This window comes from Pseudomonas sp. NPDC090755 (assembly GCF_044769005.1).
Taxonomy (GTDB): domain Bacteria; phylum Pseudomonadota; class Gammaproteobacteria; order Pseudomonadales; family Pseudomonadaceae; genus Aquipseudomonas.
The window spans coordinates 120,899-235,205 of the sequence record NZ_JBIVXC010000004.1; the positions used below are offsets into that span (position 1 = coordinate 120,899).

General features: G+C 62.8%; 100 protein-coding genes (1 of these 100 only partly in view). 37 read left to right on the forward strand and 63 right to left on the reverse strand.

Going from position 1 to position 114,307, the window contains the following annotated elements:
* From ACIQUS_RS08920 to ACIQUS_RS08980, 13 genes are all read right to left on the reverse strand, one after another.
* The coding region (locus ACIQUS_RS08920; protein ID WP_403045648.1) for a putative Ig domain-containing protein at positions 1-4,359 on the reverse strand (4,359 nt) is incomplete at its 3' end.
* A 455-nt stretch (positions 4,360-4,814) separates the two neighbouring features.
* Positions 4,815-4,976 (reverse strand): DUF2986 domain-containing protein, encoded by a 162-nt coding sequence (locus ACIQUS_RS08925; protein WP_403045651.1) that lies wholly within the window; start codon positions 4,974-4,976, stop codon positions 4,815-4,817.
* A gap of 201 nt (positions 4,977-5,177) precedes the next feature.
* On the reverse strand, positions 5,178-5,669 hold the full coding sequence (locus ACIQUS_RS08930) for a hypothetical protein (protein WP_403045658.1): 492 nt from the start codon (positions 5,667-5,669) through the stop codon (positions 5,178-5,180).
* Positions 5,670-6,016: 347 nt separating this feature from the next.
* Positions 6,017-7,171, reverse strand: coding sequence for an iron-containing alcohol dehydrogenase (locus ACIQUS_RS08935; protein WP_403045660.1), 1,155 nt, complete (start codon positions 7,169-7,171; stop codon positions 6,017-6,019).
* Between the two features lie 10 nt (positions 7,172-7,181).
* Positions 7,182-8,336 (reverse strand): iron-containing alcohol dehydrogenase, encoded by a 1,155-nt coding sequence (locus ACIQUS_RS08940; protein WP_403045663.1) that lies wholly within the window; start codon positions 8,334-8,336, stop codon positions 7,182-7,184.
* A 5-nt stretch (positions 8,337-8,341) separates the two neighbouring features.
* Positions 8,342-8,989 carry an ATP-binding cassette domain-containing protein gene (locus ACIQUS_RS08945; RefSeq protein ID WP_403045666.1) on the reverse strand — a complete coding sequence of 216 codons (648 nt, stop codon included), beginning with the start codon at positions 8,987-8,989 and terminating at the stop codon, positions 8,342-8,344.
* Complete coding sequence (locus tag ACIQUS_RS08950) at positions 8,986-9,756, reverse strand: ABC transporter ATP-binding protein (RefSeq protein ID WP_403045669.1); 771 nt, start codon at positions 9,754-9,756, stop codon at positions 8,986-8,988. Before ACIQUS_RS08950 ends, ACIQUS_RS08945 begins: the two co-directional genes overlap by 4 nt.
* Positions 9,753-10,712 carry a branched-chain amino acid ABC transporter permease gene (locus tag ACIQUS_RS08955; RefSeq protein WP_403045672.1) on the reverse strand — a complete coding sequence of 320 codons (960 nt, stop codon included), beginning with the start codon at positions 10,710-10,712 and terminating at the stop codon, positions 9,753-9,755. The genes ACIQUS_RS08950 and ACIQUS_RS08955 overlap by 4 nt, the downstream gene beginning before the upstream one ends.
* Positions 10,712-11,611: a branched-chain amino acid ABC transporter permease gene (locus ACIQUS_RS08960; protein ID WP_285865040.1), complete on the reverse strand. Its 900-nt coding sequence runs from the start codon at positions 11,609-11,611 to the stop codon at positions 10,712-10,714. The genes ACIQUS_RS08955 and ACIQUS_RS08960 overlap by 1 nt, the downstream gene beginning before the upstream one ends.
* 67 nt (positions 11,612-11,678) lie before the next feature.
* Entirely contained in the window at positions 11,679-13,013 is a 1,335-nt protein-coding gene (locus ACIQUS_RS08965; protein ID WP_403045676.1) for an ABC transporter substrate-binding protein, read from the reverse strand.
* A gap of 27 nt (positions 13,014-13,040) precedes the next feature.
* Positions 13,041-14,363, reverse strand: coding sequence for an ABC transporter substrate-binding protein (locus tag ACIQUS_RS08970; protein WP_403045679.1), 1,323 nt, complete (start codon positions 14,361-14,363; stop codon positions 13,041-13,043).
* Positions 14,364-14,593: 230 nt separating this feature from the next.
* On the reverse strand, positions 14,594-15,940 hold the full coding sequence (locus ACIQUS_RS08975; protein ID WP_403045682.1) for a sigma-54-dependent transcriptional regulator: 1,347 nt from the start codon (positions 15,938-15,940) through the stop codon (positions 14,594-14,596).
* A 7-nt stretch (positions 15,941-15,947) separates the two neighbouring features.
* Positions 15,948-17,675 carry an ATP-binding protein gene (locus ACIQUS_RS08980; RefSeq protein ID WP_403045684.1) on the reverse strand — a complete coding sequence of 576 codons (1,728 nt, stop codon included), beginning with the start codon at positions 17,673-17,675 and terminating at the stop codon, positions 15,948-15,950.
* Between the two features lie 372 nt (positions 17,676-18,047).
* Here ACIQUS_RS08980 and ACIQUS_RS08985 point away from each other — a divergent pair, with 372 nt between their 5' ends.
* Complete coding sequence (locus tag ACIQUS_RS08985; protein ID WP_403045687.1) at positions 18,048-19,502, forward strand: sensor histidine kinase; 1,455 nt, start codon at positions 18,048-18,050, stop codon at positions 19,500-19,502.
* A gap of 85 nt (positions 19,503-19,587) precedes the next feature.
* Here ACIQUS_RS08985 and ACIQUS_RS08990 read toward each other — a convergent pair whose 3' ends face one another.
* A complete protein-coding gene (locus tag ACIQUS_RS08990) occupies positions 19,588-20,586 on the reverse strand; it encodes a cyclase family protein (RefSeq protein ID WP_403045689.1) in 999 nt (332 codons plus the stop codon).
* 99 nt (positions 20,587-20,685) lie between these two features.
* Here ACIQUS_RS08990 and ACIQUS_RS08995 point away from each other — a divergent pair, with 99 nt between their 5' ends.
* Positions 20,686-21,633, forward strand: a complete 948-nt coding sequence (locus ACIQUS_RS08995) for a LysR family transcriptional regulator (protein WP_403045692.1) — start codon at positions 20,686-20,688, stop codon at positions 21,631-21,633.
* Here ACIQUS_RS08995 and ACIQUS_RS09000 read toward each other — a convergent pair.
* From ACIQUS_RS09000 to ACIQUS_RS09040, 9 genes are all read right to left on the reverse strand, one after another.
* Complete coding sequence (locus tag ACIQUS_RS09000; RefSeq protein ID WP_403045695.1) at positions 21,624-23,483, reverse strand: ABC transporter ATP-binding protein; 1,860 nt, start codon at positions 23,481-23,483, stop codon at positions 21,624-21,626. The two genes, ACIQUS_RS08995 and ACIQUS_RS09000, sit on opposite strands and share 10 nt — an antisense overlap.
* 102 nt (positions 23,484-23,585) lie before the next feature.
* Positions 23,586-23,750: a hypothetical protein gene (locus ACIQUS_RS09005; RefSeq protein WP_403045697.1), complete on the reverse strand. Its 165-nt coding sequence runs from the start codon at positions 23,748-23,750 to the stop codon at positions 23,586-23,588.
* 7 nt (positions 23,751-23,757) lie between these two features.
* Positions 23,758-25,131 carry a hypothetical protein gene (locus tag ACIQUS_RS09010; RefSeq protein WP_403045699.1) on the reverse strand — a complete coding sequence of 458 codons (1,374 nt, stop codon included), beginning with the start codon at positions 25,129-25,131 and terminating at the stop codon, positions 23,758-23,760.
* Entirely contained in the window at positions 25,128-26,690 is a 1,563-nt protein-coding gene (locus ACIQUS_RS09015) for a VWA domain-containing protein (protein WP_403045701.1), read from the reverse strand. Before ACIQUS_RS09015 ends, ACIQUS_RS09010 begins: the two co-directional genes overlap by 4 nt.
* Positions 26,687-27,685 (reverse strand): VWA domain-containing protein, encoded by a 999-nt coding sequence (locus ACIQUS_RS09020; RefSeq protein ID WP_403045703.1) that lies wholly within the window; start codon positions 27,683-27,685, stop codon positions 26,687-26,689. The genes ACIQUS_RS09015 and ACIQUS_RS09020 overlap by 4 nt, the downstream gene beginning before the upstream one ends.
* Positions 27,675-28,145: a DUF4381 family protein gene (locus ACIQUS_RS09025; protein WP_403045706.1), complete on the reverse strand. Its 471-nt coding sequence runs from the start codon at positions 28,143-28,145 to the stop codon at positions 27,675-27,677. Before ACIQUS_RS09025 ends, ACIQUS_RS09020 begins: the two co-directional genes overlap by 11 nt.
* Positions 28,142-29,077 carry a DUF58 domain-containing protein gene (locus tag ACIQUS_RS09030; RefSeq protein ID WP_403045709.1) on the reverse strand — a complete coding sequence of 312 codons (936 nt, stop codon included), beginning with the start codon at positions 29,075-29,077 and terminating at the stop codon, positions 28,142-28,144. The genes ACIQUS_RS09025 and ACIQUS_RS09030 overlap by 4 nt, the downstream gene beginning before the upstream one ends.
* A 5-nt stretch (positions 29,078-29,082) precedes the next feature.
* A complete protein-coding gene (locus ACIQUS_RS09035; protein ID WP_403045712.1) occupies positions 29,083-30,087 on the reverse strand; it encodes an AAA family ATPase in 1,005 nt (334 codons plus the stop codon).
* Between the two features lie 72 nt (positions 30,088-30,159).
* On the reverse strand, positions 30,160-31,623 hold the full coding sequence (locus ACIQUS_RS09040) for a DUF1254 domain-containing protein (protein WP_403045715.1): 1,464 nt from the start codon (positions 31,621-31,623) through the stop codon (positions 30,160-30,162).
* Positions 31,624-32,128: 505 nt separating this feature from the next.
* Between ACIQUS_RS09040 and ACIQUS_RS09045 the strand changes: the two genes are divergently transcribed.
* Positions 32,129-33,376, forward strand: coding sequence for an OmpP1/FadL family transporter (locus ACIQUS_RS09045; RefSeq protein ID WP_403045718.1), 1,248 nt, complete (start codon positions 32,129-32,131; stop codon positions 33,374-33,376).
* Positions 33,377-33,623: 247 nt separating this feature from the next.
* Here the strand turns inward: ACIQUS_RS09045 and ACIQUS_RS09050 are convergent, their stop codons facing one another.
* Together ACIQUS_RS09050 and ACIQUS_RS09055 are read right to left on the reverse strand one after the other, a co-directional pair.
* Entirely contained in the window at positions 33,624-34,436 is an 813-nt protein-coding gene (locus tag ACIQUS_RS09050) for a DUF2092 domain-containing protein (RefSeq protein ID WP_403045720.1), read from the reverse strand.
* A gap of 102 nt (positions 34,437-34,538) precedes the next feature.
* Positions 34,539-35,189 carry a DUF2459 domain-containing protein gene (locus tag ACIQUS_RS09055; RefSeq protein ID WP_403045723.1) on the reverse strand — a complete coding sequence of 217 codons (651 nt, stop codon included), beginning with the start codon at positions 35,187-35,189 and terminating at the stop codon, positions 34,539-34,541.
* A gap of 187 nt (positions 35,190-35,376) precedes the next feature.
* Between ACIQUS_RS09055 and ACIQUS_RS09060 the strand changes: the two genes are divergently transcribed.
* From ACIQUS_RS09060 to ACIQUS_RS09080, 5 genes are all read left to right on the forward strand, one after another.
* Entirely contained in the window at positions 35,377-35,733 is a 357-nt protein-coding gene (locus ACIQUS_RS09060; RefSeq protein ID WP_403045725.1) for a metalloregulator ArsR/SmtB family transcription factor, read from the forward strand.
* A gap of 86 nt (positions 35,734-35,819) precedes the next feature.
* Positions 35,820-36,536 carry an arsenical resistance protein ArsH gene (gene arsH / locus ACIQUS_RS09065; protein WP_403045728.1) on the forward strand — a complete coding sequence of 239 codons (717 nt, stop codon included), beginning with the start codon at positions 35,820-35,822 and terminating at the stop codon, positions 36,534-36,536.
* A 97-nt stretch (positions 36,537-36,633) separates the two neighbouring features.
* Positions 36,634-37,638 carry an ArsJ-associated glyceraldehyde-3-phosphate dehydrogenase gene (locus ACIQUS_RS09070; protein WP_403045731.1) on the forward strand — a complete coding sequence of 335 codons (1,005 nt, stop codon included), beginning with the start codon at positions 36,634-36,636 and terminating at the stop codon, positions 37,636-37,638.
* Positions 37,639-37,647: 9 nt separating this feature from the next.
* Entirely contained in the window at positions 37,648-38,880 is a 1,233-nt protein-coding gene (gene arsJ / locus ACIQUS_RS09075; RefSeq protein WP_403045734.1) for an organoarsenical effux MFS transporter ArsJ, read from the forward strand.
* Positions 38,881-38,976: 96 nt separating this feature from the next.
* The gene (locus ACIQUS_RS09080; RefSeq protein ID WP_403045737.1) at positions 38,977-39,315 is read left to right on the forward strand and encodes a hypothetical protein; all 339 of its coding nucleotides are present in this window, start codon (positions 38,977-38,979) and stop codon (positions 39,313-39,315) included.
* A gap of 63 nt (positions 39,316-39,378) precedes the next feature.
* Here ACIQUS_RS09080 and ACIQUS_RS09085 read toward each other — a convergent pair whose 3' ends face one another.
* Positions 39,379-39,849 carry a GNAT family N-acetyltransferase gene (locus tag ACIQUS_RS09085; protein WP_403045740.1) on the reverse strand — a complete coding sequence of 157 codons (471 nt, stop codon included), beginning with the start codon at positions 39,847-39,849 and terminating at the stop codon, positions 39,379-39,381.
* 276 nt (positions 39,850-40,125) lie between these two features.
* Here ACIQUS_RS09085 and ACIQUS_RS09090 point away from each other — a divergent pair, with 276 nt between their 5' ends.
* The 4 genes from ACIQUS_RS09090 (at position 40,126) to ACIQUS_RS09105 (ending at position 44,289) form a co-directional block, all read left to right on the forward strand.
* A complete protein-coding gene (locus ACIQUS_RS09090; protein ID WP_403045743.1) occupies positions 40,126-41,061 on the forward strand; it encodes a cyclase family protein in 936 nt (311 codons plus the stop codon).
* A 145-nt stretch (positions 41,062-41,206) separates the two neighbouring features.
* Positions 41,207-42,379, forward strand: coding sequence for an MFS transporter (locus ACIQUS_RS09095; protein ID WP_403045745.1), 1,173 nt, complete (start codon positions 41,207-41,209; stop codon positions 42,377-42,379).
* A 114-nt stretch (positions 42,380-42,493) separates the two neighbouring features.
* Entirely contained in the window at positions 42,494-43,405 is a 912-nt protein-coding gene (locus tag ACIQUS_RS09100; RefSeq protein ID WP_403045748.1) for a LysR family transcriptional regulator, read from the forward strand.
* Positions 43,406-43,491: 86 nt separating this feature from the next.
* Positions 43,492-44,289, forward strand: a complete 798-nt coding sequence (locus ACIQUS_RS09105) for an SDR family NAD(P)-dependent oxidoreductase (protein WP_403045751.1) — start codon at positions 43,492-43,494, stop codon at positions 44,287-44,289.
* An 85-nt stretch (positions 44,290-44,374) separates the two neighbouring features.
* On the opposite strand, the gene ACIQUS_RS09110 is transcribed toward ACIQUS_RS09105, so the two are convergent.
* From ACIQUS_RS09110 to ACIQUS_RS09120, 3 genes are all read right to left on the reverse strand, one after another.
* Complete coding sequence (locus ACIQUS_RS09110) at positions 44,375-45,160, reverse strand: SDR family oxidoreductase (RefSeq protein WP_403045754.1); 786 nt, start codon at positions 45,158-45,160, stop codon at positions 44,375-44,377.
* Between the two features lie 70 nt (positions 45,161-45,230).
* A complete protein-coding gene (locus tag ACIQUS_RS09115; protein ID WP_403045756.1) occupies positions 45,231-45,545 on the reverse strand; it encodes an NIPSNAP family protein in 315 nt (104 codons plus the stop codon).
* A gap of 57 nt (positions 45,546-45,602) precedes the next feature.
* Complete coding sequence (locus ACIQUS_RS09120; RefSeq protein WP_403045759.1) at positions 45,603-46,766, reverse strand: iron-containing alcohol dehydrogenase; 1,164 nt, start codon at positions 46,764-46,766, stop codon at positions 45,603-45,605.
* Positions 46,767-47,043: 277 nt separating this feature from the next.
* On the opposite strand from ACIQUS_RS09120, the gene ACIQUS_RS09125 reads away from it, so the two are divergent.
* The gene (locus tag ACIQUS_RS09125) at positions 47,044-48,348 is read left to right on the forward strand and encodes an MFS transporter (RefSeq protein WP_403045762.1); all 1,305 of its coding nucleotides are present in this window, start codon (positions 47,044-47,046) and stop codon (positions 48,346-48,348) included.
* A 309-nt stretch (positions 48,349-48,657) separates the two neighbouring features.
* On the opposite strand, the gene ACIQUS_RS09130 is transcribed toward ACIQUS_RS09125, so the two are convergent.
* The 5 genes from ACIQUS_RS09130 to ACIQUS_RS09150 form a co-directional block, all read right to left on the reverse strand.
* Positions 48,658-49,578, reverse strand: coding sequence for a LysR family transcriptional regulator (locus tag ACIQUS_RS09130; protein ID WP_403046110.1), 921 nt, complete (start codon positions 49,576-49,578; stop codon positions 48,658-48,660).
* Between the two features lie 71 nt (positions 49,579-49,649).
* Positions 49,650-50,060, reverse strand: a complete 411-nt coding sequence (locus tag ACIQUS_RS09135) for an SRPBCC family protein (protein WP_403045764.1) — start codon at positions 50,058-50,060, stop codon at positions 49,650-49,652.
* A 73-nt stretch (positions 50,061-50,133) separates the two neighbouring features.
* Complete coding sequence (locus ACIQUS_RS09140) at positions 50,134-51,144, reverse strand: aldo/keto reductase (RefSeq protein ID WP_403045766.1); 1,011 nt, start codon at positions 51,142-51,144, stop codon at positions 50,134-50,136.
* Positions 51,145-51,278: 134 nt separating this feature from the next.
* The gene (locus tag ACIQUS_RS09145) at positions 51,279-53,483 is read right to left on the reverse strand and encodes an OsmC domain/YcaO domain-containing protein (RefSeq protein ID WP_403045771.1); all 2,205 of its coding nucleotides are present in this window, start codon (positions 53,481-53,483) and stop codon (positions 51,279-51,281) included.
* 86 nt (positions 53,484-53,569) lie between these two features.
* Complete coding sequence (locus tag ACIQUS_RS09150; protein ID WP_403045774.1) at positions 53,570-54,442, reverse strand: LysR family transcriptional regulator; 873 nt, start codon at positions 54,440-54,442, stop codon at positions 53,570-53,572.
* 166 nt (positions 54,443-54,608) lie between these two features.
* Between ACIQUS_RS09150 and ACIQUS_RS09155 the strand changes: the two genes are divergently transcribed.
* Positions 54,609-55,589 (forward strand): NAD(P)H-quinone oxidoreductase, encoded by a 981-nt coding sequence (locus ACIQUS_RS09155; RefSeq protein WP_403046113.1) that lies wholly within the window; start codon positions 54,609-54,611, stop codon positions 55,587-55,589.
* Between the two features lie 105 nt (positions 55,590-55,694).
* Here the strand turns inward: ACIQUS_RS09155 and ACIQUS_RS09160 are convergent, their stop codons facing one another.
* Together ACIQUS_RS09160 and ACIQUS_RS09165 are read right to left on the reverse strand one after the other, a co-directional pair.
* A complete protein-coding gene (locus ACIQUS_RS09160) occupies positions 55,695-56,405 on the reverse strand; it encodes a histidine phosphatase family protein (protein ID WP_403045776.1) in 711 nt (236 codons plus the stop codon).
* 622 nt (positions 56,406-57,027) lie between these two features.
* Entirely contained in the window at positions 57,028-57,378 is a 351-nt protein-coding gene (locus ACIQUS_RS09165; RefSeq protein WP_403045778.1) for a hypothetical protein, read from the reverse strand.
* Here ACIQUS_RS09165 and ACIQUS_RS09170 point away from each other — a divergent pair.
* The 3 genes from ACIQUS_RS09170 (at position 57,377) to ACIQUS_RS09180 (ending at position 64,073) form a co-directional block, all read left to right on the forward strand.
* The gene (locus ACIQUS_RS09170) at positions 57,377-61,927 is read left to right on the forward strand and encodes an RHS repeat-associated core domain-containing protein (RefSeq protein WP_403045780.1); all 4,551 of its coding nucleotides are present in this window, start codon (positions 57,377-57,379) and stop codon (positions 61,925-61,927) included. The genes ACIQUS_RS09165 and ACIQUS_RS09170 overlap by 2 nt on opposite strands.
* A gap of 33 nt (positions 61,928-61,960) precedes the next feature.
* Complete coding sequence (gene imm9, locus ACIQUS_RS09175) at positions 61,961-62,428, forward strand: Imm9 family immunity protein (RefSeq protein WP_403045783.1); 468 nt, start codon at positions 61,961-61,963, stop codon at positions 62,426-62,428.
* Between the two features lie 1,054 nt (positions 62,429-63,482).
* A complete protein-coding gene (locus ACIQUS_RS09180; protein ID WP_403045786.1) occupies positions 63,483-64,073 on the forward strand; it encodes a hypothetical protein in 591 nt (196 codons plus the stop codon).
* Positions 64,074-64,972: 899 nt separating this feature from the next.
* On the opposite strand, the gene ACIQUS_RS09185 is transcribed toward ACIQUS_RS09180, so the two are convergent.
* Both ACIQUS_RS09185 and hchA read right to left on the reverse strand, forming a co-directional pair.
* A complete protein-coding gene (locus ACIQUS_RS09185; RefSeq protein ID WP_403045788.1) occupies positions 64,973-65,692 on the reverse strand; it encodes a PA1136 family autoinducer-binding transcriptional regulator in 720 nt (239 codons plus the stop codon).
* Entirely contained in the window at positions 65,689-66,567 is an 879-nt protein-coding gene (gene hchA, locus ACIQUS_RS09190; RefSeq protein WP_403045791.1) for a glyoxalase III HchA, read from the reverse strand. Before hchA ends, ACIQUS_RS09185 begins: the two co-directional genes overlap by 4 nt.
* A 297-nt stretch (positions 66,568-66,864) precedes the next feature.
* On the opposite strand from hchA, the gene ACIQUS_RS09195 reads away from it, so the two are divergent.
* Positions 66,865-67,836, forward strand: a complete 972-nt coding sequence (locus tag ACIQUS_RS09195) for a site-specific integrase (RefSeq protein ID WP_403045793.1) — start codon at positions 66,865-66,867, stop codon at positions 67,834-67,836.
* Here ACIQUS_RS09195 and ACIQUS_RS09200 read toward each other — a convergent pair.
* Complete coding sequence (locus ACIQUS_RS09200) at positions 67,827-68,972, reverse strand: glycerate kinase (protein ID WP_403045796.1); 1,146 nt, start codon at positions 68,970-68,972, stop codon at positions 67,827-67,829. The genes ACIQUS_RS09195 and ACIQUS_RS09200 overlap by 10 nt on opposite strands.
* Positions 68,973-69,196: 224 nt before the next feature.
* Positions 69,197-70,294 carry a sugar diacid recognition domain-containing protein gene (locus ACIQUS_RS09205; RefSeq protein ID WP_403045799.1) on the reverse strand — a complete coding sequence of 366 codons (1,098 nt, stop codon included), beginning with the start codon at positions 70,292-70,294 and terminating at the stop codon, positions 69,197-69,199.
* A gap of 160 nt (positions 70,295-70,454) precedes the next feature.
* On the opposite strand from ACIQUS_RS09205, the gene ACIQUS_RS09210 reads away from it, so the two are divergent.
* Together ACIQUS_RS09210 and ACIQUS_RS09215 are read left to right on the forward strand one after the other, a co-directional pair.
* A complete protein-coding gene (locus tag ACIQUS_RS09210; protein WP_403045802.1) occupies positions 70,455-71,783 on the forward strand; it encodes an MFS transporter in 1,329 nt (442 codons plus the stop codon).
* 75 nt (positions 71,784-71,858) lie between these two features.
* A complete protein-coding gene (locus ACIQUS_RS09215; protein WP_403045805.1) occupies positions 71,859-72,866 on the forward strand; it encodes an aldo/keto reductase in 1,008 nt (335 codons plus the stop codon).
* On the opposite strand, the gene ACIQUS_RS09220 is transcribed toward ACIQUS_RS09215, so the two are convergent.
* The 3 genes from ACIQUS_RS09220 to ACIQUS_RS09230 form a co-directional block, all read right to left on the reverse strand.
* Positions 72,844-75,417: a NahK/ErcS family hybrid sensor histidine kinase/response regulator gene (locus tag ACIQUS_RS09220; protein WP_403045807.1), complete on the reverse strand. Its 2,574-nt coding sequence runs from the start codon at positions 75,415-75,417 to the stop codon at positions 72,844-72,846. The genes ACIQUS_RS09215 and ACIQUS_RS09220 overlap by 23 nt on opposite strands.
* On the reverse strand, positions 75,347-76,510 hold the full coding sequence (gene nosP / locus ACIQUS_RS09225; protein WP_403045810.1) for a nitric oxide-sensing protein NosP: 1,164 nt from the start codon (positions 76,508-76,510) through the stop codon (positions 75,347-75,349). Before nosP ends, ACIQUS_RS09220 begins: the two co-directional genes overlap by 71 nt.
* 427 nt (positions 76,511-76,937) lie before the next feature.
* Positions 76,938-78,911, reverse strand: coding sequence for an alkyl/aryl-sulfatase (locus ACIQUS_RS09230; protein ID WP_403045812.1), 1,974 nt, complete (start codon positions 78,909-78,911; stop codon positions 76,938-76,940).
* 206 nt (positions 78,912-79,117) lie between these two features.
* On the opposite strand from ACIQUS_RS09230, the gene osmE reads away from it, so the two are divergent.
* Positions 79,118-79,480, forward strand: a complete 363-nt coding sequence (osmE, locus tag ACIQUS_RS09235) for an osmotically-inducible lipoprotein OsmE (protein WP_403045815.1) — start codon at positions 79,118-79,120, stop codon at positions 79,478-79,480.
* Positions 79,481-79,494: 14 nt separating this feature from the next.
* On the opposite strand, the gene ACIQUS_RS09240 is transcribed toward osmE, so the two are convergent.
* Entirely contained in the window at positions 79,495-79,623 is a 129-nt protein-coding gene (locus tag ACIQUS_RS09240; protein ID WP_403045818.1) for a hypothetical protein, read from the reverse strand.
* A 233-nt stretch (positions 79,624-79,856) separates the two neighbouring features.
* On the opposite strand from ACIQUS_RS09240, the gene nspC reads away from it, so the two are divergent.
* From nspC to ACIQUS_RS09275, 7 genes are all read left to right on the forward strand, one after another.
* Complete coding sequence (nspC, locus tag ACIQUS_RS09245; RefSeq protein WP_403046115.1) at positions 79,857-80,954, forward strand: carboxynorspermidine decarboxylase; 1,098 nt, start codon at positions 79,857-79,859, stop codon at positions 80,952-80,954.
* A 27-nt stretch (positions 80,955-80,981) separates the two neighbouring features.
* Positions 80,982-82,217, forward strand: coding sequence for a saccharopine dehydrogenase family protein (locus ACIQUS_RS09250; RefSeq protein WP_403045820.1), 1,236 nt, complete (start codon positions 80,982-80,984; stop codon positions 82,215-82,217).
* A 242-nt stretch (positions 82,218-82,459) separates the two neighbouring features.
* Positions 82,460-82,627 carry a periplasmic nitrate reductase, NapE protein gene (gene napE, locus ACIQUS_RS09255; protein ID WP_403045823.1) on the forward strand — a complete coding sequence of 56 codons (168 nt, stop codon included), beginning with the start codon at positions 82,460-82,462 and terminating at the stop codon, positions 82,625-82,627.
* 22 nt (positions 82,628-82,649) lie between these two features.
* A complete protein-coding gene (locus tag ACIQUS_RS09260; RefSeq protein ID WP_403045825.1) occupies positions 82,650-82,910 on the forward strand; it encodes a chaperone NapD in 261 nt (86 codons plus the stop codon).
* Complete coding sequence (gene napA / locus ACIQUS_RS09265) at positions 82,907-85,411, forward strand: nitrate reductase catalytic subunit NapA (RefSeq protein ID WP_403045828.1); 2,505 nt, start codon at positions 82,907-82,909, stop codon at positions 85,409-85,411. The genes ACIQUS_RS09260 and napA overlap by 4 nt, the downstream gene beginning before the upstream one ends.
* 11 nt (positions 85,412-85,422) lie before the next feature.
* Complete coding sequence (locus ACIQUS_RS09270) at positions 85,423-85,911, forward strand: nitrate reductase cytochrome c-type subunit (protein WP_403045831.1); 489 nt, start codon at positions 85,423-85,425, stop codon at positions 85,909-85,911.
* A 9-nt stretch (positions 85,912-85,920) separates the two neighbouring features.
* Complete coding sequence (locus ACIQUS_RS09275) at positions 85,921-86,517, forward strand: cytochrome c3 family protein (RefSeq protein ID WP_285865562.1); 597 nt, start codon at positions 85,921-85,923, stop codon at positions 86,515-86,517.
* 149 nt (positions 86,518-86,666) lie between these two features.
* Here ACIQUS_RS09275 and ACIQUS_RS09280 read toward each other — a convergent pair whose 3' ends face one another.
* Positions 86,667-87,752, reverse strand: a complete 1,086-nt coding sequence (locus ACIQUS_RS09280) for a polyamine ABC transporter substrate-binding protein (protein ID WP_403046118.1) — start codon at positions 87,750-87,752, stop codon at positions 86,667-86,669.
* Between the two features lie 30 nt (positions 87,753-87,782).
* Positions 87,783-89,087: an NAD(P)/FAD-dependent oxidoreductase gene (locus tag ACIQUS_RS09285; protein ID WP_403045834.1), complete on the reverse strand. Its 1,305-nt coding sequence runs from the start codon at positions 89,085-89,087 to the stop codon at positions 87,783-87,785.
* A gap of 153 nt (positions 89,088-89,240) precedes the next feature.
* Between ACIQUS_RS09285 and ACIQUS_RS09290 the strand changes: the two genes are divergently transcribed.
* Positions 89,241-90,128, forward strand: a complete 888-nt coding sequence (locus ACIQUS_RS09290) for a LysR substrate-binding domain-containing protein (RefSeq protein WP_403045836.1) — start codon at positions 89,241-89,243, stop codon at positions 90,126-90,128.
* Here the strand turns inward: ACIQUS_RS09290 and ACIQUS_RS09295 are convergent.
* The 7 genes from ACIQUS_RS09295 to ACIQUS_RS09325 form a co-directional block, all read right to left on the reverse strand.
* Positions 90,125-91,951 (reverse strand): hypothetical protein, encoded by a 1,827-nt coding sequence (locus ACIQUS_RS09295; RefSeq protein ID WP_403045838.1) that lies wholly within the window; start codon positions 91,949-91,951, stop codon positions 90,125-90,127. The genes ACIQUS_RS09290 and ACIQUS_RS09295 overlap by 4 nt on opposite strands.
* A complete protein-coding gene (locus ACIQUS_RS09300; protein WP_403045840.1) occupies positions 91,948-92,778 on the reverse strand; it encodes a hypothetical protein in 831 nt (276 codons plus the stop codon). The genes ACIQUS_RS09295 and ACIQUS_RS09300 overlap by 4 nt, the downstream gene beginning before the upstream one ends.
* Positions 92,779-92,821: 43 nt before the next feature.
* On the reverse strand, positions 92,822-93,235 hold the full coding sequence (locus ACIQUS_RS09305) for a hypothetical protein (protein ID WP_403045843.1): 414 nt from the start codon (positions 93,233-93,235) through the stop codon (positions 92,822-92,824).
* Positions 93,236-93,301: 66 nt separating this feature from the next.
* Complete coding sequence (locus tag ACIQUS_RS09310; protein ID WP_403045845.1) at positions 93,302-95,110, reverse strand: toll/interleukin-1 receptor domain-containing protein; 1,809 nt, start codon at positions 95,108-95,110, stop codon at positions 93,302-93,304.
* Between the two features lie 7 nt (positions 95,111-95,117).
* Positions 95,118-95,567 carry a hypothetical protein gene (locus ACIQUS_RS09315; RefSeq protein ID WP_403045848.1) on the reverse strand — a complete coding sequence of 150 codons (450 nt, stop codon included), beginning with the start codon at positions 95,565-95,567 and terminating at the stop codon, positions 95,118-95,120.
* Between the two features lie 65 nt (positions 95,568-95,632).
* Positions 95,633-95,950 (reverse strand): DUF2388 domain-containing protein, encoded by a 318-nt coding sequence (locus ACIQUS_RS09320; RefSeq protein WP_403045850.1) that lies wholly within the window; start codon positions 95,948-95,950, stop codon positions 95,633-95,635.
* 84 nt (positions 95,951-96,034) lie between these two features.
* The gene (locus tag ACIQUS_RS09325) at positions 96,035-96,190 is read right to left on the reverse strand and encodes a hypothetical protein (protein ID WP_403045853.1); all 156 of its coding nucleotides are present in this window, start codon (positions 96,188-96,190) and stop codon (positions 96,035-96,037) included.
* 139 nt (positions 96,191-96,329) lie between these two features.
* Here ACIQUS_RS09325 and potE point away from each other — a divergent pair, with 139 nt between their 5' ends.
* Positions 96,330-97,667 (forward strand): putrescine-ornithine antiporter, encoded by a 1,338-nt coding sequence (potE, locus tag ACIQUS_RS09330; protein ID WP_403045856.1) that lies wholly within the window; start codon positions 96,330-96,332, stop codon positions 97,665-97,667.
* Complete coding sequence (locus ACIQUS_RS09335) at positions 97,657-98,532, forward strand: amino acid ABC transporter substrate-binding protein (protein WP_403045859.1); 876 nt, start codon at positions 97,657-97,659, stop codon at positions 98,530-98,532. The genes potE and ACIQUS_RS09335 overlap by 11 nt, the downstream gene beginning before the upstream one ends.
* A 97-nt stretch (positions 98,533-98,629) precedes the next feature.
* Here ACIQUS_RS09335 and ACIQUS_RS09340 read toward each other — a convergent pair whose 3' ends face one another.
* Positions 98,630-99,889 (reverse strand): NTP/NDP exchange transporter, encoded by a 1,260-nt coding sequence (locus ACIQUS_RS09340; RefSeq protein ID WP_403045861.1) that lies wholly within the window; start codon positions 99,887-99,889, stop codon positions 98,630-98,632.
* A gap of 10 nt (positions 99,890-99,899) precedes the next feature.
* The gene (locus tag ACIQUS_RS09345; RefSeq protein WP_403045864.1) at positions 99,900-100,820 is read right to left on the reverse strand and encodes an aldo/keto reductase; all 921 of its coding nucleotides are present in this window, start codon (positions 100,818-100,820) and stop codon (positions 99,900-99,902) included.
* Between the two features lie 259 nt (positions 100,821-101,079).
* On the opposite strand from ACIQUS_RS09345, the gene ACIQUS_RS09350 reads away from it, so the two are divergent.
* From ACIQUS_RS09350 to ACIQUS_RS09365, 4 genes are read left to right on the forward strand one after another with little or no spacing between them, the layout of a single operon-like run.
* Positions 101,080-101,679: a paraquat-inducible protein A gene (locus ACIQUS_RS09350; RefSeq protein WP_403045866.1), complete on the forward strand. Its 600-nt coding sequence runs from the start codon at positions 101,080-101,082 to the stop codon at positions 101,677-101,679.
* A complete protein-coding gene (locus ACIQUS_RS09355) occupies positions 101,676-102,320 on the forward strand; it encodes a paraquat-inducible protein A (RefSeq protein ID WP_403045869.1) in 645 nt (214 codons plus the stop codon). The genes ACIQUS_RS09350 and ACIQUS_RS09355 overlap by 4 nt, the downstream gene beginning before the upstream one ends.
* The gene (locus tag ACIQUS_RS09360; RefSeq protein ID WP_403045872.1) at positions 102,301-103,956 is read left to right on the forward strand and encodes an intermembrane transport protein PqiB; all 1,656 of its coding nucleotides are present in this window, start codon (positions 102,301-102,303) and stop codon (positions 103,954-103,956) included. The genes ACIQUS_RS09355 and ACIQUS_RS09360 overlap by 20 nt, the downstream gene beginning before the upstream one ends.
* 17 nt (positions 103,957-103,973) lie before the next feature.
* Entirely contained in the window at positions 103,974-104,525 is a 552-nt protein-coding gene (locus ACIQUS_RS09365; RefSeq protein ID WP_403045875.1) for a membrane integrity-associated transporter subunit PqiC, read from the forward strand.
* A 43-nt stretch (positions 104,526-104,568) separates the two neighbouring features.
* Here the strand turns inward: ACIQUS_RS09365 and ACIQUS_RS09370 are convergent, their stop codons facing one another.
* The 3 genes from ACIQUS_RS09370 to ACIQUS_RS09380 all read right to left on the reverse strand — a co-directional run bounded on the left by ACIQUS_RS09370 (position 104,569) and on the right by ACIQUS_RS09380 (position 106,851).
* Positions 104,569-105,528 carry an HlyD family secretion protein gene (locus ACIQUS_RS09370; RefSeq protein ID WP_403045877.1) on the reverse strand — a complete coding sequence of 320 codons (960 nt, stop codon included), beginning with the start codon at positions 105,526-105,528 and terminating at the stop codon, positions 104,569-104,571.
* Positions 105,529-105,531: 3 nt separating this feature from the next.
* Positions 105,532-105,891 carry a DUF3302 domain-containing protein gene (locus ACIQUS_RS09375; RefSeq protein ID WP_403045880.1) on the reverse strand — a complete coding sequence of 120 codons (360 nt, stop codon included), beginning with the start codon at positions 105,889-105,891 and terminating at the stop codon, positions 105,532-105,534.
* Positions 105,892-105,963: 72 nt separating this feature from the next.
* Positions 105,964-106,851 (reverse strand): LysR family transcriptional regulator, encoded by an 888-nt coding sequence (locus ACIQUS_RS09380; RefSeq protein WP_403045882.1) that lies wholly within the window; start codon positions 106,849-106,851, stop codon positions 105,964-105,966.
* A gap of 103 nt (positions 106,852-106,954) precedes the next feature.
* On the opposite strand from ACIQUS_RS09380, the gene ACIQUS_RS09385 reads away from it, so the two are divergent.
* Entirely contained in the window at positions 106,955-108,349 is a 1,395-nt protein-coding gene (locus tag ACIQUS_RS09385; protein WP_403045885.1) for an aldehyde dehydrogenase family protein, read from the forward strand.
* A gap of 12 nt (positions 108,350-108,361) precedes the next feature.
* Here ACIQUS_RS09385 and ACIQUS_RS09390 read toward each other — a convergent pair whose 3' ends face one another.
* Positions 108,362-109,945, reverse strand: a complete 1,584-nt coding sequence (locus tag ACIQUS_RS09390; RefSeq protein ID WP_403046120.1) for a mechanosensitive ion channel family protein — start codon at positions 109,943-109,945, stop codon at positions 108,362-108,364.
* Positions 109,946-110,137: 192 nt separating this feature from the next.
* Between ACIQUS_RS09390 and ACIQUS_RS09395 the strand changes: the two genes are divergently transcribed.
* The gene (locus ACIQUS_RS09395) at positions 110,138-111,037 is read left to right on the forward strand and encodes a universal stress protein (protein ID WP_403045888.1); all 900 of its coding nucleotides are present in this window, start codon (positions 110,138-110,140) and stop codon (positions 111,035-111,037) included.
* A 3-nt stretch (positions 111,038-111,040) separates the two neighbouring features.
* On the opposite strand, the gene ACIQUS_RS09400 is transcribed toward ACIQUS_RS09395, so the two are convergent.
* From ACIQUS_RS09400 to ACIQUS_RS09415, 4 genes are all read right to left on the reverse strand, one after another.
* Positions 111,041-111,787, reverse strand: coding sequence for a phytanoyl-CoA dioxygenase family protein (locus ACIQUS_RS09400; RefSeq protein ID WP_403045891.1), 747 nt, complete (start codon positions 111,785-111,787; stop codon positions 111,041-111,043).
* Positions 111,788-111,794: 7 nt separating this feature from the next.
* On the reverse strand, positions 111,795-112,247 hold the full coding sequence (locus ACIQUS_RS09405) for a carboxypeptidase regulatory-like domain-containing protein (protein WP_403045893.1): 453 nt from the start codon (positions 112,245-112,247) through the stop codon (positions 111,795-111,797).
* 77 nt (positions 112,248-112,324) lie between these two features.
* A complete protein-coding gene (locus tag ACIQUS_RS09410; protein WP_403045896.1) occupies positions 112,325-113,140 on the reverse strand; it encodes a LuxR C-terminal-related transcriptional regulator in 816 nt (271 codons plus the stop codon).
* 79 nt (positions 113,141-113,219) lie between these two features.
* Positions 113,220-114,307: the 3' portion of an aminotransferase gene (locus tag ACIQUS_RS09415; protein WP_403045898.1), read on the reverse strand. It continues 331 nt past the right edge of the window; only the last 1,088 of its 1,419 coding nucleotides appear in the window; its start codon lies beyond the right edge, outside the window; it ends in the stop codon at positions 113,220-113,222.

Genomic DNA, 114,307 nt, shown 5'->3' on the forward strand with positions numbered 1-114,307 from the left:
ATCACGTCCGCTACCACCAACAACCGTGGTGACGGTGTTGGTGTGACTCTGGTAGACCAGGATCGTGTCGTCGCCGGCACCCGCATCAAGACTGTTATTGCTTACCTGACCGCTGTTGTCGAATTCCTCCAGATAATCATTACCGTCACCGCCCTGCAGCAGATCGCTGCCCGCCTCGCCGTACAGACCGTCATTGCCGTTACCGCCAATGAGTGTGTCGTTGCCCCGGCCACCGAGCAAAGTGTCCCCACCGTCGCTACCGGTCAGGCTGTCATTGCCATCATCCCCACGAAGAAAGCCGCCATCGGCGTCATTACCCGCCAGCAAAGTGTCGTTGCCCTGGCCACCAAAGAGATAGTCATAACCACTGCCACCGTCGAGCAGGTCATTGCCACCGAAACCGTTCAGCGTATCGCTGCCCGCCAGACCATAGAGCGCATCGTCGACCACACTGCCGTTGAGCACGTCATCGTTCGGTGTACCGTTGAGCGTCAGCCCCAATGAACTGCCATCCGGCGGCGCGGCGGGCGAAAAATTGTCGAGGGTCAGTGCCGCCGCGTTGATATTCTGCAGCGTGATGACGGTCTGCCAATCGTTCGTGACGGAACCCGCGCCATCGCTGTCCCACTGCAGCAGCGTGTCGGCGCCCTGCTGCACCAGACGCAGGTAACCCAGCGCCGGGTCGAAGGGATTGCCGCCGCTGTAGCCGACGCTCGCCAGCAGCAGCTGATTGATATTGAGGATGTCGCCGTTGGCGCCAGCAGCGAAGTCGCTGACCAGCAGCTGGCCGATGGAGAAGTTCTGCAAACTGTAGGTATCACGTCCGCTACCACCAACAACCGTGGTGACGGTGTTGGTGTGACTCTGGTAGACCAGGATCGTGTCGTCGCCGGCACCCGCATCAAGACTGTTAATGCTTACCTGACCGCTGTTGTCGAATTCCTCCAGGTAATCATTGCCATCACCGCCCTGCAGCAGATCGCTGCCCGCCTCGCCGTACAGACCGTCATTGCCGTTACCGCCAATGAGCGTGTCGTTGCCCCGGCCACCGAGCAAATTGTCCCCACCATCGCTACCGGTCAGGCTGTCATTGCCATCATCCCCACGAAGAAAGCTGCCATCGGCGTCATTGCCCGCCAACAAGGTGTCGTTCCCTTGGCCACCAAAGAGAGAGTCATAACCACTGCCGCCGTCGAGCAAGTCATTGCCACCGAAACCGTTCAGCGTATCGCTGCCCGCCAGACCATAGAGCGCATCGTCGATCACGCTGCCGTTGAGCGCGTCATCGTTCGGTGTACCGACCATCGCACTCAACAGGCTCAACGTGAAATCATCACTCACCGAAAGCCCACCCGAGTCGGTTGCCGTAACCGTGATGCCAATATCCCCAGGCTGTGTCCCTGCCGGCGGCGTACCGCTGAAACTTCGGCTCGGCGCATCGAAGGTCAGCCACGCCGGCAATGGGTCGCCGTTCACCAGTCGGGCACTGAGCACCAGACTGTCGCCTACATCGACGTCAGCAAAGGTGTTGGCCGGCAAGGTGTAGGCAAACGCCTGCCCCAGCCCGTTGAGCTGGTCGAGCAACTCCACCTGCAGTGTCGGCGCATCGTTGGTGTTACCAATGGCCAGGGTAAAGCTGCTGCTCACCTTGGCACCGCTGCCATCCGTGGCCGTCACTTTCAGGCTCAAACTGCCCACATCCGCATTACCCGGCGTACCACTGAAGGTGCGGCTGGTCGGGTCGAAGCTCAACCAGCCCGGCAGCGGGTTGCCGTTCGCCAGGCTGGCGCTGTAGACGAGGCTGTCGCCAACGTCCACATCGGCAAAGGTAGCGAGCGGTACGCTGTAGCTGAAGGGCGAGTCTTCAGTGGCAGTCTGCGCGAGCAACGCAGAGGCCACGATCGGCGCATCGTTGGTGCCCGTCAGGCGCACCTCGAAGGTGCCGTTGGTCGAGCCGCCGTGCCCGTCCTGCACGGTAAAGGAAATCACATCGACGGCCTTCACGCCTGCCGCGAGGCTATCGATTGCCGGGGCGTTGCCACTGTAGAAAAAGGCCCCCGGATTCCCGGCAAACATGGAAACGCTGCCGCCCAGACTGCTTTGCGGTGCGAAGGTGTAGGTCAGAGTATCGCCGTCCGGATCCTGTACGGCGGTACTCACATTGGTCGAGATGAAGCTGTTCTCGCTGCCGTCGACCCACAGCTCCACCGTCACCACAGGCGCATCATTGACCGCAGCCAGGTTCAGTTGCGCGGAGGTGGCGACCTGTAGACTGCCGTCACTCACGATCACATCGAAGGTCACCGGACCATTGAGGTTACTCGCCGGCGCAAAGGTCCAGGTGCCGTTGTTGTTATTGGTCAAGGCACCAAGGCTTGAGTCGACGCTGACGCTCTGCACGCTCAGCGTGGTGCCGGCATCCACGTCGCTCGCATTGGCCAGCAGTTGCGCCGCCGTAAGGGTATAGGCGGTATCTTCCGAACCGTTGGACAGGCTGACCGGGCCACTGACGGTTGGCGCATCGTTGACCGGCGTGACAGTGATGCTCAGGGTATTGGCGTTGACGGCAAAACCTGTACCGTCGCCGACCTTGAAGCCGATGCCGACGTAACTGCTGCCATTGCCATTGAGGGGCGGCACGAATTGGAGCTTGCCGGCATCGAGGTCGGCTTTGCTGATGACCTGGTCCTGGACCACCGCGACCCAGGCACTGCCGTTGTGGTACTGCAGGCTGCCCAGCGCCGGCAGTCCGGTGATCTTCACCGCGGCCAGCGGGGTGTTTTCCGGGTCGCTGTAGGTGCCGAAGTCGGCGCTGCCGAGGATGACCGGCGTGTCCTCCAGGGTCGTCTGGCTGTCATTGGTGGAACTCGGGGCACCGTTGGCCGGCAGGGTTGCCGCGGCCTTCAGGGTGGCGGTGTTCCACACCACGTTGTTATCGAAGCGAAGCCGGTCGATCTCGTAGTCGGCGCCCAGGTAGAAGCTCTTCACGGTCAGGGTCTGCGAGGTCGCGAGCACCACCATCTGCAGGTCGTCGCCCAGGTGCACGAAACGCACGTTGTTACTGTTGAGCCCCACCAGTTGCACGGTGTCGATGTCGGTGGCGGCCCCGCCACTGTTGTCGATCACGTCGTTGCCATAGTTGATGCCATACCGGTAGGTATCGCTGCCACGACGGCCCGCCAGCAGGTCGTCACCGGTGCCACCGTCGAGCACATTGTTGCCGGTATTGCCGGTGATCCTGTTGGCCAGGGTATTGCCGGTGCCATTGAGATTACTGCTGCCGGCAAGTTCGAGATTTTCAAGGTGGGCACCCAGGCTGTAGCTCAGCGAGGCGCGGACGGTATCGTTACCACCCTCGAATACTTCGGACACGCTGTCGCCACTCTGGTCGACAACGTAGGTATCGTCGCCACTGCCGCCGGCCATGCTGTCGTTGCCAGCACCGCCGTCGAGCAGGTCGTTGCCAGCGTCGCCACCCAGACTGTCATTGCCCGCGCCGCCTTGCAGCGTGTCATTGCCATCGCCGCCCTGGATCAGGTCGTTGCCGCCACCGCCGTCCAGCAGGTTATTGCCGGTATTGCCGATCAGGGTATTGGCCAGCGCGTTACCGGTGCCATTGAGGTTGGCGCTGCCGGTCAGGGTCAGGCGCTCGACGTTGTTGCCCAGGGTGTAGTTGATGCTGGCCAGTACCCGATCATCGCCGGCGTTGCTGGCCTCCACCACCACATCGCCGGCGGCATCGACCACATAGGTGTCATTGCCCACGCCGCCTTCCATGCGGTCGTTGCCACTGCCGCCGTCGAGGGTGTCATTGCCACCATTGCCGTACAGCGTATCGTTGCCGCCCAGGCCCTGGAGGGTGTCGTCGGTGGGGTTGCCATTGATCACGTCGGCACCCGCAGTGGGCGCGACGGGGGCGTAATAGAGGTTGGCCAGCGCCTCGGTGGCGCCCCAGCGGCTGCCATCGGCGAACTGGATGCGGTCGATCGCATGGTCGGCATCGAGAAAGCACTGGCTCACGGTGAGGGTCTCGCCGGTGGCCAGCACGGTAAGCACCAGGTCGTTGCCGATGCGGGTCAAGCGGATCTGGTTGGCGTTGAGGTTGGTCAGCCGCAGGACGTCCACATCACTGCTGGCGCCCCCGGCGTTGTCGATCACATCATTGCCAAAGCCCTGGCCGAACAGGTAGGTATCGCTGCCGCGCCCACCCAGCAGCCGGTCATTGCCGGTACCGCCGTTGAGCGTATCGTCACCGGCATTGCCGATGAGGATATCGTCACCGCCCAGGCCATTGAGGGTGTCGGCTGCGGTACCCCCCGTCAGCGTATTGGCGTTGTCGTTACCATTGATGGTGGCCATTACCTGAGCCCTCAGAGTACGAAGGTTTCTCGACTCTAGGACTGTAGTTGGCGGCACTTTGCCGGCCATCATCCGTTTGAATGACCCGACAAACCTTTCGTCTAGTTTCAGGATCCAATTGTGGGCCGGATCAAGTGGCAAGCCCGCTCCTGCATGAGTAGCCGCTGCCGAGGAACGAGGCTGCGATCGGCTGCGCAGCAATCGCAGCCCGGTCACCTCGTTGTGCCCGACAGACTGAAGTCGCCAGGTTTTACGGTCGCTTCGCGACCGATCGCAGCCTGGCGGCAGCGGCTACACCGTCAGGCAATCAAGACAGCTGCTGCTACAGGGGTAGCCGCTGCCGAGGAACGAGGCTGCGATCGACTGCCTGTAGGAGCGGCGGTGCGACGATTCGACTTGCCCCGCGATGCGTCGCAGCGTCCATTCGCGGGGTATACCCGCTCCCACAGATCGCATCAGCCCTGCGAGTCGGTGCTCTCGACAGAGCCCACCTCAGCGTCCAGCTTCAACCGGTCGGCTTTGCTGATGTACTTGGGTTTGCTTTTAGGTGCCAGTTTGGCGCTGGCCTTTTTCGCGTGAGCCTGCAGTAACTGTTTGATCTTCTTGCGACGATTCATTGTTCCACTCGAGGGGTAGGTTTGAGCATGTTGAAGACATCATACCCGCCCTTTTCTTCGAACCCCAAGGCGGCAGGACGAACCTGCCGTCGACGGACACAGCCTCAACAGATGCACCACCAGTTCGGCGTACTTCAGCCGGCTTTTTTGCAATATGTGCAAGTCACGCCAGGGGGATAGGCAACAGCACTGTGGGCTACGTTAAGAGTTGGGGCGGAGAGCTTTGAAATCGGTAATTTCGACAGTGACCTTCTTGTATTCTCCTTTGCGAGGGAGTCCAGTGAAGTTTAACTTACCGCTAATGTAATCAGCCCCAACATGCTCTACGATCAGCTGACCTGAATCAGCCTTGAAGTTGTACTCGTCGGCATGATCAAATTGCTCGAAGATACCTGACAAATCGATGTCATTTTTGGAAAAATCATAGGTTCCTACCGCCAGAGCGCCCTTCCAGAACAAGGATAAGTTCTGCGAGTGGCTATCATTTTCGTTGGCAAAATATGCTATTAGAATGGACATGTCGCTGGCATTTGGGAGGTAAAATAAGCGCTGCGTGCTAATAGATTCCCACTCTCTCGAATCGAGGCGGTAACGGCCGATGAAATGACCGCCTTCTTTAACTTTTAGTGCCTGCGGATTGGCTGTCAGGTATTCTTTGCTACTGCTGTATTGCAAGTCTTGTGAAGTGTCCATGGTATTAAACCTCTGAATGAGTTCGCAGCACTCTTGCCCTGAGTACTGTGCGCCCATCCTATGCAAGCCAACGGCTATCAAACAACTGGCAAAAATGCTAGGTCCGCCGCTGTGTAACGGCCAACCAATACCAGGTTCTGCGACGCTTTCACCTCATCTGAGTTCAAGGGCTTTACCGGGCCGTTTGCAGGCTGGGTCCCCAGACCACCCTCGCCAGCAGCGGGCAGCGCTTTGGCATAACATTGTTCCACTCGATGGGTAGGTGTGAGCATATTGAAGACATCATACCCACCCTTTTCTTCGAGCCCCAAGGCGGCAGGACGAACCTGCCGCCGATGGTCACAGCCTCAGTAGATCCCCCGATAGATACCCTCCACCTCGGCTTCGGTCATATCCCTGGGGTTGCTGTCGATCAAGCGCTTCAGCCCGGTCACCACCTCCGCCGCCATCGCCGCCAGCGAGGCTTCATCGATACCCAACCGGGACAGGCGCGTTTCCAGCCCGCTGTCGCGGACCAGTGCTTCGATCTCCTCAACAAATGCCTGCGCAGCACTGGCCTCGTCCTCGAACACCGCCTGCGGCAACAGATGCGCCGCCAGTTCGGCGTACTGCTGCCGGGCCGCCGGCACGTTGAAGCGGATCATCGGCGCCATCACCAGGGCGTTGGCGTGGCCGTGAGGAATGTGAAAGCGCGCGCCCAACGGGTACGCCAGGCCATGGATTGCCGCCACCGAGGCATTGACGAACGCCATGCCGGCCATCAGCGAGCCCTGCAGCATCGCCGAGCGGGCCGCCAGATCGCTGCCGTCGGCCAGCACCTTGCGCAGGTTGCCACCCAGCAGGCGCAGTGCGGTGGTGGCCAGGCCATCGGAAACGGGGTTCTTGCGCGTGCGGCTGGTGTAGGCCTCGATGGCGTGGACCATGGCATCCAGGCCGGTCGCCGCGGTGACCAGGGCCGGCAGTCCCCGGGTCAGTTCCGGATCGAGCACCGCCACGTCCGGCATCAGTTGCGCCGCGTAGACCGCCTGCTTGCGCTGCTGGGCGTCGGTGATCACCGAGACCCAGGTCACTTCCGAGCCCGTCCCTGCCGTGGTCGGAACCAGCACCAGCGGCAGACGCTGACCGCGCGCCTTGTCGGTGCCGTAAAGGTCCTCAAGACGCTGCTCGCTGTTGATCAGCAACGCCACCAGCTTGGCCGCATCCAGCGAGCTGCCGCCGCCAAGGCCCAGCACGCCATCGGCCTCGAAGGCACACCCCTGGCTCACCGCCTCTTCGACCACCGCAGCCGGCGGGTCTGCCACCACCTGGTCGAACACGGCCACGGTGCAGCCCGCCGCCTCCAGCGCCGCGCACGCCTTGGCGGCGAAGCCCAGTTTGACGATGCCGGGGTCGCACACCAGCAGTACCCGGCGGGCAGCCAGGGCGGCGAACACCTGGCCAATCCCCTGCAAGGCGCCCACCTCGCAGACGATGCGGGGAACACTTCTGAACGCGTGATTCATGGCGATCTCCTCAAAGCACCGAGGCGTAAATGGCCCGGGCGTCCTCACGGCTGACCGGGCGCGGGTTGTTGATCAGCAGGCGTTCGACCTTCATGGCGTCGTCACTCAGCCGGTCGAGGTCCGCCTCGGTCACGCCCACTTGCGCCAGGCGCTGGGCGAACGGCATGCGTTCCACCAACGCGGTCATGAAAGCGATAAAGGCATCGCAGGCCTGCGCCGGGTTGTCGAAGCGCTGACCGGGCAGCACGCTCGCCGCCAGTTCGGCGTATAGCGACTGCGCCGCGCTGCGATTGAAGTTCAGCACCGGCACCAGCACCAGCGCATTGCTCAGGCCATGGGGTACATGGAAGTGCCCACCCAGCGGATAGGCCAGCGCGTGCACCGCCGCCACCGGCGCGTTGGCAAAGGCCATGCCGGCCAGCATCGAACCCAGGAGCATGTCCGAGCGCGCTTGCAGGTCGCCCGGTTCGGCCAGCACCCGGTCGAGGTTGCCACCGAGCAGGCGCAGGGCCTGCAAGGCCAGGCCGTCGGACAGCACGTTCTTCTTGTGTTTGCTGGTGTAGGCCTCGATGGCATGGACCATGGCATCGACGCCGGTCATGGCGCTCACCGCTGCCGGCAGGCCGACGGTCAGGCGCGCATCGAGCAAGGCGATGTCCGGGTAGAGCAAGGCGCTGACCACGCCCTTCTTCTCGTGGCTGGGGGTGGTGACGATAGCCACGGCGGTGACCTCCGAGCCCGTGCCGGCGGTGGTCGGTACCTGGATCAGCGGCAAGCGCGGCCCCTTGGCCAGGTTGATGCCGTAGATGTCCGCCAGTGCCTGTTCATGGCCACACAGCAGCGCCACCAGCTTGGCGGTGTCCAGCGAGCTGCCGCCACCCAGGCCGATGATCGCCTGGGCCCGGCAGTCGCGCCCGGCCGCCACCGCTTGCAGCACCGAAGCCTGCGGTGGATCGGCCTGCACGTCGCTGTACAGGGTCACCTCGACGCCGGCATCGCGCAGCGCATGCATCGGCGCCTCCAACAAGCCGGCCCGTTGCAGCCCCGGATCGCTTACCAGCAACACCCGTTCGGCACCAAGCTCGCGGCACAGGGTGCCGAGGCGCAAGGCGCCATCGACTTCGCAGATCACCCGTGGTGTGGTTTCAAAGGTAAAGTTCGACATGGCGGTTATCCTGCTCGCACGCTGCCGCGCTCGATGCGGTACAGCGCATCGACCAGGTCAGCGGAATGGGTGTCATCGGATTCAGAGATCAGCACGCACAGGCCTTGCTGTCCGAGCTGGGCGATCACTTCGCTGAGGCGGCGCGACAGCACCGGCGCCACGCCCTCGAACGGTTCGTCGAGGATCAGCAGGCGGTTGCCCGGCATCAGCGCCCGGGCCAGGGCCACCAGCTTCTGCTGGCCGCCGGACAGCTGCATGGCGCGGCGGTCGCGGAACTGGGCGATTTCCGGGATCAGGCTGTAGACCCACTCCAGGCGCTCGGCACTGCCGGGCAGCTTGTTGGCCCACACCGGCAGCAGGATGTTCTCCTCCACCGTCAGTGCCGGAATCAGCCGGCGGTCTTCCGGCAGGTAGCTGATGCCTGCTGCCGCGCGCTGGTGCCCCGGCTGCGCGCGCAGGTCATTGCCGGCGAAACGGATCGAACCGGAGCTGGCGTCGAGCAGGCCCATCAAGGTGCGGATCAGTGTGGTCTTGCCAGCGCCGTTGTGCCCGATCAGGCCGACCATCTGTCCGGCACCGACGTCCAGCGAGACGTTGTGCAGGATCGGCACCGATTCGATGGCCACGTTGAGGTTGCGAATTTCCAGGCTCATGCGGTTGCCCCCTTGTGTGCCCGCTGCCCCCCGGTGACCAGTTCCTGGACCCGGGTGTTGGCCAATACCGATTGCGGCGGGCCGTCGGCCAGCACTTCACCGCTGTAGAACGCAAGGATTCGCGACACGTAGCGGCGCACCACGTCCATGTCGTGCTCGACGAACAGCACGGTCACCTGGTGGCGCGACACCACCTGCATCACCGTGTCCATCAACTGGGTCTTTTCCTCGGCGCTGACGCCGCTGGTGGGCTCGTCGAGCAAGAGCATCTGTGGGTCGCCGATCAGCGCCATGGCGATATCGATCAGCTTGCGTACACCTTGCGGCACCGCCGTGACCTTGCTGTCACGCCACGAGAGGATGCTGAACTCGCCAAGAATCGCGTCGGCACGGGCGATCCGCGCGTCATTGCGCAGCGGTCGCAGCAGCGACGGAAACGGCGACTCGGCGGCCGCCAGGGCGACCAGCAGGTTGTCCAGCACGGTCAGTTCAGGGAACAGTTGGGCGACCTGGAACGAGCGGGCCATGCCGGCGCGGGTGATCGCGCGTGGCGTCCTGCCGATGATCGACTGGCCGTTGAAGAGGATCTCGCCACGGCTGGGCTTGAGGTAGCCGGTCACCATGTTGATGAAGGTGGTCTTGCCGGCGCCATTGGAGCCGATCACGCCCACCACCTCGCCCTTGCTGATGCTGACGTTGACGTTCCTGGCCGCGGTGACCGCGCCGAACTCCTTGTACAGTCCACGGGTTTCGAGAATGCAGCTCATACCTTGGCCTCCACTGTCTTGGCCGCGCGGCCTCGGCCGCTGAACAGGCTCCACAGGCCCTTGGGTAGAAAGACGATGATTGCCAGCAAGGTGACGCCCAGGATCATCTGCCAGCTATGGGGCACCAGCTCGATGGCATAGGTACGCACCACGGCGAACAGGATGGCGGCGATGATCGGTGCCGCCACGTGGGCCGTGCCGCCGAGCAAGGCGATGAAAACGAACTCGCCGGAGGTGATCCAGTAGGCCATTTCCGGGTCGATGTGGCCGGCGGCCAGGGCCATGAAGCCCCCGCCCAGCGCCGAGACCCCGGCGGCGGCGACATAGTTCATGTACAGCACCCAGCGCGGCGACTGGCCGAGGTACTCGACCCGCACTTCGTTCTCGCGGATCGCCTCGCACATCGCCCCGGCGCTGCTGCGGCCATAGCGGTGCAGCAGCACCGCGAGCACCGCAGACACGGCGACGATGATGACGAACAGCGCCAGCGGTGCCTGCCCCGCGGCCGGGCTCCAGCCGAACAGGGTCCAGGCCTTGACGTTGAAGCCGTCGGTGCTGCCCAGGGCCGGGCTTTTCACCAGCATGCCGTAGAGGATCATCGAGAACGCCAGCGACAGCATGGCGAAGAAGATCTCGCGGTAGCGCGTCATCAACAGGCCCAGCAGCATCGCCAGGGCCACTGCCGCGGCGACGCCGATCAGCAGCAGGGTCGGCAGGTCGCTGATGGCCAGGAAGTGCCCGCTCATGCCGACGGCGTAGCCCCCCATGCAGAAGTACAGGCCCTGGCCGAAGGTCACCAGGCCTGCGCGCATCTGCATTACCACGCCTTGCACAACCATGGACTTGGCCAGTGCCATGGTCAGCAGGAACACCAGCCATTGCGGGGCGATCAGGCCACCGAAGGCGAGCACGGCGGCGACGCCGAGCAGAATCAGTTCGGTTTTATCCAGGCGCATCAGATTTTCCTCGCAAGCACGCGGCCGAACAGCCCTTGCGGACGTACCGCCAGGACCAGCGCCATCACGCCATAGATCACAAAGAGTTCGAATTGCGGTGCGTAGTGCACCGCCGCCGCGCGGCTCAGGCCCACCAGCAAGGCGCCGAGGGCGGCGCCTTCGATGCTGCCCATGCCACCGATCACCACCACGGCAAAAGCCAGCACAATGATTTCCACGCCGATGCCCGGCGCCACCGAGATCGCCGGTGCTGTCAGGGCGCCCGCCAGGGTGCCGAGTACGGTGCCGAGGATGAACACCAGGGTGAACACCCGGCGCACGTTGACGCCCATGGCCTGGGCCACTTCGCGGTCATGGATCACCGCGCGCAGCACCTTGCCCTGGTGGGTGCGCTCCAGCCACAGCCACAGGCCAAGGCCCAACACCAGCGAGACGCCCACCAGCATCAGGTCGTAGTTGGAGACTTTCAGCCCGGCCAGCACGCTGCGGCCCATTTCTGCGTAAGGCTGGTAAGCGAAGTACGGGTTGACGCCCCAGATCATCTTCATGGCGTCTTCGAGGATCAGCAGCAAGGCGTAGGTGATGATCACCATCAGCACTTCATCGCGGCCGTACATGAACCGCAGCAAGCCGCGCTCGATCAGCAGTCCGACCACCAGCCCGGCGGCCAGGGCGCAGCCGAGCATCATCAGGTAGCCGACCCACACCGGCCCTACCCCGTTATTGAAATACCAGCCCACCAGCGAGGCGGCGGCATAGGCGCCGATGGCGTAGAAGCTGCCATGGGCCATGTTCAGGATGCGCATGACACCGTAGATGACGGTGAGCCCCGCCGCGACCAGAAACAGCCACGAGGCATAGATGGCGCCGTCGATCAGCACCGCGTAAAGACTCAGCATAAGGTTCTACCTTGGCAAGAGTGGCGGCCGGCAGCGGCCGCCACGGTCAGTCAGGTGTGCAACGCGATCAGTTGCACTGCGCGCCAGGGAAACCGGCCTTGATCCAGTCATGGGCGGTGGTGCCGTCAGGCGGGGTCACGCACTCGCCGGAGAAGGCGATGACGTTCTGCACGCTGCCTTTCTGGCTGGCCGCGTCATAGTGGTACTCACCGTAGGCGATACCCTGCATGGCCTGATGGCCGCCGGCGCGGGCCATCTGCACGGTGCCGGAGACCGACTCGAAGGTCGCGCCCTTGAAGGCCTTGGCCATCTCCAGTGCTGCTGGCACCTTGCCGGGCTCGGCCTTGGCATTTTCCGCGGCGAATTTAAGGCCCAGGATGGCCTGGGCCATCTTGCTCGCCGGGTAGGTCGGCGCGGCCTTGTAGGCGGACTGATAGGCCTGGGTGAACCAGTTGTTCAGGGCGTTCTCGGGCGCGAAGGCACCGAACGGACCACGACCGCCGATGATCATGCCGTTGGGGGCCTGGTCCTTGTAGCGTGCCAGCGCCGATTCGCCACAGGTCAGCACGGCGGTGGCGTCTTCCAGCAGGCCGCGGGAGTTGGCCTGGAGCACCAGGGCCTCCATGTCGCCGCCCCAGAAGCTGGAGTGGATGATGTCCGGGCGCTTGACCGACAGCGCCGAGATTTCCGCGCCGTACTGACCCTGGAAGACCTTGGGCATCTGCGATTCGACCACCTGGGTCTTGGGCATGATCTGCGCCATGGACAGGGTGAAGTCGTTCCAGCTGTCCTGGCCCCAGGCATAGTTCTGCTGGATGCCGCCGACACGCACCGCGTCCGGACGGGTCCTGGCCAGGTAGCGGGCAGCGCCGATGTTGTCGACGGCAGCGTCGAGGCTGGTACGGAAGACGAACTGCGGGGTCTTGTCTTCGCTGAACAGCTGCGAAGTGCCGCAATCGTAGAACACGGTCATCGCCCCCAGTTCCTCGGCGACCGGGGCGATCGCCAGGCAGTCGCCGGAAGAGATGTAGCCGACCACGGCATCGACCTTCTGGCGCTGCACCAGGTTGCGGAACTCCTCCACCTGCTTGGCTGCCCCGCCGGCCTCATCGATGATCACCATCTCGATCTCGGCGCCGTTTATGCCCAGTTTGTCGTAGGGCGCAGGCAGCTTGCCCTGGTTGAGGCCTTCCACCAGTACCTTCGCAGCGTTGGCCGAAGGCTCGCCGAACGGACCGGCTGCCGGGCCGGAAAGGAAGGTCACCACGCCAATACGGAACTTGCCGTTCTCGGCGGCCAGTGCCGCGCCGGTGAAGCTGCTGGCAACCCCCGCCGTGGCGATCGCCAGGGCCAGGGGCAGGGTCTTGAGGGAGTGCTGGACGCTATTTTTATAGTTGTTCATGGTCATTTCCATTGCGGGTTATCGAAGCTAAGGGGCATGCCCCTCGGGGTTACGGACTGACATGGCGTGCCGGCGCGCGCGGATGGCCGGGTCGGGCAACAAGTCCTGGGCGGAGTACACCGACCAATGGCCGAGCATCAGTTGCGCGGGCGGGTAATCGTTGTTGGGCACCGGCGTGCCGACGGCCTGGGCCTGCAGGATCTGGTGGGTCAGCGGGTCGATGCGCGAGACGAAACCCGGCGGATCTTCCGGCAAGGCGATCTCCAGCCCCTCGAGGGCGGTGACCAGTGATTCGGTGTCGGTGGCGCCACCGGCTTTCTGGCTGGCCCTGGCCAGGACCATCACGCCGGTGTACGCACCTTCGGCGGCGTAGGTCGGGTAGCGCCCGGTCAGGGTGTGGAAGCGCTCGACGAAGGATGTGTTGCGCGCTGTCTGCGGCCAGTTGTTGTGATGCCGGGCAGACAGGATCAACCCGGGCGGCGCCTTGTCGCCGAGGGCGACGAGGAAGTCATAGTTGCCCCCGGTATCGAAGTTGGCCAGCCGCGAGCGCTCGAACAGTCGGGTACCGGCGGCCTGCTTGACGAAGGCGTGGAAGTCGCCGCCCCACAGGGCCGAGACGACGATGTCGGGCTTTGCCTGTTCCAGTGCGGCGATATAGGCCGAATAGTCCGGCTCATACAGGCGCGGCCAGAGCTCGATGACGTCTTCGAACGGCACGCCCAGCTGGCGCAAGGCTTCGTGCAGGTCGTCCCGCGACACGTGACCGTATTCGTAGTCAGGACCGATGAACGCCAGGCGACGCCAGCCGGTCCTGGCTTGCAGTGCCTTGAGGTAGTGGGCCCCGGCGGCCATGGAAGTCCAGGTGTCGTTGGTGACGCGAAAATAGTAGCGATGGCCGTTTTCCAGGGTCATGCGCGACGAGGCATGGTCGGTGCCGATCATCAGCACCTTCTCTTCTCGCGCCAGTTGGCTCACGGCGAGCGCCACACCCGAGGACACCATGCCGCACAGCACCTGCACGCCGTCCTTGCGGATAAACGCCCGGGCCAGGCTCGCACCGTAGGAGGCCTTGGACTGGTCGTCGTCGATGATCACCCGCATCCGTGGCACCGATTGCCCGGCTTCGCGTTCGGCCTGCAGTTCACTCAAGGCAACCTGGATGCCGGCGATACTGTCCTGGCCATAGATCGCCGCCCGCTCGGTCATCGGGTACAGGCAACCCAGGGTCAGGTCGGCTTGAGGGGCCGCCGCGCCCAGTTCGACGCGTCCGGCGTGCGCGCTCCCGGCGTGAGCCAGCAGCAGGCCGTTCAGGGCGACGACGGTGAGCAGGTGAGAAAACGGCAGATGCATAGAATCCCTTGGGGCGTTCGGGGACGCCTCTTGTCGGTTAGCGAAATGGGCTATCGCAAAGGCTGTGCCAGCCTTTGGCGCACGGTGCATGAAATACCACGAAAGCGCTCTGCAACAAGGCTTTGCGTGATGAATATCAGGGATTGAGGGGCGCCGCGCCAAGGACCGGCGCGGCGATCTGCCAGGGATGTTGAGCGCCTTGCGCTCAGCGCGCGCGAGCGCTTGAGCGGTTAGCGCTCATCGCCTCGGGCCAACCCCAGGCGCTGCAGACGGCGCTTGAGCGCATGCCGGGAAATCCCCAGCAGGTCGGCGGCCAGGCCCTTGTGCCCGGCACTGCGGCTCAGGGCATCGTTGACCAGTTCACGCTCGGCACGTTCGAGCTGGTCGTCCAGCGCCGACAGCGAGCTGGCCGCAGGCTCGGCGGATTGCAGGTGCGCGGGTAGCTGGGCAGTGCCGATGGCCTGCCCTGGCAGCAGGATGGTCAGGCGCTCGACCAGGTTCTTCAGCTCGCGGACATTGCCCGGCCAGCGATGCCGCACCAGGGCGGCGGCGCTGTCGGGCGCAAACGAGATGGGTGCGACCTTTTCTTCCCGCGCCTGATGCGCGGCAAAATGCCGGGCCAGCAACAGGATGTCGTCACCACGATCGCGCAGGGCCGGGATATCGACAGTGATGACATTGAGGCGGTAGAACAGGTCTTCGCGAAAACGGCCCTGGCGCACATCGTCGGCAAGGTCGCGGTTGGTCGCCGCCACCACGCGCACATCGGCGCTGCTGGCCTGGCTTGCGCCCACGGCGCGGTAACTGCCGTTCTCCAGAAAGTGCAGCAGCTTGGCCTGCAACGCCAGCGGCAGTTCGCCGATCTCGTCGAGGAACAGCGTGCCGTTGTTGGCCTGGGTGACCAGGCCGATGCGTTTCTGGTGGGCGCCGGTGTAGGCGCCTTTTTCCGAGCCGAACAGCTCGGCTTCGATCAGTTGCTCCGGCAGCGCCGCACAGTTGACCTCGATAAACGGGTGCGCGGCCCGCGCGCTGTTGGCATGCAGCGCCTGGGCCACCAGCGTCTTGCCGGTGCCGGACTCACCCAACAGCAGGATCCGCGTGGCAGAGCTGCGGGCGATCCGTTGCACCGCGGCGTTGAGGTTGCCCATGGCCTGGCTCTGGCCAAGCAGGTTGCCCGGCGCTTGAACGGCAGCCACCACGGCATCGGTTACCGCGAGGGTGCCCTGGATGGTCGCCAGCAGATCGTCCAGCTCAAAGGGCTTGGTCAGGTAGTCCGTGGCCCCGCCCTTGACCGCCTGCACCGCGGCGCGGGTGTCGCCGTGGGCGGAGATCATGATTACCGGTAGGTTCGGCCGGCATTTGCGCAGGCCATCGAGGGTGGCGATGCCATCGATTCCCGGCAAGCCCAGGTCGAGCAGGACGATATCGACCATCACCGAGCTGTCGGCCAGCAGCGCCAGCGCCGCCTCGCCACTGTAGACCGCGCGCGGCTGCATGCCTTCGCCACGCAGGGCGTAGCTCAGCGAGCGCACCAGCGCTTCTTCATCATCGACGATCAGTACGTGTATTTCGGACATCGGTCGCTCACTTCCAGTCAGTCGTTGCAGGCGCGGGAAAGTCCAGGGTCACCACCGTGCCTTTGCCCGGGGTGCTCGCCAGTTCCATTCGCGCGACGTTGGCGTCCAGTAACTGTTGGCAGATGCTCAGGCCCAGCCCCGTGCCGCGCGCCTTGAGGGTAAAAAACGGCTGGCGTACCTGCTGCAGGGCGGCCTCGGGAATACCGCAGCCCTGATCGACCACGGTCACACCGACCCGCTCGCCCCAGGCCTGGCCCTCGATCGCCACGCCCTGCCCCGGCGCGCTGGCCTCCACGGCGTTGAGGCAGAGGTTGAGGAGAATCTGCTGGGCCTGGTCCGGATCGACCCAGAGCTGCAGGCCCGGCTTGCAGGTGCTGGAAAACGTGATGCCCCTGGCCTGCGCTTCGGGCGCGACCAGCCGCGCCGTGCGCGCAAACAGCCCGGCCAGGTCCACCACCTGCGGGACCGCCGGGCGCGGCCGGCCATATTCGAGCAGGTCGCTGGTGACATGGGACAGGCGATCGATTTCCTGGCAGAGGTCGGTCAGCAGCAAGCGCCTTTCTGCGTCCTGCTCGCGCCGCAGCAAGGCCTGCACGGTGGTCTTCATGGTCGCCAGCGGGTTGCGCACTTCATGGGCGACGCCGGTGGCGAAGGTGCCGAGTACAGCGAGGTTTTCCGAGCGCACGGTACGCTCCATGACATCGGCCAGGCGACCGGCCATGACATTGAAGGCCCGGGTGACCCGGCCGATTTCGTCGTTATGGACCTGTTCCGGCAGGCGATAGCCAAGATCCCCCGACGACAGTTGATGTGCCCCTTCCACCAGGGTGCCTACCCGCGCGCGCAACTGGCGCGACAGGGTGAAGAACACGATCAGAATGAAACCGATGAAACCGACCGCCGCCAGGTACAACCACCAGCGGGCGTCGTCCAGAGGTTTGAGCACTGCCCCGGGCTGCACACTGAAGACCACTTGCCAGCCGGGCAGGATCACCGGGCCTTCGCGCCAGTCGCTCGGCGCCTCGACCTGGCGCCCAGTCGCATCGATAAAGGCGCCGCCCGGCACCCGCAGCAGCGGCGTGACCACCCCGCTCAGGCCCGAGCTGACCAGCAACTCGGTGAGCGAGGCCAGGCGCAGGTGCAGGCCGATCCGTACGCGGTGATCGAGACGACCGTTGCGGATGGTCTTGCGGATCAGCAACCAGCCCGAGCGCCCGGCCTGGGGCAGTACCGGGCCGATTACCTCGATATCGCCGACGGTCTGGCGCGCCAGGCCGTCGAGCGACCACCCCTCGCCTCCCCAATACGGTGCCCCCGAGGCCGCCTGCCCCGGCATGACCTTGAGCAGGCGCTCGTTCTGGTCGAAAAACAGCACGCCGTAGAGAAACGGCAATTCGCCTTCAAGCTTGAGCAACGCATCGACATCGCCCACCGGCTGGGCTTGCTCGGCAACGAACTCGGGCATGCTGGGATGATTGGACAGGGCCGAGAGCTGGTAGAAACGGTCGTCGAGAAACGACGACAGCCGGTTCGCCGTGGACAGCGCCTGGGCATCGAGGCGTTCGCCGGTCAGGCGGTTGAGCAGGTCCTTGGCCAACTGCTCATAGAGCACCGCCAGCGCAATCAGCGCCACACTCATGACCACGATTGAAAGCAGCGTATAGCGTGCCACCAGGCTGCGGCGAGGCCGGGCCAGCCGTCGCCAGAAGGCGCTCGCGGGGAGTTCGATATCCATGGAAGTTGTAGTTGTTTTTCATGTGATGCCGGGGAGCATAAGGACCGGGGGTCGAGGTTGTCCATGGCGAAGTGGATTGGCGGGCAGATGTAGCAGGCAGCCTCGGCGAAAAGGGGCAACCGTTCTGCGCGGCATGCTTATCCCCGATCGGGTGGTGAAAAAACCCAGACACCCCCAAATGAGGGGATTTTCTGGGTAACGGGTTGAGCGCATCAAAGCTTCGGCCCAGGCGCCATGGGCTTTGGGGCTTGGCACGATGCGTGCTTCTTCCCTAGGCGACATTGCAAATGGTTGTCTCAGGATCTCGAGGAGTGAAGCGCATTCGGCAAACTCACGAGTGAAACCCGCCAACCCATGACAAGAGATGCCTTTATGAGCCGTGTGCCATGGAGTCTTGACTTACTACCTGTCAAAGGCATTGCCTCGCTTTTGGCGAAACTCAAAGAGATCCGATTACCCTCGTTCCCCATCGGCCCCAGTATATTTTTAGTCGCAGCGTTATTTGGGCTTATTGCTACCAGCCTCATCATCAGCACCAGCACCCAGCGAAATGCAGCACTCACTGCCCAGTTCATCCAGGCCTTGGGGGCCGTGGACGGGAGCAGCATGGGATTGGCGGGGTATCAGACAAGCGACGTACTCGACTCACGCAAAGACAGTGGTCTGACTCAAGAGGACCAGGCCAATCGCCAGAAATCACGACACATGTTCTTTCAGAGCCTGAGCAGCATTGCCAATCAATCGGATACGTTGTTGATCAATGTGTATGCGCCTGACGATGTCATTATCTGGTCCAGCAACCCTGCATTGATTGGCCAGCGCTTTCCCGGCGACGAGAAACTGGAGTCGGCTGAGTCCGGCAAGGGTGGCGTCGTTGCCAGCTACCACCAGGTCAAGGAAAGCCGTACTGAGCAGCAGTTCACTCGACAGCCAAGCAGCATATTCGTTGAGAATTACATCCCGCTCGTCAATTCAGCAGGGGAAGTACCCTCAGTCGTTGAATTCTATACAGAGCCCCCCGGCTGGCTTACCAGTACGCGATCGGGTTACCTGGTGGTATGGCTCGCCTGCTCCCTTGCCGGAGCGTTGATCTATATCGGCCTCCTCTCCTTTGCCGGTAAGCGTGGTGGCGTCTTCCCTTCGAGGGTTCAACAGAACATTGACAACGAAATGGCCGCCTTGCTCAACGAAGTCACGTCCGTAGTGGCTCACAACTTACGCAACCCCCTCGCGGTTGTTCGTTCCAGTGCCGAGCTGGCCCTGGAGGTCGGAAGCCCGGCTGCCGGCAAAAACATCGGGGACATCATCAGTCAGGTCGATCGCATGTCAGAATGGATCAAGGAACTGCATGGTGCGTCCACCTCGCTGAAAGGTGAAATCGGAACGGTCGATCCGGTAGAGGCCGTCCTCGAGACCCTGCGCAATTTTGAACTGCCGTTAAGCAACGCCAATGTGCATGTGGAATTTTCAGCAGCCAGCACTTTGCCGGTAACAGGTCACCACCCGTTGCTTGTGCAAATATTGGACAGCCTGGTATCCAATGCTATTGATGCGATGCCAGACGGCGGCATTTTGTACATCGACATACATCAGCGCTCATTCAGGCGTTTGAACATAACGCTTCGTGACACCGGCAAGGGCATGACCACAGCCCAACAGAAAGCGCTGTTTCGACCGCGTTGCGCCATCAAGCATGGAGGGTTTGGTATCGGGCTGATGTTGGTGAAATTGATCATGAAACGTTTTGGCGGTCACGCGAGCCTCACCAGCAGCAAAAATAAAGGAACAACCGTCAACCTGTGCTTTCGGATGGCAAACAGTGATTAGCGCGAGCCGGCGATGGGGCGCGTCGCCCCTGGCCCGGCCATGCCGGGCATCGCCAGCACGATTGCCTCCTGCGAGCGCCCTGCCCTCAGCGAACCGGTAGGGCCACCGGGCGCATCGGCGCCGCATCGGCGCCGCGCAATTTCAAAGAGGCCCCCACAAACGCGAATTGATAAACCCGGTCCTTGGACAAACCTTCCAGGTTCAACAGCTCAATGATCGGTGCGCCCTGCATTGCCAATAGATAGGTATGCAGCGGCAGGTAGTTGCCCTCGACCTCCGAAGGGAAGGTCTCGAAACTCAGATTATCGGCACCGACCACCATCGCGCCGCTGTCCTCAACCAGGAATTTCGCCGCATCCAGGCTCAGACCTGGCGGGTTGGCCATGTAGGCCTGTGCGTGTTCATAGTCACGCATACGCCCGGTACGGATCAGCACGACGTCGCCTTTCTCCAGCACCACGCCTTGCTTGGTCAGCGCCTGCTGCAGATCGCTGCGGGTGATGCGGTAGTTATCCGCCAGTTGTTCCAGGCCCTTGGCCACGGCGACATCAATCATGACCCCGCGAGCGATGATCGGCGGCAGTTTCTCTGCGCCTGTGACATTCCAGCCACGATCACCCAGGTGCTGGTCGGCACGAAAGCCGTTCCAGATCTTGCCGTTGAGACCAAAATGGTTGAGCGCGTCGATATGGGTGCCCATGTGGGCATACATCGATACCGCCGAGCCGCTGTAGCTGACGTGCTGGTTCATCGGCTCGCCGACCTTCATCGGGTCGGCGATCACGTTGCCTTGCGGGGTGTGGGTCATCCACATCTGGTAAGGCGGGTCTCCCGCGGCCTGCCAACTGGGCATGCCGACAAAATACTCCACCGCGAGGTCGTAGGCCTGGGCCCCATTGACCCGGGCCAGGATCGCCGCCTGCGACTGCGGGGTCATCAGGTTCAGGCGCCCGATCTCGTCCTTCTCCCCCCAGGGGCTGATACCCACCTCGGGCCTGGCCGGTGCCCCGGCGCTGCACAGTGAGCTGAACACCGACAAGACGGCCAGCCCGGCAAGTTTTTTGATCCACGAACGTTGCAGCATGACATAACTCCTCAAAGGGGGGAGCGCTCATGCTATTAGCTGTTAAATCATAGATAATCAGGCGTTTGGTAAATTGATATTCAACCCAGGAGAAAATATATGGATGTGTTGCTGGCCATGCGTACCTTTCGCCGCGTGGTCGAGCGCGGCAGCTTCAGCCAGGCGGCTGTCGACCTGGGACAATCCACGGCGGCGGTGAGCAAGCAAGTGCGGCAGTTGGAGGAACGCCTGGGCAGCCTGTTGCTGCTGCGCACCACCCGGCGCATGAGCCTGTCCGAGGCGGGCCAGGCGTACTTCAGTGAATGCTGTCACCTGCTTGATGAACTGGACACCCTGGAACGTGCGACCCAAAGCGGCTCCAGCGAGCCCAGTGGTCGTCTGCGGGTCAACGCACCGCTGTCGTTCGGCCTCAAGGTGCTGTCGCCGATCCTGGTGACGTTCATGCAGCGCTACCCGCAGCTCAAGGTCGAGCTGACCCTCGACGACCGTCTGCTGGACGTCGTCAGCGAGGGCTTTGATGTATCGCTGCGGATTCGCAGCCACTTGCCGGACTCCTCGTTGGTCGCCAGACGCCTGGGTGAAATTGCGCAAGTCATCTGCGCGGCACCGGCCTACCTGCAGGCCAACGGCACGCCGCACACCGTCGACGACCTGCGAGCGCACAGTTGCCTGGCCTATCGTCTGGCTGAACATCCCGGCAGCTGGCATCTGCAGGGCCCACAAGGCAATAGCCGTCTGGAACTGCCCGTGCGCCTTGCGGTGGACAACAGTCTGATGCTGAGCGATATGCTCCTGGCGGGCCTGGGCATCGGCGCCCTGCCCTCGTTCATCGCCCAGCCCTTGCTCGACAGCGGCCAGTTGCTGCAACTGCTCCCGGGGCAGTCCATGCCCCGGCGCTCGATCTATGCCCTGTACGCCAGCCATCGGCATGTATCGCAGAAAGTCCGGGTGTTTGTGGATTTCCTCGCCAGTGCTCTGGAGACGCTACCGCCGCCAGCCCCCTTGGACAGCCCCCAGCAGCCTCTCCCTGTTCACGATCACACCTGATCCACAGCCTCGGCCACCCCCCGATCCTCGCCCAGGAACCCGCCACTCTGGTGGCGCCACAGCTGCGCATAGATGCCGTTTTTTGCGAGCAGTTCGGTGTGGGTGCCTTGTTCGATGATGCGTCCGTCATCCATGACAACCAGCCGATCCATGGCCGCAATCGTGGACAGCCGATGGGCGATGGCAATCACGGTTTTGCCCTCCATCATCTCATCGAGGCTTTCCTGAATGGCCACTTCGACTTCCGAATCCAGCGCGCTGGTGGCCTCGTCAAGCAGCAGGATCGGAGCGTTCTTGAGCATTACACGGGCAATCGCGACGCGCTGGCGCTGGCCGCCCGAAAGCTTGATGCCGCGCTCGCCCACCAGGGTGTCGTAGCCGGTATGACCCTGCCGGTCGCTAAGCTGGCTGATGAACTCATGGGCCTGGGCATTGGCCGCAGCGCTGCGGATTTGTGCATCGCTCGCATCGGGTCGGCCGTAGGCGATGTTGTCGCGTATGGAGCGGTGCAACAGCGAAGTATCCTGGGTGACCATGCCGATGGCGCTGCGCAGGCTGTCTTGCGTCACCTGTGCAATGTCTTGCCCGTCAATGCGAATCTGCCCGCTGTCGACATCATAAAAGCGCAGCAGCAAATTGATCAGGGTGGATTTGCCCGCACCGGAGCGGCCTACCAGTCCGACTTTTTCACCTGGGCGAATATTCAGGCTCAGGCCATCGAGCACCTGACGCTCGCCGTTGTAGTTGAAGCTCACATTGTCGAAGGTAACCGCCCCGCCACAGGTCTTCAGCACACCCGCGTCCGGCGCATCCTTCACCGTGGGGCCGCGGGTAAGGGTTGCCATGCCGTCCTGCACGGTGCCGATGCTCTCGAACAACGAGGTCATTTGCCACATGATCCAGTGCGACATGCCATTGATACGCAACGCCATGGCAGTGATTGCCGCCACGGCACCGGCGCCGACCTCACCCTGGTGCCATAGCCACAGGGCATAACCACCGGATGCCATGATCAACGCCACCACCAATGCCTGGTTGACGATCTCGAACTGGCTGACCAGGCGCATCTGGCGAAAGCCGGTTTGCTTGAAGTCCTCCATCGCTGCCCGTGCGAAGTGCGCTTCGCGATTGGAGTGGGAGAACAGCTTCACCGTAGTGATGTTCGTGTAGGCGTCCGAGATACGCCCGGTCATCAACGACCGTGCATTGGCCTGTTCCTGCCCGACTTTCCCCAGTCGGGGCACGAAGTACGACATGGCCAGGCCGAACAACACGACCCAGGCAACGAAAGGCAGCATCAGCTTCAGGGCGAAACCGCCGGCCAGGGCGATGATCGCAATGAAATACACCCCTATCCCGGGTACGATCTCGATAAGGGTGAACAGCAGGTCGCGCACGGCCAGCGCTGTCTGCATGACCTTGGTGGTGACCCGGCCGGAAAACTCATCGGAAAAGAACGACAGGCTTTGCCGTAGCATCAACCGGTGGAAGACCCAACGCAGTCGCAATGGCAGGTTGATCGCCAATATCTGGTGCTGCACCAGGGTACGCAGTGCCACCAGCCCGACGCTGGAGAGCATGACGATGCCCATGCCCCACAACACACGACGCTCCTGCGCCGCCGCATCACCTCCCGCCTGCCAGGTCGAGAGCAGGTCCACGACCTGACCGAGGAAAGAAAACAGCCAGGCTTCGTAGATCGACACGCTGGCACTGAGCAGCGCAAAAGCAAGAATATAACCGCGGGCGCCCCGTGTGCACGCCCACAGGAACCGGGCCAGGCCCTCGGGTGGTGGGGGTACCTCGTCAGGGGGAAAAGGGTCGAGCCTTCGTTCAAATGCACGAAGCATGGTGGTCTCCGAACCATCAAATTCAGGAGATTCTGCCACCGAAGTGTTGCTTTGAGGGATTTGCGACGTTGGGGCATATTACCCAGACAAGCCCTCAATGAGTCATTGACGGATCCCTTCGAAGCCCGGCAACGCGTACGTCCGCTGGAAATACCCTTCGGTTGGCCCATAAAAACGGAAATAGGCAAACCAGGCTTTGCCCGGCAGGATGCAGCTATCAGCCAAAAGCGAACTAGCGGCAAATAGCCCCCTGAAGGTCTGGTCCACTCCTTCCTCATTGATCGGGCGAGCTTCGGTTTTTCTGCCGGACGCCGCAATGCAAGGCCGGCAGATCGAACCTGTCTGCGATGGCCATCCGACCCTGTCGATGGCGTCTGTAGCGCAGGGACAGCAGCTCAGCAATCACCACTAGGCGTGACGGCCCCGGCCCGGCATCGGCAGCAAAACGCCCCCGGTACCAGTGCTGGATCGCCTGGCAGGCCTCCAGCTCACCCGTGGCACCCGTGCGCAGCACCCACCGATCGAATGCCCCGCAGCTTTGCCTGGCCCGCAGGCCTGCGATGCCGATCCAGCAACAGGCTTTGAGGAACAGGTAAGGCTCTGCACCACGAACCCGGCGCCGGCACGCCTCCAGCTCACGTCCGACTGCGAGCCTGAACGTGCCGAAGTAGCGAAGGGTCAGCCCCAGTAATACCAGGCATGCCAGCGCCGCCCCGATCTGCCAGGACGACAGCAACGCCAGCCGCTCTTGCCAGCCAAGCCGCAAGCGAGAATCCTCCACCGGTGTTGTCTGCGCCCGCACCTCGCCACCGTCTAGACGAGCGGTCCTGAAGCGTTGTGCGCCAGTGTCGTACCAGCGCACGACCAGCGGGTTCAAGACCAGGGTTTCGCGGGTGCCAGACGCATAGAACCAGTGCTCGATACGGGTGCCACCGCTGAAGTCGCCGTAGTTGTTCAGATCAGCCGTTTGCGCCTGGTGCTGCACGGCATCATCGTCGACCGGCAAGGGGGGGATCTGGTTGCCCTGGATCCCCTTGGCTTCGAGGGTGATTCGCCGCTCGAGCAGCTGCCCCCGTTGCAGCTGCAGCTTATCCAGCGCCTCGACTGGCAGCGCCTGCGGTGAGCCGGCGCCGGTCTGTAGGTAGAACGCTTGGGTCAGTTTCAGTGCCGTGGCCGGCAAGAAGCGCTCCAGCGAGCCTGCACCGGCAGGCAGCGCCACTTGCAGCTCCACCGGTGCGATGGGCAGCGCCGGGGAGTCGGCCTGATCCGGATAGACGTTGATCGATGCCGGTGTCAGCCGCAAATGCCCCTGCGCCAAGGGCGTCAGCAGGTAGTTCTGGGTAGCTCCCCGCTGGGTGAACGTGCCCCGCTCGCGCTCGATCCCCGGCGACAGCATCATCAGGGGCAGCAGCGTCGCGCCAGGCATGTCCCACTGGGGATAGCGCGGGTACCAGTTGATGGCGCGCGGCATCCAGACCGTGACCGTCAACAGCACACTCTGCTTGGGCACCACTACCTGGGGCAATTGCGCCGCGGGCTCGCCAATCATCTGGAGTTCGACGCTGGCTTGCCAGTCATCCGCCTCGTGCGCCGCTGCCAGGCCGGCCAGGCACAGCGCGGCGATACCCAGCCAGCCTGCGCATCTCATTGCGCTGGCTCCTGCGTTTGCAACAGGAACAGCGCTTTGAGCATGTCCTTCGGCGAGGTCTTCACATTGACCATCCACTGGTCCAGTTCCGCCTCGCCCATCGAGGATACGGGCGGCGCGGTTTCCTCTTCCGGGTGGTGTCGCGGCGTAAGGTCGATGCGGATGGAGCCTACCTCGTTGTCACCAGGCTCGGCCCTCTGCCGTTCACCGGGGCGCTTGGCCAAGGCCTCAAGCACGGCTTCGACAGCCTTGGCGTTGGCGCTGGCCTGGGCAAGGCCAGGGTCCATGTCCAGGGCCTGGCGATAGGCCTTGAGCGCCGCCTGGTAGTGCTGCTGCCGGGCCAGGCTGTTGCCCAGGTAGAAACGCCCTTGCGCGGTGTTCGTCCGGCCGAAGGCTGCGGCGGCTTGTGGGTAGTCTTCGGCAAGGTAATAGGCCCGGCCTTGACGGTAAGGGTCGACGAACTTCCGGGCAGCCCGAGGGTAGTCGCCATCTTCGAGCGCTCGCTGGCCCTGTTGGTCGGGCGTCCACCACAGATCGTTCCAGTCGGCGCGTGCATCGGGTGCATGAACGCCAGCCAGCAGCATCAAGGGCAAGGCCAGCACACGCAAGCGTCGATGCAGCAGTAGAGCGAATGGCAACATCGCCAGCGCCAGCCAGTAGCCGGCATCCTGCCAGTGCCATTGGGCGTCGGCATTCTGCGCCTGGACCTGGGTGCCGCGAATATGCTGGCCAAGCCAGGCCAGATCCTGGTCGTCGGTCGACAGGCCGGTGACGTTCAGGCCCTGGTCCTTGAGCGCGGCGAAATCGTCCAGTGGAACAGCGCTGTCCGCATCTGCCAGCCCCGCTGGGGCGAAACGCGGCGGCCCACCCGCGCCGCTGCCGACCACCAGCACCTCCAAGGCGGCAAACGTCTGATGGAAAGCCAGCAGGTCCGCCCGCTCGGCACTGGACAGACTGTCGGTCATGATGATGACGTTGGCCGGCAACGGGGTGCTGCCCGCCGTCTGCCGGGCCAGCTCGAGCGCCTGGCCCAGCCCGGAGCGCGGTAGCGTGACGGTGGGCATGATGTCCGGCTCCAGCGGCGTCAGGTACAGGTCGAAGAAGCTCGCATCGCGGGTCAGCGGAACCACCAGATGGGCACTGCCGGCATAGGCGATGACGCTGAACGAGGCCTGCGGCATCAGGCGTCGCAGTGCCTGGACCTTGGCCTTGACCGCGCGGTTGCGGTTGGGCGCGACATCACCGCTGTACATGCTGTTGCCATTGCCAAGGACGACGATGATCGCGGCCTGCTGCGCCAGTTCGTCCGGCACTTGTCTGTTCCAGCTCGGCCCGGCCAGCGCGAGCATGCCCAGTGCCAGTAACAGCCACAGCAGTTCGACGACGCCGAAACGGCGGCGCACTGCGCGGTCACGGATCAAGGCTGCGGCGAGCCTGGCGTCCAGCACCTGGTTCCAGGGCGAGTGCTCCACCCGCCTGCGTCGCCCGAACGCCCCCAACAGCAGACAGGCTGTCACGCCGAGCAACCACCAAGGGTTGAGGAAATGCAGGTCGCTCATGCAGCCTCCTTTCGTGTGCGCAAGTGCAGGCCGAGAAGCCCGAGGCCCGCAAGCGCCGCCAGCAGGGGGTAGCGGTACAGCGGCTGGTGATAGGACCAACCGAGCTTGCGCACCTTGCGCGGCGTGATGCGGTCGAGCTCGGCGTAAACCTGGCGCAGCGAACCGGCACCCTGGCCGGCCAGGTGGAAGGTGCCGCCCGTGGTGCTGGCGATCCGTTGCAGCAGCGGCAGGTCGCTGCTGTCGTCGCCACCCTGCCCCAGCGCGATGGTATGGATGGTCAGGTGCTCCTTGCGCGCCAGGCGCAGGGCCACGTCCGGCGGCAGGGTGGAGGCGGTGTCCTTGCCGTCGGTCAGCAGCACCACCATGCGCTCCAGGCCGGCGTCCGCCTGGCCCATGTTGCGGAACATCTTCACCGTGCTGCCCAGGGCATCGCCGATGGCAGTCTGCGGGCCGGCCATCGCCGGGCGCAGTTCGTCGACCCGTTGCAGCAGCATGCGCTGGTCACGGCTGAGGGGCGCAAAGGGGTACGCCTGGCTGCCGAAGACCACCAGGCCGATGCTGTCGTCCTTGCGCGCCTGCACGAAGGTGCGCACGGCGGCCTGCAGCACGCTCATGCGCGACGCCTTGGCACCATCTTCGGCCTGCATGTCTTCGGTGGCCATCGAGGCCGATACGTCCAGCACCAGTACAAGGTCGCGTTCCGGCACTTCCTGCCAGGTAGCCGGCACCAGCCACTGCGGGCGGGTGGCGGCGAACACCAGGCAAAACCAGACACCGGCGAACAACAGCAACAGCAGCCGGTCGTTGCCCGGCCGTGCAGCCGCCACCTGGGCCGATCCCAGCAGGTTGGGCAGGTTCGGCACGCGCACGCTCTGGTCGTGGCTCATGCTCGCCGCCGGCAACCAGCGCATCGCCAGCGGCAAAGGTAGCAGCAACCACAGCCAGGGCCACTCGAAGGCCAGCCGCTGCATCAGCGCCAGCAGCTCAGCGTACATCGGGTAGTTCCTGCAACCAGCGGGCAAAGGCCTGTGCCAGCGCCTCGTTGGTCGCAGCACCCAGGCGTGCGTCGCGCCGGTGATGGCCGTCGAGCAATGCCTGGCGCGCGGCGGGGTCCAGTTCTGGCAACTGGTCCAGGGTTTCAGCATCGCCGAGTGCGGCCACCCGGGCACGGCCCATGTGCACAAGGCACACCCGCTTGATCAACACGAACCAGTCGTCGACGCTGGCATTGGCCCTGGCCGCCTGCGCCAGCGCGCTCGCCTGGCGCCGCCAGCGTCGCCGCCGGTACTGTCGGTAGCACCACCCGGCATAGAGCAACAACGCAAACACCAGTGCCGCGAGCAGCAGCTTCCACGCCAGGGTCTGCGGAATCAGGCTGACGGGTGTCGGCAATGTCAGCTCGGCTAGCTCCGGCAGGTCGATGCCGGATACTTCGTTGCGCTGCGGTGTGCTCATCGCTGCCCACCGATCAGGCTCAAGGCCCGGCCAAGTTGGGCCTGGGCCGATTCATAGGTAGTGAAGGGCGCCACGCCCATGCCCGCTTCAGTCAGGCGAGCCTGCAGGGCCTCGAGATTGCGCCGGGCGCGGTCTTCGATACCGTCACGCTGTTCACTGGCGCAGAACCGCAGCTCAGCCTCGATACCGCCATAGCTGGCGAGGAACTGGCCCTGCGACGGCCAGTTGTCCATGATCCCGTCGAACACCGGAATGGCCAGGGTCTGGGTACGCAAGGCAACTTCGTCCACCAGCAGCCAGGCTTCGTCGCTGAAGTTGTGAAAGTCGCTGATCAGGACCACCAGGGTGTCCCGGCCTTGCATGCCGAGCAGGCGCCGCAGGCCCAGCGGCAGTTGCTGCACCGCCTGGGTGCTCCGCCCCTCGGAGCCCAGTGACTGATTGGCCGTCACCAGTTGGCTGAAAAGCTGGAGCAGATGCCCGCGGTGCTCGCGCGGTGCGCTGCTGACCAGCGGCCCCTCGCCGACGATGACCAGGCCGCAGGGCTGGCGCCGGTGGTGGGCCAACCACAGCAGCTGGGCAGCAGTACGCGCCGCCAGCACCGACTTGAGCTGCAGGCGGGTGCCGAAGAACATATCCTGGGTCTGGTCCACCAGCACCAGCAGCGCGCGCTGACGCTCCTCGTTGAATACCCGCACGAAGGGTGCACCGCCCATCCGCGCGGTGACGTTCCAGTCGATGTCGCGCACATCGTCGCCCTGCAGGTAGGGCCGGATCTGATCGAAGGCACCGCCCCGGCCGTTGAGGCGCGAAGGTCGGTTACCCAGACGCAAGCTGCGACTGACTCGCGGGTAACTGATGGCCATCTGCTGGGTGACGCCAGCGAAGGCGACCAGTTCCTCCAGGTCGACATAGACGCCTTCCTGCGATTTCATCGTCGTCATCCGGCGATGACTAGGCTCAGGAGCCGGTCGATCGCCTGCTCCACCGTCACCCCGCTGGCGGCGGCCTGGAAGGTCAGCACCAGGCGGTGGCGCAGCACATCGTGGGCGACCGCCTGCACGTCCGCGGCGTCGACATAGTCACGCCCGGCCAGCCAGGCATGCGCCCGGGCCGCCCGTTCGAGGCCCAGGCTGGCACGCGGGCTGCCGCCTGCCGACAGCCATTGCGCCAGTTCCTGATCATGCTGGGACGGATAGCGGCTGGCCTGGATGATGCCGACGATATAGTCCTTGATCGCTTCGCTGACGTGTATCGCCGCCACTGCTCGCCAGGCGTCGTAGATCACCTCCAGGGTGAGTTTTTCCGGGCTTTCTACAGCAGCGTCCGCATCGCCCACCGGCGCCTGGGCATACTTGCGCTGGTGCTCGTCACGTACCAGGTCGAGGATGTGCTTCTCACTGTCGCTGGACGGGTAGTCGACCTTGACCTTCATCAGGAAACGGTCCAGCTGGGCTTCGGGCAGGTTGTAGGTACCTTCCTGTTCCACCGGATTCTGCGTCGCCAGGGCCATGAACAGGCGTGGCAAGCGGTAGGTCTTGCCGGCGACGGTGATCTGCCGCTCCTCCATCGCCTCCAGCAGCGCCGATTGCACCTTGGCCGGGGCGCGGTTGATTTCGTCCACCAGCACCAGGTTGCCGAACAGCGGCCCCTGGCGGAACTGGAAGGCGGTGTCCAGCGAGGCGGCGTCGGGCACGTAGATTTCCGAGCCGGTGATATCGGCCGGCAACAGGTCGGGAGTGAACTGGATGCGCCGGAAGCTCGCCGCCAGGTTGTCGGCCAGGCTGCGGATGGCGCGGGTCTTGGCCAGCCCCGGCATTCCTTCGAGCAGCAGGTTCGAGTCGCACAACAGGCACAGGATGATGCTGCGTACTACGCGCTCCTGGCCGATGATCGAGCGACCCATGCGGTGTTCCAAGGCGAGAATCTGGGAATGGCTGGTCATGGGACTGCGTCGGGCTCCCTCGCGCGAGACCGGCTGGCACTTGCCCAGCCGGTCGCCTTGCGCCGTCGTGGCTTATTTGACCTTCTCGATGTCGCCCAGGGTCCAGGACTTGTCGAAGAAGGCTTCGGTGGGTGCATAGAAGCGGAAGTAGGTGAACCAGCCCTCGCCAGGGTTGGTCTGCACCCAATTCTGCTCGTAGCCCTTGACCGGCTTGGGCCCGTAGTAGAGATCCACGGAGCCGTCGGCATTGGTCTTCAGGCCCTGCTTGCCGGCGCCGACGTCGGGCGCGTTCTGGTCATTGACGATCATCTGCCGCTCTTTCTCGTCATACACCGTCGAGGACCAGAACTGCTTGGCCGGTACGTTGGCCGGTACATGCAGCTTGTAGGTGTTCTCGCCGGTCAGCCAGTTGCCGTCCTTGTCCTGGTAGGTGACGATGTAGCGCTGGCCGACGCCTGGGGTCTGGGTGAGCATGGCCTTGGAAATGGCCACCGCCTCGTAGAACCAGGAGGCGCGCTCGTCGAACTGGTCCCAGTTCTCGGCACGCTGGTTCGGTGCCAGGGTGATGGCGTGCTTCCAGTGGGTACCCTTCCAGAACGGTGGTTCGAAGCGCTTGGCATAGTTGTTGGCCTTGGCCAGTGCCTGGCCAAGCACGACGCCATCCTCCAGCGCCTTTTTCTGCTCGGGCGTGGGGTTGAACGGCTTGCCCTTCTCGATGCCGAGGAAGCGCAGGTGCTCCATCATGAAGCGGTCGCGTTCAGCGACGATATCTTCCTGCACCAGCTGGTTGACCGCCTGCCAGTAGGCCATGCCCTGTGGTGCGGTCTGGCTCCATTTCTGCTCGCCAGCCGGCAGCACAGGCCAGGCTTCACCTTCCTTGCCGTCCTTGAACAGCGCCGTGCTTATCTTTGGCACCAGCTCTTTCACCGCGGCGGCCTTGTCCTTGCCCAGCAGGCGTACGCCGAAAAACACGATATTCGACGGCGACTGCACGACGTAATAGCCTTGCGGCGCGATCTTCTCGTGACCCGGCGGCAGCAGCAGGTACTTGCCGCCCTCGCCCTTGTCGGGGCCGACCGCGCCCAGGTCTTCCAGCACGCGCTGGTGCACATCCATCACCATGCCGGCCATCAGCCCCTTGGGCAGGGTCAGCACCAGGGGGCCGGTCTTGGACAGGTCGGTGATGGAAAGAATATAGGGGGTGGTGAAGTTGGGGGTGAGGATGCCCTGTTTCTGCTTCTGGGTCAGGTAGGAGGCCAGGTGGCCGTCGGGAATGTTGAACGTGTTGTTCTGCGCATTTTTCCACTGGATCATTCCGATCGCGGGGATCGCCCACATATAGGCCTCGGCCGCACGCATCAAATCCATTTTTTCCAGCAGCTTGTCCATCGTTGCCTTGGTCGGGTAGCCGCCGTCGTATTCGAGCTTGCCGATGGGGGAGTCCTCGGTTTCCATCTTGCCCGCCCACGCTGGAAGCGACGAGGCCACCAGCGCGCAGCTGATGGCCGAGGCGAGTATTTTCTGGCTGAGCGTCATGACGGGAGATCCTTATCGAGAAAGTCACGGCCTTGGCCGGTAGGCCCATGTATCGGAATGCGGTCCACGGCTTGTCACGACCGCGGATACCCTCGACGTTTGGAGTAGCAGTCTAGACCGACATTCGGCAGATGCCTGCTGATGCAAAGCAGCGCTCCCCGCAGTTGCAGTTTTTTCGATTCAGGCCGTACTTCGTCGACCACTTTTTGCTCCTCAAGCGGCTTCAACCAGGGCAGCTCCGGGTCGTTGACAGCCCTACGTGAGAGGCCGCAGGTCGCAGCGTGTTTTCTTGCCAGGCTGCCTTCGGTCCTGACGTAAGTTCTATGTACTGCAAGAAATATGGGGCGATGTGTCAATCATCCCCCGGGAAGAATGTGATTCAGTACGCCTGAGCTGGAAAGCTGTTCCAGTAGCAAAATGGACACTACACATGAGCAACAGCCAGGTTGCCCCCTCCCGTGCGTGCTCAAGGTTCGCCCCCCTCCTGAATGCACTGGCTGTAGCAATGCTGCTCAGCGCCGGTGGTTCCACCTGGGCTGGGGGCATCTCCCTGTACGAAGCCGGTCACGAAGGCGCGGGCCTGGCCAACGCCGGCGCCGCGGCGCTGGCCACCGACCCAAGCGTTCTGATGAGCAACCCTGCGGGCATCAGTCAGCTCAAGGGCACGCAAGTCAATGCCAATGCCCAATTCATTGTCGGCGGTATCAGGTTTTCCCAGGATGCTGACAACACCTTTGACGGCGGCAACGGTGACAATCCCCTGCCCTTTCTGCCTGGAAGCAGCTTTTTCATCAGCCATGAGGTCAATGACAAGGCCAGCATCGGCTTCGGCCTATACGGCAACTTCGGCTTGGCGCTCGATTATGACGATGATTGGGCCGGGCGCTATTTCACCCAGGAATCGGCGATCATGGGTGTCTCGTTTCAACCCACCTACGCCTACAAGATCAACGATGACCTCTCCATTGGTTTCGGTCCGCGATTGGTTTACGGTTATTTGCGCACGGAAGTGGCAGTGAATAACAATGTGCTGGGTCTGGGCAGTGCCCCCGACGGCCAACTGCGCTACAAGGATACCGACGTGGGCGTGGGTTTTGACATCGGCCTGCTCTATACCCTCAATGAGCGCACCACACTGGGCCTGGCCTACACCAGCAAGGTCGACCTGGAGTTCGAAGACCAGGCCGACCTCAAGCACATCACCAACCCACTGCTGCGCGCGGCATTGAACCGGCTCGATGCCGATGGGCTCAGCCTGGACGTGACCGTGCCGCAAAGCGTGCTGGCCAGCATGGCATACCAACTGGACCCACAGTGGACGCTGTTGGCAAGCCTGGGCTGGCAGGACTGGAGTGCGTTCGGCAAGGTCGGGGTGGAGATCGATACCCGCACAGTGGCCACTACCGCCACCACGGCCAACCGGCAATACAAGGACACCTGGCACCTCTCCCTGGGCGCGCAAAACCAGATTAACCGGCAATGGCGCTGGAGCCTTGGGGTTGCCTATGACTCACCTGCCGTGGACGATGAAGACCGTACCGTGGACAACCCGATGAATGATGCCTGGCGCTTGGCCACCGGGGTGAACTATGCCCTGGATGAGCACACCGATCTGCACCTGGCTTATACGTTTGTGTGGCTGGGCGACATGCCAGTGCAACAAACCAAGCACCTGTCCGGTGGTACGGTCTCGGGTGAATATTCCAACGCCGGGTTACACATCCTGGGGGGTGGCGTTGTCTGGCGTTTCTGAACCTTGCAAAGGATCAAGCGAAGCACGCCAACCGGTTTGAGCAACAGGCATGACAGCCATTAATTCCGCCGCGCGGTACGCCTGGCCACGCCAGCAACACTCACGGGCGTGAGTGGACGTCCAACGACGGCCTCGGCGGGAGAAACAACGCTGTGTATACCAGGAACTGACAAGCTCTCTCCAAGTTCAAGGGCACACATCAGAACAAATCCTGCTAGCAGGAAACCACCCGATTTCATCAAGAGGTTCATTGGGTTTGTCCTCGTATGAAGTTGCTTGGCAGGTCCTCGGCATTGGGCAGGTCTTTGAGCTCGATTTTTTTCGCATTGGTCGAGTTGGTGAAGGCGAAATCTTCAGGCGCAACAGCATCGCCGCTTTTCCAGTCGCTAAGCTGAATGCTGTATTGCGGGGCACCGGCAATCAGTTTTGAAGTGATGACATAGCGGCAGGGATAGGGCTTGTCGCCCTGTGCGATCCAGATCTGCCAATCAACCTCCTTCTTCCGGAAGGCCAGGTGATCGCACTCGGCACCGCCAATCACGCCACTGCCCAGATCCTTTATGTCGTACACGCCTGACATCAATTGATCTTGAGGGTTCGACATGAACAGGTCCGCGCCAGGAAGCGGCCTGTTGTATTTGTCCCTTAGCACATCAAGCAGGTGATCGAGCGTGCCCGGGACTTCAGTCTGCGCATAAATGTTTTTATTTTTTCCAAGCAACGTAAGCGTCTTGCCATTGAACAGCATCTCGACATCTACAAACCCACTGGAGCGCGTACTACGAATTTTGTCAGGCCGGTTTATAACGACAGCGCCGGAACCTGCCAATGCAAGGCGTTGCTGATCTTTAGTGACGACTTCAAGGATGGTGTCGTATTTGAACGACAGGTTTTTTTGCGCTGACATATAGTCGGACATACCCTTGAGCCGGGTTTTGGCATAGGCTTCATCAGCAAGTGCCGCTGGCGCAATGCCAACCCCGATGATCAGTGCAAATCCCGCTCCGGCGAGGCGCCTTACAGGGAACCCGATCAAATAGCTTCGATTGATTTCCATCATGGCCAGCCTTTGAGAGTGCCGAACTTACAATGATGAACTCTAACGTTAGTCGTTCCAGAATCCGTGTGCCGGCCATTCGCCGACCATTCATCTGGAGCGCAATCAGCGGGTAACCCGGCAGGCTGTACCCACCGCTGTGGCCCGGCGCAATTGCGACATGACGTTCCCCGCCGTAATCACCGTTGCAGGCGACATTGGGCAACCGCTCGCGGCCAGCGCCTCTGCAACCCAGGTATTGCAGGTATAGAACAGCGAATAGTTACCCTCGGCCTGGTAGAACCGGCTCTCTCCATACAGACCTGGGCCGAGCACCGCCAAGGTGCCGGTCGTCGAGTGAGTGAAGGTCCCGGCCACGAACGCGAGCAGCCGCCGGTAACCGTCTTCGCTCACCCGTACCTCGATGACCTCGCTTGCAGCGAACCGCCGCCTGGGGTCCCCGTCAATCCTGACCGCATGCAGCACGGTCGCCGTCGACCCGAACAAGGCTCGCAGGGCGAGGCCCAAGGTGGCCTGAGGGGCTCGGTAAAAGTCCTCGTCACCCCAGCCGAACTCAACGAAATCGCCGTCGCCGAACGCTTCGGCCAGTGCGCGAAGCTCCTGCAGTAGATCGGGGCGCGCAATTGCCAACCCGGTATGCAGGCCATGGTTCACGACATAGAAGGACCGCCAGGCGCTCTCCTCGCCCCTTGGCGGGTCCGGCGCGGTAGCGCAGCCGAACAGCGTCAGGATCAGGGCCAGCACGACAATGCGCATGCACAAGGGATTGGGCTCGCTAACGAACGTGGAAACCCCGGCTGGGGCAGTTGCTCCATACAAGCATAGAGCACGAGGGTTGCCATATATACGAAAAAGCGTATATTCGAAAAATCATATACACGCACCAGGTCCATGAGCGCATGAAGCTGTTCGTCCTCGTGAAAACCACGCACTGAGAACCGCCATGACTGAGTCACTGACCCCTACCACGGTCTTCAAATGCCTCGCCGACGAGAATCGCATTCGGATGATGCTGCTGATCGCTCGCGAGCAAGAGCTTTGCGTCTGTGAACTGATCTGTGCCCTGGAAGAAAGCCAGCCGAAGGTTTCCCGCCACCTGGCGCAACTTCGCACAGGCGGCCTGCTGGAAGACCGTCGCCAGGGCCAATGGGTCTACTACCGGCTGCATCCAGCGCTGCCCGCCTGGGTACGCGAGGTCCTGGCAGCGACGCTCAAGGCCAACCGCGAGTGGCTGGGTACCAGCGCCGAACGACTGGACAGCATGGGTGACCGCCCGCAGCGCATTGCCACCTGCTGCTGAGCAGCGCGATGCCGCCCACCTCAAGGCCGAGCTGGCACGCATCGGGCCCAATCAGGCATCCGGTGCCTTTTCCCAGGAGTGAAATCATGACCGAACACCCTATCCCCAACATCGACCGTGCACTGATCGATCTGCCATCCTCCGACACACTGGCAATCGAGCAGCCGTCCACACACAAACCTCGCATCCTGCTCCTGTATGGCTCGACCCGCGAACGCTCCTTCAGCCGTCTGCTGACCGAGGAAGCGGCACGCCTGCTGGAGCACTTCGGTGCCGAAACACGGATCTTCAACCCGACCGGCCTGCCATTGGCCGATGACGTGCCCGATGACCACCCCATGGTCAAAGAACTGCGCGAGCTGGTGCTCTGGTCCGAAGGCATGGTCTGGTGTTCGCCGGAACGCCACGGTGCGATGACAGGCGTGTTCAAGTCGCAGATCGACTGGATCCCGCTGAGCATGGGCGCCGTGCGACCGACACAGGGCAAGACCCTTGCGGTGATGCAGGTCTGCGGCGGCTCGCAGTCGTTCAACGTGGTCAACCAGCTGCGCGTGCTTGGCCGCTGGATGCGCATGTTCACCATCCCGAACCAGTCGTCAGTGCCGAAGGCCTACCTGGAGTTCGACGAAGCGGGCCGCATGAAGCCGTCTTCGTACTACGACCGTGTCGTCGATGTGATGGAGGAGTTGGTGAAGTTCACCCTGCTGCTTCGTGATCGCGCCGACTACCTGGTCGATCGCTACTCCGAACGTAAAGAGTCGGCTGAAGCACTGTCCAAGCGTGTCAATCAACGATCCATCTGAGGTTTCTCGAGCCTGCAACTGCACAAGCTGCTCCCGAGATCAATCACTTTACCAACACCTTCTGACCGCTCGCGAACCGCGACCTGAGAACAAGCACATGGCAATCAAAGTAGGCATCAATGGGTTTGGACGTATCGGTCGCCTGGCGCTGCGCGCGTCCTGGGACTGGCCGGAATTCGAATTCGTGCAGATCAATGACCCGGCCGGCGACGCCGAAACCCACGCCCACCTGATCAACTTCGACTCGGTCCACGGACGCTGGCACCGTGAAGCAGGTGCAGACGGCGACTCGGTGGTGATCGATGGCAAGCGCATCAAGGTCACGGCCAACAAGACCATCGCCGACAGCGACTGGTCGGGCTGCGACCTGGTCATCGAGGCCAGCGGCAAGATGAAATCGGTTGCCGTGCTCCAGGCCTACCTGGACCAGGGCGTCAAACGCGTGGTGGTCTGTGCGCCGGTGAAGGAAGCGGGTGCGCTGAACGTGGTGATGGGCGTCAACCAGCACCTGTTCGACCCGGCCCGGCATCGCATCGTCACCGCCGCTTCCTGCACCACCAACTGCCTGGCGCCGGTGGTCAAGGTGATTCACGAGAACCTGGGCATCCGCCACGGCTCGATCACCACCATCCACGACCTGACCAATACCCAGAGCATTCTCGACACCCCGCACAAGGATCTGCGCCGCGCCCGTGCCTCGGGCATGAGCCTGATTCCGACCACCACCGGTTCGGCCACCGCGATCGCCGAGATCTTCCCCGCGCTGCGCGGCAAGCTCAATGGGCACGCCGTGCGCGTACCGCTGGCCAACGCCTCGCTGACCGACTGCGTGTTCGAAGTGGAGCGTGAGACCACGGCTGAAGAGGTAAACGCGCTGCTCAAGGCGGCTGCCGAAGGTCCTTTGAAGAACATCCTGGGCTATGAAGCGCGCCCACTGGTGTCCATCGACTACCGCACCGATCCACGGTCTTCGATCATCGATGCGCTGTCGACCCTGGTGGTCAACGGTACCCAGGTGAAGCTCTATGCCTGGTACGACAACGAGTGGGGCTACGCCAACCGTGCGGCGGAACTGGCCCGACTGGTCGGTACGGCGGAGTAGACGGCGATCATGAAGGCGTTGTCTGCCCTGCCCGCGCAAGTGCGTCAGTATCTGCTGGTGACCGGCAACTACTGGGCCTTCACCCTCACCGACGGTGCATTGCGCATGTTGGTGGTCTTGCATTTCCACACACTGGGCTACACGCCGCTGCAGATCGCCGCGCTGTTCCTGTTCTACGAAGTGTTCGGTGTAATCACCAACCTGGTGGGCGGCTACCTCGGCGCCCGCCTGGGGCTCAATCGCACCATGAACATCGGCCTGGGCCTGCAAGTGCTGGCCTTGCTGATGCTCACGGTGCCGGTAGCCTGGTTGACGGTGCCCTGGGTGATGGCCGCCCAGGCGTTGTCCGGCATCGCCAAGGACCTGAACAAGATGAGCGCCAAGAGCGCCATCAAGCTCCTGGTACCGAATAATCAGCAAGGCACCCTCTACACGTGGGTGGCCATCCTCACAGGCTCGAAAAACGCGCTCAAAGGGGTGGGTTTTTTCCTCGGCGGTGCGCTGCTCGCGCTGCTCGGCTTCAGCATGGCCGTGCTGGCCATGGCGTCGGTGCTGGCATTGATCTGGGTGGGCAGCTTGCTGCTGCTGAAAAAGGACCTGGGCAAGGCCAAGGCCAAACCGAAATTTCGCGACATGCTGTCCAAGAGCCGGGCGATCAATATCCTTTCGGCCGCCCGACTGTTTCTCTTCGGCGCCCGCGACGTCTGGTTCGTCGTAGCGCTGCCGGTGTACCTGAGCAGTGTCCTTGGCTGGGACTTCTGGCGGGTCGGTGGTTTTCTTGCCGCCTGGATCATCGGCTATGGCATCGTCCAGTCGTTTGCCCCCACCCTCACCGGCAAGCAGCGTGGCCATGTCCCGGACGGCCGAGCGGCCTTCACCTGGGCCATCGCCCTGGCCGGACTGCCAGCCCTGATCGCGCTGGGCCTGACTGCCGGCGGGTCGCCCCACGTGGTACTGCTCGGTGGGCTGATGCTGTTTGGCGTGCTGTTCGCCGTGAACTCATCGCTGCACAGCTACCTGATCGTCAGCTATGCCAAGGAGGATGGGGTATCACTGGATGTGGGCTTCTACTACATGTCCAACGCGCTGGGACGGCTGCTCGGCACGCTGCTATCGGGCTGGGTGTTCCAGTCCCATGGCCTGCAGGCCTGCTTGTGGGTCTCCAGCATTTTTGTACTGGCTGGCGCACTGATCTCGATTGCATTGCCCAGGCACCGCGACACTGCACAGCAGCCAAGCTGACCCATGCCTGCGCCAGAAATCAGGAACGATCCAACCGCCCCTGCGGTCAACACGTTCAGCAGTGATCAAAAACGGTCTACATCATGAGGAGTCGCCATGAGTACCCTGACGATCGAAGGCTGGTGCAAAGGCAGCGGCGAGCAGAAATCCACCCCGGTGGGCGACATACACTTCGACATCGAAGGCGCTGTCCACACGGCTCTGGAGCAAGCCGAAGAGCGCCTGCAGCAGAGCCACGCGCGTGAAGAGATGGTTGATGTCGATATGGACGCGATGAACCTGGTCATGCCGCAGGGATACGGCCCACTGGCCGACTGCCGTCTACGGGTTTACCTGAGCGATGACCAGCGCGGCCAGTTCCATCTGGTCGGTCATCGCGCCAGTGACGGCAGCCTGATCTATTCCAATGCGGTGTTGATTGCCCAACTGAGCTGAGCGCCACGCTGCCCGGCGGCTGAATCGCCCTTGTGACCGGCCCGGGGGCGATTGAGCCTGCGCCTACGCCGTTGCATCCAGCGCCATTCTGTATTCGATGACGCCAGGCTTTTCGGCAATCCAGTCGTATAGCCGCTGGGCGATCTGGTTGGTCTCCTGGGTGTGCCAGTAGAGCCGGTCACAGTTTTTTTCCTGCGCCTGCCCCTGCACATACTCGATCAGCTTCTTGCCGATCATCTGCCCGCGTACGCTCGGGTCTACGTAGAGATCCTCCAGGTAGCAGAAATCATTGCGTCCCCAGGTCGAGCGGTGAAACACGAAGTTCACGAAGCCGTAGATCCGTTCGCCGTCCCAAGCGACCGCACAGTGCACAGGCTCGGCGTCGTCGAAGAAACGCGCCCAGGTCATCCTGGTCGTTTCCATGCCTAGCTCCACCTGGTAGAACGCCTGGTACTGAGCCCAATAGGCGCACCACTGTTCGAAGTCCTTTTGCGCTACGGGGCGAACCGATAGAACCTGGTTTACAGCTGTCATACGCAATCCTTAATGACGGTAGAAACGGAAGTTGAACGCTGTCGACACCTGCCCCGGGTGTATCCGTTGCGGCACCGACGCCAAGTGGCTTGAGCACGCTTGGCAGTTGATTAAAGCGCAGCAATGGCATGGCCAGCCCATCCAGTTTCTGCACTCGGGCCAGACCACTTCTCGTGCTCTGCGCGCAAAAGTCATTGTCCCCGACAGCGCTTTTTCCGCCCTCCTCCTGCACCCAGAATTCGCGCCTGACCTCACTTCCCGTTCAGGACAACCCGGATGACCTTCTTGAAACCCCTGCTGCTCGCCACTGCCCTGGCCACCACCACCCAGGCCGCCCTGGCGGCCGACTGGCAGAACTCGCCCTACGGCAAGCACGACGAGATCGGCGCCGCCAACCTGCTCACCCCCGAGGTGGTCAAGCAGGCCGTCGGCCTGGTGAAAACCGGCAAGACCTACCCCCTAGCCGTCCCCGTGAGCAAGGACCTGCCCGCCTTTCGCCATCGCAGCTTCCACCTCTACAACATCCAGCCCGGCGAACAGGCCGGCCAGACCCTGGGCAAGAACAAATTCAGCTTCAACGATGAACTGGTCAACGGCTGGACCGGCGTCGGCACCCAGCTCAATGGCATCGGCCACATCGGTATCGACAACGTCTACTACAACGGCAACAAAGCGGCCGACTTCGTCACTGTCGAAGGCGTGAGCAAGCTCGGTGTGGAGAAGGTGCCGCCGATGGTGACCCGCGGCGTGGTGCTGGACATGACCGCCTACTACGGCAAGGCCATCGTGCCCGGCGGCACGTCGTTTACCGTGGACGACGTCAAGGCCGTGCTCAAGCGACAAGGCATCACCCTGCGCAAGGGCGATGTGGTGCTGTTCAACAGCGGCTGGCTGGAGCTGATCGGCAAGGACAACCAGCAGTTCCTCGCCACCGAGCCCGGTATCGACCTGCCGGCCGCCCAATGGTTGGCGGACCAGGGCATCGTCGCCTTCGGCGGTGACACCTGGGCCTCGGAGGTGTACCCCAACCCCACGGGCGAAGCGTTTCCGGTCAACCAGTTCATGCTGGCCAAGCGCGGCATCTACAACCTGGAGTTGATCGACACCCGTGCGCTGGTGCGGGACAAGGCCTTCGAGTTCCTCTTCGTGCTGGGCCAGCCGCTGTACAAGGGCTCGACCCAGGTCAACATCAACCCGGTGGCTATTCACTGATCTTGGTCATTCGTGACTTCCAGTCAAAGGTCATTGGCGCGGCCGTGACTTAATCCACCGCCACAAGGTGCAGATACTGCACGCACCTGGCCTTCCAGCGCATGGAAGGCCCACTGACCGAATCCGCCTCCCTGGAGCCCCTGTAATGAAACCCGGACACGTCCTGTTCGCCCTGGCCATCGGCGCCTTCGGCATCGGCACCACCGAATTCGCCCCCATGGGCCTACTGCCGGTGATCGCCGAAGGCGTCGGTGTCAGCATCCCCAGCGCCGGGATGCTGGTGACGGCCTATGCCGTCGGCGTGATGCTCGGCGCACCGATCATGACCTTGCTGTTCAGCCGCTTCGGCAAGCGTGGTGCGCTGATCGCGCTGATGGCCATCTTCACCCTGGGCAACCTGCTCTCGGCCCTGTCGCCCGGCTACGCCACCCTGCTCGCTTCACGCCTGGTCACCAGCCTCAACCACGGCGCCTTCTTCGGCCTGGGTGCGGTGGTGGCGGCCAGTGTGGTGCCCCGTGAGAAACAGGCCAGCGCCATCGCTGCCATGTTCATGGGCCTGACCATCGCCAATATCGGCGGCGTACCGGCCGCCACCTGGATCGGCCAGCAGGTCGGCTGGCGCCTGGCGTTCGCCGGCACCGCGCTGCTCGGTATCCTGGCCATGGCCGCGCTGTGGTATGCCCTGCCCAAGGGCGAGCGTGGCAGCGTGCCCGATGTACGTCGCGAACTGGCCGTGATCGCCCGGCCGAACGTGCTGCTGGCAATGGCCACCACCGTGCTCGGCGCCGGCGCCATGTTCACCCTGTACACCTACGTCGCCCCGGTGCTGGCCGAACTGACCGGCGCCTCGGACAGTTTCGTCACCCTGGGCCTGGTGCTGATCGGCGTAGGCTTCACGATCGGCAACAGCCTGGGCGGTCGCCTGGCCGACTGGTCGCTGGACGGCTCGGCACGGCTGTTCCTCGGCGTCCTGGCCGTGATCATGGTGCTGATGCCGCTGGTGCTGGGCAGCCACTTCGGTGCCGCCCTGGCCTTGCTGGTGTGGGGCGTGTTCACCTTCGCCGTGGTACCACCGCTGCAGATGCGCGTGATGATCGCCGCCGCCGAGGCCCCGGGCCTTGCCTCCTCGATCAACGTCGGCGCGTTCAACCTCGGCAACGCGGTGGGCGCGGCGCTGGGTGGCGCAGTCATCAGCCTGGACCTTGGCTATGGCGCCATACCGGTCGCCGGCGGCCTGCTGGCAGCGGGCGGACTGTTGCTGGTGTGGCTTGGTGGGCGCGACAAGGCCAATGCCAAGGCACTGGGCGAGACCGCCTGATCAGACCATGCTCTGTATGAAATGCATCCGAGCTCGTCCATGCTGCGTTGAAAACAGAGCCTAGCCAAGTGGAAACCGCCCGGGTAAAACATCGGGCAGTCCCCTGGAGGTCCCATGCAAGATCTACGTCAGTTGCGCTACTTTGTCGCCGTCGCCGAATGTGAGAACGTCGGCCGCGCGGCCGAGCAGCTACATATTTCCCAGTCCCCGCTGAGCCGGCAGATCGCTCAGCTCGAGGACAACCTCGGCCTGGCCCTGTTCGAGCGACGCAACCAGCGATTGTTCCTGACCGCCGACGGGCGCACCTTCCTGTCCGAGGCCCGTGGCCTGCTCAAGCACGCCGAGCGCCTGGAGTCGCTGGGCAGGCGACTGGGCCGTGGCGAGGAAGGCGGCCTGTGCATCGGCTACGTCAACCACGCCATCCATGCCGGCGTGCTGCCCGGTGCGGTACGGGCGATCCGCAGCGAACGTGCGCAGATCCATATCGCCCTCTACAACATGACCCCCGGCGAGCAGTTCGAAGGCCTGCGCCAGCGCAGCCTGGACATCGCCCTGGTCTGTGAACCGGTGCCCGCCAACGACCCCGACCTGCGGGCCCACCCGGTGCTGGACGACCCCATGCTGCTGGCCATCCCCGCCGAGCACCCGCTGGCGAGTCGGGCCCAACTCACCCCTGCGGACCTGCATGAGCAGGAGTGGATCATCACCGGCGGCCAGCCCGACCAGATCAACAAACGCGATGATTTCATCGCCCGCTGCGCCGATGCCGGCTTCACCCCACGCCTGTCGCTGGAGGCGACCGACCCGTTGAGCGTGCTGGGGCTGGTGTCCGCAGGCCTCGGCCTTGCCATGGTGCAGAGCAGCCTGTCGGCCAGTGCCGGTCCCACAGTGGTGCTGCGCCAGCTAGACTGGTTCAGGCCCTGCGTGCGGCTATGGGCGGCCTGGCATCAGGTCGACCTGCGACCGATCGTGGGGGTGTTCCGCGAGCAAGTGCTGGCGCTGGCCGAAAAGACCCCGAAGGACTGAACTCAGTCGAATTCCGTCTTTTACAGTCTGAGACCGCCTCACTAGCATGGCTCCCATCGATGCACCTCACCCACAGGAGCCTTTCCATGAACATCGACCTCGGCGCACGTACCGCCATCATCAGCGGCTCGACCGGCGGTATCGGTCTGGCCATCGCCCGCGGCCTGGCCCGCGCCCATGCCGACGTGGTCATCGCCGGCCGCAACCAGAAATCGGTGGACGCCGCCCTGGCCGAGCTGCGCGCCCAGGGTGGGCGTGGCCAGGTGCACGGCGTGGTCGCTGACCTTGCCACTGCCGCCGGGGCCGACACCCTGTTTGCCGCCCACCCCAAGGCCGACATCCTGGTCAACAACCTGGGCATCTACGACAATGTCGACTTCTTCGAGGTCGACGACAGCGAGTGGAGCCGTTTCTACGAAACCAATGTGCTGTCCGGCGTGCGCCTGGCGCGCCACTACGCCCCGGGGATGGTGGACAAAGGCTGGGGGCGGATCCTGTTCATTTCCTCTGAATCGGGCATCGCCATCCCTGGCGACATGATCAACTACGGTGTGACCAAGAGTGCCAACCTCGCCGTCTCCCACGGCCTGGCCAAGCGCCTGGCAGGCACTGGCGTCACCGTCAACGCGGTACTGCCCGGGCCGACCCTGACCGATGGCGTCGCCGCCATGGTGGCCGACGCCGCCAAGGCTGCCGGTCGCAGCATCCGCGAAGAGGCCGACCACTTCGTGCGCACGGCCCGCCCGAGTTCGATCATCCAGCGCGTCGCCGAGGTCGACGAAGTCGCCCACCTGGTGGTGTACCTTGCCTCGCCCTACTCCTCGGCCACCACGGGTGCGGCGTTGCGGGTCGATGGCGGGGTGGTCGACAGCCTGGCGATCTGACCCCCTCGCGGGGCAAGCCCGACCCACCCCCGTAGCCGCTCCCACCGATCGCATGGCGGCAGCGGCTACACGGCCGGGGCCTCCCTTAGAAGGTCCCCGGATAGGCCCCGCCATCGATCAGCAGGTTCTGCCCGGTGATGTAACCGCCATAGGCACTGCACAGGAACGCACAATACGCCCCGAACTCCTCGGCCTTGCCGAACCGCGCCGCCGGAATCGCCTGGCGGCGTGCCTGGGTGGTCGCCTGCAGGTCACCGCCGGCCTGACTTGCGGCCTGTAGGGTTTTCTGCAGCCGTGCGGTGTCGAAAGCGCCTGGCAGCAGGTTGTTCAGCGTCACGTTGCGCCCGGCCAGGCGCTGCTGGCGGGCAAGCCCGGCGATGAAACCGGTCAGGCCACTGCGCGCGCCATTGGATAGCCCCAGGATGTCGATCGGCGCCTTCACTGCAGCGGAGGTGATGTTCACCACCCGGCCAAAGCCGCGCTCGGCCATGCCGTCCACCACCGCCTTGATCAGTTCGATGGGGGTGAGCATGTTGGCGTCCAGCGCCTTGAGCCAGTCTTCCCGGCCCCAGTCACGAAAGTCTCCAGGCGGTGGGCCGCCGGCATTGTTGACCAGGATGTCGACCTGCGGGCAGGCGCCAAGCAGGGCCTGGCGAACCCCGGGCCCAGCCACATCGCCCGCGACCGTGCGCACTTCGATTGCCGGGAAGCGGCTACGCAGCTCGGCCGCCGTCTGCTCCAGGGTGGTGACGGTGCGTGCATTGATCACCAGGTTGACGCCCTCGCCTGCCAGGGCCTCGGCACAGCCCTTGCCCAACCCCTGGCTGGCGGCGCAGACAATGGCCCAGCGGCCGTTGATACCTAGATCCATGATCGGCTCCATGTTGAATGAGTCATCAGGGTACTCGCCTGCAGCGGCCCCGCGACAAGGAGATAGCTGATCATTTGATCGGCGAGAACGCCGCCGGCATCAGCAGCTTGGACTCCATGCGCACCAGCATGGGGAAGGCCTTGGGAATGAAGCGTTCCAGCCAGTCGCGGTCTTCATAGAGGGTGGCGCGGCGCTGGATGCGCTCCTCCAGGCTATCGTAGGCCCAGATATGCACCACCTGGTTGAGCTCGCCGATCTCGGTGTACCACCAGCCCACCAGGGAGGCGTAGCGCGAGATCACCGGCAGGCCTTCTTTTTCAAAGTGCTGCAGGTATTCCTTCATCTTGCCAATGTGCAGGGTGTAGGTACGCATTTCATAGAACATGGACAGTGCTTCCTGGACAGGCGTGCCCGCAATCGGGCACGCAGTGGTTGACGGGGTTCAGAGGTTGCCGTGGTAGGCGTCGGTGATCAGCCGCTCGACATCGCGGGCCGTGGTCAGGCGCGGGTTGACCCGTACGTTACCGCTGCGCATGGAGTCGCTGACCATCTGCGCCAGGTACTCAAGGTCCACGCCCAGTTCACGGATGGTGCCGGGAATGCCCATGGCTCGGTTCAGCGCCACCACCCGCGCCACCGTGCAGGCTGCGGCCTGCTCCACACTCAAGCCCGTGACATCGGCGCCCAGGGCGATGGCGATCTCACGAAAGCGCTCCGGGCAGGCCGGCAGGTTGAACTGGATGACATAGGGCAGCAGCGCGGCGTTGGCGATGCCATGGGGGATGTTGAACACGCCGCCGAAGGTGTGGGAGATCGCGTGCACGTTGCCCAGCTTGGACTGGGAGAAGGCCACCCCGGCCAGGAACGAACCCAGTAGCATCTGCTCGCGGGCGGCCATGTCGTCGCCGACGAAATAGCACGCCTCAAGGTTGCCGGCGATCATGCGGATCGCCTGCAGTGCCATGGCCTGGCTGATCGGGTTGGCCTGGCGCGACACATAGGACTCGATGGCGTGGGTCAGCGCGTCCATGCCGGTGGCGGCGGTGATCGCGGGCGGCAACTTGAGGGTCAGCGCCGGGTCGAGAATCGCCAGGCGCGGGAACAGCTGTGGGCTGATGATCACCGTCTTGAACAGGGTCTGCTTGTTGGTGAACACCGTTGAGGCGGTGCATTCGCTGCCGGTGCCGGCGGTGGTCGGCAAGGCGAAGATCGGCAACGGCGGGTTGACCAGCCGGTCGTAGCCTTCGTAATCGAGAATGCTGCCCGGGTTGGTGGCCATCGCCGCCACGCCCTTGGCGGTGTCGATGCTGCTGCCGCCGCCGACACCGATCACCGCCTGGCAATCATGCTCGCGCAACAGACGCACGGCTGCGTCCAGGACGTCGGTGCCAGGGTTGGCCTCCACCGCCGAGAACAGTTGATAGTCGATACCGGCCTGCTCCAGGGAGGCAAAGAAGCCGCCCAGGATGCCGGCGTCGATCAGCCCCTGATCGGTGACCACCAGCAGCGCACCCCGTACATGGGGCTTGAGCAGTGCGCCGGCCTGGTTGGCCAGGCCTTCACCGCACTGGACAAAGGTAGGGAAATGAAACTGGAAGTTGCTCATGGAAGATCCTCAGGCACCTGAAGCCGTGTTGTTCTTGTTGAACCCGCCGTGAGTGGCGACGGGCCGTGCCTGGGCAATCTAGGGGGGAGGACGGGCGCCGGATAATGAAAAGAGCTGATCCGGGGATAACCCTGGATTATCGATAAGCCGCCGTTATCTGCGGATCAGCTCTTTTCATTACCCGCAGCCCACCGGGGGCTCCAACAATCGCAGCGCACACGGCCCTGACAGGCTTGGGCCGATGGGCCTTCCGATAATCACAACAACGAGCACTGCGATGAAGACCACCTCCTCCCCGGCTGCCCTGGCGCTGGACACCAATGCCCCCATGACCACGGTGCGCTGGCGCATCTTCCTGATCCTGTTGCTGCTCACCGCGATTAACTACATTGATCGCGCCTCGCTGTCGGTGGCCCTGCCGATGATCGCACCGGAGTTCAACCTCACGCCGGCCATGGAGGGGCTGATGCTCAGTGCGTTCTTCTGGTCGTATGCGCTGATGCAGATTCCCGGCGGCCTGTTGCTGGACCGCTTCCACACCCGCGGCATCATCGGTGCCGCGACCATCGCCTGGGGCGCCTTCCAGGCCCTTGGCGCCGCCTCGCACAACTGGCTGGTGCTGCTGCTCACGCGCATCGGCCTGGGGGTGGCCGAATCACCGATCATGCCCGCCGGTGCCAAGCTCAACGGCGCCTGGCTCACCCCCAACGAACGCGGGCGTGGCGCCGTGCTGGTGGACGGTGGCGCCCCCCTGGGCAGTGCCCTGGGGGCGATCCTGATTTCCGGGCTGATCGCCTGGCTCGGCTCCTGGCGCATGGCCTTCGTGGTTGCCGGGGTCGGCACCATCCTGGCCGGTATCCTGGCCTGGAGGTACATCCGCAACCACCCCGGCGAACACCCGGGCGTCAACGAGGCCGAACTGCGGCACATCACCGAAGGCAATGCCAGCGCCCACGCCGCTGCCGCCCGGGCCAGCATCCCCCTGCGGGTGCTGCTCAAGGACCGCTCGATCTTCGCCATGTTCGCGGGCTACAGTTGCATCCTCGCGGTGTTCTACGGCTTGCTGACCTGGATGCCCAGCTACCTGCACAAGGCCCACGGCCTGGATATCAAGGCCATGGGCGGGGCGACCTTCCTGATCTTCATGTGCGGGTTCATCGGCGAGCTGGTCGGCGGCTGGATCGGCGACAAATGGCGCGCCAGCGGCGCCTCGCCGAACCTCGTGATGCGCTCGATGTTCAGTGGCTCGGCACTGCTCGCCGCGGCGTGCATCCTCGCCGCCGCCTTCGTCAGCAGCACGGGCCCGGTGATCACCCTGCTGTGCGTGGCAATGTTCTTCATCCGCTGGTGCGGTATGTACTGGTGCCTGCCGGCGATCATCGGCGGCCCCTCGCGCACCGGTGTGCTGGGCGGGACCATGAACTTCTGCGGCAACATGGCGGGGGTGCTGGTGCCGATCGTCATCGGCCTGATCGTGCAGTTCACCGGCGAGTACTTCTTCGCCTTGATCTTCTTTGTCGTCGCGGCGTTGCTGATTGCCCTGTTCTCGAGCCTGATCGACTATCGCGAGCGGCAGTTCTGAGGGCGTAACGGCCCTGGCTCCATGGCAATGTAGTCCCCGCCGAATATCTGCCCCTCCGTGGCAACCGGATTGCGACTGCTGCGCAGTCGATCGCAGCCTCGTTCCTCGGCAGCGGCTACACCGACACCACCGCCCCCTGTAGCCGCTGCCGCCAGGCTGCGATCGGTGGGAGCGGCGGTGCGACGACTCGACTTGCCCCGCGATTGAACGCTGCCACACATCGCGGGGCAAGCCCGCTCCTACAGGCAGTCGATCGCAGCCTCGTTCCTCGGCAGCGGCTACAAGGGATAACAACTGGCGTTTTGGGGATTACGGCGCGACCAGCTCATCCACCAGCAACTGCGCGGCATGGGACAACGGCGCAGCCGCCCGGTGCACCACCCCGAACGGCGCGTTCAATGCGCGCAACCGCACCGCCAGAGACACCAGCAAACCGCGTTGCTCGGCAAATGCCGCCACGGCGCTGGGCATCACCGCTACCAGCGTGGGGTCGGCTTCCAACAGCATGAAGGTGGCGAAGGTGGACGAGGTTTCCAGCGGATACCGCGGTAGTTCCACCCCCGCCTCGCTCAGCTCACGCTCCAGTGCCTGGCGCATGGGCATGTTGGCCGGGTAGACGAGCCATCGGAATTGGCTCAGGTCGCCCACCGCCAACGTCTGCGCCCCAGCCAGCGGATGCTGTGGATGAGCCACCACCGCCAGCGGCTCCTGGGCCAGCTCCAGGAACACATAATCGGCCGCGTTGCGCCCAAGCCCCGGACGGCAGATCGCCAGGTCCAGGCGCCCTTCATCCAGTTGCGCCAGCAGGTTGGCGCTGGTGTTCTCGGCGATTTCCACCGCCAACTGCGGCTGCTTGCACCGCAACCGCCCCAACGCGCCTACCAGCATCGGCATGGCCCCCATGATACTGCCCACCGCCAGGCGCCCGCCCTGCCCTTGCACGATCCCCAGCACCTCGTCGCGCAAGTGGCCCAGGTCGCTGTGGATCAACCGCGCATAACGCACCACGCAACGTCCGGCTTCGTTGGCCACCAGGCCGCTGGGGTGGCGCACGAACAACGGCACGCCGAGGATTTCCTCAACCTCGCGCAACGCCTTGGTCGCGCCGGGCTGGGAGATGGCCATGGCCTCGGCGGCCTTGTGCAACGAACCGCAGCGGTCCAGCTCGATCAGCAGACGCAGCTGGCGCAGACGCAGGCGGGAGAAAATACTGTCCAGGGAAGGGATCATAGGCACCAGACGCTCGAATGAGGAGTAAATCGGTGAAGTGATGGGGCCGCCTGGCGACCCCGATTGATCCATCAACCTTCCAGCGTTTGCTTGAGCGCCGCCAGGCCATCCTGGTAGATGCCGGTGAACAGTGCGGTCGCTTCGGCATCGCTGATACCCAGCGGTTCGAATGAGCCGGACCATTCCACCCGGGCGCCCTCGCCTGCCGGCACCACACGCAGGGTCGACAGGTAGTCGCGCACCGGCGCCGGGCCCTGGAGGATGGTGTAGCTGTAGCTGCGCCCGGCTTCGCTGAATTCCAGCAGGCGTTCGATGATGGTGTCGCCATCGATGTTCTTGAGCGTGCGCACGCGACCGCCTTCGCTCAGGGCGCTGTGCGGCACGAACGGCAGCCAGTCGGGCAGCGCGTCGAACCCGCCGATCAGTTGCCAGACACGGTCGGCGTCGATGTGAAGGTCAATGCTGGCATGTGCTGTAGCCATGGTGTTTCTCCCGGGGTGCTACCCCAATGATTCGGTTAGGACAGGGCCGCGTGCAGCCCTGCAACGCTCAGGTTCAAACAGTCGGCACGGGTGCCAGGGGGTTGATCAGCCCTTGTTCACGCAGGTCGTTCCAGAACCCGGCAGGGATGACGGCGCCCAGGGCTGCATGGTCTTCGTTGGCGTGCAGCGGGTGGGTGGAACCCGGGATCGCCGCAACCACGGCCGGGTGAGCCAGGGCGAACTGCAGGGCCGCCGCCTTGACATCAACACCGTGGGCACGAGCAATCGCACGAATGCGTTCGAGCTTCTCCAGCACCGGTTGGCTGGCCTTCTGGTATTCGAAGTGCTCGCCACCGGCCGTAACGCCTGAACTGTACGGGCCACCGACGACGATGCCGACGCCCTGCTCCAGCGCTTGCGGCATGACCCGTTGCAAGGCGCGATTGTGATCCAGCAGTGAGTAACGTCCGGCAAGCAGGAAGCCGTCGGGTTGTGGTTCGTCCAGGTCCAGGGTCAGCTCGATCGGCTCGACACGGTTCACACCCAGGCCCCAGGCCTTGATCACGCCCTCCTCACGCAGGCGGGTCAGCACGCGGAAAGCGCCTTTACGTGCGGTCTCGAAACGCTCCAGCCACTGGTCAGCGTAGAAGTCCTGGGCGATGTCGTGGATCCAGACGATGTCCAGGCGGTCGGTCCTCAGGCGGCGCAGGCTGTCCTCGATGGAACGCAGGGTGGCGTCGGCGCTGTAGTCGTTGACGATGCGGTTGCGGTTGCCGTGCTCGAACAGGCCGCTCTTATCACCCAGTTCACGGCGGGTGGGATCTTCCAGCTCATCGAGGATGATCCGGCCGACCTTGGAGCTGAGCACGTATTCGTCGCGAGGGCGACCGGCCAGGGCATTGCCCAGGCGTGATTCGGAGAGGCCGGCACCGTAGAACGGCGCGGTGTCGAAGTAGCGCACGCCATTGTTCCAGGCGGCATCGACGGTGGCTTGTACTTCGACGTCGGGCACGTTGCGGAACATGTTGCCCAGCGGTGCGGTACCGAAGCCCAGTGGATGGGCGATAACGGATTTGAGGTTCATCGGTGTGGTCCTGGTAGGGGGAGTCGGTTGTGAACTCCAGTGGCGGCAATCCTATGCCGCCCCTACCAAGACCGTCCAAGTCATAATTAGACAGACTTGAGACCTTTCAAGCATGAACCCCTGCAGCAGCAGTGTCAGATGGTCAGGTTCGCGACCTTGGCCCGCGCGGCATGCAGCTTCTTGTAGCTGTCGATCAGGCGCAGGTGACGGTCCAGCCCTTCGAGCTTCATGCTGGTCGGCGTCAGGCCATGGAAGCGCACGCTGCCGTCCACCGAGCCCAGCACGGCGTCCATCCGCTCGTTGCCGAACATCCGGCGGAAGTTGGCCTCAAAGTCTTCCAGTGCCAGCTCATCGTCCATCGCCACTTCCAGCACCACGTTCACGGCCTGGTAGAACAAGCCGCGCTCGACGGTGTTGTCGTTGAACTGCAGGAAGGTCTCCACCAGTTCCTTGGCCGGGTCGTGATTCTGCAGGGCGAGGTGGATCAGCAGCTTGAGTTCGAGGATGGTCAACTGGCCCCAGGCGGTGTTGTCGTCGAACTCGATGCCGATCAGGGTGGTGATGTCGGTGTAGTCATCCAGCTCGCTTTCTTCCAGGCGCTCGACCAGCGCTTGCAGGCTGTCGTCGTCCAGGCTGTGCAGGTTGAGGATGTCTTCACGGAAGAACAGCGCCTTGTTGGTGTTGTCCCAGATCAGGTCTTCCACCGGGTAGATTTCCGAATAGCCCGGCACCAGGATGCGGCAGGCCTTGGCCCCCAGGTGCTCGTACACGGCCATGTACGCTTCCTTGCCCAGGCCTTCGAGGATGCCGAACAGGGTCGCGGCTTCATCGGCGTTGGAGTCTTCGCCGTTGCCTGCGAAGTCCCACTCGACGAACTCGAAATCGGACCTGGCACTGAAGAAGCGCCACGACACCACGCCGCTGGAGTCGATGAAGTGCTCGACGAAGTTGTTCGGCTCGGTCAGCGCATGGCTGTCGAAGGTCGGCGGCGGCAGGTCGTTGAGGCCTTCGAAACTGCGGCCCTGGAGCAGTTCGGTGAGGCTGCGCTCCAGCGCCACTTCAAAGCTTGGGTGGGCGCCGAACGAGGCGAACACACCGCCGGTGCGCGGGTTCATCAGGGTCACGCACATCACCGGGAATTCGCCACCCAGCGAGGCATCCTTGACCAGCACCGGGAAACCCTGGGCTTCGAGCCCCTGGATACCGGCGAGGATGGACGGGTATTTCTCCAGCACGGCCTGCGGCACATCGGGCAATGCCAGTTCACCTTCGAGGATCTCGCGCTTGACCGCGCGCTCGAAGATTTCCGACAGGCACTGCACCTGGGCTTCGGCCAGGGTGTTGCCGGCGCTCATGCCGTTGCTCAGGAACAGGTTTTCGACCAGGTTGGAGGGGAAGTACACCACCTCGCCGTCGGACTGGCGAACGTAGGGCAGCGAGCAGATGCCGCGCTCGATGTTGCCGGAGTTGGTGTCGTACAGGTGCGAGCCGCACAGTTCGCCGTCGGGGTTGTAGATCTCAAGGCAGTACGGGTCGAGGATCTCCTTGGGCAGGGCATCCTTGCGGCCTGGCTGGAACCAGCGCTCATCGGGGTAATGCACGAACGGCGCGTTGGCGATTTCCTCGCCCCAGAACTGGTCGTTGTAGAAGAAGTTGCAGTTCAGCCGCTCGATGAACTCGCCCAGCGCCGAAGCCAGGGCACTCTCCTTGGTCGAACCCTTGCCGTTGGTGAAGCACATCGGCGACTGGGCATCGCGCAGGTGCAGCGACCAGACGTTGGGCACGATGTTGCGCCAGGAGGCGATCTCGATCTTCATGCCAAGGCCTGCGAGGATGCCGGACATGTTGGCGATGGTCTGCTCCAGCGGCAGGTCCTTGCCGACGATGTAGGTGCTGGCGTTGCTGTCGCTATCGAGCATCAGCAGCGCCTGGGCGTCGGCGTCGAGGTTCTCCACCTCTTCGATGATGAACTCGGGGCCGGTCTGCACCACTTTCTTCACGGTGCAGCGGTCGATGGAACGCAGGATACCCTGGCGGTCCTTCTCGGAAATATCGGCGGGCAACTCGACCTGGATCTTGAAGATCTGGTTGTAGCGGTTCTCCGGGTCGACGATGTTGTTCTGCGACAGGCGGATGTTATCGGTGGGAATGTTGCGGGTTTCGCAGTAGAGCTTGACGAAGTACGCCGCGCACAAGGCCGAGGACGCCAGGAAGTAGTCGAACGGACCGGGGGCCGAGCCATCCCCTTTGTAGCGGATGGGCTGATCGGCGATAACCGTGAAGTCGTCGAACTTGGCTTCAAGTCGAAGGTTATCGAGAAAGTTGACCTTGATTTCCATGCGGGAGCACCAGCGAGTAAAACGAAATGGGCGCCATTATCCGGGTTTTTCCGGCGGAAGTCTTGCGCACGCTCGGCAGGCCCGGGTTACAGCGGGCGCTGGAACGACGTCGCCAGGTGCTCGATCACCAGCCGCAACCGTGCGGTATGGCGCAGGTCCCGGTGGGTAACCATCCACACTTCATAGGGTTTGCTTCTTACCCGCGAAGGCCAGATACGCTCAAGGCCGTCGCGCAGCCCCATGTCCACCGGTATCTCGCCGATACCCAAGCCCTGGGCGATGGAACGGCGCACCATCATGCTGGAATTGACCGCGACCACCACCCGCGCCTGGTCGATCGGCTCGTCCACCAGCGTCGGGTTCGGCCGATCGCGCCAATAGGGTTCGTACATGACCAGGTCATGGCCGGCGAAGCCGTTGCCCGCTTCAGGCTGGCCATGCCGTTGCAGGTACTCGGTGGCGGCGAACAGCCCCATGGGCCAGTCCGCCAGTTTGCGCAGGATCAGGTCCGGATTGTCGGGGCGCTGGTTGCGGATGGCGATGTCGGTTTCGCGCCGGGACAGGTTGACGATCTCGGAGGTGCTGCCCAGAACGATGCTGATATCGGGGTGTTGCAGATGCAGCGTCTTCAACGCAGGGATCACGAAGTCGTAGGCCAGTGAGTCGGTCGTGGAGATGCGCACTTCACCGGCCATCTCATTGTCTGCCCCGCGGGTACGCCGGGTCAGCTCCAAGGCTGCCTGTTCCATTTTCTCGGCCATTTCGAAGGCCATTTCACCGACACCGGTCAGCTGGTAACCGCTTGGCGTGCGCAGGAACAAGGTCGACCCAAGGTCCGCCTCCATGGCGCTGATGCGCCGCCCCACCGTGGCCTGGTCCACCCGCAGCAGCCGTGCCGCGCGCCGCAATGTCAACTCCCGGCCGAGCGCCAGCAGCACCCGTGCATCATCCCAGTTCATCTGTGTTTTCCCGTGAAGAATCGTTGCAACAGTGCTTCGCAAAATCGCCGCACGACCGTGCCGCCAAGCGTGCGTACCCTTTTGTGCAAGCCAGCCAGTCGTGCTGGTACTCACTCATTTCCAGGATTATCTCATGAGCATCACCCGCACAAATCAAGCCGCACACATGACGGCCATTGAAATCACCGGGCCGGGCGGCCCGGACGTATTGCAGCCGAGCCAACGCCCTCTCCCGGGTCCCGGTCCACGCGAAGTACTGATCCGGGTTCACGCCGCCGGCGTCAACGGCCCGGACCTGCTCCAGCGCAAGGGCCTGTACGACCCGCCTGCCGGTGCCTCGGACATTCCCGGCCTTGAGCTCGCAGGCGTGGTCGTCGGCCTTGGCGCAGAAGTGCAGCGCTTCGCCCTGGGCGATCCGGTGATTGCCCTGGTGCCGGGCGGTGGTTACGCCGAATACGCGGTGGCGGACGAACGCACCACCATTCACCTGCCCGATGGCCTGTCGATGATCGAGGCGGCAGCATTGCCGGAGACCTTCATGACCGTCTGGGTCAACCTGTTCCAGCGCGGCGGGTTCAAGGCGGGCGAGTCGGTGCTGATCCATGGCGGCGCCTCCGGCATCGGCACCACCGCGACCCAGCTGGCCAAGGCCCTCGGTGCATCGAAGATCTTCACCACCGTGGCCAACGCACAGCAGCAGGCGGCGAGCCTGGCCCTGGGCGCCGACGTTGCCATCAACTACAACGACGCGGATTTCGTCGAACAGGTGATGGCCGGCACCGACAACCTCGGTGTCGACGTGATCGTCGACATCATCGCCGGTGACTATGTGGCGCGTAACTTCCAGGCGGCGGCCATGAACGGCAGGATCGTGCAGATCGGCGTGATCAAGGGGCCGGCCACCCAGGTCGACCTGTTTCCCATGCTGGTCAAGCGCCTGACCCACATCGGGTCGACCCTGCGCTCGCGCAGTGCCGACGACAAGGCCGGGATCATCGCCGAGCTGGAAGCGAAGGTGTGGCCCCATGTGCGCAGCGGCGCGGTCAAGCCGCTGATCTTCAAGACCTTCGAACTGAAGGACGCCGCACAGGCCCATGCGCTGATGGAATCCGGCCAGCACATTGGCAAAGTGGTGTTGACCGTTTGACGTTCCAGGTGACGCGGCGATCGACGCGGCGTCACCTGCCCGCACGACAACCCCGCGCAGGCGTGACCACCGTCAACAGCTTGAGCTCCGTGTAGTCTCGCAGGGTCAGGCCGCCGGCCCGTGTGGCTGGATTGCCCGGTACAAGCCCTCCATCACGGTGGCGTGGATGCCGGCCTTGTCGGGGTTGTAGGGGGTGAAGTTGAGTGTGCGGATAAAGCCGTCCTGCAACCGGCCGTTCCGGGTATCGATATCGAGGACGTTGAGACAGGCCGGGTCCTGCTCGAAGGCGCTGATCCCCGGCAGGCCGATGCCGGTGGCCCAGGCGAGGACCACGCGGTTGACGGCATCGTGGCTGACGATAAGCGCCGTCTCCCAACTGTCGTCCCTTGCCAGTTCATCCATCGCCGCCAGTACCCGCTCGCTGAAGTCGCTCCAGCGCTCGCCCCCAAGGAAGCTCGCCTCGGGCGCGGATGCCTTGCGATAGGCGTCGACCACCGTTTCACGCAGGGACAACGGCGGGATTTCGCGCAGGCGGCCGGCACGTATCTCGCGCAGTTGCGCCATCACCTGAACCGCTCGCTCACGGCCCGCCAGCAGTAGATCGAGGGTTTGCTGCGCACGTGGATAGTCGGATACCAGCACCCGGTCAAAACGGGTGCCTTGCAGCACCTGGCCAAGCGCCGTCGCCTGTTCGACGCCGCGCCGGGACAAACTCACCGAACGCGGGTCCAGCGGCCGGCCCTGGCCATCGAAATAATCGACATGGCCATGGCGCACCAAATAGCAACGACGTCGCCTCAAGTGTTCAGTGTTCATTGAGCAAGACCTTCGGCTGGTGATCGCCAGGCGTGCCCGGCAGCGGGTTGTGGAATGGAAAAGATGGACATCGTGGCCTCGAACTCTCAAGGGAATGGTCTTCCTGCCGTTGAGCAAGAGTTGAGCCAGCTTTTGACCTATTGCATTTAGTCCTTTGCTATCAAAGCGTTGGGCCTATTTTTCGACTTCGACAAGGCCGTTAGCGACATGCCCTCATTGCAGATTTGAAAGGCTCGTTTCAGCATGGAAAAAAGAACCTCGAGGCCTGGCCAGCCGCGCGGTGCAAAGCCATGCCGGCAGCTGGAACATCATGGGACCGGGGCCCTGTTTGCCAACCCGCTGAACGACGCCTCCATGGCCCTGGGCCCAGTCTCCTGGATCAGACTCAACATTAACTTACATTTACATGCTCGACGGGATGAGTTTCCGGAGGCATGGTTTCAGGGCCCTATAACTAATAGTAAGTTTTATCCCCCAACAAAATAAAAATAGTAAGAATGATCCTACAGACACTTCCCGCAACGCACGGCCTTGCGCTAAACATCTTGTATATCGAAGCAGGAAGTTACGTGCACTCAAGTAACTTCGAACAACCACACAGCCCATCAGTGCCAGGGCATAACTAGATATCCACTATTGACGTAACGGCGTGGATGTTCTCGCCGAAGTCGCTCAGTACAACATTCATCGAGACGATGAAGATCAGTTGCTGCGCGCCGAGCCATGCGTGCTCGGTACCGCAAACAAATACTTCTAAATTCAACGACAAGGATGTCAGCTCTTCTTTAGTGGGGGCAACCATTACATGGAATTTCGCAATCTTGGTATTGATGAGCAGTTGAACATGCTGCGCAACAAGCCGTTGAACGACGACATCCGCCATTGGCGCACGATCAAACACAAGCTCCGATTTGCCTGAACCACCGCCCTGTTTCAGGACCGAGTCTTCAATCCGCAAGGAGCTTTTGCCCATGGCACAACTTGTCCATGCCGCCCGGGAGGGCGATGCAATTCTTCATCCATCGCTCGCCGCCGAAATGATCAGCGCGGTTGCCGAAGCGGTGATCTATGCCGCAGCCACGGCCGCCGTTACCGCCGCCGTCGGCCTGGCGGTTGTCGGTACCGCCTTCACCGGTGGTGCCGCGGGCTTCGCCATCGCTGCGGTCGCGGGCGTGGCAGTGGGGGCCATGAGCACCCTTTCCGTCGGCGAAGACCAGACGATCGGCGGTGCCATTTCCAGCTTTTGCGACAGTCTGGGCAACAGTGTGGCCGCACCCGAGCCGTACGGAAAAATCGAGAGCGGGTCAGGCAATGTGTTCATCAACGACAAGCCTGCCGCGCGCGCGGCCGGCGTCAGTGGCCCACCCGGAGGAGGAGCGGCCGACGCCGAGCAAGCCGAGCCTTCCATCCTCGAGAACATTGGTTCCATGGCCATGGCCGCTGCGCCCTACCTGGTCCCGGTCCTGGGGCTGGGCATGGCGATACGCGATATCTTCAACCCACCGGTTACCACGCCGGCGGCCCCGGGTTCAGAACCCAAAGACGACGACAAGATCAGCTGCAGCCGTCACCCGCCCCTGCCTGACAACCATATCGCCCAGGGCTCGGACAAGGTGCTCATCAATGGCCAGCCCGCCGCCCGCTCGGGCGACAAGACCACCTGCGACGCCACGATCGACGTGAATGAGAACGTCTCGCCCAATGTGCGTATTGGCGGCGGGACGGTGACTGTGCGGGATATTCGCAATGGCAAGAGCAAGATTGCGATGTTCACGGGGATCATTGCGGGGATCCTCATCGCCCGTCGATTTGGGCGCAACAAAAGCTGCACGGTGGGCAACCCGGTTGCGGTCGCCACGGGAAGCAAGCTGCAAGACGGCCCGGAGGACACCGACTTCAATCTTCCAGGCCTGCTGGGGATTAACTGGGCGCGACGCTACGACAGCAAGGACCTGCGTACCGGCGGTCTGTTCGGCAAGGGCTGGAGTGTCCCGTATGAGGTGGAGATCGAGCGTGTTCCCCACCCGCAAGGCGGTGAGCTGTGGATCTACATCGACGAAGAAGGCAACCGCCTGGAACTGGGGCGTCTCAGTCCCGGTGATGCTTTCGTCAGTGCCATGGATGGCCTGGCCTTCTTTCAACTGGAGGACGGCCAGACTGTCGTCGAAGACCTTCATGAAGGCCGTTACCAGGTCTTTGATACCGACCCCGTCAACCCACAGCGTTCACGGCTGGTCCGGCTCGGCGATCGCAACCTCAATGTCCTTGACCTACTGTACGACGAGCAAGGTCGGCTGCAGGCCCTCTATGACAAGTACGGCCAGACGGTTGTCCTGCTTCACTATGACACCCGCCACCCAAACCGTGTCAGCACGGTCTCGCGGGTATTCCTGAAGAACGGCGATGTACCCGATATCGCGCGCAACGAGCTGCTGGTCAGCTACCGCTACACCGACAGCGGACAGTTGCATGAAGTACTGGACGCGACCGGTCAGCGGGTCCGTCGCTTTACCTACACCGCCGAGGGTTACCTCAACAGTCATCGACTGGCCAGCGGTGCTGTGCGCCAGTACCAATGGGCCCGTTTCGCCATGCCCACACAACGTCCCATGCCCAAACGCGGCGACGGCACGCCTTACCGCCTGCCGCCCCTGCTGGAACCGCAACCCGACCACGAATGGCGGGTGATCCGCCACTGGGGCAGCGACGGTGAAGAGTACCGGTTCGAGTACGACCTGGAAGGCGGCGAAACCCTCGTCACCGATAACCTCGGTCGCCAGAACCACTACTACTGGGGCCCGCTGTACGAGGTGTACAAACACATCGACCCGCTGGGCAACTGCTGGCAAGCGGAAATCATCGCCGGCCAGTTGATCAAACGCGTCGACCCACAAGGTGGTGAGTGGCGCTACAGCTATGACGCTATCGGCCGCCTGATCGAAACCCGCGATCCTCTGGGCCGCAGCGAACAGATCCAGTACCTGCGCCACTGGGCGTTGCCGGTGCAAGTCACCGACGGCGCCGGGCGCGTGCAGCGCTATGGCTACGACCGCCATGGCAACCTGCTCTGGCAACAAGACCCGCTGGGGCGCAGGACCCAGTACCAATACAACCCGGAAGGCAGGGTTACCTGCGTCACCGATGCCTTGGAGAAAAACAAATACCTCAGCTGGAACACCCAAGGTCAATTGCTCAGCTTCCGCGACTGCAGCAATGCCCAGACCCTGTACCACTACGATGCGCACGGTCGCCTGCGCGAAAGCGTCAATGCCCGTGGTGAGCACACCCACTGGCGCTATGACGCGCGCGGCTACCTGGTTGAAAGCGAGCGCCCCGATGGTCGCATCGACCGCTACGAGGTCGATGTCGCCGGGCAACTGACGCGCTACATCGACCCGGCAGAAAAGGCCCTGCAGTTTCGCTACGACCGGAGCGGTCGTTTGATTGAGCGCATCGATGCCATGGGTTACAGCGTGAAGTTCCGCTACGACGCCTATGGTCGACTGCTGCAACTCATCAATGAGAATGACGAAGCCTACCGCTTCGGTTGGGACAAGCTCGACCGGCTGATTGCGCAGCAGGATCTGGATGGCAGTGGTCGAGTTTACGAGTACAACGTGCTGGATGCGGTCACCCGCGTCGCCCATGTGCCCTCTCCAGACGAACAACCACCCCTGTCCGAACACGCCCCACCGACACGCACCACCGCAATCCGCCATGACTTTGAACGCGATGCCGTTGGCCGCCTCGTGTGCAAGCAGACCGAGGATGGCACCACCGACTACCGCTACGACGCCGCCGACAACCTGCTGGCCATTACCTTCACGGACAACCAGGGCAAGGAACAGCAACTTGATTACAGCTATGACGCCAACGGACAACTGCTCAGCGAAACCAACAGTGCCGGCCTGCTGCAGTATCGCTACGACGAACTGGGCAACCTGCAGACCCTGACCCTCCCCGATCAGCGCGAACTCAACCACCTGTACTACGGCAGCGGGCACCTGCACCAGATCAACTTGAACGGCCGGGTCATCAGCGATTTCGAGCGCGACGCGCTGCACGATGAAGTGCTGCGCACCCAAGGCAAGCTGGTCACCCGCACGCGCTACGACCAGAACGGCCGCCTGGGCAGCAAGGCCATTCACTACCGCGATGCTCCTACCGGAGTACTGCCGCTGCTGGAGAAAGCCTACCGCTACGACGCCGTCGACAACCTGATCGCCGAGGTGCTGACCCAGACCCAGCGTCGAGGAATGTCCAACGCCGCCAATGAGGACAGCGCCCACCTCGAACAGATCATCGGCCGCTTCCATGACCTGCCCCACACCGGCAGGAGCTACACGGGGAGCAATCGCTACGGCTACGACCCCAACGAACAACTGCAAACCACTCAGCAATCACGCCCCAACTGGCAGGCCACGCAAGTCGAAGACTTCAAGTACGACAAGGCCGGCAACCTGTTCGACGGGCCCAAGCTCGATGGCCTGATCAAGCACAACCGCGTGCTGGTCTATCAGGACAAGCGCTACCGTTATGACCGCTTCGGGCGCCTGTGCGAGAAGCGCATCGGCAGTAACTGGGTGCAATACTTCGAGTATGACGCCGAGCATCGGCTGGTGTGCGTGGAGCAGTACCGCAGTGGTGAACGCGAGCGGGTGGTGTTTGCTTACGACCCGTTGGGCAGGCGGATCAGTAAGGAGGTGTATCAGAAAGACTACCCGGAGCCGCGCCGCCGGGTGTTGTTTCACTGGCAGGGATTGCGCTTGTTGCAGGAGGTGCAGAGTGGTCTGGCCAGTTTGTATGTCTACACCACTCCCAACAGCTACGAACCGCTGGCGCGGATAGACGGCAAACCCGGTCAAGAAGACATCCACTATTTTCATACCAACCTGGCCGGGCTCCCCCAGCAGTTGACGGGCGTTGAAGGCAATACGCTCTGGCGCAGTGACTATCAGGGCTGGGGGAAGGCACGTGACGAGTGGCATAGCCAGCGCCAGGCTCGTGAGCAAAATCTGCGCTATCAGGGGCAGTATCTTGATCGCGAGACGGGGCTGCACTACAACACCTTTAGGTTTTATGATCCTAATATCGGTCGATTTACGCAACCAGACCCGATAGGGTTACTGGGCGGTATCAATCTGTTTGTATACTCGCCCAACCCTCTTTCTTGGATCGATCCTTGGGGATGGAATAAAAATAGCCACAGCGCTGTAGGCGACTGGGTACTATATGACGTGATAGATCCGGTAGGCGGCCACGCTAAGACGGGCATTGGCAAAGCAGAAGACGTCATGGCTAACGGAACAAATAGAAGAGCCCATACCAGTGCAAGAGCCGTGCGGAAAGACACTGCGTTTGAGAATGCACGTGCGGAAATTATCAGCAGCCACCCGAATATAACCAAGGGTGAAATGAAAGAAATTGAAGCAAAAAGAGTCCGAACCCTTAGAACCCAAGGACTTGCATTGCCACACAATAGAGAACGAGATCACCGATATCACCCCAAGCCGTGCCCATAAACATAAAAACCTCAACTACATTTAGAGAAGACCATGCTCGAGCCAATCAGATGCATTATTTCCAACGAATCACCAAACATAAACAACACAATAAACCTAACCGAAGCCACAAACACGCTAAATGAATACATATCAAAAAAACTTGAAAGGATAAATATTGAAGACCTAAACGGATGGAGTATTTTAATATCTGCAACCATTAGAAATACCGACAGCATCGGTATTTTCAAGCGAACAAAACGCTACCCTTCAGACAAAGAGTTTGAAGTCTCAATCTCTATTCCTGTGCCAACCCCAGAAGACGCGCCATATGGCTTACCTTCAAAAGACTCCGGCTATTACCTCCCCTTAGATCAAAATAAATTTCATATCATTTCACCACAATACTCAAAATACAAAAACCTTTACGAATACATCACAAAGAGCATAGAACTCTCGATAAACAAGGCCTTTGAACACGGACTAACATGCCATGGCCATAAAATTCGATTTAGTAAGTGAAGGAAAAACATTTTCCTCCGAGCCACCACTTCTAGAGCCCGCACTACGAAAATGGCATTGACTTCAGCCACATGCTCGACAAGCCGGTGCTGTTCACCATTTTAGACGGTGAACGCCCGGTACGTTACATGCACGGTCTGGTCAGCTACGTCAGCTAACTTCTACCCATATACACCTAACCCAACAACTTGGACTGACCCGCTTGGTTTAGACTGGAATTATGTGCTCACAGATAGCAACGGCCCGTACTATCATGGTCACGCATCCGACAAAGAAACCTTGAAAAACGTCGCCAAACGCCATAGCAGAAACCAGGGTATTGATGGATTCCGCTTCCAAGCTGGCAATACCATCAATCAGGTTACGCCAGTCACAAACAATTGATTTAATCCTTACAAACTGCACTAGATTTCCATATAGATCTTTAAAAAGCAAGAAACGAGCAGAGCTGGCGCAAATTCTGCAAACTAATACTCAGCTACCACCAATTACAATTGGCAGCAACCAAAAATTCATAAGCCTTCTAAAAGAACTAACCAGTTCATCAGCCGACGAAACCCCTACATCACTTTTAAAGCGACCAACCCAAAAAAATGGCTCGACATTCCGAAAGAACAAATTAGAGGCCTATTAGAAACACTCGGATACGCAGGAATTTTGCAGCCCCCACAACACCAAGGCTATAAATGCAAATTTACTCCCCCTTTTTCACACGCCGCAAGATCCTCGAAATCCGATTGGAGATACCCAGTCGTCTTCTGGAAAGGGGCCCTTGGAGTAAACTTCGAATCCATATCATTTTGGTTTTCTGACCACCCTGAGATTACTAACATTTTTGGTGAGAAACGACTCCCAGGGAATGGTATATATTCAAACAGTTGACAAAGGCAAAGTGAAAGGAATACCCCAGCGCGAGTGGGATAATGCCAATCGAACTATGAAACAAAACCCCAACTCTATTTTGACCACTGTTATCAAGGGAAAAATTGTTCAGACTGGAACGCTAAACACTACCAGCATGCCTACAGGCCAGGTCATCTTAAGGTAAGCACGTATGTCTAATCAGAACCCAACGATACTAATATTCATGACAAGAGTTGATGAAATCAGATTTTCTCAAGCCTTGTCCTCTCACTTTCCCCAGATAGCATTCATTGATATTGGAGACTGGGATACTAAAACTCCCCTCGTAAAGGAGACGCTGGCCGACTGCCACAACGACACCCCCCAACATTCCATATGGAACAAAGCAATACTGTCAACCGTTGAATACAGCAAAAATTTTATATTTCGCAACGAAAGCAAAAACTGTTATTTCGGAGCAACTGTCGGCCCTGGCCTCATCCAGTACATCCGATCAAGCAAGGCAGACTATGACGATGTTTGTCTTCGCAACGGAAGGCTGTCTTCATCGTACGATCCAAAATCCGATCCTCGCACCGACTCCTTCGTAAAAGAAACCTTCAAAATATTAAAAAAAGGAGCCAGAAGGGTATACTTAGTTAACCGTAAAACCGGAAAAACCGAAGAAAAACCCGAAATACATTTTTTTGCCTGGCCTGACGCAGCTGATGAATATAATGGCCATAACGGGAAATTCCTAACAAACAATTCTCTGGCTTATTTTATTGCAGCGCCACAATAGAAACTCGAAAAACACTTATTGCAAACCCTAGACTTTCCCGACAGGAAACTAGTTCCCGCCCAACGAAAACCCATCAAGATATTTTTAATAAATTCTGGCGAGACTACAATGGAATATGAAAAATTAAAATCAGTAATACACAAGCTAAAAATGAGTGAGCCGTACCGCGAACAGCCTTCCACTTTAAAGAAAAGCTCCCGTTCTTATTGGTCTCCTTATTTTTCGGACGGGGCCAACGATAGAGTGGGTAACGCCCCTCCCTCCAGACACAAAAAAGTGGATGCCCCGAATAATTTCTACTAATTTTTATACCATGAACGCACCCCAAAGTGGATTAGAGAGCCAAGCTGGCGATTTATTGCCGACACCCCCATGATATTCATTAGCCAAATAGAATTCCAAGATAACAGCATAATGAGAACACATTTATCAACCGGAGACGTGCTGTACATATTTTCAGGAAAAGAAATATGCGAGGATGACTGGGAGCTGAAAATAAAAATGGTCAAACAGGACAAAAGATCAATCGGAACATCCTATATTAACTAGCATTATAGGGGTACTCGGAAAACACTTCCCGCAGGACAAGCGCTACCGTTACGACCGCTTCGAGCGTTTCCGACTACCAGCCCGCTTCCTCTTGATGAGAGAATCACCAAATTTCATTAGACTCTGTACGAAACCCCGAGAACTCAAATCGCTGCCCCTTGGAAGCTGAGACTTTGTAGCGTGTCCGGCGGTCTACAGAACGTTCTGTGATGACAAAGCGTTGCGGACTCTCAGACGAGGCCGGGGATAGGGTCTCTGTTCGTAAGCACCCGCCCAACTCACCTTGTAATAGTAAGTTCCATGTCAGTGCGATAGCTGATCGTCAAGCTGAGCGTCGTTTACCAGCCGCCTCAGCCGTCCAGGTCTCCACTGCGCGTGGCGACCTGGATCGCCTGTGCGGTTGTTGCCACGCCCAGGCGACGACGGGCAGCGCGTAGATGATTCTCCACTGTGCGCTCCGACAACCCGAGGGTGGCGGCGATATCGGCCTGGCGTCGCCCGGCGGCGGTCCAGGCCAGTACTTCACGCTCACGCTCGGACAGCGTTCTGACGCCCTCGGTGCCAGGCGCTTCGAGTAACCGGCGAGCGGCGCAAAACGCGGCGGTGGCGACCATTGCCAACAGCACCCGGACCTCGGGGCTGCTGTCCACCTGATCACCGCCAAGACTCATGGCACCTTCGAGCCCCAGCGGACCGAATACCGGCACCTGCAAGCCGTGTGGCCCGTTGCCAAGTGGGCGACGGACCACACGGTAGCGGTCACCCTCCTCCCGCTGGGTCTTGGTCCAGAAGAACGGTTCGCGGGTTTCCAGGATATGGCGGGTGACCGGGCAACGGCGCACGTAGGTCTGGGCGTCGACCGTCAGGCCATCGCCAAACCAGTCACCTTCGACCCAGTACATGCGCTCGACCACTTCGTCCCGTGCCGATGAGGCCGAAAACAGCACGAAGCGATCGTAGCCAAAGGACCTGGCAAAGGTGCGAACGGCCTGCTGGAGTTGCGCCAGCGCGGTGGCGCGTTCGATCTCCAGCACCGCGCGCACGGCCGCCTCGGCCACCCCGCTTTTCACCTTGCCGCGACCTCGTCGAGCAACACGGCAGCAGCCAACTTGCCCAGGGCGTTACCCGCGTACGGGCTGTCGCCGGTCAACAGCTTGCGATCCTGGTGGGTGGCACCGGAGATGTCCTTGTTGATGATCTCGAAGCCCAGCGCCTGGAGCTGTTCACCGAACTTCCAGGTCAGGTGACCCGGCATGTAGCCGATGGCGGGCGTCTGGGCATCCAGGTCGTCGGGGAAGGCACAGATCTTGTAGCCCTTGTAGGGGTTGGCCGCTGCGGATTTGCCAACGCCCAGGGCGAGCAAGGCAGCCGGACCATGGCACAGGGAGATGACGAACTTGTCCCTGGCGGCGGCCCACTCCAGCACTTTTTGCACCTCGACACTTTCCGGCAGGCCGATCAGCGCACCATGCCCACCCGGAATGAAGACCCCGATGTAGTCGGAGTCGTCGCCCAGGGCGCTGTCGATCACTTCGGCGAGCTTTCTCGGCTGTTTGAACTGAGCGCGGTACTTGCCGTACAAGCCTTTGACTTCAGTGTCTTCGGACGGCATCGCCCAGAACTCGAACTTGACCGGGTTACCGGACACGGTCGCGACATCGAAGCCGAACCCGGCCTTGTCCAGGTGGTACATCGGCAGCAGCGTCTCCACGGGATGGTTGCCGGTCGAGAACATCGTGCCGTTATCAGTCAGCAGATAGCGCTCATCGGCGCCGATCACCAGCACCTTCCAGCGCCCGCCCTTGTAAGGATCGGGATAATCGGCACCACTGAGGTCGGACTTCGGCGAGGTAAACTGGCTGAGCGAATACGGTGAGGGAAAAAACGCATTGTCCTCGGCAGGATCCGGGGTCGGGCGTTTGTCGTCGGTTGCTGTGCTGGTCATGGCTGGCTCCGTGGTTCAGGGCTTGAGGGCTGGCACCGTTGCCATGCTAGGAGGCTGACATACCCGCAGCAATGAGGGTTTTCCCTCAATCGAACACGTTGATACCAGCGACCTAACCTCAACGTCAGAGTGACAGTCTAGTTCCGGCACGCGCCACGGCCGCGCTAACTGACCAGCAGCGCCAAACACTGGAACCTGATGCGCCGAGTGACGTCGCTTGTTACTCGCCGACGGTGTGAGCACAATGCAACGAACACACTATCCAGCAATGGCCCGGCAACCAGGGCCCCGTGAGCCATGACCCCACCCAACAGCATCGAACAGTACCTGCAGGCCGCCACCCGGGACAACACCCGGCGCAGTTATCAGGCGGCGGTCGAGCACTTCGAGGTCAGTTGGGGCGGCTTCCTGCCGGCCACCGCCGACAACGTGGCCCGCTACCTGGCCGATCACGCAGGCAGCCACTCGATCAACACCCTCAAACAGCGCCTGGCAGCGCTGGGGCAATGGCATGTCAGCCAGGGCTTTCCCGACCCGACCAAGGCGCCGGTGGTGCGCCAGGTGCTCAGGGGCATCCGCACCCTGCACCCGGCCGAACCGCGGCAGGCAGCGCCCTTGCAGATCCAGCACTTGCAACAGGCGGTAGCGGTACTGGACGCCGAGGCACACGCGGCACGACAGCAGCACGACCTGCCCGCCCTGCTAAGGGCCCGGCGTGATGCCGCCTTGCTGCTGATCGGTTTCTGGCGGGGGTTTCGCGGCGATGAACTGGCGCGCCTGCGGGTCGAGCATATCCAGGCCCAGGCCGGCATCGGCCTGTCGATCTACCTGCCGCGCAGCAAAGGCGACCGCCAGGCACTGGGCGTGCGCCATCAGGCCCCGGCGTTGAAAGTGCTGTGCCCGGTGCAGGCCTACCTGCAATGGATCGAAGTGGCCGGCATCGCCCACGGCCCGGTGTTCCGCAAGCTCGACCGCTGGGGCAACCTCGGTGAGGCTGCGCTCAACAGCAACAGCCTGATCGCCCTGTTGCGGCGCATCCTCGAACGTGGCGGCGTGCCCGCCGCCCTGTATACCGGCCATTCATTGCGCCGTGGCTTTGCCACCTGGGCCACCAGCAATGGCTGGGAACTCAAGGCGTTGATGAGCCATGTGGGCTGGAAGGATGCCAAGTCGGCGTTGCGGTATATCGATGCGTCGGCGTCCTTTGGCGAGCTGGCCCTGCTTGAAGGTACCAGCCTCGTTCCCCTGGAGCGCTTGATTCAGTCCTGAGTCTTCGACGCGCAGCGCCACAGACGGGCGATATCCCCGGCCCGTGCTTGCAGCAACGGCGCTGCCTGGGCGCAGGCCTGTTCCAGGCTCATCGGCCCACTGGTCAGTGCGAAGGCGGATTCGATGCCATGGGCATAGAGTTGCTCGTAGCCTTCCCCCAGGGTCCCGGCGATCACCACCACCGGCACGCCATGACGGCGGGCGATACGCGCCACGCCAAAGGGTGTCTTGCCACGCAGGGTCTGGGCATCGAAGCGCCCTTCCCCGGTGATCACCAGGTCGGCGCCCTGCACCGCTGCGTCCAGTCCGGCCAGCTCTGCCACCACCTCGATACCGGGGCGAAAGCTTGCCTGCATGAACGCCTTGGCGGCGAAGCCCATGCCACCGGCGGCGCCACAACCTGGCAGGTCACGCACGTCGGTACCTAGCAACCCGGCGCAGTGATCGGCAAAATGCCCCAATGCCTGGTCCAGCAAGCGCACCTGTTCCGGGCTGGCACCTTTTTGTGGGCCAAAGATCGCCGACGCGCCATTGCTGCCACACAGGGGGTTGTCGACGTCAGCCGCCACTTCCAGTTGCACCTCGGCCAGTCGTGGGTCCAGTGCACGGGCATCAATGCGTGCAAGCTGCGCCAGGGCCAGACCGCCCTCGGCCAGCGGTTGATCCTGCGCATCGAAGAGCTCCAGGCCCAGGGCACGCAGCATGCCGCTGCCGGCATCGTTGGTGGCACTGCCGCCAATGGCCAGGATGATCCGCTGCGCACCGGCGTCCAGCGCCGCGCCGATCAACTGCCCCGTGCCGTAGGTGCTGGTGCGGCAGGCGTCGCGTTGTGCCGGGGCCAGCAGTTGAATGCCGCTGGCCTGGGCCATCTCGATGATCGCGGTGCGGCTCTCGGCAAGCCAGCCCCAGCCAGCACCTACAGCCTCACCCAGCGGCCCGCGTACGTCGAGGGTACGCAGCTCGCCGGCGCAGGCGGCGATGATCGCGTCCATGGTGCCCTCGCCACCGTCGGCCATCGGACACTTGACCAATTGCGCCTGGGGCAGCACCTGGGCAAGCCCTGCGGCAATGGCGCTGGCGACCCCTTCGGCGCTGAGGCTGTCCTTGAACGAGTCAGGGGCAATGACGATTTTCATGGGAGTGCTCCTTGTGCTGATAGGCAGCATGCTGACAGTTGCAGCATGGGCGTTCTTCAGTCGGATGCACAAAGGTGCCGGCCTTTCGTTTGGTCAGCTGGCCAAATCGCCCCCGCAACCTGCGACTGCTGCGCAGTCGATCGCAGCCTCGTACCTCGGCAGCGGCTACAACGGGTGTAGCCGCTGCCGCCAGGCTGCGATCGGGCGCGCAGCGGCCGTAGATTTCACGACGCGGGTATCAGTTGCAAGCCCAGGTACAAGCTGAGCATCCCTTCAAGGCGCAAGGGATCGACCTCGCTCAGTTCGGCAATGCGCTCCAGCCGGTAGCGCAGGCTGTTACGGTGAATCCCCAGGGCATCGGCGCAGGCCTGGCTCTGGCCGTCGTGGGCACACCAGGCTCGCAGGGTGGCCAGCAACTGCCCGCTGCTGTCCTTGGCACGAATACGTTGCAAAGGCTCGAGCAACTCGTCCAGGGCGTCATCGTTGCGATGGCGCCAGAGCAAGGCCGGCAGGCGGTAGCGGGCCAGGGTCAGGACCTGCTCGGCAGGCAGCACCTCGCGGCCATAGGCCAGCAGATCACGCACGCGCCGGTAACCCCGGCGCAGTTGCTCAAGGCTTTGCGCCGCGGTGCCTGCGGCCAGGCGCTGAACCTGCCAGCCCTGGCGTTGCAGTTTCTCCAGCAGGCGGGGCTCATCCAGGGCGACGCTGGCCGGCCGGCACCACAGCAACGACTGGCGCGCCGGACTCACGCACCAACTGTCCGGGTACCGGCTCATCAACCAGCCGGCCAGGGTCTCGGCCGCAGGCCCGGCCTCCAGTTCGAACAGGCAGGGAATTCTCGCCAATTGCGGTTTGAGCCCCAGTTGCCGGGCTTCGTCGATCAACCTGGGCGAGTCGCCCGAACCACCCAGCAACAAGGCCAGCAGATCATCGCACCGTTGCTGGCGCCACTGCTGCTCGACCTGCAGGTGGCGCTGGGCCAGGAGCATCTCGGCGGTCATGCGCACCAGTTCGGCATAGGTGCGCAGCTGCTGCGGGTCGCCGGTCAGGCCCAGCACGCCGATCAGGCGCCCATCGAGCATCAACGGCAGGTTGACCCCGGGCTGCACGCCCTTGAGGCACTTGGCCGCCTCGACGTCCAGTTCGACGATCCGACCGTTGGCCAGTACCAGCTGGGCGCCTTCGTGGCGGGTGTTGATCCGCTCCGGCTCGCCGCTGCCCAGGATCAGGCCCTGGCTGTCCATGACGTTGACGTTGCAGGGCAGGATCGCCATCGCCCGATCGACGATATCTTGCGCCAGGTCATGGTCGAGTTCGAACATGGGAGGATCCTTGTTGTCGCAGTGATTGGTCCGGGGCACAGCAGGCCGCATGAAATGCTGTGCAAAAGCACAAAGACAGCCACGGTCCGCTCACCGAGACTCGTCGCAGCAACAGCCTCGATGCTGCTGCGGCGATAAACATAACAACAGAGAGAGAATCATGGCATACAGCCCTGCCCCTGACCAAGGCCAAGACGTCACCCGCAATGCGCTGTACCGGCGCGTTACGCTGCGGCTGATTCCGTTCATCTTCATCTGCTACCTGTTCAACTACCTGGACCGGGTCAACGTCGGCTTTGCCAAGTTGCAGATGCTCGATGCACTGAAATTCAGCGAAACCATCTACGGCCTCGGCGCCGGCATTTTCTTCATCGGCTACGTGCTGTGCGGCCTGCCCAGCAACCTGGCACTCAACCGCTTCGGCCCCAGGCGCTGGATCGCGCTGATGATGATCGCCTGGGGCACGCTGTCGACCTGCCTGTTGTTCGTCACCACGCCCATGGAGTTCTATGTGCTGCGCCTGTTCACCGGCGCTGCCGAAGCGAGCTTCTTCCCCGGCATCGTGCTGTACCTCTCGCGCTGGTTCCCGGCCACCCGCCGTGGCCGGATCATGGCCCTGTTCATGTCGGCGATCCCGGTCTCCGGGTTGCTGGGCGGGCCTTTCTCCGGCTGGATCCTCAACCACTTCGCCGCCGGTCAGCATGGCCTGGCCGGCTGGCAGTGGATGTTCCTGATCCAGGGCCTGCCGACTGTGCTGTTGGGCGTTCTCGCGGTGTTCCTGCTCAGTGACGGCTATGCCACGGCCAAATGGCTGAGCCCGGCCGAACGCAAGATCATCGAGACGGATCTTGCCGCCGACGCCGCCAGCAAGCCGGTGACCACCAGCGACAGCGTGCTGTCGGTGTTCACCAACCCGCTGATCTGGACCTTCGGTTTCGTCTACTTCTGCATCCAGAGTGGGGTCTATGCGATCAACTTCTGGCTGCCGTCGATCATCAAGAACCTGGGCTTCAGCGATGCCTTGCTGATCGGCTGGCTGAGCGCCATCCCCTACCTGCTGGCCGGTGTGTTCATGCTGCTGGTGGGCCGCTCGGCGGACCTGCGCAACGAACGCCGCTGGCACTTGGTGGTACCGATGCTGATGGGCGCCGCCGGCCTGCTGATCGCGGTCAACTTCGCCCACAGCCCGGCCATTGCCATTGTCGGCCTGAGCATCGCCACCATGGGCGCCCTCACCGGCCTGCCGATGTTCTGGCCGATGCCCACCGCCCTGCTCAGCGCCGGCACCGCCGTGGCGGGCCTGGCGATCATCAACTCGGTCGGGCAGATGGCCGGCTTCCTCAGCCCCTACCTGGTGGGTTTCATCAAGGACCAGACCGGCTCGACCGATGCGGCGCTGTATTCCCTGGCCGGGCTGATCGTGGTCGGTAGCCTGGTGGCGCTGCAGGTGTCACGCGCGCGTACGGCGGTATCGGTCGCCGCAAGCTGACAGCAGGCGCGCGCTTTCAATCCCGGGGCGAACTGTGTAAAACAGACCGGATCACATCGCCACGGGATTTCGCTCATGATCTATCGTCCATTGGGCCGCAGCGGCCTGCGGGTGTCCGCCCTGACCCTGGGCAGCATGATGTTCGGCGAACCTACCAGCGTCGACGATTCGCTGCGCATCATCGACAAGGCCTGGGACCAGGGCATCAACTTCATCGACACCGCCGACGTGTACAACGCCGGGCGCTCCGAGGAGATCGTCGGTGAAGCCATCGCCCGCCATCGCCACGACTGGGTGCTGGCGAGCAAGGTCGGTTTCGGCCCGGCCGACGGCCTCCCCAACCGCAGTGGGCTGGGCCGCAAGCATATCTTCAATGCCATCGAGGCCAGCCTGACGCGCCTGGGCACCGATTACCTGGACATCTATTACCTGCACCGCGAAGACCACGGCACACCGCTGGAAGTCACGGTCGGCGCCATGGGCGATCTGCTGCGCCAGGGCAAGATCCGCCACTGGGGCGTGTCCAACTTCCGCGGCTGGCGCATCGCCGAGATCTGCCACCTGGCCGAGCGCCTGGGCGTGCCGAAGCCGGTGGTCAGCCAGCCGCTGTACAACATCGTCAACCGCCAGGCCGAACCCGAACAGTTCCACGCCGCGGCCCACCATGGCCTGGGCATCGTGCCGTTCAGCCCGTTGGCCCGTGGTGTGCTCAGCGGCAAGTACGCCCCCGGTGCCGCACCGCAGGCCGGTACGCGTGCCGGTCGCCAGGACAAGCGCATCCTGGAAACCGAATGGCGCCCCCAGTCCCTGGCCATCGCCCGCACGCTTGAGGCCTACACCCAGGACAAGGGCGTGGGCATGGTCGAGTTCGCCATCGCCTGGGTACTCAACAACCAGCTGGTCAGTTCGGCCATCGTCGGCCCGCGCACTGAAGCCCAGTGGGACACCTACAGCGGCGCATTGCAGGTCAAGATCAGCGCCGAGGACGAAGCCTTCATCGATTCGCTGGTGACGCCGGGCCATGCCTCGACCCACGGCTTCAACGACGTCGCCCACTTCGTCAGCGGGCGCCTGCCACGCTGAGGCCGTTGCCCAGCAGGTGGCCGATGGCAGCCCTGAGCTTCATCGGCCGCACCGGCTTGTGCAACAAGGCATGGCCACGTTCACGCACCTGTTGCTTGAGCTCGCTGCTGTAGTTGGCCGTGATCATCAGCGCCGGTAGCGGCGTCGGGCGCTGGGCATTGATCGCCGCCAGCGCATCGACGCCGTTGCGTTCGCCATCGAGGTGATAGTCGGCGATCATCAGGTCAACGTCGGCATGGCCGATATCGACCTGGCGCGCCAGGTCTTCTTCGCTCAAGGCGGTCACCACCTCGCAGCCCCATTGCATCAGCAAGGTGGCCATGGCGGCGCAGATCGCCGCATCGTTATCCAGCACCCAGATCCGCGCACCGGCCAGGCGTATTTCCGACACCTCAGCCAACGCAAGGGCCTGTGGCGGTCGGGCTGCACTGTCGGCGCGGGGCACTTCGACGGCAAACACCGAGCCTTTTCCCGGCACCGAGCGCAGCTCAATGCGGTGCCCGAGGATCCCGGCGATCTTCTCGACAATCGCCAGGCCCAACCCCAGGCCGCGGTCCTGGTCGGGGCGCTGCACATCGCCGCGCTTGAATTCCTGGAAGACTTCTTCGCGCTTGTCTTCGGCGATGCCGATACCGGTATCCCAGACTTCGATCCACACCCGCCGCTCCCGCCGCCGGCAACCCAGCACAACACGCCCTTGCCGGGTGTAGCGGATGGCATTGCTGAGCAGGTTGCGCAGGATCCGCGCCAGTAGCTGGATGTCGCTGTGCACGTACAGGTTACAGGGATGGTAGGACAGGCACAGGCCTTCGCTGCTGGCAGCGTGGGCATACTCGATGGCCAGGTTGTCGAGCAGGTCGGTCAGGGCAAAGGTCGCAAGGTCTGCCTGTATGACACCGGCATCGAGCTTGGAGATATCCACCAGGGTACCGAGCAGGCTCTCCACATCGTCGAGCGAATGGCTGACGCTGCGCACCAGGCCCGGGTTGGCGCTGTGCTGTTCGAGCAAGGCGCTGGTGAACAGCCGCGCCGCGTTCAGCGGTTGCAGCAGGTCATGGCTGACGGCGGCCAGGAACTTGGTCTTGGACAGATTGGCCTGCTCGGCCTCCTGCTTGGCCCGGGTCAGCTCGGCGGTGCGCTCACGCACTCGTACTTCCAGGTGCTGGTAGGCCTGGTGCAGGGCCTCGGCGCTACGCCGGCGCTCGGTGATGTCGCGGATCAGCACGAAAATGCCGACCACCTCGCCGCTGGCCGCACGATTGGGCACATAGGAGCGCAGCATGTAGCGCTCCTGACCGTTGACGTGGGTTTCGGCGCACTCGAACGTCACGCTCTCCCCCGCCAGTGCCCGGGCGATGTAGCCTTCCAGGCGCTGGTAGTGCTCGGGGCTGTGGACGTCGCGCAGGCGTTGCCCGAGCATCACTCCCCGTGGCCAGCAGTACCATTGCTCATAGACCTGGTTGGTGAACTCATAGACCAGCTCGGCATTGAGGTAGGCAATCAGGGCCGGCACGTGGTCCGTGATCAGGCGAATCCAGCGCTCGCTCTCGCTCAATGTCTCGGCGTGCTGGTAGCGCTCGGTGATATCGGTGAAGGTGTTGACGAAGCCTCCGGTGGGTAGCGGATGGGTACGGATCTCCAGCATGCGGCCGTCGTACAGGCGCTGTTCCCGTTCATGGATGCAGCGTCCGTTGGCGTCGCGGCTGTCCGGGGTCAACAACGCCAGCTCGCTGTCGGCGATCACTTCGGCGAACGGTCTGTGGGCGGCAATCGGGGCCAAGCCGCTGAGCTCCAGGAAACGCCGGTTCCACAGCTCCAGCATGCCGTCGGCATTGACCATGGCCACACCCTGGGACAGGTTGTCCACAGCGCGCTGTAACAGGTGCGACTTCTGCGCCACCGCCTGTTCGCGGCGGCGGGTTTCGCTGTGCTTGAGTTCGGTGATGTCGGTGAACAGCATGACCCGGCCACCGTCGCGGGTCGGCCGCTCGCTGACCTGCAACCAACGACCGTTGTGCAGGCAATAGAGCCCGTGTTCGTCGCCCGCGCCGCGGTGCTCTTCGTTGAACAGGCCGCTGCCGTGCATCAGGCGCTTGATCTCGGCCAGGCGCATGCCGCTGATGATGCGTATCCGGCTGTTGGCCCAGAAGGTGTTGAAACGGCTGTTGAACAGCACGATGCGCAGGTCCTGGTCGAACAGCACAAAGGCGTCGGAGATGCTCTCGATGGCATCGACCAGGTGCTGATGAGCGGTTTCGGCGCGCAGCCGGGCATCGCTGAGCAAGCGATTGCTGGCCTTGAGTTCGATCAGGGTCTGGTTCAGGGTGTCGGTGCGTTCACGCACTTGTTCGGCCAGTGCCACCGAATGCTGGAACGCTGCGTAGGCATCGTCCGGGCGCACCGCACCGGACTCCAGGCGTTCGATCAGCGCCGCATTGATGTGCAACAGCTTGCGGTTGGCTCGACGCAGCGCCTCAAGCTCAAGGTTCGAGTCGCTGGCGCGGGCGTCCGATGGCGACACCGGTGAAGGTCTGATTGATATGGGTGCCATTGAACTGTTCCCCGTAGGAGTTGAAACCCAGCACCTGCCGACTGCGCAGGAAGTCGCCGACCGCGGCAAGCGCATCGCTGCCCTCAAGCTCCAGGCGGCGCAGGAAGCAATCACAGCCGATACACACCAGCAATGGCCCGAGGCGCTCGTGCAGGCCGTCGAACAGTGACTGCAGGTTGGCCAGTAACGGCCCCGGGCGCATGGCGGTGAGGACGATGCCGTTCTCCACCGCACAGTAGAAACTCAGGCTCAAGTCGTCGTGCACCTGCTGGATGGCGCGCACGTAATGGCGATCATTGAGCCGCACTGCCAGGGGATGGGCGGCGAATACCCGCTGGTCCAGGGCGCTGACCGGCACACCGATCAGGCGTGCGTACTCCTCGGCTGCCGGCTCCGCGTTGAGTTCATGGACCCGGCGCAACTGGCGGTCGGCACGGGTCACCACCAGCTTCTCGCGGCGCGGCTGCAGGTGATGGGTGGTGAAGACTTCGAAATCCAGCCAGGTGTTGACCAGCAGCACCACCGCCGCGCCGCTGTGAAAGGCGCCGTCGTAGTACACGTGGGTATGGCTGAGCTGGTTGTCGTCACCGGCCGACCCGCCAAAGTGCGGAATATCGCCCAGTGCCGCGCTGAGGGCGGCCAGCACGGTTTCTTCACGGCTGGAAAGCCCGTCGAGCAGGGTCAGGGCAAAGCTGTGTCCCTTGATCGGTGCCAGGCTGTTGCTACGACAGCCCGCCACCAGACGCTCGACCATGGCCTGGGCGGCAATCAGGCTGAACTGCTCCATGGCATCGATGCGTTCGGCGGCGATGGAGAACTGGCGATGATCGAAGCCCAGGGCGGTGACGCAGCCACGTTCGTAGCCTTCGGGCGTGATCTCGCCGGCGCTGGTGCAACCGGCCAGGCGAATCCCGCCGAAACTTTGCTGCAACGCCTGGGCCAGGGCCGGCAGGTCGTAGCCGGGCGAGCAAAAGAACAGCACGAAGCCCAGATGCGGGTGCAGCAACTGGGCGGCTAGCGCCTGGGCCACCTGGTCGGCGGCGCTGGCCCGCGATACGGCGCAGGTGACGCCTTCGCTCGGGTACGGGTGCATGAGACGGGCTCCGCCCTGGATGATGCAAGCAGTCTAGGGAGGCGCCCAGGTAAGACGAATGCTACTTGGGTAGTGGGTCGGGCTGGCATTGGTCGTAGCCGCTGCCGAGGTACGAGGCAGTCGCCAGCCAGGCACCTCGGTCAGCCGGTTCTACGACCGCTGCGCGGCCGATCGCAGCCTGGCGGCAGCGGCTACGACGCGACCGGTGTCGCCGCTGCCGAGGTACGAGGCTGCGACCGACTGCCTGTAGGAGCGGGCTTGCCCCGCGATGCGTCGCTGCGTTCAATCGCGGGGCAAGTCGAGTCGTCGCATCGCCGCTCTCACCAATCGCTGCCGAGGTACGAGGCTGCGATCGACTGCAACGCAGTCGCCACCCCGGCACCTCGGTCAGCCGGAGTTACGCCCGCTGGATGAAACCCCATGTCGCTCAGGGGGTCACGATGTTGAAGCTGGGCTGGAAGCTGGCCAGCATGCCGAGCATCGCCTTGAAGCGCTGGGCATCGCCCTCGATCTTGATATCGCCCTGCTTGATCGCTGTCGGGAAGTCGAGCTGGCGCAGGCTGATCAGGTCCAGCGCCGCCTTGCTCATGGTCACTGTGGCATCGGCACGCTCATGGCTCGCGTGTTCGCGCCAGGTCAGTACGCCATTGCGCAAGGTCAGGGCAAAATGCTGGTCGAGGTCGTCGAAGTTCCAGTTCAGGGTCATGTCGTGGCCCTGGGCCTTGTCCGAATCCATGCGCACGGCCAGCACATCCATGAACATCGCCGGCGTTGCCGCGCGCACTAGGTCGGCAATGGCACGGCCGCCCCGGGGGACCTCGACCTTGCGCAACTCCTGGGCGCCCGTCAGGTAGATGTTGCGCCAGATCGCCGACTCACTGCGATAACCCAACTGCTCCAGGGCATCGGCCTGCGCCTCGCGGGCGGCCTTGTTGTCAGGCTCGGCGAACACCAGGTGGTTGCCCAGTTGCGTCGCCCAGCGGTAATCGCCCTGCTCCATCGCCGCGCGCATCAGTGTCAGCACCTTGTCTGCCCCGCCCAGCGCTTCGACGTAGCGCTGGCCGGCCTGCTGCGGCGGCAACGGGTCGAGGTTGGCCGGATTGCCGTCGTAAAAGCCCAGGTAACGCTGGTAGACGGCGCGGCTATTGAAACTCAGGTTGCCGTAGTAGCCCCGGGCATACCATTTGTGATCGAGCTCGCCGGGCAGTGCTTTGATCGCATCGGCGATCTCCAGTGGTGTCATGCCCTGGTTGAGCAGGTGCAAGGTGCGGTTATTGATGAAGGCGTACATGTCGCGCTGGTCGGCCAGCATCGTGCGAATGCCGTCGGCGCCCCAGGTTGGCCAGTTGTGCTGGGCGAACATCACCTGGGCCTTGTCGCCGTAGCGCACCAGACTGTCGTCGATGAACCGGGACCAGGCCTTGGCGTCCCGGACCTCCGCGCCCCGTGGCGTGAGCACGTTGTGCATCGACATCACCGCGTTTTCAGCCATGCACAGCGCCTGCAGCTGCGGCAGGTACAGGTTCATCTCCGCCGGTGCCTCGGTGCCGGGGGTGAGCTGGAACTCCACCTGCACGCCAGCGATTTCATGGCTTTCCAGGGGCTGTACGATCAGGTCGGTCGGCGCGATCAGGCTGATGCTGCCCCCCTGCGGCACGGCCTTGCCGATGCCGGTATCCACCTGCCCGCGTTCGCTCCTGGCTACCGCGCTACCGCTCTGGTACGCGCCTCGACGAAACATCGCAGTGCCCGCCAGGACGTTCTCCTGGATCGCGTGCTCCATGAAGCCGTTCGGGGCATAGATACGCACGTTGCCAGCCTTGACGTCCGCCTCGTCGACCACGCCGCGCACGCCGCCAAAATGATCGGCATGGCTATGGGAGTAGATGACCGCCACCACCGGCTTGCGCGGGCGGTGCCGGTAGTACAACTCAAGGCCGGCCCTGGCGGTCTCGGTGACATAGAGCGGATCGATGATGATCAGCCCGTCGTCGCCTTCGATGATGGTCATGTTGGCAAGATCGATGCCGCGAATCTGGTAGACCTTGTCGGTCACCTCGAACAGCCCGGCGTTGGCATTGAGCTGCGCCTGGCGCCACAGGCTGGGGTTGACCGTGTCAGGGGCCTGCGCCTGCTTGAGGAAGTCATACTGCTGCAATGACCATACCGGCTTGCCCTCGGCATTCTTCACCTCACCCTCGAAGGCCGCCACCAGTCCCCGGCGGGCGGCGTCAAAGTCGGCGCGGTCCTGGAACGGCAGCTGCTTGAGCACGCCCTGATTGACGGCGGCGGTGGTCGGGCTGGCAGCCTTTGCCGGGTCGGCTGCCGGGGCGTCCTGGGCCCAGGACGGCGCACTGGACAAGGCAATGGCAGTGAAAAGAGCACATAGGCGATAGCGCATACGAATCCTTATGGGTGTCCACGGTGTTCAGCATGGATGACCGACGTAGCGTAAGTCCCTGTTCGGCTAGCCACCCCCCTCGATTGGGAGGGGTATGGCAATGGCGGTCGGCGCGTTGTCGCTTGGCGCACCCAGCGGTGCTGGGCTTTACTTTAATAGATGTACCCAGAAGCCTCTTCGCGACATTCACTGGCGGGAGCCCTGCCATGAACACGTCTGTTTTTGCGCTGGTCGCGGTACTCTCGGTGATAGCGGGTTGTTCGTCCGACAAGGATGCCTATCGTAACCAGCCACTGGTTGCGCGGGTCGAGACGGGCATGACCAAGGAGCAGGTCCGGCAGATTGGCGGGCAGCCCCTGCTGGAGTCCGACCGCACAGTGGTGCCTGGCACCTGCTTTGATTACATGCTCGTGCAGGCGGGCATGCAGCAGCCTTACTACGTCAGCTTCGATCTGGGCGAACACGTCGACCACACGGGCTTCATGACCTGCGCGCAATGGAGCACTGCCCAGGCGAAATCCAGGGAACCTCCCTCGAACATGGGCGGTATGGGTGGCGCGGGTTATTGATCTGTTGCCGCTGCTCAATCCTTGCGCTTGCGCGGGTTTTCCCGATCGCGCCGACGCGCCAGGGCAGCGCCCCAGGCCAGGATGGCGGCGGAGGCGATCAGCATCGCCGCCAGCATCACGTAGCCCCAGGGTATGTCGTTCATGCTCCAACACCCGGGGCATCGACCATGCCCTGATTGAGAGGAATAGGCTGGAGCCACGCATTCATGCCAGGCGTGCCAGTACGGTAATAGCAGTATAGAAGCACTCTGGACGCCCATCTAACGGGGTTTCCCGACATCCACCCAGCGAAATACGTGAATCGCCCTTTCGATATGCGGTCAGTGAAGGCACAATGCGTGTCCTTTTTTTGGCTGGCCAAGCCTGGGGCCTGGAAATGATCAATACGCCGTACTACCTCATCGATAAACAAAAGCTGCTGCAGAACATGCAGAAGATCGCCTACGTGCGCGAAAAGTCCGGGGCCAAGGCCCTGCTGGCACTCAAGTGCTTCGCCACCTGGTCGGTGTTCGACCTGATGCAGCAGTACATGGACGGCACCACGTCGTCGTCGCTCTACGAGCTCAAGCTCGGTCGCCAGAAGTTCGCCGGCGAAACCCACGCCTACAGCGTGGCCTGGGCCGATGACGAAATCGGCGAGATGATCGAGAACTGCGACAAGATCATCTTCAACTCCATCGGCCAATTGCAGCGCTTTGCCGAGCAGACCGAAGGCACCGTGCGCGGCCTGCGGGTCAACCCGCAAGTGAGCAGCTCGGATTACCTGCTGGCCGACCCGGCGCGTCCGTTCAGCCGCCTGGGCGAGTGGGACCCGGTGAAAGTAGAAGGCGTGATCGATCAGATCTCCGGCTTCATGTTCCACAACAACTGCGAAAACGCTGACTTCGAGCTGTTCGACAAGATGCTCGGACACATCGAGGAGCGCTTCGGCCACCTGCTGCACAAGGTCGAGTGGGTCAGCCTGGGTGGCGGCATCCACTTCACCGGTGACGACTACGCCCTGGACGCCTTCTGCGCGCGCCTGAAGGCCTTCTCCGAGCAATACGGCGTACAGGTCTACCTGGAGCCGGGCGAAGCGGCCATCACCCAGAGCGCCTCGCTGGAAGTCACCGTGCTCGACACCCTGTACAACGGCAAGCACCTGGCCGTGGTCGACAGCTCCATCGAAGCGCACATGCTGGACCTGCTGATCTACCGCCTCAACGCCAAGATGGCGCCCAACGACGGCGAACACACCTATATGGTGTGCGGTAAGTCCTGCCTGGCCGGTGACATCTTCGGCGAGTATCAATTCGATCGTCCGTTGGCCATCGGCGATCGGCTGTCGTTCGTTGACGCAGCGGGTTACACCATGGTCAAGAAAAACTGGTTCAACGGCCTGAAAATGCCGTCCATCGTTGTGAAACAACTCGACGGTACTGTCGAGGTGGTTCGCGAGTTTGGTTTCGAAGACTACTTGTCCAGCCTGTCTTGAGCTGGCAGTAAAGGAGAGAAAGAGAAATTGAAGAAGAACGTTCTTATCATTGGTGCAGGAGGTGTCGCCAAGGTGGTGGCCCACAAGTGCGCGCAGCACAACGACGAACTCGGTCGTATTGCTATCGCGTCGCGCAACATCTCCAAATGCCAGGCCATCATCGACAGCGTCAAGGCCAAGGGCAGCCTCAAACAGCCCGCTGAAATCGCCGCTTACGCGCTCAATGCGCTGGATGTCGAAGCGACCAAGGCGCTGATCCGCGAAACCGAATCGCAGATCGTCATCAACGTCGGCTCCGCCTTCCTCAACATGTCGGTGCTGCGTGCCTGCATCGATACTGGCGTGGCCTACCTGGACACCGCCATTCACGAAGAGCCGGGCAAGATCTGCGAGACGCCGCCATGGTACGGCAACTACGAGTGGAAACACCTCGAGGAGTGCCAGCAGAAGAACGTGACCGCCATTCTCGGCGTGGGCTTCGACCCGGGCGTTGTCAACGCCTATGCAGCCCTGGCAAAACAACAGTATTTCGACCGCATTGATTCGATCGACATTCTCGACGTCAATGCCGGATCCCATGGCAAGTACTTCGCCACCAACTTCGACCCGGAAATCAACTTCCGCGAATTTACCGGGCAGGTGTGGAGCTGGCAGAACAGCCAGTGGACCAGCAACACCATGTTCGAAGTCAAGCGTACCGATGACCTGCCGGTGGTGGGTTCGCAGAACCTGTACCTGACCGGTCACGACGAAGTGCACTCGCTGTCCAAGAACCTGGACGTGCCCAACGTGCGCTTCTGGATGAGTTTCGGCGAGCACTACATCAACGTGTTCACCGTGCTGAAGAACCTCGGCCTGCTCTCCGAGCAGCCGGTCAAGACCGCCGAAGGCCTGGAAGTGGTACCGCTCAAGGTGGTCAAGGCCGTGCTGCCTGACCCGGCGTCGCTGGCGCCTGGCTACACCGGCAAGACCTGCATCGGTGACCTGGTCAAGGGCACCAAGGACGGCCAGCCGCGTGAGGTGTTCATCTACAACGTCGCCGACCACGAAGAAGCCTACGCCGAGACCGACAGCCAGGGTATTTCCTATACCGCTGGCGTGCCGCCGGTAGCCGCCGCCCTGCTGGTCGCCCGTGGCGAGTGGGACGTGCAGCGCATGGTCAACGTCGAGGAGCTGCCAGCCGAGCCGTTCCTCAAGGCGCTGGACGTGATGGGTCTGCCGACCCGCGTCAAGGACGAGCACGGCGACCGTCCCTGGAACTGATGGTTCCCTGTAGGAGCGGGCTTGTCCCGCGATTGCGTTATGCCAGATAGCACGCGATCGCGGGGCAAGCCCGCTCCTACATTTGAATACCTGCAATGCTTATTGTTTTGTTTATCTTTTAAATAATCCCCACCTCAACGTTGATCTGGCGCAAGTTGCCGCCGGTCGTAATACGTCACAGTCTCCAAGCCATCCCAAGTTCGTGATCTACGCTGAACCAAGGTTCGGCTGGAGATACTTCAATGTCATTGGCTGAAGAACAAAAATCCACGCGCCGCAAGGAAGTCCGGCTGTTCATCTTTCTTGTCGCCTGCCTCTTTCCCCTGCTCTCGGTCGCCATTGTCGGTGGCTACGGCTTCATTGTCTGGTTCCTGCAGATGATCTACGGTCCGCCTGGGCCGCCCAACTGACCTTGTTCATCGGAGCCCGCCCATGGATGACGCGCTGCATATCGCCAGTCTTGTCGTACTTGCCCGCCCGGAACTGTTTGAAGCAGTAAAAGCCAACTTGCGCCTGCTCGAAGGTATTGAACTGCATCAGGAAAGTACGGCCGGAAAGTTGGTGGTGGTACTTGAAGCCCGAGACGAACAACAGATCCTGCAACGCATCGAACAGATCAACAATTTGCCAGGCGTACTCAATGCCGCGTTGATCTACCACGAACTCCTCGACCCCGCAGGTGAGCAGCAATGAGCATGACCCGCCGTGAATTCGCCAAGGCCCAGGCCGCGGCCATTGCCGCAGCCGCCGCCGGCCTGCCGATCTACACCACCGCCAGCAACCTGATCACCGAAGCGGACATGGTCAGCCTGGACTGGAACAAGGCGCCCTGCCGCTTCTGCGGCACCGGGTGCAGCGTGATGGTGGCCACCCGCGACAACCGCGTGGTCGCGACCCATGGCGACGTCAAGGCCGAGGTCAACCGCGGACTGAACTGCGTCAAGGGCTACTTCCTGTCGAAGATCATGTATGGCGTCGACCGCCTGACCCAACCGCTGCTGCGCATGAAGAACGGCCAGTACGACAAACAGGGCGAATTCCAGCCGATCAGCTGGGACAAGGCCTTCGACATCATGGCCGACAAGTACAAGCAAGCCCTGAAGAACAAAGGCCCCGAGTCGATCGGCATGTTCGGTTCCGGGCAATGGACCGTCTGGGAAGGCTATGCCGCCAACAAGCTGATGAAGGCCGGCTTTCGCAGCAACAACATCGACCCCAACGCCCGCCACTGCATGGCCTCGGCAGTCATGGGCTTCATGCGCACCTTCGGCATGGACGAGCCCATGGGCTGCTACGACGATATCGAAGTCACCGACGCCTTCGTGCTCTGGGGCTCGAACATGGCCGAGATGCACCCGATCCTCTGGAGCCGGGTCACCGACCGGCGCCTGAGCCAGCCGCAGGTCAAGGTCGCGGTGCTGTCGACCTTCGAACACCGCAGCTTTGAGCTTGCCGACATCCCCATGGTGTTCAAACCACAGACCGACCTGCTGATCCTCAACTACATCGCCAACCACATCATCCAGAGCGGCGCGGTGAACAAGGACTTCATCAGCAAGCACACCCGCTTCGCCAAGGGCGCCGACGACATCGGCTACGGCCTGCGCCCGGACAACCCGCTGGAGACCGGGGCCAAGAACGCCGACAAGGCCAACACCTGGAGCGACATCGATTTCGACCAGTTCGCCGCCTTCGTCCGGCCCTATACCCTTGAGCGCACGGCCAAAGAAACCGGCGTGCCCGCCGAGCGCCTCAAGGCGTTGGCCGAGTTGTATGCCGACCCCAAGCGCAAGGTCGTGTCGTTCTGGACCATGGGCTTCAACCAGCACACCCGCGGGGTCTGGGCCAACAACCTGATCTACAACATCCACCTGCTCACCGGCAAGATCAGCGAACCGGGCAACAGCCCCTTCTCGCTCACCGGCCAGCCGTCCGCCTGCGGCACCGCCCGCGAGGTCGGCACCTTCTCCCATCGTCTGCCGGCCGACCTGGTGGTGACCAATCCCAAGCACCGCGCCACCGCCGAAAAGATCTGGAAGCTGCCCGCCGGGACGATCCAGGAAAAGGTCGGCTTCCACGCCGTGCAACAGAGCCGCATGCTCAAGGACGGCGTGCTCAACGTGTACTGGACCCAGGCCAGCAACAATATGCAGGCAGGTCCCAACATCATGCAGGAAGTGCTGCCGGGCTGGCGCAAGCCGGAGAACTTCGTGATCGTTTCCGATGTGTACCCCACCGTCTCGGCCCAGGCCGCCGACCTGATCCTGCCCAGCGCCATGTGGGTGGAAAAGGAAGGCGCCTTCGGCAATGCCGAACGCCGTACCCAGTTCTGGCATCAGCTGGTCAGTGCACCGGGGGACGCGCGCTCGGACCTGTGGCAACTGGTGGAATTCTCCAAGCGCTTCACCACCGACGAAGTCTGGCCCGCCGACCTGCTGGCCAAGGCGCCCGAGTACAAGGGCAAGACCCTGTTCGAGGTGCTGTTCAAGAACGGCCAGGTCGATCAGTTCCCGGTGGAGCAACTGGAAGCCGGCTTCAAGAACGATGAAGCCAAGGCCTTTGGCTTCTACCTGCAAAAGGGCCTGTTCGAGGAATACGCCCAGTTCGGGCGCGGCCACGGCCACGACCTGGCGACCTTCGACCGCTACCACAGCGAGCGCGGGCTGCGCTGGCCGGTGGTCGATGGCAAGGAGACCCGCTGGCGCTACCGCGAGGGCCTCGATCCCTATGTCGAAGCCGGCAGCGGCGTGCAGTTCTATGGCTACCCGGACAAGAAAGCGATCATCTTCGCCCTGCCCTACGAGCCGCCGGCCGAAGCACCGGATGACGAGTACCCGTTCTGGCTGAGCACCGGCCGGGTGCTGGAGCACTGGCACACCGGCAGCATGACCCAGCGGGTCGAGGAGCTGTACCGGGCCGTGCCGGATGCCCTGGTGTACATGCACCCCGATGACGCCAAGGCCATGAACGCCCGGCGTGGCAGCGAGGTGAAACTGGTCAGCCGCCGTGGCGAGATGCGCGCGCGCATCGAGACCCGTGGGCGCAACAAACCGCCCCGTGGCCTGGTGTTCGTGCCCTTTTTCGACGCCAACAAGCTGATCAACAAGGTCACCCTCGACGCCACCGACCCGATCTCCAAGCAGACCGACTACAAAAAATGCGCCATCCGTATCGAGCTGATCAGCGTGGCCTGAGGAGCGCCGTCATGACTATCCGAATCCTGCCGTTGCTGCTGTTCGCCGTGATTGGCGCAGTGATCGCCGCCGATGTCGACTATCCGCTCGATGCCCCGGGGCCCGACGGACGCCGCCCCGGCGGTACCCTGACCCAGAGCATGCCGGCACCGCCCCTTGCCAATGACGAAAACAAGGACCTCAAGCGCGAGCGCAACTACCCCGACCAGCCGCCGACCATTCCCCACAGCATTCGTGGCTATCAGATCGACAAGAACGGCAACAAGTGCCTGTCTTGCCACAGCCGCGCCAACAGCGCCCGCAGCCAGGCAACCATGATCAGCATCACCCACTACATGGACCGAGACGGCCAGGCCCTGGCGGCGGTGTCACCGCGCCGGTACTTCTGCAACCAGTGCCACGTGCCGCAGAAAGAGGTGCAGCCGCTGGTGGGCAACAGTTTCGAAACCATCGACAAGATCCTGCAGGACGACGCCGAAGCCGCAGGCAAGCAACCTTGAGGAGGCGCCATGAAAGCACTGTTCGCCCTGCTTAAGGAGTACTGGGGCATCCTCTGTCGGCCCAGCGTCTACTTCAGCCTGGGGTTCCTGACCCTGGGCGGGTTCATCGCCGGGATCATCTTCTGGGGTGGTTTCAACACTGCCCTGGAGATGACCAACACCGAGAAATTCTGCGTGTCGTGCCATGAGATGCGCGACAACGTCTTCGTCGAGCTCAAGGAGACCATCCACTACACCAACCGCTCCGGCGTGCGCGCCAGTTGCCCGGACTGCCACGTGCCCCACGAGTGGACCCACAAGATCGCGCGCAAGATGCAGGCGTCCAAGGAGGTCTGGGGCAAGATCTTCGGCACCATCGACACCCGCGACAAGTTCCTCACCCTGCGCCGCGAACTGGCCGAGCATGAATGGGCCAGGCTCAAGGCCAACGACTCGCGCGAGTGCCGCAACTGCCACAACTTCGAGTTCATGGATTTCACCCGCCAGAGCAAGCGGGCGGCGGCGATGCATTCCACCTCGCTGGCCAAGGGCGAGGCGACCTGCATCGATTGCCACAAGGGCATTGCCCACAAGTTGCCCGACATGCACGGGGTCAAGGGCTGGTGACCTTGCGGCCGCTTCGCGCCCGATCGCAGCCTGGCGGCAGCGGCTACAGCTGGCCTGTAATGGTGTAGCCGCTGCCGAGGCACGAGGCTGCGATCGACTGCGCAGCAGTCGCAATCGGATCGATACGTAGGGGTAGGCAACCCCGGGTTTCACAAGCCGCTGGTCACCTTGGTCCACAAGCGGGTGACCTGGCGCATCACCTTGGGTGGCATGGCCTTGAGCGTGAACAATGATTTCATCACTTGCGGCGCAGGGTACATCGCCGGGTCGTCGCGCAAGACCTGGTCCACCAGCGGGGTCGCTGCGGCATTGCCATTGGGGTAATGAATGGCATTGCTGATATCGGCGATGACCTTGGGTTCGAGCAGGTAGTTCATGTAGGCATAGCCGCTGTCCGGGTTCGGCGCGTTGCGCGGCATGACCACCATGTCGACCGCCAGGGTCGAGCCCTCCCTGGGGATGCTGTAACCGATCTCGACACCGTTGTGCGCCTCACGGGCAATCGAGGCGGCCTGGGCGATGTCGCCGCTGAAGCCGATGGCCACGCAGATATTGCCGTTGGCCAGGTCGCTGACGTACTTGGACTGGTGAAAGTACTGCACGTAGGGTTTTACCTTGAGCAAGGCCGCCTCGGCCTGCTTGTAGTCGGCCAGGTTCTCGCTGTCGTGCCTGAGCCCCAGGTAGTTGAGGGTGATGGGCAACAGCTGGGTCGAGTTGTCGATGAAGGCGACCCCGCACTGGCTGAGTTTCTCGATGTTCTTCGGATCGAACAGCAGGTCCCAGCTCTGGGTGATGGCGGTATCGCCGAAGATCGCCTTGAGCTTCTCGACGTTGTAGCCAATGCCGACCGTAACCCACATGTAGGGAAAGCCATAGGCATTGCCGGGGTCGTTGACCTCCAGCATCTTCAGTAGCTGCGGATCGAGGTTGTGCCAGTTCGGCAGCTTGCTCTTGTCCAGCTTCTGCAAGGCGCCCGCCTTGATCAGTTGTGCCAGGAAGTGGTTGGAGGGGCTGACCACGTCATAGCCGCTGCTGCCGGTGATGAGCTTGGCCTCGAGCATCTCGTTGCTGTCGATCAGGTCATAGGTGGTCTGGATACCGGTCTGAGCTGTGAAATTGCTCAAGGTATCGCCGGCGATGTAGTTGCTCCAGTTGGAGATCCGCACGCTGTCGGCCGCCATGGCGACCCCGCTGGAGGCGGTGCACAGGGCAAGGGTGAGCTGTTTGAGGGTGATCATGGCTGTTCTCTTTCTTGTAAGGTCAGATCAGGATTCGGACTGCGCGCGACAGGCCTCGTAACGCAGGCGCAGCGAAGCGCCGATGTCGAAGAACGGGCTGGGTGGCAGCCAGCCGGGCTGGGCCTGGCGGAGCACGCTGCTGAGCAAGGGTGACTGGCTGCCGCTGGCCATCTCGGCCAGCAATCGCCCCCACAGGGTGCCCCGTGCCACGCCCGAGCCATTGCAGCCGGCGACCACATGAATGCCGGGCTCAATCCGGGCGAAGCGTGGCTCGCCCGAGCGCGTGGCGCTGAGGTGGCCGGTCCAGGTGAACTGCAGATGGTCTGCGGTAATCCAGGGAAAACGCCGCTGCAGGCCGCGCACATGGGTCTGCCGGCGGACATCCAGGGCGCTGGCGGTGAGGTCCCGACGGCGGTACTCCACGGTGTTGCGAATCAGCAACCTGCGGTCGTTGGTCAGACGCAGCGTCGCCCCGGCCGGCCGCGTTGACAACACGCCCCAGGGCTCGGGGCTGCCGATTTGCCGGTACTCGGCATCGGTCAATGGCCGGGTCAACGAGGCGCTGAGTTCAAGGGGGAACACGGCGCGGTCCTGCAGGCCCAGCCGTGGCATGAAGGGGCCGACACACACCAGCACCTGGGCAGCCTCAATGCTGCCATTGGCTGCGACGGCGCGGATCTTGCCGCCCTTCATGCGCGCCAGGGCAGTGATGCCGGTCTGTTCGAACACCGTGACGCTGCCTGGCAGCGTGTCGAGCAGTCCCCTGGCGTACCTGGCCGGTTGCAGCAACGCGTTGCCGCCACGGCAATGGATGGCCGCCTGGTAAAAGTCCGTTCCCAGACGGCTGGCCAGTGCCGGGCCCTGGAGCAGTTGGGCATCGGCACCGACGGCGCGCAGGGTCTGCACCCGCAGTTCGGCGTCTTCGAGCTTGTCCGGGTCATGAACGGCGAAGAAGTAACCCTCGTCGCGCCAGTCACAGTCGATGCCCAGCTCGTTGATGCGCAGGCGCACTTCCTCGTTGGCCGCCTGACCGATTGCGCTGCCCTGTCGATAGTCGGCATTGAGCGAGCGCCCCAGCAGTTCGTCACCCACCGGGTTTTCATGGGCCACGGCAAAGCCGGAATTGCGTGCCGATGCGCCTTGCGCAGCACGCTGGCGATCAACCAGCACGATGCGCGCCTGCGGGTGCATGCGCGCCAGGCTGTGAGCGGCCGACAAGCCGGTGAAGCCACCGCCGATGATCAGCCAGTCCGCCTGCTCCACCCCGCGCAAGCCTGGGTACGCAGCGGCTTCGCCCGCCTGCACGATCCAGCCACACCGATTTTCCGTCATGTCATCACCTCGTACCGCTCGGGCTTGTTGAAGGCTGGCGCCATGAACTATTAGCATGATCACTTCAGCGTGACTCGAGCGCCTGAGTACAAAATATGAGGTTTACGATGACCACTCCAACGCTATTAACGCATCCATGCATGCTGTTTTCGCATGGATAAGTTCTTTCGACCGCCTTCGCTGCAGGCCCTGCAAGCCCTGGTCGAAGTGGTGGACCGCGGCAACTTCACCGAGGCAGCGGCGGCCTTGTGCCTGACCCAGAGCGCGATCAGCCGCAAGATCCAGCTGCTGGAGAGCCACTACGGCGTCCCGCTGCTGGTGCGCAGCAGCCGCCAGGTGGCGCTGACAGCCGAGGGCAAGGAAGTGCTGGACAGCGCACGGCGCCTGCTGGAGGAGCTACGGGCGCTGGAGTCGCGGCTGGCGCCCAGGGATGCCCCGTTGCGCATCCGCATCCATGTGTCCCTGGCCGTGCGCTGGCTGATGCCACGGCTGACCGACTTCTACGCCCGGCATCCCGGCCTTGCGCTGTCCATCGAGACCGTGGCCACCGCCCAGGTCGACCCGTCCGGCGATTGTGATGCCTGCATTCTCTATTTGCCGGCCAGGCCTGCCGACCCGGCCTATCACCTGCTCTTCGAGGAAGTGCTGGTGCCGGTCTGTGCGCCCCGCGAGGTGGACGGCAAACCCGCGCCCACGTCCCTCGACCAGCTTGGGCAGTACCCGTTGATCCACGGTTCCACCGGCCATCTGGAGTGGGCGGCCTGGCTGCACGCCAACGCGCGCGCCGCCGAGGATCAGTACAAGCACATCACCTTCAACCTCGATGAACTGGCGCTGGATGCCGCCACCCGGGGCCTGGGCGTGGCCATGACCGACCTGGCGCTGGCCCGGGAGCGGATCGACCGGGGCGAGCTGATCATCCCCTTCGGCCCTGCCCTCACCACCGGCGGGGTCTATACCTTGTGGCTGCAACCCGGCAGCGCCCGGCATCCGGCCAGGCAGGCGGTGCTGGACTGGTTCAGTCGCCAGGGCAGCGACTAGGCCGGCATGACCAGGGGGCGGTCGAGCAACACCACCCGCCAGTCCAGCACTTCGGCCACCATCATCTGGCTGATCTGATGGGCCAGTAGCAGCGTCGTCGAACTCAGGGCGACACTGTCGCCCCACTGCGCCGTCTGCTCGCGCAACTCGCCAAAGCGCCGCTCCATGGCTTGGGCGCGCTTGGCGATGCGGTTGAATTCGCCCTGGTTGTTGATCGCGGCAAAGGCCGCACCGGTGGCCGGCAACAGCGCGCATAACACCGCCATCCAGTGAGTGGCATGGGGCACACTCTCACTGGCCTGCGTGCCCTGCAGCATGAGCTCCAGCGCATGCACGGCGATGATCGCCGCCGTGACAGCGAACAGCGCCAGCCCGGTGCGATGCAGGCGATGCTCGATGCGCTGGTCGCGCTCGGCGCAGTGCTTATGGAATTGCCACTGCTCCTGCACCAGCGCACGGACCTCGGCGCAGTAGCCCTGCAGGTAATCGTCGTTGATCACGGCATTGGGCACGCCGGCAGCGCGGCTGATGTTGCGCACGTACCAGTACATCCAGGTGCCCTCGGCCGTGCCGTACTGCAGCAGGTGCGCCGGGTTGGAGGCGATCGAACGCCAGCTGCCCAACGGCAGCAGCAAGCGTTGCTGGCGTAGCAGTTCGGCGACCAGGCGGTACTCCAGCCAGCGCTGGTGCCAGCGTTGGTGGTTGCCCCTTCTGACCAGCAGGCCGATGTACAGGACGATGCCCAGTTCCAGCACGGCGCAGGCCACCATCAAGAGCAGATGATCGGCCACCGTCCAGCCTGCGCCCAAGGGGATCAGCGCGAGGAATACCGCCACGACACCGAGGGCATAGCTCTGCAGGAAGGCTGAGCGGTAACGGTCGCCGTAGTAGCGCGCCAGGGCATCGGCGCGTCGGTAGTGGGGCTCGATGTTCTGCTCAAGCCAGGTGGTGATGGTCGCCGGCAAGGTATCAGTCCCCTCTTCTGCCGGCTTGGCGGAAGAATGGCTGCGAGTTTCTCCCCAGCGCCAGCCCAGCACCGCACGAAAGACCTGCCACAGACTCCAGCCACTGGTGGCGGGCGCCTCATTGATGAACTGTGCCAGTCTGTTCTGGGCCTGCGGTAACGCCAGCAGCGAATTGACTACCGCCGACAGGGCGGCAAGGTTGCCGACAGGGGGTGGCGTGTCCAGGTCTTGCGCGGTGCGTAGCAGGCACCAGTTGTCCGGCTGCTGCGACGGTATCCACACCACGGGAATCGAGGACGCCAGCGCTTCGAGAATGGTGGCGTAGGTCCCGCCCGGCCGGGTTTCGCGCTCGCCGTCCCAGACCACGAACAGCAGATCGGCCTGGTTCAGTACGGTGCGCGCCGCCGGTTGATAGCGATTGTCCTCAGTCTGCCGTTCGCCATCGAGCTCGAACAGGGTCAGGCCGCCACCTTCGCGGGCGCTTTGCAGCAGCGCGCGAAACTCGGCCAGCGAATCACGGTCGGGCAGCAAGGAGTTGGCCTGGCTGAAGTCGTCCTCGAAGCGTTTCTGGGCGAAGGGCAACACACAGGACAGCGCATACCCCAGGCGGATCGCGGCCTGGGCGAACAAGCGGTCGCCGCCCTCGGCCAGTGAGGTCACCGCGCTCAACTGCACTGGCTGGTCGGCAAAGAACTCACCATGGGCTTTCTGGAAGCCCGTGGCAGCCTGGCGGATGGCGTAGAGCAAGGTGGCGAACTGTTCCTCGATCGCATCGCCCTGCTCAAGCGGCAGGCGGTTGGGGCGGTGGCCGATGCCGCCGATGCGCAAGGCGAGGGTTACGTGGGACGTAGCATTCATTGCGCCACTCCCTGACCCGAGGTTAGTTGTCCCTGAAGATCGTAGTGGGTTTCACTGATTACTTTACTGTAGATGTCAAACTGGAAAAGTACTTTGTGGTAGCCCTGGGGCAAGTTGATAGGCTCCCCAGCGACCCCAAAATATGTAGCTTCAACCTGATTGCCGAATGCATCATAGGTTCCGAGCTCTTTGAAAAAACCATTTTTATTGAGAATGGGCTCGTTACTCAGACCGAAATAAGATTGTGCGATGATGTTTCCGATTGCATCTCGCTTACTAAGGAGCCTGTAATAATTGTTATCATAGAGAACCGGCTCCCCCTTTACACCTTGATAACGGTTTTCGACCTCATTCCCCTGCGTGTCAAAGCTACTGATTACTTTGTGCACACCTTGATGATTCAAAACCGGTTGACCGCGCACCCCGTAAAGCCCTAACGAGAGTATATTACCTCGCTCATCCAACTCCATGACCTGCTTGTGAAACTCGTTATCCCTTAGCAGAGGCCGCCCATCGCTCCCAAAAAAAGCGCGTTCTGTCACGTTTCCACGACGATCAAATTTTTGAACTATTTTATGAACACCTTGATTCGCGCCAGGCTGGCCGTCTGCAGCAAAAAAAAACTGAATACTGAGACCGCCTTTATTATCATATACATAACTTGCCCGATGATACCCATCAGGCAACATTATGGGCTCGCCATCAATACCGAAAAAATGCTGTTCTATGATATTGCTACGATCATCAAAGCGCTGGACCAGCTTGTAAAATCCAAAGCCCTGCAAGGTTGGCTTGCCATTGACGTCAAAGTATGTGCGCTCCTCCATATTTCCACGCTCATCGAATTTTTGTTCTGATGAGTGGTAACCGTTATGAGATAATGTCGGGCGAGCATCCGTTGAAAAAAAACGCTAACTTTATCAGATTACCACGCAGGTCGAATGCCTGCACCAGCTTGTGAACACCATCACGATTCAGTACGGCCTTGCCGTCAACACCATAATAGCGTTGTTCTATTGAGTTTCCACGGGCATCAAATACCTGGGTAAATTTGTGGACCCCCTCCTTTTTGAGCACAGGCAAGCCATCCGTTCCATAGTTTGACTGCTCCGTTATATGACCACCCGCGTCGACAACCTGGTGGAAGCGGTGATAGCCATCGCGATGCAGAACCGGCTCGTCTGCATTGCCAAAACATGCCAACTCCTTCAGGTTTCCCCGTTCATCGAGCACCTGCTCGACCTTGTGGCAACCGTCGCGACTGCGCGTCGGTTGGTTGTCCACGTCGAAATACGCTTGCCCTACGAATTGGCCCCGCTCGTCGTAGCTAACCTTGATTGTATGAAATCCCTAATTATTGAAAACGGGAAGACCATCAATCCCAAAACTTGAAATCTCCACTATGTGTCCTTGAGCATCTGTGGAGTAAACTTGCTTCTGAAAGCCATCCTTGTGGAACGTAGGCTGTCCATCGACACCAAAACACTGAAGTTCGATCACGTTCCCAGCGTCGTCCAACACAGTGGTCAACTTATGAATACCCTCTCGTACCAGCACCGGCCGCGATTCAGTATCAAAATACGCAACCTCCGTTATATAACCCTGTTTATCAAACTTTCGCATGACACTGGAGTAACCGTCTGAGGTCAGCACCGGCAAGTCATCCACATCAAGCGCAGCCATTACAGTGGCATTACCCCGACCGTCAAGTGTCTGAATGATTTTGTGGTAACCACTGCGATGTAGAACAGCGCGCCCTTGAGGATCAAAGTAGGCCCAACGTTCAATATTGCCATAATTATCTCGAGCAATAATCAGCGCATGATATCGGTTCTGGTGAAAAGTTGGATGCTCATTGCTATCAAAGTATCGAAGCGCAAGCTCGTCGCCCAACGCTGACCGTTCTATCACCTTCAAGCGAATTCCTAAACGGTTGGCTTGCTTCGAACCATCGATCCCCAGATTTTCCACGCGGGTAGCCAGCAAGCCATCGCCGTATGTAAACGCCTGACCAAAAATCCCCTCTCCGTTGGCCCGTGGAAATTGATTGGCATTGCGATAGCCGATACTCGCTACCCGCCCTTGCTCATCGTATTCCACACGTTGAGCAGTAATTTCCGAGCGCAGGAGCTGATCTGCTGAATTCGCAAATCCGATGGCTCCAGTCATTGCACTCAAGCCAACCATTGCGCGCTCTTTTTTACGAAATTCTACGTAATGCATTTTGCCGTGATCAGTCGTTTCCAGTTCGCTGAACGTCTTCTGAACCACCAACTGGTTATTGTGGTCAAGCAACTCGGCCTTCTCGATGGTGCCGTCTTCGCGATAGAAAATCTTCTGCATCGCAACGTTCTGTTCATTCTCGTCATCACGCAACCGCCCCACACTGTTGACCCGCAGTACACGCCGCACCTTGTACTGGCGTGACTCGACCTGATAGTGAACGTCACGACCACGACGAATCGAATCGTCAATCTCCCCCACGCCCTGCGGCACGCCCCACTGCGAACCGAGGTTGGCGTAATAGCTGACCTGCAAGCGGTTGTAATCCCAGACCCAGACCCCGGCAGCCAGCACCAGTCCGGCAGCGATACCCGCCACCAGGCGGCGCAGCCGTTGCCGGCGTCGTTCGCGGCGCACGAAGGCGTTGTAGCCCAGCCCGGTAATACCAGACATGGCCTTGAAAAAAGCACCGGCCCAGCCATCGCCCCCCTTGCGCAAGTCACCGGCAATCGGCTCGGTGCGCACATCACCCAGTTGCCCTGAGGCGTCGATCCGGTAGCGCAACGCCGGGGGAAAACATTCACGATCGACCTCGGCCGGGTCGTCGCTGGCATTGGGTTCACCGTCGAGCATCAAGGCCAGGATGCGGTCCTCGCGCCCCAGCGATTTGAAGTAGCGGATCTCTTCGTTGACCCAGCGGGATTTCGCCGCCGAAGGCGAGCACAACACGATCAAACATCGCGAAGCCTGCAAGGCATCTTCGATCGAGCTGCCCAGGTCAGCCGACATCGGCAGCTCCTCGCGGTCCCGGAAGATCGGAAACAGCGTCCTGGGTACCGGACCGTCACGGCCGGGGCGCCCCACCATGTCACGGGCTATGCGGTAGGTCTCCAGGCGCCGGTGCAGGCATTCGGCCAGCAGGCCGGATGCCGGCATGCACGGTTCAAGGCGTTACCTGATACCCCTTGCCCTGCAAGCAACTGGTATATGCAGTGGCGGCGTTCGACTCATTGGTGCGACGCTGCTCACGGCGCTCCTGGCGTTGCCTTGAACCACCGACCACAGCACCGGCGGCCGCGGTTTCCTTGGCGCGGTTCTGCCGGTAATCCTGTTTCACATCGTCATCCACACGGTCGTACAGCTCATCGTGTTGATTGCCCCGTACCTGGGCACCGACCGCACCGGCCGCCGCCCCCACCGCCGCGCCCTTGATCCGGCCGCCGGACGGCGTCGAGGTGCTGGCGGTACTGTTGGCAATGTTGTGACACTCGTTGATATCGGCCTGGACCTGCTGCGAACTCTGGCCCTTCAGCGGCGTGACGGTCTGGGCGCCTGCAAAGCCTGCGCCCAGTGACAACGCCATGCAGATAGCGGTTAGCGAGAACCTGGACATGATGACGGACTCCTTGCCCGGAACGGTCCATTGAGTGTAGTCCCGGGGACGGAACGGGTGTGGGATCATCGGCCAGCGCTCGCCTCGGAGCTTGTCAAAATCGCGCTCGCCAGCTCTTCATCGCTAGCTTGCAGACCGGGGTTTTCCTGGCGGATGCGCTGCATCAGCGATTCCAGGTAGACACCGCGAATGGCACCGCCGCTGGCGATGAACGAGGATGCATCGTCATGGGCCGGGATGATGCGTTTGTCATCCTTGAAGGTGGAATACAGCGACGCCGAAACGCCCGCCGAGGTGGCCACATCACCGGCATCGACATCGGCCAGGGCCGAGCCGAACGGCAAGCACAGAACAAGCGAAGTAGCGATCAGAATGCGGCGCATGGTGGTGCCTCCGGAATAGGGTTCCTACATCTGTTAGGATGCTCGGCGCCGCACAGGAGTTCCCCGTCGCTGCAACGGCATCGACTAGTCGTTGGGCAGCGGCATGTCCTTGTCGTCGGGATACTGCTCCGGGTAGTCGCCCTGGTCGGGTGTTTGCCGATCAGGGGCAGGCGCGCCCGATCCGGGTTGTGGCTGGGGTGGGGTCGAGGCCTGGCGCTGGCCCCTTGCGTTGTCGGACATAGGCACCTCGGTTACTTGCTAAGTGGAACAACCACACTCCAGTTAGCGCCACTTCCTGGCAAAGCACAACCGATCCATCACCCCTTCTGCGCAAATGGCCTATACCCAATAGGCCACACAGCACATGCAAGGGGCGGATATGGCCGAGTCGAAAAAAATGAGCCTGGTCGGGCTCACCACGCTGGTGACCGTCAACATGATGGGCTCCGGGATCATCATGCTGCCCACCAGCATGGCCCAGTTGGGCGCGGTGTCGTTGTTGTCCTGGGGGGCGACGGCGATCGGCTCGATGGCGATTGCCTACAGCTTCACCCAGTGCGGGGTGTTCTGTACCCGCCCCGGCGGCTTGTCGGCCTATACCGAGGAAGCCCATGCCAAGTCGGGGTTCTTCCTCTGCTCGTACCTGTATTTTCTGTCCCTGGCGATTGCCAATGTCGCGGTGGCGATTTCCGCGGTCGGCTACATGACCGCCTTCCTGCCCTGGCTGGGCAGCAGCGCCATGGCGCTGTTCATCGGCACGACCGGGTTGATCTGGCTGACCATCCTGGCCAACTTCGGCGGGCCGAATATCACCGGCCGGATCGGCGCGATCACGGTCTGGGGGGTGATCATCCCGGTGGCCGGGCTGAGCGTGATCGGCTGGTACTGGTTCAGTCGCGATGTCTTCATCCAGGCCTGGAACCCCAATGAGCTGCCCTTGTGGGAGGCCATCGGCAAGACCATCCCCCTGACCCTCTGGGCGTTCCTGGGCATGGAGTCAGCGGCCCAGGCCAGCGATGCCGTGGAGAATCCCAAGCGCAATGTGCCCCTGGCCTGCCTGTTCGGCACCCTGGGGGCGGCGGTGGTGTATGTGCTGTCGACCACGGTGATCCAGGGCATCGTGCCCAACGCCGAGCTTGCCAACGCCTCGGCACCCTTTGCCCTGGTCTACGCGAAAATGTTCAACCCGTTGATCGGCAACATCATCATGGTGCTGGCGGTGATCGCCTGCATCGGCTCGTTGCTGGGCTGGCAGTTCACCCTGGCACAGACCGCCAAGGTGACCGCCGACCAGGGGTTGTTCCCCCGGCTGTTCTCCAAGGTCAGCGCCCTGAACGCGCCGATCCTCGGCATGGTGGTGTGTGGCGTGCTGCAAACGCTGATGGCCCTGTCGACCATCTCGCCCAACGCCAGTGCCCAGTTCGGCAAGCTGGTGAGCCTGGCCGCAGTGACCAACCTGATCCCCTATGTCACCGCCCTGACCGGCCTGCTGGCGATCATGTACAAGGCCCGGGTCAGCCCGGCGGTGTACACCCGCAATACCCTGGTGCTGCTGGTGGCGGTGGGTTATTCGCTGTATGCCCTGTATGCCTGCGGCATGGAAGCGGTGCTCGGTGGCGCGCTGGTGTTGGCCTTCGGTTACCTGCTCTATGGTTTTCTGGCCAAGCGTTTCATTCTCCAGCAATCCGCTGGGCAGGGGGCGGGCTATGAAGGTTAACCTCGCCTGCCTGCTGGCCCTGCTGCCGGTTTTCGCCAACGCCGCCACCCTGGAGCGAGTGCGCGAAAGCAACACCCTGACCCTCGGCTACCTACCAGACTTTGCCCCGTTCAGCGCCCAGGACGGCGACCAGGCCAAGGGCTATGCCATCGACCTGTGCCGCAAGATCGCCGAGCAAGTGAGAACGACGGCAGCCCTGCCTGACCTGCACGTGCGTTATCAGCCCGTGACACTGGCTGACGAGCTCAGCGCGGTCAGCAGCGGCAAGGTGGATATGGTCTGCACACCGACCGTGGCCACCCTCGAGCGACGCCGCCAAGTGAGCTTTTCGGTGCCGGTATACACCGCAGGCGTCACTGCCGTGGTCCGCAGCGATGCGCCGCAGCCGCTGCTCAACGTGCTCAACGGCAAGCAGGCCCACGACGGCCCGACCTGGCGGGCAACGCTCAACCGTGGGCTGGCCAACCAGACCTTTGCCGTGGTGGCCGGCGGGGTGACCGAGCAGTGGGTGCGCCAGCAACTGCGCAGCCTTGGGGTGATTGCCACGGTGGTCACGGTGCCTGGCAACGACGCCGGGCTTGAGCAGGTGGCCCAGGGCAAGGCCGATGCGTTCTTTTCCGAGCGGATGCTGCTCAAGAACCTGCTGGTCGGGCGTGATAGCGGGCTGATGCTGGTCGAACGGGTCTACGAGTACGCCCCCGTGTCGATGGTGGTGCCCCGTGACGACGAGGACTTTCGCCTGCTGGTCGATACGGCGATCAGCCAGATGTACCGGTCGGGGGAAATCGAGCAGGCCTATGCGACGCATCTCGGCGGGACGACCAAGGCGACCAGGAAGCTGTTCAAGCTGTATGCATTGCCTTGAGGCCCCCATCGCCGGCTCTGCCGGCTCCCACAATGGCCCGGCGGGCACCACTGCTCTGTGGGAGCTGGCGAAGCCTGCGATCGACTGCACGTAGCATCTACTCGCGGCGTCTTTGCTCACGGCCCAGCCAGGCGCCGGTCAGGGCCCAGGCCAGGGCAATGCCGGCGCCGATGAACATCGCCAGCGCCGAGTGGTCTCCCAGCAGGTCCAGCCCGCGCTTGACCCAGCCACTGAGGGCATCACCACCGCGATACACCACCGTATCGGTGAAGTTCTTGGCCTTGTACTTCTGCTCCGGCAGCACCACGGTGTAGAGCATCTCGCGCCCAGGCCGCACCAGGGCATACTCGCCCACCCGACGCACCACCATCACCAGCACAAACAGCGCAAACACCGGCGCCACCGCCAACAACAGAAACCCGGCCACCATCAACAGCGGTACCGCCACCAGCAGTATCCCCACCCCCAGCTTGCGTGCCAGGTGCCCGGTGATGAACACCTGGGTGAGGATCGACAAGAACTGCACCAGGCTGTCGATCAGGCCGAACACCTGGGTCTGCTCGGTGCGGCTGGTGAAATGCGCGGCCACCAGGCGCGCCTGTTCGAAGTACAGGAAGGTGCTGACGCTGGCCAGCAACACCACGAACACGGCAATGCCCATCAGGTACGGGGTGCGCAGCACTTCGCTGGCACCGGCAAAGGGGTTGCCGCCCAAGGGCCGGGACCGGGGCATCTCGATGTCGGCCGGCAGCGGGTGGCGATCCCGGTAACCTTGCAGATACGCCGCCGCCAGGACACTCCCCAGCAAACAGGCGGTGGCCAGCACTACCAGCCCGGCATGGCCGACCACCCCGACCAGCACGGTGCCCAGCAGCGGCCCCACCAGCCCGCCCAGGCTCGCCCCGCCCGCCAGCAGGCCGAACAGGCGCTTGGCCTGTTCGCTGGACAGCAGGTCGGCGAGCACGCTCCAGGCCAGGGAGATGGTCAGCAGGTTGAACATCGACAGCCAGATGTAGAAGGCCCGGGCGCTCCACAGGTTGTCCGGCTGCCAGGCAAACAGCAGGGCAAACACCAGCAGGTTGCTGGCCAGGAAGCCGTAGGTCCAGGGCAGTATGCGCCGGCGCCGGACCTTCGAGGCCAGCCAGCCAAACAGCGGCAAGGCGATCAGGGTGACCACGAAGGTGCCGGTGAACAACCACTGCAGGTTCTCCACGCCGCCGGCCACGCCCATGGTCTCGCGCACCGGGCGCAGCATGAAATAGCCGGCGAACAGCAGGAAGAACAAGGTCAGCCCGGCCACCACCAGCGGCACTTCCCCTTCGCGAACATTGAACAGGCGCGTCGCCAGCGCGGTCATGGGGGATGCCTCAAGCGAACTGGTCGATCAACTGCTTGCGCTGGGCCTCGGTCAGCAAGATGCCATGCCCGGCCTTGAGCTGGTCGAGTTGGCGCTCCGGACGACTGGTGGCCGGGATCACCGTGGTCACTGCCGGATGACTGATGGCGAACTTGAGGAACAGCTGCGCCCAGCTACCGATCCCCGCTTCCGCCGCCCAGCCCGGCAGCGGCAGGTCCTTGACCCTGGCAAACAGCCGGCCGTCATCGAAGGCGCGGTTGATCAGCACCGCCACGCCCTTGTCCTGGGCCAGCGGCAGCACGGTACGCGCCGCAGCCGGGGAATTGACCGAATAGTGGATCTGGATGAAGTCCAGCGGTTCATTGCGCAGGATGGCCTCCATCTCTTCCAGGCCGCTGTCGATGTAATGGGTGACGCCGACATAGCGGGTCAACCCCTGGGCCTTGAGTTCGCGGGCATAGGGCAACTGGCGCTGCCAGTCGCGCAGGTTGTGGATCTGCAGCAGGTCGACCTTGTCGGTGCGCAAGCTGCGCAAGGTCCCCGCCCATTGCGCCTCGGCGGCGGCGCGGCTGTCGGCGGCGATCTTGGTGGCCAGGAAGGTCTTGGCGCGCCAGCCACCCTCCTCCAGCAACTGGCCAAGCACCGCATCGGCACCGCCATAGTTGGGCGAGGTGTCGATCACCTGGCCACCGCCGGCGAAGAACGCCTTGAGCACCTGTTTGAGCTGCGGGTACTGCGTCGAGTCGGGTTCTACCTCGAAGCTGCCGGAAGTGCCCGCGCCAATCACCGCCAGTTGCTCGCCGCTGGACGGTACCTTGCGGGTCAGCATGCCGCTGCCGGACTGGGCAAAGGCCTGGCCCGCGAGGCTCAGGCAGCCAAGACCGGCGGCAAGGGTGGCACTGGCGGCGAGAAAATCGCGACGTGTCGGCATGGCAGGGCTCCCGGACAAATGCGTAGGCCAGTAGAAAAGCTTAGCCCTGCGCCCTCTTGCCCGCCTCGGTAATCGTTACGGTATGTGTTAACCCCCCAAGGAGTACATTTGTACTCCTTGCGATAAACGGCGCATTGTCCGCCCTATCGGTCGGGTCGCGCCCTGTTCAGCACCACCCCGTGGTTGCAGGAAAAATCCGCAGCCTTGTGCACACGCCGTCTATATTGACCTTGTCCCTGCCGTAGCGTGAGCGCACCCCATGCTGGATACCGGTCAACTGATCATCTGCGAACATTGCGACAGCGTGTACCACAAGGTCACCCTCGGCAAACACCAGAAGGCCGTGTGCGTACGTTGCGGCGCCGTCCTGCAGCGTTACAACGGCCTGACCCTGCAACAGCGCCTGGCCCTGAGCATCACCGCCGGCGTGGTGTGGATCCTGGCCAACTTCTACCCGGTGATGAGCATCAGCCTGCAGGGCTTCTCCAACAGTGCCACCTTGTGGGACTCGGTGCGCGCCCTGGCCAACGGGCCGATCACCTTCATTGCCCTGGTGGCGGGGATTTCCATCATCATCGCGCCGATGTTCCAGCTGTTGATATTGATCTGGGTGCTGCTGTTCGCCCTCGCCGGCCGACGCTCGCCGGGGTTCAGCCTGTGCATGCGCTGGCTGGAGACCTTGCGGCCCTGGAGCATGCTCGAAGTCTGCCTGCTCGGCGCCCTGGTGGCGGTGTTCAAACTGGCCGGCATGCTCGATGTGCTGCCCGGCATCGGCCTGCTCGCCCTGGGCGCCTTGAGCCTGTTGATCATCCGCGTGGCCGGTCGTGACGTGCGCGAACTCTGGGATACCCTGCCATGAGCCTTCCACCGCTGGCCTCGGAGCTCAACCTGGTGCTGTGTCACGCCTGTGGCAAGGTCTGCGACGCGAGCGTTGCGATCCATCACTGCGACCGCTGCGGGGCACCGGTGCATGCACGCAAACCTGAATCGCTGACCCGCACCTGGGCCTACCTGATCGCCGCACTGGTGTTCTACGTGCCGGCCAACCTGCTGCCGGTGATGAACACCACGATGCTCGGCAGCGGTGAAGACAGCACCATCATGAGCGGTGTGATCGAGTTCTGGTCCCATGGTGCCTGGGACATCGCCCTGATCATTTTCATCGCCAGTATCGCCGTGCCGGCGACCAAGTTCGTCGCCCTCGGCCTGTTGCTGGTTTCGGTACAACGGGGCAGCAGCTGGGCGCAAAAGGAGCGATCCACGCTGTTCCGCTTCGTCGAATTGATCGGCTACTGGTCGATGCTCGATGTGCTGGTGGTGGCGCTGGTCGCCGCCCTGGTCAAGTTCCAGGCCCTGGGCGACATAGAGCCGCGCCCGGGCATCCTGTTTTTCGGCCTGGTGGTGGTCTTCACCATGCTGTCGGCCATGAGTTTCGACCCCCGAATGATCTGGGAAAGCCGTCAACCCAAGGAGCGCACGGATGAAGTCAGCAGCCACTGAAGAGCCCTCAGTGCCACGCCCGGAAACGGTCAAGACCCGACGCTTCAGCGTCTCGCTGGTGTGGATCGTACCCATCGTCGCGGTGCTGGTGGGCATTTCCCTGGTTGTACACAGCTGGCTGCAGGAAGGCCCGACCATCCATATCACCTTCAAGACCGGCGAAGGGCTGACCGCCCACAAGACCGCGGTCAAGTACCGCAACGTGGTGATCGGCGAGGTCACCACCGTGGAACTGAGCCCCGACCAGAAAAGCGTCACGGCCACGGTGAAGCTTGAGAAACAGGCCGAGAACTTCACCCGTGAGGATTCGTCGTTCTGGGTGGTCCGCCCGCGCATCGGCGCCGGCGGTATCTCCGGCATCGATACCCTGCTCTCGGGCGACTTCATCGGCGCCGACGCCGGCCAGTCCCACGCCCGCGCCAAGGTCTTCAAAGGCCTGGAAGTACCGCCGCCTATCACCTATGGCGAGCCCGGCAAGCGCTTTACCCTGCACGCCGACGACCTCGGTTCGCTCGGGGTCGGCTCTCCGGTGTACTACCGCAAGATCCCGGTGGGCCAGGTGGTGTCCTACGAGCTGTCCAAGGACGGCAAGGGCGTGGACATCGAAATCTTCGTGCACTCCCCCAACGATGCCTTCATCACCGACAACACCCGTTTCTGGAATGCCAGCGGCATCGACCTCGAGGTCGGGGCCAATGGCTTTGCCGTACGCACCGAGTCGCTGTCATCCGTGCTGGTGGGTGGCATTGCCTTCCGCGCCCCGCAGTACAACCCCGAAGACCAGGTGGCAGCTGAAGACAAGGTCTATGAACTGTTCGAAGACGAGCAGACCGCCCTCGCCCCGCCCAGCGGCCGGGCCCAGTACCTGGCCCTGCGCTTCGAAGAGTCGCTGCGTGGCCTGAAAGTCGGTGCGCCAGTGGAGTTCCTGGGCGTGGAAATCGGCAGGGTGGTCTCGGTCAACCTGGACTTCGACGCCGAAAAACGCTCCTTCCCGGTCAATGTCGGCATCGTCATTTATCCGCAACGCCTGGGCAAGGCACACACCAAGCTGCTCAAGGCCCTCAGCCACGACCCCGACGACGAACAGAATGCTGCCCTGATCCTCGGCACCTTCATCGACAATGGCCTGCGTGCCCAGGCCCGCAGCGGCAACCTGATCACCGGCCAGCTGTACATTGCCCTGGATTTCGACCCCAAGGCGCCGAAGGTGGTCTTCGATCCCAAGGCGCGGCCGATCAGCATCCCCACCGTGCCGGGCAGCCTGGAGCAGTTGCAGGAAAAACTCCAGGCCATGCTCGAACGGATCAACCGCTTGCCGATCGAGCGCATCGCCAACAACCTGGACGCCAACCTGGTGGAACTGCGCAAGGGCCTGGCACAGTTCAACAGCCGTACCCTGCCCGGTGTGCAGGGCACCCTGCAGGAAGTCAGCAAGACCTTGCAGTCGGCCAACTCGACCCTGGCCGACGACTCGCCGCAGCGTGAGCAGCTGACCCAGACCCTGGACGAGCTGGGGCGCATGTCGCGATCGCTGCGCGAGCTGGCCGACTACCTGGGCCGTAACCCTGAATCCCTGGTACGCGGCCGACCCAAGGACGCATCGCCCGAGAACCTGAAACCTTCGTCGCGCAATTGACCGCAGGAGCACCAACCATGGCGCACGCTTCCAAATTCGCATTGCTGGGCCTGGCGCTGTTGCTGGCAGCCTGTCGCAGCGATCCGATCCATTACCACACCCTGATCCCGCAACAACCCACCCCGGCCAGCGCCGTGGATGTGCAGCTGGAACGGGTCAGCGTACCGCCCCAGGTCGACCGGCCGCAGGTGGTGGTGCGCCAGGGCAACAGCGGTCTGGCGATCCTGGAAACCGAATGGTGGGGGGCGAGCCTTGCCGATGAGTTGCAGAACGCCCTGGTCACCCAGTTTGCCAGCAGCAACGCCCAGCCGAGCCTGGGCCTGCGCGTGGATGTGCAGCGTTTTGACTCGGTGCCGGGCCAGTACGCCCTGTTCGATGCCCAGTGGCGGCTGCGCCCGGCCAACGGCAAGGACACCGCCACCCTCAATTGCCGCAGCGTGATCCAGACCCCCGCCGGCGCCACCATCGACGACCTGGTGCTGGCCCATCAACAGAACCTCAAGCGCTTCACCGAACTGGTCAGCCAGGCCGCTCGTGGTGGCAGCAGTCGCTGCCCGGCCAGTCATTGACGCCCCCAGCTACCGGTGCTGGCCTGCACCTACCCACCACCGATCAATGGAACGGGAAGATGTAGTTCATCCACGCCGCCATGCGCAGGAGGATCTTGCGCATGGTCGCAATGTGGTGAAAATGCTGGCTGTAGACCGCCGCCTGGCCGTAGGCGCCCCCGGGCATCTGCAGTTTGTACTGGGCAAAATCCGGGTCGGTGATTTCGATGATCACCGGCACCCGCCCTGGTGGCGGTGAACCGGTGTAGCTGATCAGGGTACCCGAAGGCTGCACCTGACCTTCGCCGATCACTGCAATGACATCCTTCACCCGCCCCTTGAACACCCGCCCGGGAATGCCGTCGAACGCCACTTCCGCCTCGTCCCCAGGGACCAGGCGCAGCAGGCTGTTCTGACGCATCCAGGCGGCGAAATACTGGCCTTCATTGGGGACGAACACCATGGACGGTCGCAGCGGCAGTCTGCTCGCCATCATCCCCGGGCGCAGCGACACATGGGTCACGAAACCATTGCTCGGCGCACGTATGACGGTGTTGTCCAACTCGAACTGGGCGTTGTCGATCTGGGCCTGCAAGTCGTCAACCCTGGCCAGGGCCGCTTCCTGCTCGCGACGGGTGCCGAAGTTGCGCTTGATCAGTTCGTTGATCCGGTACAAATCGCCCTGCGCCGCCACGTGTTGTGCCTTGAGCGACCTGAGCTTGTATTCGAAGGGCGCAGGATCGATGCGAAACAGCACGTCGCCCTGCTTGAGCGGCGTATTGCTGCGCACCGGCACTTCGACAACCCGGCCGGTTACCACCGGAATCACCGGGGTCGAGATGAAGTAGGAACGCGCCACCTCCGAATACGGGTGGTTGTAGTTCATGGTGAAGATCAATGCACCGACGATGACCACGCCACCCAGCACGGCAGTGGGTACCGTCCATTTGTTCAGGGGAATGCGAAACAGCTTGAATATGCCCACGCAGATCGCGGCATACGTGAGAACCAGCAACAGATCCATGCTTCAGACTCCCCCCGAATCCTGCCGGCCATGGCCAGACCTGGCGTGCTCGGCCTCCAGTTGCGCCACCCGCTCTTGCAGCGCCTGCACCTGGCGTTCCAGGTCAGATAGCGGTGTCTTCGAAACGCCGCCGGCAATGCCCCAGCCACGGTCCTCGCGATACAACATGGCCCAGATCCACAGGAACGGCCACAACGCATGCAAGGTGAACAGGCTCACCCAACCGGTGGCGTGAATCGCATCCTGGTGCGGATGGTTGCGGTGAACGGCAATCTCGTAAGGGATGTCGTGAAGCACGATGATGCCGTAGAACAGCACCAACCCGACAAAGACCAACAAACCCAATGCAAAGTAATCCAGCATGACTGCTCCATTTCACATCCGGGGGGATGCATTGGATTGAGTTTACCAATGAATGGCGCCGGTCAGCGAGATTTATCCAGCCGTTGAAACCTCGCCCGCCTGGCGTCGGGATTCGAGCAGTTGCACGAAGCTCGAGAGGCTCTGGGACACCGTGCCACGCCGCCACACCAGCCAGGTGTGCAGGTAGCGAAAGTCTTCCGACAACGGCCAGACGCTGACCGTGGCGCACCCCGGCATGCTCTGCAGCATGCTGCGCGGCATCAGGGCAAGGCCGGCGCCGGCGCTGACGCAGGCGAGCATGCCGTGGTAGGACTCCATCTCGTAGATCTTGCCCGGCACGGCCGCGTCGGTGCTGAACCAGCGCTCGAAGTGATGGCGATAGGAGCAGTTGGAGCGAAAGGCATAGATGTTCTCGCCGTTGACATCCCGGGCACGGCTGATCGGGGCATGGTTGAGCGGCGCGATCAGCACCATCTCCTCCTCGAACACCGGCACCCCATCCAGGGTCGGGTGCAGCACCGGGCCGTCGACAAAGGCCGCCACCAGGCGCCCGGCCAGCACCCCTTCGATCATCGACCCGGATGGCCCGGTGGACAGATCCAGCTCGACCTTGCTGTATTGCTGGTTATAGGCCGCGAGCAAGGCCGGAATGCGCACCGCCGCCGTGCTTTCCAGCGAGCCCAGGGCAAAGGGCCCCTGCGGCTCTTCGCCGGCCACGGTCAGGCGCGCTTCCTCCACCAGGGCGAGGATGCGCCGGGTGTAGTCGAGAAAGTTCCAGCCGGCCGGCGACAGGCGCAAACGGCTTTTCTCGCGGATGAACAGCTCCACGCCCAGGTCGGTTTCCAGCTGCTTGATCCGCGTGGTCAGGTTCGACGGCACCCGGTGGATGTGCTGGGCGGCAACGCTGATGCTGCCGTGCTCGGCCACGGCCTTGAAGATTTCCAGCTGAACCAGGTCCACGTCATTCTCCGATCGTGAATGAAAGGCTCATTATTATTCAGTTTCCACAAATCGAATAGCCCTCTACGCTGGCCATGTTCCCTCCTATTTGCAGGACAGTGCCATGACCGCGTTTTCCAGCCACACCCATGCCGTCTCGACCAACCCCGCCACCGGCGAAGCCATTGGTCACTACCCCTACGAGTCCGAGGCCGACCTGGATGCGGCACTGGCACGGGCGACCGCCGGTTTCGCCCAATGGCGCCGCACCCCGGTCGACGAGCGCGCCAAGCAGATTCTGGCCCTGTCCAGCGCCATCCGTGACAACGCCCCTGCCATGGCGCGGATGATCACCCTGGAAATGGGCAAGCCGCTGGCCCAGGCCCGTGGCGAAGTGGAGAAATGCGCACAGCTGTGCGAATGGTACGCCGCCCAGGGCCCGGGCATGCTCAGCGCCGAATCGACCCTGGTGGACAACGGCCAGGCGCGCATCGAATACCGTCCGCTGGGCCCGATCCTGGCAGTGATGCCATGGAACTTCCCGGTCTGGCAGGTGCTGCGTGGCGCTGTACCTGCGCTGATCGCCGGTAACACCTACGTGCTCAAGCACGCCCCGAACGTCATGGGCAGCGCCTACCTGCTGCTCGACGTGATCAAGCAGGCCGGCCTGCCCGAGGGTGTGTTCGAAGTCATCAACGTTACCCCGGAGGGTGTCTCCCAGGCGATCAAGGACCCGCGCATCGCCGCCGTAACCCTGACCGGCAGCGTGCGTGCCGGCATGGCCATCGGTGCCCAGGCCGGTGCCGCCCTGAAGAAATGCGTGCTGGAACTGGGCGGTTCCGATCCGTTCATCGTCCTCAATGATGCCAACCTCGACGAAGCGGTCCGGGCTGCGGTCATTGGCCGCTACGCCAACACCGGCCAGGTCTGCGCCGCGGCCAAGCGCCTGATCGTCGAGCAAGGCGTGGTCGAAGCCTTCACCGAGAAGTTCGTCCAGGCCACCCGCCAACTGGTCATGGGCGATCCGCTGTCCGAGCAGACCTACCTGGGCCCTATGGCCCGTTTCGACCTGCGCGACGAGCTGGACGAGCAGGTCCAGGCGACCCTGGCCGAAGGCGCCACCCTGCTGCTGGGCGGGCGCAAGGCCGATGGCGTGGGCAACTTCTACGAGCCGACCGTGCTGGCCGATGTCACCGACCAGATGACCTCGTTCCGCCAGGAGCTGTTCGGTCCCGTGGCCTCGATCATCACCGCCCGCGATGCCCGTCACGCCCTGGAGCTGGCCAACGACAGCGAGTTCGGCCTGGCCTCGACCCTCTACACCCAGGACCTGGAACTGGCCGCCCGGCTCACCGAGGAACTGGACACCGGTGGCGTGTTCATCAACGGCGTCTGCGCCAGCGATCCCCGGGTGACCTTCGGCGGCGTCAAGAAGAGCGGTTTTGGCCGTGAACTGTCGCACTTCGGCGTGCGCGAGTTCTGCAACGCCCAGACGGTCTGGCTCGACCGCCGCGGCTGAGTACCAGCGCCCTCACCGCTCCTCCTTCGGGGGCTGTGCCGGGGCGCTGTACCATTGTTCCCTTGGCACCGACTTGGGCTGCTGCGGGTCGCCCAGGTAATGGGGCGACATGATCTGCACGCCATATTCATTGAATACATCCTGGATATGCGCGTGCAATTCACTCAGCAGCACCGCCCGCGGCCGTGGCTGACTGGGGATGGCCTGGGCCACCAGGCGGTACTCGGGGTAGAAGTCCGACAGCGCAGTCTGGAACACCTGGGGCCGGGGCTGGCCGAGGATACCGTTGGTGCGTTGCGCCGCCTCCAGCAACATCGCTTCGACCTGCCGCCACGGCGTGTCGTAGCCGATGGTCACCGTGGTGTCCACCACATAGCCCTCACCCTCCACGATCCTTGAGTAGTTCTTGGTCACGCTGCCGGTGATCATCGAATTGGGCAGGGTCAGCACTTCGCCAAGGCCGGTGCGAATCCGCGTGGTGAACATGCCAAGCTCGGTGACCGTGCCTTCATAGTCGCCAATGCGCACGAACTCGCCCGGCCGCAAGGTGCGGGTATAGGTCAGGATCAGGCCGGCCGCCGCCTGGCCGACCACACTGGTGGCGCCCAGGGAAATCATCAGGCCGATCAGCACCGACAAGCCCTTGAAGGCCTCCGTACCCGCGCCTGGCAGGTAGGGATAGGCCATGGCCAGGGCGAACAGCCAGATCGCCAGGGCGGTCAGCCGCGTGGTCGGCTGCAGGGTTTCCTGATTCAGCCAGCTCAGGGTGCCAGGTACCGCCAGGCGCCGCAGCACGCGCTTGCTGAACGCCACCGCACCGCGGGCGATGAAGAAGATCGCCAGGGCCACCACCAGCCCCGGTACCGCGCCAATGATGCCTTCGAGCAGGTAGCGGGCCAGCTCGTACAGGTATTCATTGAGCTGCTCGCCCCAGGGCCGGGTGTAGGGGAAGCGCGACAGTACAAAACCCAGCCACTCGTAGCTGAGCAAGGCGATCAGCAGCCAGCGCAGCGTCTCCAGCACGCGGCGGATCAGGGTATAGAAGACGTTGGCCTCGATCACCGGTGTCTGCCCGACCGTCAAGGCGCGGGCATGCCGGCGCATCAGGCTCGGCAGGCTGACCGACAGCTTGCGGCGGATATAGGCGATGACCCACAGCAGGGCCAGGTACAGGCCGGTGGCGATGGCCACGGCCACCAGTGAGTGCATGAGCATGCGCAGGTTGCGTGCTTCGCGGGTTTCGGCCACGGCCAGGCGCAGGTTGGCGGCGGCCTGCTGGGCGGCGTCGAGCACCGAGGCCTGGGTCAGCGGATCGACATCCCGGGGTGCTACGATAAAGGCACGCTTGTCGCCCAGCAGCACCAGGTAGCTGGTCTGGATCGGGTCGACACGCACCTCCAGGTCCTGGCTTTCCTCCAGGGTTTCGCCGATCACCATCTCGGCCCGCTTGACCCGGTGCTCGGGGGTTTCACCCAGCACCGTGGCGCGAAACTGCATGATGCTGCGGTTGGCGACCTTCAATTCCACCGGCGCGGCCGTCGTCTGCGCCGTCTCCTCCTGTGCAGTGGCCTGCCCGCCCAGCAACAGGCAGACCATCAATAGCCAGCCAACGACGCCCACCCTGCCCATGCCCTGCTCCTCGCTACCGGCCAGCCCTTACCTGTAGCGCAGCCTAGACCAGCGGCGACCGCTTGTCAGATCCTCCCGGCCGTTGCCCCGGGGCGTCGGTGAGCCATGGGCTAAACTGAATCGCGGGGGCTGGCAATGCAACACGACCGGAGGTGCTCCATGAGCCAGTACCAACACCTTCTGCTGATGCTCGGCGGCGACCTGCGCCACACCCCGGCGATGGAACGCGCCGCTGCCCTGGCCCGGGAAACCGGAGCCGCCCTGCATATCTGCGTATTCATCGAAGAGGTCGACACCCTGGGCTTGATGAGCGGCGACGAAAACCTGCTGCTGTCTCGCGTCAGTGACAACCGCAAATGGCTGGCCGACGAAGCCACCCTGCTGCACAAAAGCGGGATCCAGTGCGTGAACACCGAAGTGATGCTGACCCGCGACCTGCTACAGGCGGCACTCACACAGATCAACGAGATCGACCCGGACCTGCTGATCAAGGATGTACAGCATGAGCCGGCGCTCAAGCGTCTACTGGTCACCCCGCTGGACTGGCAACTGCTGCGTCAGAGCCCCTGCCCGGTCCATCTGGTCACCCAGGTGCACTGCCCGCTGCCGCGCATCGTCGTGGCCGCCGTCGACCCCGTGCATCCCAAGCACCCCTACAGCGACCTCAATGAAGCGGTGATCCAGGCCGCCAGCAACCTGGCCCACCAGTGCAACGCCGAATTGCACCTGTTGCATGTCTGCGACAGCAGCCAGACCCACATGTCCGACTTCGGCGCTGGCACGGTGACCATGCCGGGCTTTGGCAGCGATGTGCGCAAGTCGATCCACAAGGCGTTCGAGCACCTGGCCGAGCGGCATGCCGTGTCACTGGACCGCCAGCATTTTCTCTCGGCGCCAATCACCCGCAGCATCGCCGACTTCGTCGACCACAGCCGCGCCGACGTGCTGGTGATGGGCAATCATCCGCGCAAGTTGCTCGAACGCGTCACCGGCAGTGTCACCGAGCATGTGCTCGAAAAATCGCTGTGCAATGTGCTGGCGATCCGGGTTCACGACTGAGGCTCAGTCGTACTCGGCCTCCTCGTGTTCACCCAGCAATCGCCGCTGTCGTGGCGTGGCCTGGGCGAGCACGGCGGGGTTGAACTGCCAGCGCAGGTAGGGTGAGAACTTCTGCGCGACCATGCGCCGGCCGTAGTGCACCTGCAGCATCGAGCGACAGCGGTCGGGGGTCGTGTTGTCGCTGCCGCCGTGCCATAGCTCGCTGCGAAACATCAGCGCGTCGCCGGCGCGGCAGAGGATGGTCTGCACCGCCTGCCCCTGCCACGACTGCTCACCGGCAGCGGGCTTTCGCCCTGCCTTGTGGCTGCCGGGCAGCACGCGGGTCGGGCACAGGTCGGCGTCGATGTCGTCGAGGTAGAACTGCACGGTGCAGATCTGCATCGGCAGTTCGAAATCAGGGTCGGCCAATAGCTCAGGTGGCAGCTGCATCACCAGATGGTCCAGGTGCAACGGCATGCCCTGGGCGCCGGGATGACTGCGCCAGGCGGTCTGGCCAATGATGTGGCAATCCTCGCCCAGCGCCGCCTGCGCCAACTCGATGATACCGGGCAGGTCCAGGTAGGCCAGCCACAGCGGGTCGCGGTTGAACACGCATTTGTAGTGTTCGATCAGGCCGTTGTAGTCCCAATGCAGGGGTGTGAGCCGGCTGATGGCGCCTTGCAGTTGCTCGACCTGCGCCGGCGCAAGTGCAGCCGGCAACAGGACAAAGCCGTCGTCATGCAAGGCCCTCAGCACGGATGGAACGTCCATGTTGGAGCTATTCCCGCCAGTGCAGGTTGACCTTCACCGGTTTGCTGCCGTCGATCACCACTTGTTGACGCTGTTGCTGGCCATTGAGGCTGGCCAGGACCTGGTAGTGGCCATTGGGCAGCTTGGCGAACAGCATCGGGCCGATATCCTGCAAGGTCAGCACCGGCTGGCCGGTTGCGGATTCGACACGCACTTCGGCGCCGCTCTGGTACTTGTTGTCCGCCCCCGACGACAAGGTGATCTCCAGGTTGTAGCCACGGGTTTGCTGCATGGCCCTGGATTCATCGAGGCCGATGCCGCCTTTGAGGTAAGGGATGCCGTTCTGTTCCTGGGGCTGCAGCTGAACGCCGGCGGGGTCGATGGGTTCCTGGTACGACTGCGCCGCGGCGAGCGGTGCCACGCAGAGCATGGCCAGCGCCAGGCCCAGACCACTGAGAACATGTTTGCGATGACTGTTCATGGCCAGTCCTCCAACAAGGGTCCATACCTTATTGGACGCCCCGCCAAGCCAGGGTTCCCCGTGGCCTGACGCGCGGTTCAGCCCTGGCGCAACCAGTCGATGAAGCGGGCGAACAGCTCGGACTGGGAGTTGATCTCGAGCTTCTGGTACAGGTTCTTGCGGTGCATGCGCACGGTTTCCGGGGAAATGCCCAGTTCGCTGGCGGTGGACTTGGCCGAGTGGCCGCGCAGGATCATGTGCGCCACCTCCCGCTCGCGGTCCGTCAGCAGCTGGCAGCCGAAGCTGTCGAACGCGGCCTGGATGCTGCCGTGCCCGGTACTGGCCGGCGCCAGCCCGTGGCGGGCAAAACGCACCAGCAACTCGCGGACCATCGGTTCCACCGCCCGCAGCAGATGAACCTGCTCCACGCCAAGGCGCGTGCCGCTACAGCCCTGGAACAAGCTCAGGGACAACTTGCGCCCGTCGCCGACATCGGCAATGAAATAGCTGTCTTCGCTGCAGCCGGTGCCCAGGTAGTAGGTCTTGTAGTAGTCGCTGTCGAAGAAGTGGTCCGGAGCGATGTCCTCAAGGTGATAGAAGCCCTGGGCCAGGCCGCTCTCCACCGCCAGGCAAAACGGATCGAGCAGGTAGCCGGCGGCGAAGTAACGGTTGAGGATGGCATCGCGGTGCTGCTCGGGAATGCCCTGTTGGTACAGCAACTGTGGGGCCTGGCCCTGGCGTTCGAGGCTGATCATCATTGACTCCACCGCCACCAGCTGGCCGATGGCAGCGGCCAGGTGCACGAGGGCATCCTGGCTTTCGCTGTGGGCGAAGGCGTTCTGCAACGCGGCGTGCCATTGCTGCAGGGCGGCAAAGGACAGGGTGACGGGGGTGTCGAGGGAAAGTTGGCTCATGCCCCGCAGTCTAACGGGGCGGGCATGAGCCTGCATCTGCGATCGTTCGCCGAGCATGCCCGCGCCCGCAGCGCGGTCCTCACCCACCCGCGTACACCCCTTCCCGGCGCAGCTCTTCGGCCGTCTCCAGAATGCACACCCGTAAGGTCTCGACGATCTCATCCACCTGGGCATGGGTGATGATCAGCGGTGGCGACATCACGTTCAGGTGCATGATCGGCCGTACCAACAGGCCCCTGGCCTGCGCCCGGCGGTGGATGCGTTCGCCGATGTTCACCGCATCGGCGAACAGCGCCTTGCTGGCCTTGTCGGCAACGAACTCGACGCAGGCCATCAGCTTCATGCAGCGCACGTCGCCCACCAGTGGCAGCTCGCGCAGGCTGTGCAGGCGCTGCTCCAGGTAGCCACCGACATCCTTGACATGGGCCAGCAGGTTTTCCCGCTCGATGATCTCGATGTTCTTCAGCGCTGCGGTGCAGCACACCGGATGGCCGCTGTAGGTGAAGCCGTGGGTGAAGCAGCGGCCCTTGCCCGGCTCGGCGATCACCTTCCAGATCCGCTCGGAGAAAATGCATGCCCCCAGCGGCAGGTAGGCCGAGGTCAGGCCCTTGGCGGTGGTGATGATGTCCGGCTGCACGCCGAACAGCTCCTCGCTTGCGAAGAAGGATCCCAGGCGGCCGAACGAGGTGACCACTTCATCGGCCACGAACAGGATGTCGTACGTCTGGCACAGCTCCCACATGCGCAGGAAGTAACCCTTGGGCGGGATGATCACCCCGCCCGAGCCCATGATCGGCTCGGCGAAGAAGGCGGCGACATTGTCGGCGCCCAGGGACAGGATCTTGTCCTCGAACTCGGCCACCAGGAAGTCGAGGAACTCGGCCTCGTCCATACCGTCCGGGGCCCGGTACGGGTTGGGGTTGCAGATGTGGTGGATCAGGTCATGGCCATAATCGAACTCCGGCACCCGGTCGGCGGCCTTGTTGCCGATCGACATGGTCAGGGTGGTTGAGCCGTGGTAGGCGTTGTAGCGGGCGATGATGTGCTTCTTGTGCGGTTTGCCCCGGCAGTTCTGGTAGTACTGGATCAGCCGGTAGGCCGTATCGACCGCCGTGGAGCCACCGGTGGTGAGGAACACATGGTTCAGATCACCCGGGGCCAGCTGGG

Excerpts from the sequence above, each read along its gene's own strand:
- ACIQUS_RS08925 (WP_403045651.1), bottom strand. The coding sequence starts at position 4,976 with ATGAATCGTCGCAAGAAGATCAAACAGTTACTGCAGGCTCACGCGAAA.
- ACIQUS_RS08930 (WP_403045658.1), bottom strand. The coding sequence starts at position 5,669 with ATGGACACTTCACAAGACTTGCAATACAGCAGTAGCAAAGAATACCTG.
- ACIQUS_RS08935 (WP_403045660.1), bottom strand. The coding sequence starts at position 7,171 with ATGAATCACGCGTTCAGAAGTGTTCCCCGCATCGTCTGCGAGGTGGGC.
- ACIQUS_RS08940 (WP_403045663.1), bottom strand. The coding sequence starts at position 8,336 with ATGTCGAACTTTACCTTTGAAACCACACCACGGGTGATCTGCGAAGTC.
- ACIQUS_RS08945 (WP_403045666.1), bottom strand. The coding sequence starts at position 8,989 with ATGAGCCTGGAAATTCGCAACCTCAACGTGGCCATCGAATCGGTGCCG.
- ACIQUS_RS08950 (WP_403045669.1), bottom strand. The coding sequence starts at position 9,756 with ATGAGCTGCATTCTCGAAACCCGTGGACTGTACAAGGAGTTCGGCGCG.
- ACIQUS_RS08955 (WP_403045672.1), bottom strand. The coding sequence starts at position 10,712 with ATGCGCCTGGATAAAACCGAACTGATTCTGCTCGGCGTCGCCGCCGTG.
- ACIQUS_RS08960 (WP_285865040.1), bottom strand. The coding sequence starts at position 11,611 with ATGCTGAGTCTTTACGCGGTGCTGATCGACGGCGCCATCTATGCCTCG.
- ACIQUS_RS08965 (WP_403045676.1), bottom strand. The coding sequence starts at position 13,013 with ATGAACAACTATAAAAATAGCGTCCAGCACTCCCTCAAGACCCTGCCC.
- ACIQUS_RS08970 (WP_403045679.1), bottom strand. The coding sequence starts at position 14,363 with ATGCATCTGCCGTTTTCTCACCTGCTCACCGTCGTCGCCCTGAACGGC.
- ACIQUS_RS08975 (WP_403045682.1), bottom strand. The coding sequence starts at position 15,940 with ATGTCCGAAATACACGTACTGATCGTCGATGATGAAGAAGCGCTGGTG.
- ACIQUS_RS08980 (WP_403045684.1), bottom strand. The coding sequence starts at position 17,675 with ATGGATATCGAACTCCCCGCGAGCGCCTTCTGGCGACGGCTGGCCCGG.
- ACIQUS_RS08985 (WP_403045687.1), top strand. The coding sequence starts at position 18,048 with ATGAGCCGTGTGCCATGGAGTCTTGACTTACTACCTGTCAAAGGCATT.
- ACIQUS_RS08990 (WP_403045689.1), bottom strand. The coding sequence starts at position 20,586 with ATGCTGCAACGTTCGTGGATCAAAAAACTTGCCGGGCTGGCCGTCTTG.
- ACIQUS_RS08995 (WP_403045692.1), top strand. The coding sequence starts at position 20,686 with ATGGATGTGTTGCTGGCCATGCGTACCTTTCGCCGCGTGGTCGAGCGC.
- ACIQUS_RS09000 (WP_403045695.1), bottom strand. The coding sequence starts at position 23,483 with ATGCTTCGTGCATTTGAACGAAGGCTCGACCCTTTTCCCCCTGACGAG.
- ACIQUS_RS09010 (WP_403045699.1), bottom strand. The coding sequence starts at position 25,131 with ATGAGATGCGCAGGCTGGCTGGGTATCGCCGCGCTGTGCCTGGCCGGC.
- ACIQUS_RS09015 (WP_403045701.1), bottom strand. The coding sequence starts at position 26,690 with ATGAGCGACCTGCATTTCCTCAACCCTTGGTGGTTGCTCGGCGTGACA.
- ACIQUS_RS09020 (WP_403045703.1), bottom strand. The coding sequence starts at position 27,685 with ATGTACGCTGAGCTGCTGGCGCTGATGCAGCGGCTGGCCTTCGAGTGG.
- ACIQUS_RS09025 (WP_403045706.1), bottom strand. The coding sequence starts at position 28,145 with ATGAGCACACCGCAGCGCAACGAAGTATCCGGCATCGACCTGCCGGAG.
- ACIQUS_RS09030 (WP_403045709.1), bottom strand. The coding sequence starts at position 29,077 with ATGAAATCGCAGGAAGGCGTCTATGTCGACCTGGAGGAACTGGTCGCC.
- ACIQUS_RS09035 (WP_403045712.1), bottom strand. The coding sequence starts at position 30,087 with ATGACCAGCCATTCCCAGATTCTCGCCTTGGAACACCGCATGGGTCGC.
- ACIQUS_RS09040 (WP_403045715.1), bottom strand. The coding sequence starts at position 31,623 with ATGACGCTCAGCCAGAAAATACTCGCCTCGGCCATCAGCTGCGCGCTG.
- ACIQUS_RS09045 (WP_403045718.1), top strand. The coding sequence starts at position 32,129 with ATGCTGCTCAGCGCCGGTGGTTCCACCTGGGCTGGGGGCATCTCCCTG.
- ACIQUS_RS09050 (WP_403045720.1), bottom strand. The coding sequence starts at position 34,436 with ATGATGGAAATCAATCGAAGCTATTTGATCGGGTTCCCTGTAAGGCGC.
- ACIQUS_RS09055 (WP_403045723.1), bottom strand. The coding sequence starts at position 35,189 with ATGCGCATTGTCGTGCTGGCCCTGATCCTGACGCTGTTCGGCTGCGCT.
- ACIQUS_RS09060 (WP_403045725.1), top strand. The coding sequence starts at position 35,377 with ATGACTGAGTCACTGACCCCTACCACGGTCTTCAAATGCCTCGCCGAC.
- arsH (WP_403045728.1), top strand. The coding sequence starts at position 35,820 with ATGACCGAACACCCTATCCCCAACATCGACCGTGCACTGATCGATCTG.
- ACIQUS_RS09070 (WP_403045731.1), top strand. The coding sequence starts at position 36,634 with ATGGCAATCAAAGTAGGCATCAATGGGTTTGGACGTATCGGTCGCCTG.
- arsJ (WP_403045734.1), top strand. The coding sequence starts at position 37,648 with ATGAAGGCGTTGTCTGCCCTGCCCGCGCAAGTGCGTCAGTATCTGCTG.
- ACIQUS_RS09080 (WP_403045737.1), top strand. The coding sequence starts at position 38,977 with ATGAGTACCCTGACGATCGAAGGCTGGTGCAAAGGCAGCGGCGAGCAG.
- ACIQUS_RS09085 (WP_403045740.1), bottom strand. The coding sequence starts at position 39,849 with ATGACAGCTGTAAACCAGGTTCTATCGGTTCGCCCCGTAGCGCAAAAG.
- ACIQUS_RS09090 (WP_403045743.1), top strand. The coding sequence starts at position 40,126 with ATGACCTTCTTGAAACCCCTGCTGCTCGCCACTGCCCTGGCCACCACC.
- ACIQUS_RS09095 (WP_403045745.1), top strand. The coding sequence starts at position 41,207 with ATGAAACCCGGACACGTCCTGTTCGCCCTGGCCATCGGCGCCTTCGGC.
- ACIQUS_RS09100 (WP_403045748.1), top strand. The coding sequence starts at position 42,494 with ATGCAAGATCTACGTCAGTTGCGCTACTTTGTCGCCGTCGCCGAATGT.
- ACIQUS_RS09105 (WP_403045751.1), top strand. The coding sequence starts at position 43,492 with ATGAACATCGACCTCGGCGCACGTACCGCCATCATCAGCGGCTCGACC.
- ACIQUS_RS09110 (WP_403045754.1), bottom strand. The coding sequence starts at position 45,160 with ATGGATCTAGGTATCAACGGCCGCTGGGCCATTGTCTGCGCCGCCAGC.
- ACIQUS_RS09115 (WP_403045756.1), bottom strand. The coding sequence starts at position 45,545 with ATGTTCTATGAAATGCGTACCTACACCCTGCACATTGGCAAGATGAAG.
- ACIQUS_RS09120 (WP_403045759.1), bottom strand. The coding sequence starts at position 46,766 with ATGAGCAACTTCCAGTTTCATTTCCCTACCTTTGTCCAGTGCGGTGAA.
- ACIQUS_RS09125 (WP_403045762.1), top strand. The coding sequence starts at position 47,044 with ATGAAGACCACCTCCTCCCCGGCTGCCCTGGCGCTGGACACCAATGCC.
- ACIQUS_RS09130 (WP_403046110.1), bottom strand. The coding sequence starts at position 49,578 with ATGATCCCTTCCCTGGACAGTATTTTCTCCCGCCTGCGTCTGCGCCAG.
- ACIQUS_RS09135 (WP_403045764.1), bottom strand. The coding sequence starts at position 50,060 with ATGGCTACAGCACATGCCAGCATTGACCTTCACATCGACGCCGACCGT.
- ACIQUS_RS09140 (WP_403045766.1), bottom strand. The coding sequence starts at position 51,144 with ATGAACCTCAAATCCGTTATCGCCCATCCACTGGGCTTCGGTACCGCA.
- ACIQUS_RS09145 (WP_403045771.1), bottom strand. The coding sequence starts at position 53,483 with ATGGAAATCAAGGTCAACTTTCTCGATAACCTTCGACTTGAAGCCAAG.
- ACIQUS_RS09150 (WP_403045774.1), bottom strand. The coding sequence starts at position 54,442 with ATGAACTGGGATGATGCACGGGTGCTGCTGGCGCTCGGCCGGGAGTTG.
- ACIQUS_RS09155 (WP_403046113.1), top strand. The coding sequence starts at position 54,609 with ATGACGGCCATTGAAATCACCGGGCCGGGCGGCCCGGACGTATTGCAG.
- ACIQUS_RS09160 (WP_403045776.1), bottom strand. The coding sequence starts at position 56,405 with ATGAACACTGAACACTTGAGGCGACGTCGTTGCTATTTGGTGCGCCAT.
- ACIQUS_RS09170 (WP_403045780.1), top strand. The coding sequence starts at position 57,377 with ATGGCACAACTTGTCCATGCCGCCCGGGAGGGCGATGCAATTCTTCAT.
- ACIQUS_RS09165 (WP_403045778.1), bottom strand. The coding sequence starts at position 57,378 with ATGGGCAAAAGCTCCTTGCGGATTGAAGACTCGGTCCTGAAACAGGGC.
- imm9 (WP_403045783.1), top strand. The coding sequence starts at position 61,961 with ATGCTCGAGCCAATCAGATGCATTATTTCCAACGAATCACCAAACATA.
- ACIQUS_RS09180 (WP_403045786.1), top strand. The coding sequence starts at position 63,483 with ATGTCTAATCAGAACCCAACGATACTAATATTCATGACAAGAGTTGAT.
- hchA (WP_403045791.1), bottom strand. The coding sequence starts at position 66,567 with ATGACCAGCACAGCAACCGACGACAAACGCCCGACCCCGGATCCTGCC.
- ACIQUS_RS09195 (WP_403045793.1), top strand. The coding sequence starts at position 66,865 with ATGACCCCACCCAACAGCATCGAACAGTACCTGCAGGCCGCCACCCGG.
- ACIQUS_RS09200 (WP_403045796.1), bottom strand. The coding sequence starts at position 68,972 with ATGAAAATCGTCATTGCCCCTGACTCGTTCAAGGACAGCCTCAGCGCC.
- ACIQUS_RS09205 (WP_403045799.1), bottom strand. The coding sequence starts at position 70,294 with ATGTTCGAACTCGACCATGACCTGGCGCAAGATATCGTCGATCGGGCG.
- ACIQUS_RS09210 (WP_403045802.1), top strand. The coding sequence starts at position 70,455 with ATGGCATACAGCCCTGCCCCTGACCAAGGCCAAGACGTCACCCGCAAT.
- ACIQUS_RS09215 (WP_403045805.1), top strand. The coding sequence starts at position 71,859 with ATGATCTATCGTCCATTGGGCCGCAGCGGCCTGCGGGTGTCCGCCCTG.
- ACIQUS_RS09220 (WP_403045807.1), bottom strand. The coding sequence starts at position 75,417 with ATGGCACCCATATCAATCAGACCTTCACCGGTGTCGCCATCGGACGCC.
- nosP (WP_403045810.1), bottom strand. The coding sequence starts at position 76,510 with ATGCACCCGTACCCGAGCGAAGGCGTCACCTGCGCCGTATCGCGGGCC.
- ACIQUS_RS09230 (WP_403045812.1), bottom strand. The coding sequence starts at position 78,911 with ATGCGCTATCGCCTATGTGCTCTTTTCACTGCCATTGCCTTGTCCAGT.
- osmE (WP_403045815.1), top strand. The coding sequence starts at position 79,118 with ATGAACACGTCTGTTTTTGCGCTGGTCGCGGTACTCTCGGTGATAGCG.
- ACIQUS_RS09240 (WP_403045818.1), bottom strand. The coding sequence starts at position 79,623 with ATGAACGACATACCCTGGGGCTACGTGATGCTGGCGGCGATGCTGATC.
- nspC (WP_403046115.1), top strand. The coding sequence starts at position 79,857 with ATGATCAATACGCCGTACTACCTCATCGATAAACAAAAGCTGCTGCAG.
- napE (WP_403045823.1), top strand. The coding sequence starts at position 82,460 with ATGTCATTGGCTGAAGAACAAAAATCCACGCGCCGCAAGGAAGTCCGG.
- ACIQUS_RS09260 (WP_403045825.1), top strand. The coding sequence starts at position 82,650 with ATGGATGACGCGCTGCATATCGCCAGTCTTGTCGTACTTGCCCGCCCG.
- napA (WP_403045828.1), top strand. The coding sequence starts at position 82,907 with ATGAGCATGACCCGCCGTGAATTCGCCAAGGCCCAGGCCGCGGCCATT.
- ACIQUS_RS09270 (WP_403045831.1), top strand. The coding sequence starts at position 85,423 with ATGACTATCCGAATCCTGCCGTTGCTGCTGTTCGCCGTGATTGGCGCA.
- ACIQUS_RS09275 (WP_285865562.1), top strand. The coding sequence starts at position 85,921 with ATGAAAGCACTGTTCGCCCTGCTTAAGGAGTACTGGGGCATCCTCTGT.
- ACIQUS_RS09285 (WP_403045834.1), bottom strand. The coding sequence starts at position 89,087 with ATGACGGAAAATCGGTGTGGCTGGATCGTGCAGGCGGGCGAAGCCGCT.
- ACIQUS_RS09290 (WP_403045836.1), top strand. The coding sequence starts at position 89,241 with ATGGATAAGTTCTTTCGACCGCCTTCGCTGCAGGCCCTGCAAGCCCTG.
- ACIQUS_RS09295 (WP_403045838.1), bottom strand. The coding sequence starts at position 91,951 with ATGAATGCTACGTCCCACGTAACCCTCGCCTTGCGCATCGGCGGCATC.
- ACIQUS_RS09300 (WP_403045840.1), bottom strand. The coding sequence starts at position 92,778 with ATGGAGGAGCGCACATACTTTGACGTCAATGGCAAGCCAACCTTGCAG.
- ACIQUS_RS09310 (WP_403045845.1), bottom strand. The coding sequence starts at position 95,110 with ATGCCGGCATCCGGCCTGCTGGCCGAATGCCTGCACCGGCGCCTGGAG.
- ACIQUS_RS09315 (WP_403045848.1), bottom strand. The coding sequence starts at position 95,567 with ATGTCCAGGTTCTCGCTAACCGCTATCTGCATGGCGTTGTCACTGGGC.
- ACIQUS_RS09320 (WP_403045850.1), bottom strand. The coding sequence starts at position 95,950 with ATGCGCCGCATTCTGATCGCTACTTCGCTTGTTCTGTGCTTGCCGTTC.
- ACIQUS_RS09325 (WP_403045853.1), bottom strand. The coding sequence starts at position 96,190 with ATGTCCGACAACGCAAGGGGCCAGCGCCAGGCCTCGACCCCACCCCAG.
- potE (WP_403045856.1), top strand. The coding sequence starts at position 96,330 with ATGGCCGAGTCGAAAAAAATGAGCCTGGTCGGGCTCACCACGCTGGTG.
- ACIQUS_RS09335 (WP_403045859.1), top strand. The coding sequence starts at position 97,657 with ATGAAGGTTAACCTCGCCTGCCTGCTGGCCCTGCTGCCGGTTTTCGCC.
- ACIQUS_RS09340 (WP_403045861.1), bottom strand. The coding sequence starts at position 99,889 with ATGACCGCGCTGGCGACGCGCCTGTTCAATGTTCGCGAAGGGGAAGTG.
- ACIQUS_RS09345 (WP_403045864.1), bottom strand. The coding sequence starts at position 100,820 with ATGCCGACACGTCGCGATTTTCTCGCCGCCAGTGCCACCCTTGCCGCC.
- ACIQUS_RS09350 (WP_403045866.1), top strand. The coding sequence starts at position 101,080 with ATGCTGGATACCGGTCAACTGATCATCTGCGAACATTGCGACAGCGTG.
- ACIQUS_RS09355 (WP_403045869.1), top strand. The coding sequence starts at position 101,676 with ATGAGCCTTCCACCGCTGGCCTCGGAGCTCAACCTGGTGCTGTGTCAC.
- ACIQUS_RS09360 (WP_403045872.1), top strand. The coding sequence starts at position 102,301 with ATGAAGTCAGCAGCCACTGAAGAGCCCTCAGTGCCACGCCCGGAAACG.
- ACIQUS_RS09365 (WP_403045875.1), top strand. The coding sequence starts at position 103,974 with ATGGCGCACGCTTCCAAATTCGCATTGCTGGGCCTGGCGCTGTTGCTG.
- ACIQUS_RS09370 (WP_403045877.1), bottom strand. The coding sequence starts at position 105,528 with ATGGATCTGTTGCTGGTTCTCACGTATGCCGCGATCTGCGTGGGCATA.
- ACIQUS_RS09375 (WP_403045880.1), bottom strand. The coding sequence starts at position 105,891 with ATGCTGGATTACTTTGCATTGGGTTTGTTGGTCTTTGTCGGGTTGGTG.
- ACIQUS_RS09385 (WP_403045885.1), top strand. The coding sequence starts at position 106,955 with ATGACCGCGTTTTCCAGCCACACCCATGCCGTCTCGACCAACCCCGCC.
- ACIQUS_RS09390 (WP_403046120.1), bottom strand. The coding sequence starts at position 109,945 with ATGGTCTGCCTGTTGCTGGGCGGGCAGGCCACTGCACAGGAGGAGACG.
- ACIQUS_RS09395 (WP_403045888.1), top strand. The coding sequence starts at position 110,138 with ATGAGCCAGTACCAACACCTTCTGCTGATGCTCGGCGGCGACCTGCGC.
- ACIQUS_RS09400 (WP_403045891.1), bottom strand. The coding sequence starts at position 111,787 with ATGGACGTTCCATCCGTGCTGAGGGCCTTGCATGACGACGGCTTTGTC.
- ACIQUS_RS09405 (WP_403045893.1), bottom strand. The coding sequence starts at position 112,247 with ATGAACAGTCATCGCAAACATGTTCTCAGTGGTCTGGGCCTGGCGCTG.
- ACIQUS_RS09410 (WP_403045896.1), bottom strand. The coding sequence starts at position 113,140 with ATGAGCCAACTTTCCCTCGACACCCCCGTCACCCTGTCCTTTGCCGCC.